Below are 111,055 nucleotides of genomic sequence, written 5' to 3'. Positions count from 1 at the left end.
CGCATTGGGCGGCGCCGGAAGGGCCCGGCAGTGACCTGTCCGGCCGCTCGGACCACCCTGTCGTGCACGTCTCATGGGCAGACGCGAACGGGTTCTGCCGGTGGGCGGGGGCGCGGCTGCCGACCGAGGCGGAGTGGGAGTACGCCGCCCGCGGCGGTCTGGAGGGCAAACGCTTCCCCTGGGGCGACGAACTCACCCCCGGCGGCGAACACCGCTGCAACATCTGGCAGGGCCACTTCCCCTCCCACAACACCGCCGAGGACGGCTACCTCGGCACCGCCCCGGCCACCGCCTACCAGCCCAACCGATACGGCGTGTACCAGGCCGTCGGCAACGTATGGGAATGGTGCGTCGACTGGTGGGCGACCACCCGCTCCCCGGCAGAGGGCTCCCGCGTCAACCCCGTCGGACCCCCCGACGGCACCGCACGCGTCATGCGCGGCGGCTCGTACCTGTGCCACGACTCGTACTGCAACCGCTATCGAGTAGCCGCCCGCACCAGCAACAGCCCCGACAGCTCCAGCGGGAACACCGGCTTCCGGATCGCGTGGAACACGCCTGCACAGGGCTGAGCCTGCCCCGCGAGATCATGCACTACTGCCAGGGAAATGGCACTTCGGAATGCTCCATAGCGGGGAAATCCGCGGAATCATCGGCACATCTGCGCGGATGAGCGTCCTTTCGCCTGCGTTTTGGGTAAGGAATGGACAGTTCTATTGCTTTCCAACCGAGGAGGCTCGATGGCTCAGAGCACTGTTCATCGACGCGGATATCGAGAAGGCATCGGCGGCGAGATGACTGCCGAGTTCCTTGGCACGTTCGTCCTGCTTCTGCTGGGTATCGGGTCGGTGGCTGTCGCAGTGGTCGGTCTGCCGGGATCAGGTCGGCAAGCCGTGGACTTCGGGCCCGCCAACTGGCTCATCATCTCGTGGGGCTGGGGCCTCGCCGTGGTATTCGGCGTATATGTGGCAGGTGGCGTCAGTGGCGCCCACCTCAATCCCGCGGTGACACTCGCCTTCGCGGTTCGACGGGATTTCCCCTGGAAGAAGGTCCTGCCCTACTGGGTGGCGCAGGTCTTCGGCGCGTTCGTCGCCGCCGCTCTCGTCTACGCGACCTACCGGTGGGCCATCGACGCCGCCATCACGAAGTCGGGTGTCCCGCGAGACAAATCGCTGCCGACGTACTCGATCTTCGCCACGTTCCCCGCCGAATATTTCGGAGATTCCTGGTGGGGTCCCTTGCTCGACCAGATCGTCGGGACCGGCATCCTGCTGCTGTTGATCTGCGCACTCATCGACACGCGCAACACGGCTCCGATGGCCAACCTGCATCCGTTCATCATCGGCCTGGTGGTCGTCGCGATCGGCCTGACATTCGGCACCAACGCCGGGTACGCGATCAATCCCGCACGTGACTTCGGTCCGCGGTTGTTCACGTACTTCGAAGGCTGGGGCTCCATTGCTCTCCCCGGCTCGTTCGATTGGTTCAGCAGCTACTGGTGGATTCCCATCGTCGGCCCGCTCATCGGCGGAATCGCCGGTGTCGGCGTGTACGACCTGCTGATCAAGCCGCTGATCAAGGCCAGGCACGGAGAGGCCGAAGAAGGTCCCGCCACCGAAGAGTTCTAGACACCGGGCAGGAACCGGCCGGGGTGACACCGGCCGGCGAACGACGCTCCGCACCTCGGTTCACCCGAATGGCGGTACTCCGCAGGCGCGCGCACCGGGCCTCGTTCGATGGTGCGGGAGAGGGCGACAGCACTGCCTGACCCGAAACGCGTCACCCCAGAGCGTAATGACGCCAGGACCATGAGAAGAGGCGGCATCGATGCCCGAATTCGTCGGCGCGGTGGACCAGGGGACCACCAGCACGCGCTTCATGATCTTCGATCACGCAGGCAACGAAGTGGCCAAGCACCAACTCGAGCACCACCAGATCCTGCCGCAGTCCGGTTGGGTCGAGCACGACCCGGTGGAGATCTGGGAGCGCACCAACACGGTGATCCAGAACGCTCTCAGAAGCGGAGGGCTGTCCGCCGCGGACCTGAAAGCGATCGGCATCACCAACCAGCGCGAGACGACCGTGGTCTGGGACCCGCGCACCGGGCGCCCCTACTACAACGCCATCGTCTGGCAGGACACCCGCACCGACAGCATCGCCGCAGCCCTCGAACGTGAGGGCCATGGCGAGACCATCCGCCACAAGGCAGGCCTGCCGCCTGCCACCTACTTCTCCGGCGGCAAGATCAAGTGGTTGCTGGAGAACGTGGACGGACTGCGCGAGGCCGCCGAAGCGGGGCACGCTCTCTTCGGCAACACGGACGCGTGGGTGCTGTGGAATCTCACGGGCGGCCCCAACGGGGGTGTGCACGCCACTGACGTCACCAACGCCAGCCGCACCATGCTGATGAACCTGGAGACCCTGGACTGGGACGACGAGCTGCTGGAGATCTTCAACATCCCGCGCGCGATGCTGCCCGTCATCCGGCCGTCGTCCGACCCCGAGGCGTTCGGCCAGGCCCGCACGTCACGACCGTTGAACGCCGCCGTCCCGATCGCCGGTGTCCTCGGCGACCAGCAGGCGGCGACCGTCGGCCAGGTGTGCTTCGCCCCTGGTGAAGCCAAGAACACCTACGGCACCGGCAACTTCCTGGTCCTCAACACCGGTACGGAGTTGGTGCGTTCGCAGCACGGTCTGCTGACGACGGTGGCGTACCAGTTCGCGGGCAGCCCCGCCGTCTACGCGCTGGAGGGATCCATCGCCGTCACCGGCGCGGCCGTCCAGTGGCTGCGTGACCAGCTGAAGGTGATCGGGAGCGCCGCGGAGAGCGAGCAACTGGCCCGCACGGTGGAGGACAACGGCGGGATGTACTTCGTCCCGGCCTTCTCCGGTCTCTTCGCCCCGTACTGGCGCTCCGACGCTCGTGGCGCGATGGTCGGTCTCGCCCGCTACAACACCGGTGGGCACGTGGCCCGGGCCGCGCTGGAAGCCATCTGCTACCAGAGCCGCGACGTGGTCATCGCCATGGAGCAGGACTCGGGTGTGCACCTGGACGTACTCAAGGTGGACGGTGGCGTGACCGCGAACGACCTGTGCATGCAGATCCAGGCGGACGTGCTGGGCGTGCCGGTCAGCCGGCCGGTGGTCGCCGAGACGACCGCGCTCGGCGCCGCCTACGCCGCCGGGATCGCCACCGGCTTCTGGCGCGACGAGGACGAACTGCGCTCACACTGGCAGGAGTCGAAGCGCTGGAGTCCGGAGTGGAGCGAGGAGAAGCGCCAGGAGGGCTACGACGGCTGGAAGCGTGCCGTGGAGCGCACCCTGGACTGGGTCAAGGTCACCTGACGACCGGCGCCCGGGCCCCACGTGGTCGCGAGGATGGTTTCCGACTCTCCTCGCACCGGGCGCAGACTCACAGACCGTCAGTCTCCGTAGCGGGCGGCAATCGTGGCGGCGCGGTCGCGCAGGGAGGCGCGCAACGACTGCGGGGCCAGGGCTTCCGCGTCCGTGCTGAGCTGCCACAGTGCCCATTCGGCATGCCGGGAGTCCTGGAAGGTCACCTCCAGCCGAAGCCAGCCGTCCGCGTCGGGTTCTTCCGCGCGGATGGCCAGCGCGGTGTCCAGCAACTCCTCCCGCCGCGCCGGGTCCACGCGTACCAGAACGGTGATGTGGTCGCTGTCGGAAAGAAACCGGGCGGAACGTTCCCGCCAGATCCGGTCCAGATCGACCCGGTTGGGCCGCTGTGCCGTTTCGGGGAGTTCCTCGGCGGCCGACACCCGCGACAGCCGGTAGGTGCGGTCCGCGCCGGATCTCGTGGCCAGCAAGTAGGCCCGGTCGCGGACGGTGACCAGGCCGATCGGGTCCACCGTGCGCCACTGGGGTGACTGACCCGTGGCCGCGTAGTGGATGCGCAGTTTGTGTCCGGCGAGCACCGCGCGCCGGACCACGATCATCGTGGTGTCGGGTACCTCATCTGTGACCACCCGGCGTGCGAGCAGGTCGCTCTCCGGGTCGACGAGAAAACGCCGGGCCGCGTCGCTCGCGGTGGTCCGATGACCTTCGGGCAGGGCGTCGAGCACCTTCCGCATGGCCGAAGCGAGCGCCGAGCCGAGGCCGAAGACCTGCTCGCCGCGTCCCGATCCGGCGGTCAGCAGAGCGAGGGCCTCGTCGTGGTTCAGCCCGGTCAGCTCGGTCTGGAAGCCTGGCAACAGCGCGAAACCGCCGTGTCGGCCGCGTTCGGCGTAGACCGGGACGCCGGCCGCGGACAGCGCCTCGATGTCGCGCAGCACGGTGCGGGTGGACACCTCCAGCTCGCGGGCCAGCGTGTCCGCTGTCAGTCGGCCGTGCCGGCGCAGCAGGAGCACGAGTGAGACCAACCGGTCGGCACGCATGCGAGAACTCTACGGAATACATGACTGAGGGTGTCGTGATTTGTTGGAAGGCTCGTTGATGCGACGTCACAGACGGCTGCTTCCGGGCCGTTGGACGGACGCACTCCCGATGAATCGAATGGAGCTGATGTGGCAGTGGAACGCACGGCGGTCAACCCGGTGACCTGGTCGGTGGACATGGGATTCAACCAGGGTGAGGTCGTCTCCGGGCACACCCGGACCCTGTACATCTCGGGGCAGACCGCGATGAGCGGCGACGGAAAGCCCCAGCACGACCGTGACATGGCGGCGCAGTTGACGCTGAGCATGGACAACCTGGAGTCCGTCCTCGGCGAGGCCGGCATGTCTCTCCCGAACCTCATCCGGCTCAACGTCTACACCACCCACGTCGATCTGCTTTTCCAGCACTACGGAGTGCTGGCGGCGCGGCTCGGTGCCGCAGGGGTGGCGCCGACCACCACGATGCTCGGGGTGACGCGACTGGCGATCCCCGGCCAGCTGGTCGAGCTCGAGGGGACCGCCGTCGCCTGACGCGGCCTCTCCACATGGGCGGCCCCCCCGCGCGGACCCCCCAGTGACACGGCGACAGACGGGTGGGGGAGTATCTGCTCCACCACCGCCTGCCCGTGAGGTCGTCATGCGCTCTCGTACCCGCCGTGTTGCTTCGTCCGCCCTGCTCGCCACCCTGTTCGTGGCGGGCTGCTCGCCCGACTCGCTCGATGGTCTGTCCGCGCCTGCGAGCGGGACCCCGTCAGCGGGCCCATCGGGCAGGGCCGCCTCCGCTGGGCCAGTCGGGCGGGCGATCCCGGTGGGCGCCGGTCCGCAGAAGACGTACACGACGCAGCAGCAGCCGCCGGCCGGCTCCTGCCACTACCGCCACGAGCACGGGGAGCCGCTGGAGGACCCGAAGTGCACGCCCGGCGCCATCTCGCCGGCGGTCACGCAGGCGAATCTGGCGTCGACCATATGCCGCAAGGGCGGCTACACCTCCGGTATCCGGCCGTCGACCTCCGTCACCGGAAAGGAGAAGGAACTGAACGCCGCTTCCTACGGCTTCACCGGCCGCATGGGAGATGCCGAGTACGACCACTTGATCAGCCTGCAGTTGGGCGGGGACCCCAACGACTACCGCAACTTGTGGGTGGAACCTGCCGACCCCGGCCACCGTACGGGCTCCGGGGTCAACAACAGGAAGGACCCAGTGGAGACGAAGCTGCACACCGCGGTCTGCAAGGGCCAGGTCACCCTTGCAGCCGCACAGCACGCCATCGTCACCGACTGGACCACGGCCCTGGCCACCCTCCATCTCGCCTGAGATCTTGTTCGCAGGTGCGACCACCCCGGGGTGACAGGTAGTCAGTCGATCACCCTAGACTGTGCTCAGCATCAAAATTGATCGGAGCACGACATGTATCGCCGCCTTTCCGCCGTCCTCCTGGCAGTCAGCGCGCTCGCGCTCGCCGGATGTGCGCAGAACTTCGACCAGGGTCCCGATGGGAAGGTCACCGAAAAGGTCAGGGACGGGAAGAAGTTCTACCTGGTTGTCGATCCGACCACGGCAGGCAAGGAGCAGAAGTTCCGCGTCAGCAAGTACGACTATCACGACTGCAACCGGGGCTCGAAGTACCCCAAGTGCGTCGACGACTAGAGATATTCGATCGCTGAGCCCTTCTACGGGACGGCGGGCCCGGCTTCCCTGGCCGGGCCCGCCGTCCGTTGCCTGGGTCCTACGTTGCCGGAACCGTCCGCTCCGCCGTGTTCCAGCCCGAGATCCGCAGGCTGGGCGCCGACCCGTGGAGATCGGACGTGCGGTAGGTGGCCGTCAGGGTTGTCGACTCGCCCGGCCAGACGCTGACCTGGTTGTCGGTCCAGCGCACCGGCAGTACGGGCTTGCCGTTCGCGTCCACGAGGTGGACGTCGGTGAGCAGTGAGGGAATCTTGCCGGTGCCGGTGTTGCGGACCGTGACCGTCGTCGTGGAGGTCCCGTCCTGGCCCCGTACCGTGGCCGCCGAGGCGGAAATCGGCGCCTTGGCCATGGAGTTGAGTCCCTTCAGGTCTGCGTAGCTCGTCGTCGGGGTGTAGTACCAGTCGGTGTTGTCCCAGTCGAGGGTGTCCGGCTTGGTGGAGAGCCAGTAGACGTTCCGGCTCACCTCCTTGCCGTCCGCGTCGGTCAGCACCAGCCGCGCCAGGTAGGTCGTCGACAGTCCGCTCACGGACGACGGCAGGGTCACGGCGGTGGTGCGGGCTCCGTCGCCGCCGACGTTCAGACCCGTCGTGGTGCGGTCGTACTTCTGGGTGCCGTCGGTGTTGAAGAGGGTGACCCGGGAGGTCAGCCCCGAGGCCGAGGCATGGCGCCGGTTCACCACGACGACCGAGCGGTTGTCGTAGGAGTACTGGATGTGCAACGGCTCGTTGGCCTTCTTGGCGCCGAAGTACGCGCCACCCTGGTCTAGGTAACGGTCCATCAGCTGCCATTGCAGTGAGGTCCAGCCGCTGTTGAACATCCAGTAGATGACACCGGTGGCCGGTTTGGAGGTGTCGGCGGCGTTCCGGCCGTAGGCCTCGAACTGGGCGCGGACGTTCTCGTACTGGGCGAGCTGCGCCTTGCGCACATAGTCGGTCAGGCCGGTGGGCGGGCCGTAGCGTCCGGCGAGGGCGTCACCGTAGAGCTTGAGGTTGCCGAAGGTCGAGGACGGCGAGCGGTGGTACTGGCGGGCGCTCGGGTCCTTCCAGAGGGTCTCCAACTCGGTGGGGCTCATCATCCGCTTGAGGGTGTCGATGGTGGGGATGTCGGGTCCCGCACTGGTCTCGGAGTTGAAGCCGGTGGCTCCGCCCTCGCGTTTGGCGTACCAGTAGTTCGGCGGGATCCAGTCGTAGGGGCCGGTCATCTTCATGCCCGAACTCCCCAGCTTCGGGGAGGACTTGGCGGAGGCCGCCGGGACGACGGGCGTTCGCCAGTCGGCCGCGGTGAGTGCGTCCAGATAGTTCTTCTCGATCGTCGCGTCCGGGGCGAAGTCGCTGCCGATGAGGAACGAGATGACACTGGGGTGGTCACGCAGCCGGGCGGCCTCCGCCGCCATCGACGCCTTCGCCACGGTGTAGTCGGCGTCTGTCCACTTGCCGCCGGACTCGCCGCCGTTGACGTTCCCCTCCCACTTGTCACAGCACTCCCAGCCGGGCAGGGTCAGGATGCCGTACCGGTCGGCGAGGTCGAAGAACTCGTCGGGCTCGATGTGCCCTTCCAGGCGGATGGTGTTGAGGCCCAGGTCGAGGGCGTACCGCAGTCGGTCCTCGACATAGGTGCGGTCCCAGCGCAGGAACTCGTCGGGCGACCAGCCGCCGCCCCTGATCAGCAGCGGGCGGCCGTTGATGCGGTACTGCCGGGCTCCGTCGGAGTTCAGCGGCGCCTGTACATCCCGGATCCCGAAGGTCTCGTGCGTGGTGTCCGAGGCGGTGCCGGAGACGGTGGCGGTCAGGTCGAGCCCGTACAGCGGCTGCTCGCCCATGCCCGCGGGCCACCACACCTTCGGCGAGGCCAGCCGCAGCGCCGGGACGTCGGCCGGGGCGAAGGTCACCGTCTTCGTCTCATGGGCGGCGAGGCTGACGGAGCGGCTGAAGGGGATCGGTGCGCCGCCGCCGGAGTCCGGGGCGACGCTTCCCGAGACCGTGGTGGTGACGGCGGCGTCGGTGTCGTTCCTGACCTTGGCCTTGACCGTCAGGTCCGCGGAGGCGAGCGACGAGGTGTCGAGCTTGGTCACGACGTGCGCGTCCCGCAGTGCGACGGGGCCGCCGCGGCGTACCAGCACATCGCGGACGATGCCCATGTTCTCGTCGGGAGGTGGCTGCAGCCAGTCGATCCAGCCCATGGTGAGGTTCTGGTCCGGGTCGTTGGGCTCGATACGGAAGGCGACCGTGTTCGTACCCTTGCGCACCACGGAGGTCACGTCCAGCTCATGCCGGGTGTAGGCGCCCGCGACATCGGCGGCCTTCGCGACCCGGGTGCCGTTCACATAGACGTCGGCCGCCGAGATCACCCCGCTGAAGTCCAGATACGTACGCTCGGAGGTGTCGGCGAGCGTGAAGTCCGAGCGGTACCACCAAGGCACCTGGAAGTCGGCCCGGGGGATCTTCTGCTGGTTGGTGGAGTAGAACGGGTCGGCGTACACCCCGTCCGCGAGCAGCGCGGCGAGCACAGTGGACCGAGGGCCGGCGGAATACCAGCCGTTCGCCGGGTAGCCCGGGCTGGAGATGTCGGCTGCGGCGTCGGTCACCTTGGCCGAGGACTGGATCCGGTAGCCGGACAGCGCGGTCGTGCCGCCGGGCGCCGCCGCGACCACGGTCGGTCGCGGGGGCCCCGCCGACCGGTGCCCCGGCGAGTGCGCGCCGGCCCAGGCGCTGGTGGAGAGGGTGCACAGCAGCCCCAGGACGACGGCCGCGGTGGCCAGCGGACTTCGGCGGGTGAGGGCAGGGCGGTGGAACACGGTGATCTCCTCTTGGGGGGAGGCGGTCCGCGCTTCGGCACTGCGGAACTAGGAGTCGGGCGACAAAGTTAGGAAACTTTACTAACTTGGCTCAAGCTAGGAGTTCCCGCGGTGGCTGTCAATCACCGTGCCGAGTGGGGCCGTTCAGGCGACGCCGAGCGGCCTACGCCGTGGAGTGGCGCTCGAACACCACCTCCCGTGCCGTGCTCAGGGCCGTCGCCACGGCCCCCATCAGCACCGCGTCCTCGCCGAGCCGGCTGGGCACGATCTTCGGGCGCAGCGGGGTCAGAGCGCGCATCGTCTCCTGTACGGGTCGCAGCAGCAGATCCACGCTGTGCCCCACCCCGCCGCCGAGCACCACGAGATCGGGATCGAGTACGGCCGCCGCGGCCGCCACGGTGTGCGCGATCCGTTCGCCCTCCAGCCGGACCGCCTTGACCGCGGCCGGTTGCTCGGACCGCGCCGCGTCGAACACCGCCTTCGCGGTGAGCTGCCCGGTCATGCCGAACGAGCGGGCCGACTCGACGACCGCCTCGCCGGACACCGCGTCCTCCAGCGTCCGGGGCTCGGACGATCCGGCCCAGGGCAGGAAACCGATCTCGCCCGCGCCCCCGTGCGCACCGGTGAACAGCCGTCCCTCGCTGACCACTCCCATGCCGAGCCCGGTGCCGATCATGATGTACGCGAACAGCCGGCTGCCGGCGCCCACGCCGTAGGTGTACTCACCGAGCGCGGCGAGATTGGCGTCGTTGTGGACCTCCAGCGGAACCCCGAGCTCGTCCTGCATGCGGTCGAACAGCCCGGCCCGGCCCCAGCCCGGCAGATGCATGGCGTGCCTGACCCGCCGCCGCTCCTCGTCGTAGACGCCCGGGGTGCCCACCACGGCGTGCGCGACCGCGGCCGGGTCGCCGCCCCAGCCCGCTACCACCCGGTGCGCGGTGGCCACCACCAGGTCGGCCATGGCCGCGGAGGTGCGGGCCCGGTTGCGTACGTCCGCACGTGAGACCACCTGGCCGTCCAGGTCCGCGACGGCGATCCGCAGCCAGCTGCGGCCGATGTCGATGCCCAGCGCGTAACCGGCCGCCGGGTCGGCGGCGTACAGGACGGCGACCCGGCCCCGTTCAGGTGCCTGGGTGCCCGCCTCGTGCACCAGCCCGGCGTCCTCCAGGGCGGCCAGCGCGCTGGAGACCGTGGGCTTGGACAGGCCGGTCTCCCGGGCGAGCTGGGCACGCGAGGCGGGACCGTGGTTGCGCAGCCGGTCGAGCAGCAGCCGCTCGTTGGCGCTGCGCAGCCGTTGCCGGTTCCAGGGCTGATCTGCGACGACGCTGTCGGACATGCCGCCATTCTCACCTATCGGGTGCGGCCTCTTGACGGGCTAAGTAAAGGTACTTAACTATATCGCCAGCCTGCCCGGGCGAATCGCCCCGTTCCGCTCTTTCTCCCCGCTTCGTGTTCCAGGAGGTCCCCATGTCCGGTAGCCCGCCTCCCGAGGGCGGTTTTGTCCGCCGCGTCGGGCTGTTCCAGGCCACGGCCATCAACATGAGCCAGATGTGCGGCATCGGGCCGTTTGTCACCATCCCGCTGATGGTGGCGGCGTTCGGCGGGCCGCAGGCAGTCGTCGGCTTCGTCGCCGGAGCCGTGCTGGCGCTCGCCGACGGGCTGGTCTGGGCCGAACTGGGCGCCGCGATGCCCGGCTCCGGCGGCAGCTATGTGTATCTGCGCCAGGCCTTCCAGTACCGCACCGGACGGTTGATGCCGTTCCTGTTCGTGTGGACGGCGATGCTGTTCATCCCGCTGATCATGTCCACCGGTGTGGTCGGCTTCGTCCAGTACCTCGGTTATCTGGCGCCGGACCTGGGGCAGACGAGCGGCGACCTGATCGGGCTCGGCGTGATCGTGCTGGTGATCGCACTGCTGTGGCGGGGCATCGAGCACATCGCACGGATCACCGCCGTGATGTGGGCCGTGATGATCGCCTCCGTGCTGCTGGTGATCGTCGCCGCGGCGAGCGACTTCTCCCCGCACCTGGCGTTCACCTACCCCGCGCACGCCTTCGAACTGACCAGCAACCACTTCTGGATCGGCTTCGCCGCGGGCCTCACCATCGGCATCTACGACTACCTGGGCTACAACACCACCGCCTACATGGGCGCCGAGATCAAGGACCCCGGCCGCACCCTGCCGCGCTCCATCATCTTCTCGATCCTCGGCATCATGGCGATCTATCTGCTGCTGCAGATCGGCACGCTCGGAGTGATCGACTGGCACCGGATGACCAACCCGGACGACATCGCCTCCACCTCGGTCGCGTCGGCGGTCCTGGAGGAGACCTGGGGCAAGGGAGCGGCCGACACCGTCACCGTGCTCATCCTCATCACCGCGTTCGCCTCGGTGTTCGCCGGACTGCTCGGCGGGTCCCGGGTGCCGTACGACGCCGCGAAAGACCGCGTGTTCTTCAAGCCCTACGCCAGGCTGCACCCTCGCCACCGCTTCCCGACCCTCGGCCTGGCGACCATGGGCGTGGTCACCGCGATCGGGTTCCTGATCGGCCGGCACACCGATCTGGCGACCCTCATCCAGCTCCTCACCACGGTGATGGTGCTCGTCCAGGCCCTCGCGCAGATCCTCGCGGTGAGCGTCCTGCGGTCCCGCCAGCCCGGCCTCAAGCGGCCGTACCGGATGTGGCTCTATCCGATCCCGAGCGTCGTCGCCCTGGTGGGATGGCTGGTCATCTACGGCTACGCAGACAAGAACTCGCCGGGCCGCCACCCCATCGAGTGGTCCCTGGCATGGCTCGCCCTGGGGTGTGTCGCGTTCGTGCTGTGGGCCCGGTGGGAGAAGGTGTGGCCGTTCGGGGAGAAAGAGATAAGTGAGGAGTTCCTCCCGGGGGCGCCCACGGAGGGAGACCGGGCGGTGCTTTGACGTGGCCGTCGGTGTGGTTCTGAGGGCTGCCGCCCCCGGACTCCCGGATCCCGTACGTGCGTAGCAATGTCAGGGGCAGCCCGCCTTGGCTGCCCCCGACCAATTCCACTGGGCTACCAAGGCACTTCCCCGTTTTCGTCCTGGAAGGTTCCGGTCGGCCCGTCGGCGTCAAGAGCCGTGAGACGCACGACGACCCTGGCGCTCTCTTCCGGCGCCCTTCCGATTCCGAACGCCGCCGTCAGGTCCGTCGCGGTGGTGCCGGGCTCGACCGCGTTGAACTTGAGCCCGGCTGGGACTTGGCGTACTGGACCGTGAGCATGGTGGCCGCGGACTTGGACGCGGAGTAGAGCGCCAACGGCAAGTTGAACTCCGGCCGCTCCGGACTGGTCACAGCCCAGAAGGACCCGGCACTGCTCGATACGGTGACCACGGTCGGGTTCGAGGACTTATGGAGCAGGGGGAGCGCCGCCTCCGTGACACGCACGACTCCCACCGCGTTGGTGTCGAAGGCCCTCAGCGCGGTGGGACCGTCGGTGACTCCGTGTCCCGACACGCAGCCGATGCCCTTGTTGGCCCCGGTGATCAGGGTGATGGTCATGCGAATCCTCGCGAAGTATGTGGCTCGAGTGGGCCAATGGTGAGGTGCGGACTGTTACTTGAGGTGCTGGCGCTGATCGGGGAGAGTCAGCCGGTCAGCTGCCGGAGAAGTTCGCCGGCGTCGTGCAGGGCGGTCATGTGCACGAATCGTCCGTTGCGGGACCTGCTGGATGGCGTACTCGACGATCTCGAACGAGGCGCCGGTGGGAGCTACACCGAGCCATTCCTTGACCGGGGTACCCGTGTTGACCAGACGTGCGGCCAGACCGTCACGTCATGCCTTTGAACCGCGTTGGCGTTGCGGGGGATGGCGAACTCGTCGACCGGTACCAGTGCGTTGCCGTCGGGGCCGTAGGCGAGGGGCGTCTCGATGATGCCGGGGTGGACGGAGTTGACGCGGATGTTGTCGCGGGCCAGCCCCTTGGCGGCTGCGCGCATGAGGCTGCGAAGTGCCCACTTGCTGCTGCTGTAGGCGACGGGGTCGGGGGCGGCCGCGAGGCCGGCGACGGAGTTGATGTTGATGATCGCGCCGCCGCCTGCCTTACGCATCGAGGGGGCCGCGGCGCGGGTGCCGAGCAGGGCGCCGGTGAGGTTGGTGTCCAACACGCGCTGGAACTCCTCGAGCGGGATGCTCTCCACGGTGCCGACGCGCAGGTAGGCGGCGTTGTTGATCAGGATGTCCAGGGGGCCGAAACGGGCCTCGGTCTGGTTGATCACGTCGGCCCAGTCGGGCTCCCTCGTGACGTCGAGCCGCACGGTGAGTGAGGGGCCGTCAAGCTTGTCCACGACCTCGCGCAGCACGGTCGTGTCCGGTGACGCCCAGGCGCGCACGCCACAACTGGTCCCCGTAGCGCGCCGCCAGGTCGTCCAGGCTCTCCAAGGCGTCGTGCGGTGGCGGCGACCCGGTCCCCTCGTGCGAGCAGCTGTTCGGTGTGATGCCACCGCGACCAAGTGGCGCCTGATGAAGGCGATGGTCGACGAGTTCGCCACCTACGGCCTGGCCGGCGCCCGGATCGACCGCATCGCCGAGACCGCCGCGGCCAACAAGCGGTCGATCTACATGCACTTCGGCACCAAGGAGGAACTGTTCGACAAGATTGTCGCCGACAGCATGCTCACGTTGGCGCAGTCGGTCTCGTTCGAGTCCGGTGACCTGCCCGGCTACGCCGGTGACCTGTTCGACCGGCTGGAGCAGTGGCCGCACATCCGGCGGCTGTACCTGTGGGCGGGGTTGGAGCGAGATCAGCCCGTCGATGCCGAGGCCGAGCAGTACCGGACGAGAGTCGCCGCGTTCGAAGCCGCTCAGGCAGCGGGCCAGATCCGCGCCGACATCCCGGCGGCACAACTGATGGCCATGGTGATCGCACTGGTCATCAGCTGGGACACCGCCGCCTGGTCACTGAAGGCGTTGCAACCGGAGAACGGTCGCGAATCCGCAGGCGGCCGCAGGGCCGCAGTGGTGGCCGCCGTTGCCGCACTCGCCCAGCCGCCCCGAACACGCCCCTGAGCACACATCAGTTCCAAGCGCTCTTCTTGATCCTTTGTGGCCTGCTGGAACGGTCAACAAGCCCGGCCTCGCCTGTTCCTGATGTGGACAGGCCGTGACGTCGTTGGTGATCCTTAGTTCGTTGCGCGGGTCCGCGAGTCGTGCTTGGCTCGCCCGATGAACTTTCTGTTGACGGCCAGCGGCCTGCGTAACGAGTCGCTGCGGGATGCGCTGCGGGACATGCTGGGCAGGCCATTCGGATCGGCGAACGTCGTGTACGTTCCCACGGCATCACTCGCCGAGCCCGGGGATCATGGATGGTTGGTCGCGGACATGAACCGGCTGCACAGCCTTGGCTGGCGGGAGTTCGACGTCCTGGAGCTCAATGGCCTGCCCCGGCAGATGGTGCTCGACCGGCTGCTCCACGCCGACGTCATCTATGTGGGGGGCGGCAACCACTACCACCTCGCGCGCAGCATCACCGGCAACGGCCTGGCCGACGGCTTCCTGGAGGCGCTGGAGAGCCGGGTCTATGTGGGGTTCAGCGCCGGATCGATGATGTTCAGCCGTAATCTCACCGGACATTCCGCCGACGTCATCGGGGACGCCAAGGACCTCCACGTGCTCGGCGCGACGACCGTGGAGCCGCCGTTCGGCCTCTTCGACTGGTATCTCAAGCCTCACCTGTACTCGCCGGATTTCCCCGAGCGGGACGACGCCTGGGCTGATCGCATCGTTGCCCGGGCGGACTTCCCGATCTACTTCATCGACGACGAGACGGCCGTTCGCGTCAGGGACGGCAAGGTGGATGTCGTTTCCGAGGGCCGATGGCGGTTCCATCCCTGACTCCACGCGTGCTGGTGAGTTCCGGGCCCACAGCCTCCGGCTGGTCAGGTCCGTGCAAGGAGCGCCTGACCATCCGAAGGCCGCCTGCACGGATCACCGCATGTCCGCAGACGAGAACACGACGGCTCTGCCCTCCCTCCGCCGGCGACGCCGGGCGGTGGCCACCCAGGAGACCGTGGCCACCGCCGAGAGTCACCTCGCCGAGCACGGGCTGCACGCCCTGCCCCTGAGGGCGGTTGCCCGCAGCCTCGGCATGACCGTGCAGGGTCTCTACCACTACTTTCCGAACCGGGACGCCCTCGTCACGGTTCTCGTCGCCAAGGCGTACGAGGATCTGGCAGACGCCGTGAAGGCGGCCGTCGACACAGCGGTGGACGAACCGGCCGCGCTGCGGTTCCTGGCCGCCGCCTAGGGCTATCGCCGACGGGCCGTCACCCACGTCGAGCGATTCCAGTTGCTCTACGGAGCGCCGCCGCGGCACTACGCTCCGCCCTGTGGAAGCATCGCGGGCTTCACGCTGGTGATTCGGTGGCGGTCAGGAACCCCCGCATGTACCCGGCCACGGTGTCCAGGTGGCTTTCGAGCAGGAAGTGACCACCTCCGGGAACCAGGTGGATCTCCGCGTCCGGCAGGTCCCTGGTGAAGGCGCGGGCTCCGTCCGGGCCGAAGATCTCGTCGCCCGCGCCCCAGACCGCGAGGAGAGGAACCCGGCGTTCCCGAAAGTAGTCGTGCACCTGAGGGTAGAGGGGTGGATTGCCGGCATAGTCGCGAAACAGACTGAGCTGCACGAGGTCGTTGCCTGGCCGGTTGACCTCGCGGTGGTCAGCGGCCCAGGTGTCGGGATCGACCAACTCGGGCCGGTCCACTCCGTGCAGGTACTGCCAGCGAATGGCGTCGAGCGAGAGAGCGGTGCGGACTGCGGGTTCGGTCTCGGGGCCCGGATTCTCGCAGTACGCCCAAACGGGCTTCCAGAAATCCGGTACGAAGCCGTCCTCGTAGGCGTTGCCGCTCTGTGTGATCACCGCGGTGATCGCCTCCGGGGCGCGCAGGGCCAGCCGCCAGCCGATGGGTGCGCCGTAGTCCTGGACGTACACGGCGTAGCGGGTGACCTCGAGTTGGGTCAGAAGGGCTTCGGTGATGTCGGTCAGGGAGTCGAAGGTGTAGGTGAACGCGTCCACGGGCGGGACGTCGGAGTTGCCGAAGCCGAGATGGTCGGGGGCGATGACGTGGAATCGATCCGCCAGTGCCGGAATGAGGTGGCGGAACATGCGTGAACTGGAGGGGAATCCATGCAGGAGCACGAGTGTGGGCGCCTCGCGGGACCCTGCCTCGCGGTAGAAGACACGATGCCCCCGCACAGTGGCGTACCGGTGACGGACCTCAACCATAACTAACCCCTTCGATTACTTTTGATGGTTACCTCTCGGTGTTCAGTAGACCGCCCTTGAGGTAACCTGTCAAACAGCTTGATGGAGTTAGCTGAAAAGGTGAGGTCCGTGGTGGATGCCCAAGCCCTGATGCAGGCGCTGAACAGCACGCCTGTCTCGGATGGCCGCCCCCTGGATCTGTGGCGTGACGATCACGAGTTGGACAGGTGGGCGCGGGGGCACGGGGGTCTGGGCGGCGACGAGGAGCGCCGGTGGCTGCGCACCGCCCGGGACGCGCTGCAGACGGTGGACTCGAACACGTCGGCGGAGGCCAGTCTGCGCCGAGTCCTCGCAGGCGTCCGCAAAGTCCCGCAGCCCAGCGCGTCGGGCGTCGAATGGCACTTGGAGGTGCCGCCGGAGCGCAGGCTCGCCGTGGAACTCGTGCTCACGTGGGCGGACGTCAAAGAGCGCATGCCTGGCCGCCTCCGGCCGTGCGAGAACCCCGAATGCCGCCTCTTCCTCTTGGACCGCAGTCGTGCCAACACCGCGCGGTGGTGCTCGATGAAGACCTGCGGGAACCGGCTCAAGGCCCGTCGGCACCAGGCTCGGGCACGCGAGACCCCACGACCCGAGTAGAGCGCCCGCGCTCGCACGGCCGGACTCGCGCACGGAGACCTTTGACGCACGGCAGTGCCGGGCCGGCGGGGGCCATCGACTTGCCGCTCACTCGTGTGTCGAGGACGCCGGACGGAGGACCTTCCACGGTCAGGGACCCTCGCCCTCCCTGATGTGGCACTCGGCGTGCTGTCGCCCAGAGGTCATGAGGCCCACCTACGCGGACAGCGCGCCCTTGTGTGCCGCATCGCGCTGCCGCGCGGACAGGCGGGAACCGGACTCGCGGCGGGCGGCGCGGCGCAGGAGGGGTACCGCCAGGAGGAACCCGAGGACCGCCCAGGCGGTCAGGACCAGGGCGACCATGGGCAGTTCCCAGGAGCCGGCCGCCTCGGCGGTCCGCGCCGTGTCGGGGAGCAGCGCCGAACGCAGGCCCTGTGCCATCCACTTGAGCGGGAAGACCGCGGCCACCTGTTGGACCGGCAAGGGCAGCGAGGTGATCGGGAACACCGTTCCTGAGGTGAGGAGCAGCCCCATCGTCGGCAGCATGATCAACGCCAACGCCTCGCGGGGGTTGGGCAGTACGGCGCCGATGGCCGCGCCGAGCGGTACGACCGCGAGCAGCCCGAGCGTGGTGACCCACAGCAGCGTCAGCCAATCGCCCGCACCGTGCGGCAGTGGCCCGTCCACGAGTAGCGCCGCGGCCACCAGGAGCAGGGTCAGGGTGCCGACCGCCACGACGACCACCAGCAGGCACTTGGCGACGAGGTAGGCCGGTATCCCGCCGGGTGTGGCGCGCAGCCTCAGCAGGGTGCCCTCCTCCCGCTCGGTCACGAGTATCTGGGGGAGGCTGATCAGCCCGATCTGGAAGAGCAGGTAGGCGGCGAAGCCCGCCAGCATCAGATGGGCCATGGGCGTCCGGGTGCCGGGCACGTCGTCGCTGACGTAGGCGGCGACCAGCAGTGCGACGACCACGTTGGTCAGGTGGCCGGACATCTCCTTGCCGTTGCGCAGGAGGTGCCGCAGTTCGATGCCGCCGCGTTGGAGCCCGGCACGCCAACTGTTCGTCATGGGTGTCTTGCTCATGCGGCCTGTGCCTCCTCGTCGGCGGCCCCACCCGTGCCGTCGGCCTCCCGGTGCACCATGTGCAGGTAGGTGTCCTCCAGCGTGGGGCGGCGGATCTCCAGGTCGGCGATCGGGCCGTCCGCGTGCCGGTGGAGTTCCCAGACCAGCCGTGAGGGGTCCGCGGTGCGTTCACGGTGGGATGTCCCGTCGTCGGCCGTCCAGCGGACCTCGGCCTGTGCGGCGGCCCGCCGGGCCAGTTCCGCGGGCGTGCCGCAGGCCCGGATCCGGCCGCCGACCAGCATGGCGAGCCGGTCGGCTAGCCGCTCGGCCTCCGCAAGGTCGTGGGTGGTGAGCAGGACGGTGACGCCCTCGTCGCGGGCCAGCCGTTCGACCAGGACGTGGAGCTCGTGCCGCGCCCGAGGGTCGAAGCCGGCGGTCGGCTCGTCGAGGAAGAGGAGTTCGGGGCGGCCCACGATGCCGAGCGCGACGTCCAGCCGCCGGCGCTGGCCGCCGGACAGCCTGTCCACCTGTCGGCCGCCCTGCTCGGTGAGGCCGACCAGGGCCAGCAGTTCGGCCGGGTCGCGCGGGTCGGGGTAGTACGTGGCGAGGTGCGTCAGTAACTCGGCCACCCGCCAGCGGCGGTGGTCGCGCCAGGACTGCAGGACCAGTCCGATCCTGCCGCGCCACGCGTCGTCGACCCGCTCCGGATCCGTACCGAGGACGGTCACCTCCCCGGCGGAACGTCGCCAAAAGCCCTCCAGGATCTCGACCGTTGTCGTCTTCCCCGCCCCGTTGGGTCCGAGCAGTGCGAAGACCTCGCCGCGGTGAATGTCCAGGTCGACGCCGTGGAGGACGTCGATGCCGCCGTACGTCATCGTCACGCCACGCGCGCGAACGACGGATTGGGCGGATGTGTGCTTCTGCGTCATCGCTCTGCCCCCGAGTGGTGTCGCTGAGGTGGCGCCGCTTCGGCCGCCGCCGGAGGGCCGGCGCCCTCGACGATCGCCCGGAGTGCCGCGACGTGCCCCTCGAAGGCAGCGCGTCCCTGGTCCGTCAGCCGCACTCTGGTGCGCCGCTTGCGGCCGCCGCCCTCCTTGTGGAGCTCCAGGTATCCGGCCTCCTCCAGGGTGTGCAGCTGTTTGGAGAGCGCGGAGTCACTGAGCGAGAGGCTGTCGCGGACGAACGCGAATTCCGCCCACTCGGTGGCGGCGAGCAGCGCGACCACCGACAGCCGGGTGGCGGGATGGATCAGCTCGTCGAAGCCGGCGGGGGTGCTCATCGGTCCGCTCCCGCGTCTGCCGTTCCCGCGTCTGGTGCTCCCGTACCTGCCGCTTGTGCGCCGCGAGTCCGCGCCGACCCGGCCGCCCAGCGGCTCGTCGGTCCGACGAACAGCACGAACACCGTCGCCGAGACCGTGGCCTGAATCAGACTGGCGGACATCGGCTCCAGCGAATCGGCCAGACGGCCGGACAGCAGAGTCGTCCCGCCGGTCACCACGGCCCCCGCGACGAAGGCGCCCAACATCCGCCGGGTGCACCGGGTCGGTGCAGGCGCACCCGGCTCCTACGGTTGTGGAGCACGGCCAGCATGCCCAGCAGCGCGAGGTACGCGGCGGCGGCCACCCCCACACCCCAACCGGGCAGGTCGACGCCCAGCCCGGCCAGGAAGAGCCACATGAGCGCGGCCGTGGTCCAGAGGGACCCCCCGCCGCCCGCAGCGGACCGCTCGACCTCGTCGTACACCCGCTCCTGCCGCACTCGGACGCGCTGCAGGTCCCTCCATGCCTGTTCGGCATCCACCGGCGTACTCATGTCCCTTGCCTCCCGTGTTCCCCGCTTTACTTTCCCACTAGGAAAGTTATATTTGACTTTCCTGATAGGCAAGTCACTACTGAACATGAACTCGTGCTGTCTGTCTGTCAGGGGCGGGTGTGGTGCTGGTGTCCAGCTCGAAGGGGTCGACCAGAGGGCGTCCGCTCACCAGACTGGGCGGGTGACGACATCACCAGTCTCTCCCGACAATCTCCGTGCTGTTCTCTTCGACTCAGGCGGCGTGCTGATGCAGCCGATCGGTGGCCGTTGGAACCCGCGAGCGGACTTCGAGCAGACCGTCCTTGGCCATGCCCCGTCGATCACATCGGAACGGTTCGCGGCGGCCATCAGCGCGGGCGACCACTTCTTCGCCACCTCGTCATCGACGCCTGACTACGACGATTACCACCGGGTGATGCTCCACCACCTCGGCGTGGAGCCGACCTCGCAACTTCTAGCCGACTTGCGCCGCGAAGTCCCTCCGGCCGTGTTCCTGGAGACGTACCCGGACGTCGTGCAGACCCTGGAGGAGCTGAGCCGGCGGGAGGTACGGATGGCCGTGGTGTCGGATGCCTGGCCCGAATTGCCCGACCTCCACGCCGGACTCGGGATCGGCCACTTCTTCGAGGCGTATGCAATCTCCGCGGTCCTCGGCTGCAACAAGCCGGACCCGCGCATGTACCACCACGCCAGCACCGCGCTGGACCTCGCTCCTACCCAATGTCTGTTCGTTGATGACGATCCGGACCTGGTCGCCGCGGCTATCCAACTCGGCTATGCAGGACGTGCGCTGTGCCGGGACTCGGCCGTCTCGGACGTGCCCTCCATCACCTCCCTGACCGAACTCCTGCATTTCTTCTGACACATCCGGCACGGCCTTGCTGGGTTTGGTCGCAGCGCGGCGACGGAATTGCGGGCAGCCCGGCCCGGGCCAGCCGTAGAGGTCCAGACCGGTGCTGCTGAGGCTGCCGTCAATGACGTGGGGCCGGTACTGCAGCATCTTGAGCTTGCGCTTGACGCCTGGGTGATCTGGCCCAGGTCGCCGGCGGCGAGGTTACCGAGGTCGCGCTTGACCAGGGACCACACGCCTTCCTGCGGGTTCAGGTCCGGCGCGTAGGTGGGCAGCTGGAACACGGTGAGCCAGTCGGCGTTCGCGGCGATGAACTCGCGTAGCCGGTAGCGTCAGGTGGATGCGGACGTTGTCCCAGACCAGCACGATCGGCCCGCCAAGCTGGATATGGGCACGCACCAACAGGTCGCGGAAGTCGCGCCAGCCGAAGCCCTTCGGTTGACCTTTGCGTCCGCTGTACTCACGGACCGCGTAGATCAGGCGGGACCGCTCGCCCGCTTTGTAGCAGGTCATGCCCACCATCGAGACCCTGCCCGAGCCCCGGCCTCGGACCCGCACCACGGGGGTCTGGCCCACCCTGCCCCAGGTTCTCGCGCGCGGCGGCGTCATCGACTGGCCGGCCTCGTCCTCAAAGACGATCCAGCCGCCGCACGCCGCCGCGGTGCTCTTACCCGCGGCCAGACCTCCTTCTTCCACAGCTCCACCGCACAGTCGTCGCACTCGATCGCACGGCGAACGGGCTGCTGCCATGACCACCCGCAACGCTTCAGCAGCCGCCATGTGCCCTCCACCGTGTAGGACACGTGGAAGAGTCGACCGATCAGCCATGCGAGAGCGGACCACACTGCAACTCCCGCTCCAGCCGGGCGATCTGTGCCTCGCTGAGCCTCGGGCGGCCGGGCGAGCCCTTCGAGGCGACGCCAGCCGCCCCGCTCTCGCGCCACTGCCGCCGTCAGCGTTCCACCGATCGCTCGGACACCCGCAGCATGACAGCGATGTCCCTGTTTTCTACCCGGCCTCAAACCGGGCCACCGCCTCCAGCCGCACCCGCTCCCGGGCTGCCCTCTCAGCATCAGTCAGACCACCGCCCTGCGCGTGCCTCACCACGCAAGTCGTACAGCTCGCGGGACTCAACGCTCAGCTGAACGCCCCGACATCACCCAATCAGGTTCAGCAGTTGGCCGGTGTCGGCAGGGCGGTGTGACGAAGCGTCGGCAACCCCGGGTCCGCCGGGGGCAGATGGGAGGACGAGCTTCGACCGCGGCACCGCACGGGCAGCGTGATCTGGCAGTCTGATGTCGTGCCGACACCAACTGAACGTCGTACCCAGGCCGAACGCCGAGAGCTGTGGGTCAGGCGGTCTTGTGTCTGCTGCGCTCAGCCACTCAGCCGACCATGAGCCTGGTCGGTGAGGACCTCGCGAACGCCTGGGCGGCGCCAGGCCTCGCCCTGATCGCCGCCGAGGACGCCGACAACAGCAACGGCACGCCTGAGCAGTACCGTTGCGCCGCCGAGCGCGCCGACGCGGGGGCAGCCGTCCTCGACGGAGCCGCGCACTGGTGGCCGTCGGAGAGCCCGAAGCCGGCCGTCGAGGCGCTGACAAGGTTCTGGCAGACCTTCGAGAACTCGCGCCGGGCGCATACGTGATGGCGTCGGCCGTGTCTTCCGCGGTGATGGTCGTGATGGCTCACCGCGTTTCCTCCAGCCCGACCCGCGTGGCCTCGTGCGCCATGTCGGCGCCGAGCTCGGTGACGGCGAGGCCGGGTCGATGGACCTACCCGTACGGCGAGGCCCGAGCGAGGCGGGCAGGTCGCGAGTGCCCCCAAGGTGCCACGGACGGGTGGGTGCGACGGACCCTCCCTGAACCTCGCTCGCAGCCCTAGCGTCGAGTCATGACCGACGAACAACTGATCGCGGACCTGCACAGCCGGTGGGTGTTCGGATGGGAGCGCAACGAGGGGGACGCACCGTTCAACTTCCTTGGCGCCTTCGGAGACTTCTACGATTTCAGCTCTCCGGAGGTCCGACTCTACGACGACTTCGACCCCGAGCAGCGTGTGGCGACGACTGCCGCGGGCTACGGCTCGATCTGGGAGCCCAGCTTTCAGAAAATGGTGTCCGCGCACCATGCCATCGACGACGGACCATTTGTCATCGCCGGCCACGATGTGGCGGCGTCCACGCTGACCTTCGTAGCCCGGATCACCATGCCCGGCGTCACCACCGACATCCGTACCACGACCTCGCTGGTCTGGCGCCGAACTCAAGACGGCTGGCGGATCGTCCGCGAACACAACTCGACCAAGGTTCTGCCCGCGGGGGACCTCGACGGCAGGCTGCCGGCGCCCGAGGCTTCGGTCCGTTGACGAGTCGGTGGGGGTCCTCGCCACCAACGGCGGCGGCGCGATCCTCAACGTCCTGTCCGCGCTGTCCTGGTGCTCACACGACCCAGCGAACGCCTACGCCGCGCGAAGCAGCCGAGTGAAGCCTCACGAACGAGGCGCGGCTGGAACTGGCCGGCCAGAAGAGACGGACACAGACCTCGTCGCCTACGTGCGCGGGGCCGGGCTCCTCTCCGTCCGCTCGGCGATCAGTGGCCCCAACAGCCGTGTTCCCGGCCCCACCCGACCGCCGGGGCCGGGCAGTTGGGTCGTGTCGGCCACCGTGAGCGGTTCCCGACAGGCGCCGCAGGCCATGACGGGTGTGGTGACGTGCCCGCAGGTGTCGTGGCGGACCAGGGCCGGCGGCCCCACGGGCGCCGCGTACCACTTGTCACCCCAGGCCATCAGCGCCAACAGGACGGGGTAGAGCTCCCGGCCCTTCTCGGTGGCCACGTACTCCTCGCGTGGCGGGCTGGTCTGATATTGCTCGCGTGTCAGCACGCCCTCCTCGACCAGCCGAGCCAGCCGCGCGGCGAGGACCTTACGGGACAGGCCGAGGTCCTGCGCCAACTCGTCGAAGCGTTGGATGCCGACCAGGACGTCGCGCATGATCAGGGCCGTCCAGGCGTCGCCGAACAGGTCGGTCGCGCGGGCGATCGAGCACGCGACGCCGGAGAGGGGGGTACGTGTCACGCCCTCATCGTATCGCCCCTTGGGTTTCTTCAAGGAACTAACGGATACTAGGTTTACTCAAGGAACCCGACTCGGACGTCGATGGAGCCTGCCATGACCACCGCCCCGCGTATCGCACTCGACTCAGCCGGGCCGGCGGCCGTCGACGGCCGCTACATCCGGGCCCTGACCTTCCAGTCCGTACGGCTCGAGTACTTGCGGTACGTGCTCCGGGAGTTGAGCCTCGCGGCGGCCGGCAGCCGGGCGCTCGTCGTCGGCAGCGGGCGCGGCCTGCCCGCCCGTGGGCTCGCCCGGCTCGGTTTCGAGGTCGTCGCCGCCGACCCGTCACCCGCCGCGACGGCCCTCGCCATGGAAGCGGACGACGGGCTCGGCATCACGTATTTGACGACGCCCGCGGAGGAACTCGACCTGCCGGTCGCCTCCTGCGACCTCGTGTACTGCGCGGACACCCTCGAGATCACCGAGAAGCCGGCCGCGGTCCTGGCGGAGGCCGCGCGCGTGCTGCGCCCCGGCGGAGCCTTCGTCTACGACACGGTGAACCGCACCGCCGTGTCCCGCCTCATCTATCTCGGCGCCTTCCAGGCCTTCCCGGGCACACGGATCATGCCCCGCGGCCGCTACGCCGCACGCCGGCTGCGCCGCCCGGCCGAGCTCGCCGAGGCCCTCGACCGGGCGGGGCTGTCCACGAAGGACGTCTCGGCCTTCAAGCCGCGCGACGTACGCAGTCTCGTGCGCGCGACGCGCGGGCGCCGGCGTGGCACGCTGACCGACGAGCAACTGCCTGAACTGGTCGACATGGTGCTCGAGCCGGAGGGCAGCCCGATGGTGACGTATCTGGGGTACGCGCTCCACCGGGCATGAGTCACGACGAAGGCATCATGGAGTTCGGTGCACCGCGCCCAGCGGACCTGTCGTCTCTCCGGAGTCACCCGGCGCCGCTAACCGTCCTGCTGCTGTGGGGGCATGCTGGGTGCTGGAGCGGGCGCGGAGGCAGTTGGTGGGGCGGTGTCAGCGGTGCGCGGCGCGGTGACGCGCGGTCGTGGTCCGTTGAGGCTGTTTCGGGTGCGGATGTGGAAGGCGAGCAGACCGGTGAGGGCGGTGGCCGTGAACCATCCGGCCTGGATGGCCAGGTACTTCGGCAGGGGAGTGGCGGAGAATCCGGCGCCCGTGGCGGCCCGCATGGCGCCGTAGGAGGGCAGGAAACGCACGATGCTGCCGTTCGAGCTGGAGCTGCAGAGGGGGTCTTGGAGGGCGAGGTCGATGACGCTGGTCATCACGATGGCGAACATGCCTTCCACCTCGCGGCGTAGCAGTGAGCCGAAGGCGATGCCCAGGGCGCCCGTAGCCGAGTCGGCGTCCCGCAGTACGAGGAGGCCCCGATCGGCTTCGGCAGCCTTTTCCGCCACAACATCCGCCTGGCCGGCGGACCCGCACCGGTCCGTGCCTACGTCGAGGAACTGATGCCCGACATCCTCGACGGCGTCATCGAGCCGGGGAAGGTCTTCGACGTCACCACCACTCTGGACGGTGTCCCGGCGGGCTACCAGGACATGGCCGACCGCAAGAGCCTCAAGGTCCTCGTCAACAACTGCCCCCGGGCAGAACAGAAGAGGGGTGCGGCGCCGTCCACACCCCTCACCCTGGGGAAGATCTGCCCAGTAGCGCTCGCGCATCCTCACGAACCCCCGCATCCACGCCCCCACCCGCGCCCACGACCCTGGCGGCGGGCTCAGCCCGTTTTGCCTCGGGCGGCTGAGTCCCTGGCGGGGTTCGCCGCCGACTCCTGGGCCGACGACAACTCCCGGCGCCGGAAAGACCCCGCGGCCACAGTCAGCGGACCGATCAACAACACGAGCACCGCGACAACGCCGAGTGCGACCGGCAGGCTGGTCAACTCGGCGACCTCGCCCACCATCGGAGGGCCGAGCAAGAACCCGCTGTAGGCAATGGTTGTCGCGAACGCGACCTCGCGCTCACCACCGCCCCCGTCGGCCCGCCGACCGGCCGCGCCACTCAACTCCATGACGACCGGAGACGCGTACGCCAAACCGACACCAGCGACAGCCAAGCCGACGAAGGTGAGCGCCGGCGACGGCGCCATGACCGCGGTCGCCAGCCCCAGCCCACCGATCACCGCACCCCCGATGAGCATCCGTGGCGCGCCCCAACGACGCTGGATCGCCTCGCCGAACAAGCGGGTGCACGCCATGGTGATCGAGAAGCACGAGTAGATCAGGGCGCCGGTGGCCTCGCTGAGACCGCGCTCCTGCGCACCGAACAGCGCCGACCAGTCCGCGGTCGCTCCTTCGGCTGTCGAGGCACACAGGGCCACACCGCCGAGCAGCCACAGCACGGGCCGCCTGAACGGTGCCCGCCCAGCGCGCCCGCTCTGTGCGGGCACCCTCAGCAGTTCCTCGACGGGAATCCAGCGGGCGATGCCGACGGTGACGCCGCCGCAGATCACCGCGACGATGACAAAATGACGGCTCGGCGCCAATCCTTGGCCGGCCGCGACCGAGGCGCCGACCGAACCGGCCAGCGTGCCGAGACTGAAGGCCGCGTGGAACAGCGGCATGATCGCCCGGCCGGTCCGCCGGGTCGCTGTCACGCCGGCCACGTTCATCGCCACGTCCATCACGCCGACCATTGCGCCGAGAACGATCAGCAGCAGGCCGAGCGTCGCGGACGACCTCGCCAGTCCCAGAACGGGAAGCATCGCGGACCCGGCGACGCCGGACACCGTCATCACGACGCGAGCGCCGAAGGCCGCGCACAGTCGACCGGCGAAAAGCGAAGCGGCGATCATACCTACGCTGGCACCGAGCAGGGACAGCCCCAGCGCACCCTCGTCCGCACCGATCTGCGCGGCCAGCGCCGGCACCCGAGGGGCCCACGAGCCAAGCAGCGCGCCGTTGAGGACGAACGCACCGAGTACCGCGATGATCCCCGGGTCCCGCTCGCCGGCGCGGTCCGGATGGGTACCAGTCATTGTCAGCTCCGTCCCGGCCCGGTCCTGGTCGAGCCACGATCGGCCCAGCACCGTGGCACACCTGCGGAGACCCGTGCGGATCACACCGATGGAACCGAGCGTAGGTGCGCCGGAACGTGCGCCGACCGAGCTGTCAGGTTCGCGCCAAGAACGTGGCTGGATCATTGGACCGCCGCGGCACGTCTTCCGGCCCCAGACGCACGACGTCTACCTCAGCAATCCGACCTGCTATCAGGAGATCGTCGGGATCGTGCCGACCAGTCAGGCGGGTGTGGGCTGTTTCGGGGCGAGGGTGGGTTCGAGGCGCACGACAATGCCCTTCGACGTGGGCTGGTTGCTGATGTCGGCGACGCTGTCCAGCGGCACCAGGACGTTCGTCTCCGGGTAGTAGGCGGCGGCCGAGCCCTTTGCGGCCGGGTAGGGCACGACTTGAAAGTTCTCCGCCCGGCGCTCCGAGCCATCCGACCAGACGCTCACCAGGTCGACGTGATCGCCCTGAGCGAGGCCGAGTTCGGTCAGGTCGTCCGGGTTGACGAGCACGACATGGCGGCTGCCGTGGATGCCCCGGTAGCGGTCGTTGTTGGTGTAGGGGACGGTGTTCCACTGGTCGTGGGAGCGCAGCGTCTGTAGCAGCAGGTGACCCTCGGGTGCCTGGGGGACCACGCGCTCGTTGCAGGTGAACAGGGCCTTGCCGACCTTGTTGTTGAAGACGCCCTCGTTGACCGGGTTGGGCAGTTGGAAGCCCCCGGGGCGGGTCACCCGTGCGTTGAAGTCGTGGAAGCCCGGCACGATGCGGGAGATGCGGTCGCGGATGGTGCCGTAGTCGCCCTCGAACGTGTCCCAGGGGATGTCCGCCTTGCCGTCCAGGGTGCGGCGGGCGAGCCGGCACAGGATGGCGACTTCGCTGAGCAGCAGCGTGGAGGCCGGTTCGAGGCGGCCCTGGGAGGTGTGCACCTCGCTCATGGAGTTCTCGACGGTGACGAACTGCTCGCCGTCGGCCTGGACGTCACGCTCGGTGCGTCCCAGGGTCGGCAGGATCAGCGCGGTGTCGCCGCAGACGGTGTGCGAGCGGTTGAGCTTGGTGGAGATGTGGGCGGTCAGCCGGCACGAGCGCATCGCCTCCTCGGTGGCCTCGCTGTCGGGAGCGGCGCGGACGAAATTGCCGGCCAGGGCGAGGAAGACCTTGACGCGGCCCTCACGCATCGCCTTGATCGAGTCCACCGAGTCCAGGCCGTGCGGGCGCGGCGGGTCGAAGCCGAACTCCTTCTGCAGGGCGTCCAGGAAGGTGTCCGGCATCTGCTCCCAGATGCCCATGGTGCGGTCGCCCTGGACGTTGCTGTGGCCGCGCACCGGGCAGGCGCCGGTGCCGGCGCGTCCCAGGTTGCCGCGCAGCATCAGGAAGTTGACGATCTCCCGGATGGTGGGCACGCCGTGCTTGTGCTGAGTGACGCCCATCGCCCAGCAGACGATGACGCGTTCGCTCTTCAGGACCTCGTCGCGGACCTTCTCGATCTCCTCGCGGGTCAGTCCGGTCGCCGTGCGCACGTCGTCCCAGTCGACGGTGCGTGCGTGCTCGGCGAACTCCTCGAAGCCGGTGGTGTGGGCGTCGATGAAGTCGTGGTCCAGGACGCTGCCGGGCCGGGCGTCCTCGGCCTCCAGCAGCAGGCGGTTGAGGGCCTGGAACAAGGCGAGGTCGCCGCCGGGCTTGATGTGCAGGAAGCGGTCGGCGATCTGAGTGCCGCGTCCGGCGACCCCGCGCGCCGTCTGCGGGTTCTTGAAGCGCCGCAGCCCGGCCTCCGGCAGCGGGTTGACCGCCACGATCCGGCCGCCGCCCCGCTTGGCCGCCTCCAGGGCGGTGAGCTGTCGCGGGTGATTGGTGCCCGGGTTCTGCCCCACCAGGAAGATCAGATCGGCGTGGTGGAGGTCGTCGAGGCTGGCGGTGCCCTTGCCGGTGCCCAGGGTCTCGCTCAGGGCGAAGCCGCTGGACTCGTGGCACATGTTGCTGCAGTCCGGCAGGTTGTTGGTGCCGAAGGCGCGGGCGAAGAGCTGCAGGACGAAGGCGGCCTCGTTGCTGGCGCGTCCGGAGGTGTAGAAGACGGCCTCGTCGGGCGAGGCCAGCGCCTTCAGTTCCCGCGCGAGGACGCCCAGCGCGTCGTTCCAGCTGATGGGTTCGTAGTGTTCGGAGCCGGGCCGCTTGATCATCGGCTCGGTGAGCCGGCCCTGCTGGTTGAGCCACATGTCGGAGCGGCCGGCGAGTTCCGAGATGCTGTGCTCACGGAAGAAGTCGGCGGTGATCCGGCGCGTGGTGGCCTCGTCGTTGATGTGCTTGGCGCCGTTCTCGCAGTACTCGTTGCGATGGCGTCGTCCCGGGGCCGGGTCCGCCCACGCGCAGCCGGGACAGTCGATCCCACCCACCTGGTTCATGGTCAGCAGGTCCACCCCGGTCTTGCGCGGGGAGGTCTGCTCCAGGGAGTACTCCAGCGCGTGCACGACCGCGGGGACTCCCGCCGCCCACTTCTTCGGCGGTGTCACGGAGAGAGTGGTCTCGGGCTTCTCGCCGGGCGGGGGGTTCTGCATGGGTTCGCCTTTCTCTTGCCGTGTCCGGTACGCCGTCAGCCGTCAGCCGTCAGCCGTCAGCCGTCAGCCGTCAGCCGTCAGCCGACAGGCCACTGGGCCACGCGGCTCCTGGGCGGTTCCGGGTGATCGTGCTGCACGCGGCCGTTGCGGATGGTGCCGCGCCAGGCCCCGCCCTCCTGCCCCATTCCCTCCAGGAACCGCTTGAAGTTCATGAGTTCGCCGTGCATCAGACGGGCGGTCAGCCGACCGACCCTGGACGATCGGGTGAGGATCCCCGCGGCTCCCCGCGGTTCCAGGAGCATCCGCACAGTGATCGCGGTGCCGCCGGGCTCCGTCGGCCTGAACTCGACCTCGCCCTGGTGGGAGGGTTTCTGCTCCAGACCGCGCCAGGCCAGATAGGCGTCGGGGTCCTGCTCCACGATCTCGACCGCGAAGCGGCGGCGCAGGGGTCCGTAGCCGATGGTCCAGGCGGTCACGGTGGGCCTGATCTGCTCGACGCCGTGCACCACGGTCGAGAAGCGCGGGAAGCTCTTGAACTGCGTCCACTGGTTGTACGCCGTCCGCACCGGCACCGCGACCTCGACCGTCTCCTCGACGTGCCGCTTCCGCAGCGGACGGCGGCGCGTGACGCCGTCGCCGTCAGTGCGCATCCCCGGCATGTTCGGCACGGCCTGCTGGGCGTCGTCTTCGTCCGCCATCGTGGTCTCTCTTCCGGGGTGCGGGAGCCGAGTGTCCGCTCACCCGGCCTTCCCCTTGTGCGTCAGGGTTTCTCCTCCGGTTCCCACATCGTGCACTTCGAGTCATCCCTGTGCCTGCAGGCCTGCTGAGTCAACCGAGTTGGCTGAGGCTGCCGGATGCCATGACCGTTGCTCCGGCGTACCGTTCATTCATCCGCGTGCAAGTGGTGACGGGCCGCATCGTTGCCCGTCACCCGGCGGGCTCAGCAGCGTCTCCTCTTCGAGGCGGCCGTCGTCATCAGCCCGGCACCATCGCCTCCTCCACCGCCTGGACCGGCTTCGGCCTCGACTCCGTCATCGAGGTCCCCTTCGCCGCCGCGGTCGCCTGGCAGTTCTCCGCCCGCGACCACGCCCTACGTGCAGCCCGCGAGAAGACCACCCCGGCATAGTCATCGCCGCCCCCTTTCTCTCGCGGTCATGGCGTTCCGGTCGGCCGCCCAGCGCAAGGCCGACCGCCCTCGCTGCGGCTGCCATCGCGGTCAAGGAGATCCGCGACGTCTGGCCCAGGGCAAGGGCTGCTGCGCACCCTCCACCTCCGCTAGGAACGAGGCGTCGTCGTCCGGGCACGCGAGGCATCAGTACCAGCCGAGAGAGTGAGGGCTGGGCCTTGCAGGAGCGAAACGGGGCAGCAGCACTGCGTGCAGACTCAACCGCGTTTCACTCTGGCCGCGACCACTCTCGATGCACCGGACTGCCACGCGTTGGCGCGGTTCTACCGCGGCCTGCTCGGGTGGCCGGTGCGGAAGGAGGAACCCGGCTGGGTTGAGATCGCCCCGCCGGACGGCAGTGCCGGGCTGTCGTTTCAGACAGAGCCGCTCTTCACCCGCCCGCAGTGGCCTTCCACACGGTCCGAGCAGCAGATGATGATGCATCTGGACATCGAGGTGGACGATCTACCATCAGCCGTCGAGCGTGCTCTTGCCCTGGGGGCGAGGATGCTGGACTTCCAGCCTCAGGACGACGTACGTGTCCTGTTCGACCCAGCGGGCCACCCGTTCTGTCTCTTCGTGCGCATCGGCCCGAGCGTTTGACAGCAGCGGCTGGGCCCCCCGTCTGGTACATCGACGCCTGCTGAGGGCCTGCGTCTGAGGCCTGTATGGCCGAGCGTCGCCCAGTGGCCCGCCGGTACTCCCGGCGGGCCACTGCTGTTCCTTACGGTGGCCCTATCACAGGGACAGTTCCGGCCGAGTCGAAACGCCCCAGCAGCAAGGCCCGAGGTGCCGTCAGGCATGGGGTCGACCGGTTGTTGCGCGACGCATGCAGCAGCGGGACGCTGCTGTGCGGAATCAGTGCCGGCGCCAATTACTGGGCGGAGGGCTCGCATACGGATTCCTTCGGTCCGCTGACGTTCTTGCAGGAAGGGCTGGGCCTCCTGCCGGGTTCGGTGTGTCCGCACTACGACGGTGAACCAGGGCGTCGCACCTCCTACCGGGAAGCTGTAGCTACCGGCATGCTGTCCGCCGGCTGGGCGGTGGAGGACGGGGTGGGGGCCCTCTTCACGGACGGACGTCTTGAGGAAGCCGTCACCCGGACCCCGGAGACCCGCCTGTACTGGGTGCAGGCAGATGAAGATCACGAGGTCATCGAGCGACCGCTGTCATGCCGGTTGCTCGATGAACCAGAGTGATGCGTGGGACATGTTCCGCGACCAAGACACCGGAGCCGGCACCGAAATCGGCCAGAACCATTGCTCCGGCCCCGCCGACCAGGATCACTGATCCCACGGATCCATCTCCGTCAGCCGCCTGGATCGCGCCGTGCGGCCGATGAACTCTCCCGAGCTCCGCACCGGATAGGTGGATCAGCGCAGTCCGGCGAAGAGATCGTTTTCGGGCACGGCGGCGCCGGTGGTGTCCTGGACACGTACGAAGGTCTCCGTGCCCATCAACTCACCGAACCTCTCCTTGCCCATCTGGAGGAAGAAGATGTTCTCGCCCTGACTGGCGTGCGCCGCCAACGCGTCGAACTTCTGACCGCTGAACGCGGTGGTGTCCACCCACGTGGTGATCTCATCATCGGGAAGGCCGAGCTCGGCCAGCGCGGCGGCCTCGGCAGGATCCGGCTCCGGCATGTCCTCCTGAAACTCGCGCATGATCTCCCCGAACCGCTGCATCCCCGAGCGGGGAACCGTGGTCCAGTACACCTTCGGTGTCAGCGCGGTCATCTCCAGCGCCGCCATCGTGATGCGGTGGGCCTGGATGTGATCGGGATGGCCGTAGAAGCCGTTCTCGTCGTAGGTGACGACCACATCAGGTCGGTAGTGCTGCATGAGTTCCGCGAGCCGGGCCGCGCCTTCCTCCACGGGGGTCTGCCAGAAGGATCCGGGGGCGTCGTTGGTCGACCAGCCCATCATCCCGGAGTCGGCATAGTCCAGCATCTCCAGATCGCTGACCTTCAGGACGTCACGGCTCGCCTCGAGTTCTTGACGGCGCATCCGGGCGACCGCCGCCGGATCGTGCCCGGAATCGCCCGGCTTGACACCCTCCGGCCCGTCACCGCAACCGCCGTCGGTACACGTCACGAGAACCGTGCGGATGCCTTCCGCCGCGTACCGCGCGAGGATCCCTCCGGTCCCGGTGGCCTCGTCGTCGGGATGGGCGTGCACTGCCATGAGCGTCAAGGGCCGGTCAGTCATGAAAAACAGTCCTCCTGCAGGAATTCGTCTTGATCCGACTGGGCGGCGCGCGCACCGCTCCTGGGGTCCGGATCCTGGTGGGGCGGACGACCCGCTGGTCTCCGCGTTCCCCGCCCGTGCGGCGCCAGCCCCTCGGTCGATGCAACCGTGCCGGCCGGGACGTCTGTTCCCGGCGCGGCATTTTGGCCTTCCGGACGTCGGCGTTTCGCCGCGAACGAGACATCCTGTGCACTTGATCTGCCAAGGCCGGCAGTCTGGGAAGCCTGTCGGTGGTGTGGGGCAGCATCCACGCAATGACGAGTACAGGGATAGGCCGTGGATTGGACTTGTTCCGAGAGGGCGATTTCCCCATCTACACACTGACCTTCGTGCGGAATCTGCACCCTCGAGAGCTGCTCACCCGCATGGGGGTGGATCCGGAGACCTTGGGGCTTCGCAAGGCCAGGGACCTGTCGGACGACTTGGGTGACGACCTATGCCGTTGCGGCCCCCGAGTGGGAGGGCCTGCCGGTGTGGGTGCATGGCGACCTCCATCCTGCGAACGTTGTCGTCTCGGGCGGGACGCTCTCGGGCATCGTCGACTTCGGTGCTCTGTTCGCCGGCGATCCGGCGTGGGACCTCGCTGCCGCGTGGGTGCTGCTGCCCGCGGGTATGGCCTCACGGTTCTTCGACGTGTACGCGCATGCAGATGAGGCGGCGATCCGGCGCGCCCGAGGGCTGGCCGCCGTGAAAAGCCTTTTCCTGATGCTCATGGGGCACAGCGGTGTTCGGGGTAATCCTGGCGGCAAGCCGCACTGGGGGCCTGCAGGCCGGGCGGCGCTTGATCGTGTTCTGAAGGGCGTTTGATGCGGGCTTCCGTTGCATTCGTTCTCGGTGTTGGTCGAGGGCGGTGGTGCGGTCTTGACACAGAGACTCACGTGCCTGGAGCTGCCTTCGTGCTCACCGCGGCCGACGAGCCCCTCACCGACCTGCGGGAGACATCCTGACGACTGGTGCCGGAGCGACCGAGGGGGGCGCGGCTCCGGCACCGGTCGGGCAGTCATGCTGGGAGCGTCACGACGCTGCATCACAAGCCTGCGCGCCCGCGAGAGTGCCCGCGCGGATGCCCGCCCGGCGGGCCGCCTCATCCGCCTCGACCGCACGGGCCGCCGCGAGCACGGCGTGCGCCTTCGAGGCCGGGACCACGGCCACACCGTCTCCGTCCGCCACCACCAGGTCGCCAGGGTGGCAGACGATTCCACCCACCGCGACCGGCACGTTCACGTGACCGGGGCCGTACTTGTACGGTCCGGCGGGCGTTACGGCCCTGGCCCACACGGGGAAGCCGATGTCGGCCAGGACGCCGATGTCGCGGGCCGCGCCGTCAAGCACCATCCCCACCACCCCGCGGGCCTTGGCGCGTTCGGCGAGGAGCTCGCCGATCAGCGCACGGGTGGTGTCGCTCGCCCCGTTGACGACGATGAGGTCACCGGGCTGCGCGATCTTGATGGCCTCGTGGATGGCCTTGTTGTCGCCGGCACGGGTCCATACGGTCAGGGCACGACCGATCGCCCGCGCGCCCGGCCACAGGGGGCGGATCGCCGAGTCGAGCAGGCCGAGTCGGTCAGACGCGTCACCGATGTTGGCGGAGGCGACATCCGCGTGGGCGCGCAGCAGTTCGGCCGAGACGAGCGGCTCGGGGCGGGGCTGTTCGGCGACCGCGAAGGCGGTGTGCGTCTGGCTGATGGCCCGGGCGAGTGCCGGGTCGAGACCGAGGCGGTCCAAGAGGTCTGCCGCGAAGGCGACTTCGGTGGCCCTCCGTTCGCCGTGCTTGACGGTGCCGGCGTAGAGGCGGTGCAGCGCGCGGTCGCCGCCCGCGAGTTCCGCGGCGATCTGCTGCCGGACCCACGTCTCGTCACCAGCGGCGCGTCCCGCCTCCACGGCCGTCGCGATGAGGGCGCCGAGACCCTTCATGAAGACGCTGCGTAGCAGCTTCCGTGAGGAGGCGGCGCCCGTGTCTTCGCCGAGCACCTCCACCGGCGTGCCGAGGGCAGCGAAGGCCTCCGCCAGCGCGGTCGCGCCGGGTCCACTGGCCAGCAGCTGAGCGCGGTGACCGTGCTCCAGGACAGAGCCGATGAGCGCCACGTCGGCGAACGCGGCCCGGGACGCGGCCGCGAGATCGTCGGCGATCTGTCGCTTCAGATCCGGGGCGGCGGCGTTCATGTCGGCGAAGACGGCCGTGTCGCTCAGGTGGGCCGCGGCTTCGCGGGCCGCTTCGCGCGCCGCATGAGCGCAGGTCAGGCAGAGCACGAGGGCGCAGTCGCGCACCGCGTCCTTGACGCTGCCCGCACGCTCGACACCTTCGGGGGTGGGCACGCTCGACGGGTCGTATCCGTGCACCGACCAGCCGCCCTGCACGAATGCGGCGGCGTACGCGCTCCCTGCCTCGCCCAGCCCGAGCAAACCGACACGCATGGGCACTCTCCCTGCCATTGGTGATTACCACTGTATGAAAATGCCTACCATCTGATGGAGCGCATCGTGCATGGCTGGACGGAAGCGCGTCAAGAGCTGGAGGAGAGTGGCTCGGGGCCGGGGGAGTGCGTCACGTGCATCCGCGCACGCCGATACGGTGCTTCAGCTGATACGCCGGGAGATGGCGAAGGCTGCGCGTTGAACCTCGATACCCAGCGCCTCGATGCGGTGGGCGGGGAGTTCCTCGCGCGGCCCGAGGACCTGCACGGCGGCGAGGGACGTACTTCCCGCGGTCGTGATCGACGCGGCGACCGAGGCCACGCCGGGATCGCGTTCGGCCACACTGTGCGCGTACCCGCGCCGGCGGATTTCCTCCAGGTCCTTGAAGAAATCCTCGCGGGTGAGGATGGTGCCGTTGGCGCGGGCGGGGTTGTCCAGTTCGTCGAAGAGTCGGCTGACCTCTTCCTGGTCCATGGCGGCGGCCAGCACTTTCCCGGCGCCCAGATGCAGAGGGAGGCGCTCACCGATAGGCATCTCGTAGCGCACCGGATGCGTGCCGACGACGCGCGCGAGTACGACTCGACGCCAGTCGGCACGTTTGAACAGTGACACCGTCAAGCCGGTCTCCGCGGCCAGGTCCTGCATCACCGGCCTGCCGGTGAGGACCAGCGGGCTGGTGGACAGGTACGCGTGGGCGCCGAAGAGGAGGCCGAGGCCGGGCCGGTAGCCGGTCGCGTCGCGCTCAACCCGGCCGCGGGCCTCCAGGACGTTCAGGATGCGCTGGGTCGTGGCCACGGGAAGTCCGGCCTGGCGCGCGATGTCGATGAGTCGAAGGGGTTGTCGGCCGTCGTCGAGCACTTCCAGTACATCGATGGCCCGCTCCAGGGAGCGCATGTTGCTCGTCGTGGGCTTGGGCGGTTCTGCACTCAAGATGTGGTGCCCCCTCGAATATGACGTGATCGCCGGAGTTCCATACGGTGGAAGATCTTATCGAAAGCATCCATTGCACCTCTAGGAGCAAATGCCCCATTTTGTGCGGGAAGTGGTTGAGTCGACTCCTGCGGTGTTCACGCAACCTCATCTCTCCAAAGCCATTTTTTACCACTGTGTGGAATGCCGTGCCACCTAGAGGTAACTTTTCAGCCCCAATGGCTTGCTAAGGCCGACGGGCTGTGTGAGCCTCTCGAAGTCTCACCCAGCGAAATCTGTTTTCACACAGTGGAACTTGCTGGGGGGAGGTTGTGACCCACTGGCGTGTCAGTTTGGAGGGGTAATGGGTTTGGCGGTCTGGGCCCTCGTCGCGTACATCGCGACCATCGTCCTGTGGAACGCGGTGCTGAGACGCAGCATCGGCGAAGCCATGATCATCGGCTTCGTCGTCCTGTGTGCTTTCGGCACCGCGTCATTCCCGGATCTCGCCTGGACGGGCATACAGGAGGCGTCGGGCGAGAGCATCATCTTCGCGGCGCTGTCCTTCACGTTCGTCGGCACGGTCCTGCAACGGACAGGTGTCATCCACCGGCAGGTCGACATCCTGAACTCCCTGCTGGGCCGGGTCAGGGGCGGCGCCGGCTATGTGGCGACCGTCGGCTCGGCGGCCTTCGGCAGTGTCGCGCACTCGGGATCGGCCAACGCGGCCACCATCGGCGCCGTGGCCATCCCCTGGATGAAGCGGTCGAACTGGCAGCCTCGCATCGCCGCGACGGTCGTGGCGGGCAACGCCGGTAACGGAACTGTCATCCCGCCGAGTGCCTCGTTCTTCGTGCTCGTCGGTTCGGCCGCGGTCGCACCGCTCGTCTCGGTCGACAAACTGATGGTGGCCATGTTCGCCACGGCCGGCTGGTGCGTGGCCTGGCGTCTGCTCTGCGTCGCCTTCTTCGTCCGCCGCTATCGCGTCGAGGCGATCCCGGCCTCCGACGTGCCCGAGTTCCTCCCGAGCTTGCGCCGCGGTTGGACGTCGCTGCTCGTCTTCGGGGCGATCGCCGTCCCGATCGTCCTCACGCTCGGAGCCGGCGGGTCGGCACTGGCCTCGGCGCTCGGACAGGACGTTGTCGACTCCATCGACATCCTGGTGTGGATCCCGGTGCTGCTCGGCCTGGTGTCCGCGGCCGTGGGCCACAGGCAGCTGCCCAAGACCCGCCAGGATTGGACGGAGTTGATGGAGGAGTCGGCGCCCCGCTTCAAGGACATCGGCGCGACGCTGGTCTTCGCCTTCGCCGGAGGTGCGGTCCTGTCGGCCCTCGGCCTCTCCGACCAGCTGGGCAGCCTGCTCAACAGCCTGGGCGCGCCACCGCTCGTCGCCGCGCTCATCGTAGGCGTGGTCGTCATCCTCGTAGCGGGTCCGCTCAGCTCCACGGCCACCATCGCCACGGTCGGCGGGGTCGCGTTCTCCGTCCTCGTGACCGCCGGTGTCCATCCCGTCCTCGCCGCCTGCGCCGTCCTGACGTTCTCCTCGACCGAGGGCGCCTCACCACCCGGCGCCGCCGCCATCTACGTCTCGACCAGCCTCGCGCAGGTGAACCCCGTCAAGACATTCGTCCCGCTGATCACTCTCTACGTCGTCCCGTTCCTGTTCATCGGTACCGCCGTCGCGCTCGGCGTGCTGCCCGTACCGCACTGACGGCGATTCCCTTGGAGGCTCCCCTCATGTCTGTGACGTCCGAAACCACCAGGACACCGGAGCGGCGCAGTGTGCGCCAGGCGGCCGACACGGTCCTGACCGCGCTCTTCCGGCTGTCCCTGATGCTCATGCTCGCCCTGGGCACCACCGTCGTCCTTCTGCAGGCCGCCGGACTGGTCACTGCCAGCGCCGGCCTGATCGAAGGCACTGCCGAGACGCTTCAGCCGATCCTGTTCGCCCTGTCGGCGGGGTTCGGCGTACTCACCCTGCTGCTCTCCTACACCCGAGGTTGGAAGACCGGAGAATGACCCGCTACAGCGAACAGGCCGTCGCGGCCCAGATCACCGCCGTGCTCACCGCCTGGGGCATGCCGGAGGACCACATCGCCACGACGACCGAGGTCATGGTGCACACCGACCTGTCGGGCATCGACTCCCACGGCATTTCGATGCTGATGACCTACGAGCGGCTGCGCGACGGCGGGTTCCTCAAGCTCGACGCCCGGCCGACCGTCGAGCGCGAGAACGCGTCCATGGCCCTGATCGATGCCGGCGGTGGGCTCGGCCACCCGGCCGCCGTGGCCGCAATGGAGCTGGCCGTCGAGAAGGCCCGCTCCACCGGCGTCGGTGTGGTGTCCGTCCACAACTCCCATCACTTCGGGGCAGCCGGCTACTACGCCGCAATCGCCGCGAAGGCGGGCCTCGTCGGGTTGGTGACGACATCCGCCAGGCTCCCCAGCGTCGTCCCCACCGGCGGAGCCGTACCCCGGCTGACGACCAACCCGATCGCCTTCGCCGCACCGGGCCGAAACAACGAGCCGTTCCTCCTCGACATGTCGACCAGCACCGTCGCCTCGAACAAGGTGAAGGTGTACGACCTGCACGGCGAGACGATGCCGGAAGGCTGGGTCACCGACGAGGCCGGCCGCGCGGTGACCGACCCGGCCGAGGCCATGACCTACATCCACCGGCGCGAGGACGGCGGCCTCACCCCCCTCGGCGGCATGACCTCCACCGGCGGCCACAAAGGGTACGGCCTGGCGGTGATGGTGCAGATCCTCAGCGCCGCCCTGTCCGGCGCCGACCTCGCGGCCACCCGTCCGCCCGGTGCACCCGACGACATCGGCCACTTCTTCCTCGCCCTGGACGCCGGATTCCTCCGTCCCGACGGCGGTTTCCTGGACGACGTCGACGAACTCCTCGACACCCTCAGAGCCACGCCGCCCGCGCACCCGGACAAGCCCGTGCTGGTCGCCGGTGATCCGGAACGCGCCCACCGCGAGCAGCGCCGTCGCGACGGGATCCCTCTGCCCGGGACGCTGATCGGCAAGATCGCGTCGATCTGTGAGCGAGCCCAGGCCCCCTTCCTCCTGGGCGACCCCCTGCCGGAGAACTGATGCACGACTACCTCGTCATCGGCGGCGGCATCGTCGGTATCGCCACTGCGCTCAAGATCCTTGAACGACAGCCCGACGCCGACCTGGTGGTCCTTGAGAAGGCGCCGAGCCTCGCCACCCACCAGACCGGCCACAACAGCGGCGTCATCCACGCCGGTATCTACTACGAGCCCGGCAGCCTCAAGGCCGAGCTGTGCCGCAAGGGCGCCGAGGCCACCAAGGAGTTCGCCGCCACCCACGGCATCCCGGCCGACGTGTGCGGGAAACTGCTCGTCGCCACCAACGAGGTGGAGCGGCAGCGGCTCGACGCCCTCACCGAGCGCGCCAAGATCAACCGCATCGACACCGACTACCTCGACACGGCCGAGCTGCGTCGCCGCGAACCCCAGATCAACGGCGTCGCCGCCCTGCTCGTCCACAGCACGGGCATCATCGACTACCGCCTGGTCACCGAGAAGATGGCCGGGCAGATCGAGAAGGCCGGGGGCCGCATCCACACCTCGGTCGAGGTCGACCGCATCCGCGAGACCACCGACGCCGTCCACGTCCGTGCCGGAGACCGGCAGTGGTCGGCCCGGCGCCTGGTCGTCTGCGGCGGCCTGCAGGCCGACCGGCTCGCCCGCCTCGCCGGAGTGCGCACCAACGCCGCCATCGTCCCCTTCCGGGGCGAGTACTACCGCCTGCCCGAGCACCGCAAGGGCCTCGTCCGGCACCTCGTGTACCCAGTGCCGGACCCGGACCTGCCGTTCCTCGGAGTCCACCTCAGCCCCACCATCGACGGCGGCATCACGGTCGGCCCCAACGCCGTCCTCGGACTCGCCCGCGAGGGCTACCGCAAGTTCAGCATCAGCTCTCGCGACCTCGCGGACCTCGCCCGCTTCCCTGGCATCTGGCGGCTGGCGAAGTCGTACGTCGGGATCGGCGCACGGGAGATGCGCAACTCCCTGTGGAAACGTGGATACCTGCAGGAATGCCGCAAGTACTGCCCGTCCCTGACCCTTGAAGACCTGCTGCCCCAGGAGGCGGGGATCCGCGCTCAGGCCATCCGTAAGGACGGGACCCTGATCCACGACTTCCTGGTAGAGCAGACCACCCGCTCCGTGCACGTACTCAACGCACCGTCACCCGCCGCTACTTCGGCGCTGCCGATCGGCGACATGATCGCGGACACGGTGCTTGGAGCGTGACCTCGGGCCGGCCGCTCCGGCCGTGGCCAGCCGGGTGGCTACCACCGCCCGCGCGAGTACGGCCAGGCGACGCGGGCACCTGCCGTAGCGGCCGGCCTGATCCGTTGTTCCCCAGAGGGGGCCGTCCCGGCTACCCGCCGGGGTGCACGCACCCGGCAATCGCGACCGGCAGCGAAGACCACTGTCCGACGTCTGCGCATCCGATGGGAACGGCGAACCGTCCTCCACGAAGGATTCCTAGAACTCGCCTGCTGTCTCATCACCCACGCCAACTCGGCTCACTGTATGAGCCGTTGTAAGCCTTTCCTACTGCGGTGGCCCAATGGGTCATGGGTCGGCCGAGATTTGAAGTGGACCAGAAATCTTGGTCGGGATTGGCCCAGCTGTCAGGGCCATTACGTCCGTAGGTTGGAGGCATGCCGAAGACCCGAGTCGACTTCTACTTCGACCCCGCCTGCCCCTTCGCCTGGATCACCTCACGGTGGATCCTCGAGGTGGAGCCGCTGCGTGATCTCGATGTCCGTTTCCACGTCATGAGCCTCTACTTGCACAACGAGGGCAACGGGCTCCCCGACTGGTACCGCGACCTCGTCGACCGCTCCCTCGGCCTGGTCCGGATCGCCGTCGCCGCCGCGGAGCACCACCCTCCCAGCGTGCTGCGCGACCTCTACACCGCGCTCGGCACCCGCATTCACACCAAGGGCAACAAGAATTTCGATGCCGTCGCCGCCGAGGCGCTGGCCGAGCTGGGGCTCCCCGCAGCACTTGCGGACGCGGCCGGCACCACGACCTACGACGCTGCCCTCCAACGCAGCCACGACGCGGGCAAGGACCCGGCGGCGGGCCGCTACGTGGGAACACCCACCGTGCACATCGACGGTACGGCCTTCTTCGGGCCGGTGCTCAACAGCATCCCCCGGAGCGATGAGGCGGCGCGCCTCTTCGACGCCGTCCGCACCCTCGCGGCCCACCCGGACTTCCACGAGCTCAAGCGGGAGCGGAGCGGGGGCCTGCGCTTCGACTGAGAAGCTCCGGTACATCGCGCCAGGCCCCGCGCAGGGGTGCCGGTGACGGTTGGCGCGCCTTGCCCCCTGCTTTCGCCGAACGAGACTGAACAGGAGCCACCCATGGTCGGCACGTCGCATACCACCCCCGACGCCAGAGGCGGGGGCCGGAGCCAGGAGGACCCTCCGGACCAACCCGCCGCCCTGGACGAGGCGGCGGTGCGCCAGGCCCGCAACTCCGCCGCCTTCTGGGCCGCAACCGGAAGGTCACGCGGCCACGAGGTGATCCACCGCCGCAGCTTCCTCGCCGTGCTCGGCGGCAAGCGCGCCGGGACACGGATCTTGCTGCAGGAACCCGAGCTCGACACGGACGAGCTCGCCGAGTTGACCGAGCTGGCTGACCGGGCGACCGGCCCGGTGGATGCAGAGGATCCGTTCAGCTCGACCGACCTCGGTCACCTGGGCATGCGCAACTGGCAGATGCCGATCATGTTGCGCCCGCCCGGCCCCGTCTCCGCCCCCGCGACAGAGGTGATCCGGGTCCAGAGCACGCCGGAGCTGCAGGCCGCTGAGCGGATCGTGATCGCAGGCTTCGAGCTGGCCAGATTCACCCCCTACCGTCCAGGCGAGATGTTCCCCGCGACGCTGACCGAACAGCCAGGTGTGGACGTGTTCCTCGCCGTCCTCGACGGCGAGGCGGTCGGCGCCTGCGTCACCGTCGTCGACGACGGGTTCGGCAGCCACTACTGGGTCGGCACGCCGGCCGAGCACCGCTCCCGCGGCGCCGGGCGGGCCGTCATGCTCGGCTCGCTCGCGCGCATGGCGAACCTGCCGGTGACGCTCACCGCCTCACGGCTCGGACGGCCGCTGTACGAGTCGCTGGGCTTCGCCGCCGTCACCGCGTCGACCTGGTGGTCCTCAGAATGACCACCACCACGTTGGGCCGCACAGGGCGCGGCGGGTGAGGCAGGTGGTCAGGCGTACGCGGACCGGTTCGACGAACACGACGTCATCGGCGCCGACAGCGCCCTGCACGAGACCGTCGACCGCATCATGCTCGACACCTGCCTGACCCAGCTGCCCGCGCTCGACCGCTGACCGAACCCTGGTTGCGGCAAAGCTGCGCGCGGCCGGCCCGAAGGTTGCGCAGGGGCCAGCCTGCCGTCCTGACGGCCGGTCGAGGTGGTGCGCGCCCCGAGTGCGCACACCCCCCGACCGTCACCTCGTCAGCCTCGCGCACCGACCGGGCGGCCGGCCCTGACGCTCCAGCGTCCGTCGACGCGGGTGAGGCGCACGGGATGGTCGAAGCACGTGCTGACCTGGTCGCTGGTCAGCACCTCGTCGGCCGGACCGGACGCCAGACAGCGCCCGTCACGCAGCAGCATCACGTGGGTGGTCCCTGGAGGAAGTTCCTCCAGATGGTGGGTGACCAGCACCGACGCCAGATCCGCGTAGGTGTGCTGCAACGTGTCGATGCGCTCGATCAGTTGCTCTCGGCCGGCGACGTCCAGACCAGTCGCGGGCTCGTCGAGCAGCAGGAGCCGGGGACTGGGCATGAGCGCACGGGCGATGAGTGCACGGCCCCGTTCCCCCTGGGACAGGGTCGGCCACCGTGCCCCGTGGCGATCGCCGAGGCCGAGCACCTCGATGAGACGGTCGGCCGTGGCGACCTGCTCGGGGGTCGGCTCCCAGCGGGGAACGCGCTCGATGGTGTTGGTCAGCCCCGTCAGCACGACATCGTGCACCTTGAGGGGTGAGCGCAGGTCGTGCCGCGGATCGACATGGCCGACGCAGGAGCGCAGCAGGCGCATGTCGACCCGCCCCAGTCGGTGGCCCAGCACCTCGACGAAGCCGCGCGTGGGGTGCGCGAACGCCCCGAGGAGACTGAGCAGCGTGCTCTTGCCCGCCCCGTTGGCGCCGAGCAGGGCCCAGTGCTCGCCGGCCCGTACGGTCAGTGACACGTCGTGCAGGATCGGATTGCCGTCGCGTACGACGTCCACGTCCCGCACACGGAGTACCGGGGGTGCGTTCACGAGGCGACCCGCTCGGAGCGGTTGACGGCGGCCATGACCGCGTGAACGGAAGCGGTGAGTACCGAGGTGTCCCAGCCCGCGCCCCAGTGGGTGATGTCGTCGACGCGGCACTCGGCGTAGGCGATGGCGGGGCTGCCCGGCCCCGTGGTGGTGGAGTGCTCGGTGTAGCCGAGGATGTCGACGGTGACGCCGATGCCGCGCAGGGCGTCGGCGAAGGCGGACAGTGGACCGTTCCCGGTGCCCTGACAGACGCGTTCCTGACCGTCGGCGCGCAGCGTGCAGGTGAACCGGCTCTCGCCCGGGGCGGTTTCGACGGTGTTCCAGGACTCCAGAGTGACCGGACCGTCCAGGGCCGGGGTGATGTAGGTGGTGCGGAACAGATCCCACAGTTCCTTGTGGGACAGCTCCTCACCGGAGGTGTCGGTGACGTGCTGCACCGTGCGGGAGAAGTCCGGTCGCAAGGCCTGGGGCAGGTCGAGGCCGTGGTGGGTCTGGAGGAGGTGGGCGATGCCGCCCTTGCCGGACTGGGAGTTGATACGGATGACTTCCTCGTACGTGCGGCCGAGGTCGCCGGGATCGATGGGCAGGTACGGCACCGTCCACGGCGCGTCTTCGAGGGTGACGCCCTTCTCGGCGGCCTGCTCGGCGTGGTGGGCCATTCCCTTGGCGATGGCGTCCTGGTGGGTGCCGGAGAAGGCCGTGTGCACGAGGTCGCCCCCGTAGGGGTGGCGGGGGTGGACCGGCAGTCGGTTGCAGTTCTCCACGACCTCCCGCACCGCGTCGATATCGGAGAAGTCGATCATCGGGTTGACGCCCTGCGCGTACAGGTTCAGTGCCAGGGTCACCAGGTCGACGTTCCCGGTGCGCTCGCCGTTGCCGAACAGACACCCCTCGACGCGCTGCGCGCCCGCCAGGACGGCGAGTTCGGCGCAGGCGACGCCGGTACCGCGGTCATTGTGCGGATGGACCGAAAGGATCACGGATGAACGGCGCGCCAGGTGGCGGTCCATGTACTCGATCTGGTCCGCGTACACGTTGGGAGTGGCGATCTCCACCGTCGCCGGCAGGTTGTGGACCACCGGCCGGTCCGGGCTCGCCTCCCACAGCTCGGTCAGGCTGTCGCACACCTCCAGGATGAAGTCCGGCTCCGTGAGATTGAAGACCTCCGGGGAGAACTCGAACCGGATGTCGGTGTCCGGTCGTTCCTCGGCGCGGCGCATCAGATGGGTGGCGGCCTCGTGGATCAGCGCGTGGAGCTCCGTGCGGGAGCGGCCCAGCACCACGTCCCGCCAGGTGGGCGCGGTCGCGGTGTAGAGGTGGACGAGGACGCGGGGGAGTCCTTCGACGGAGGCGATGGTCCGGTCGATCAGGTCCCGGCGGGCCGCGGTGAACACGGAGATGGTCACGTCGTCGGGGACGGCGCCGCTGTCGGCCAGGTGCCGTACGAAGTCGAAGTCGGTCTGGCTCGCGGAGGGGTAGCCCACCTCGATCTCCTTGAAACCCATGGTGACCAGGAGGTCGAACATCCGCCGCTTGCGCTCGGTGTCCATCGGCTCGGCCAGCGCCTGGTTGCCGTCCCGCAGGTCGACCGGCACCCACAGCGGGGCCCGCTCGAGCCGGTGCGACGGCCAGGTCCTGTCCGTCAGAGGCAGAGCGACCCGCTGGTGCGCGGGCTGGTAGCGGTGATGCGGCATCGCGCTCGGGCGCTGTGGATTCCACCTCGGCGCGTCCGCCGGGATGTCACCGGAAGGAGTGCGCAGGGTGGGAAACACCGTGCTTTGAGAGGGGGGAACCATCGTGCGGAACTTCTTTCAGTCAGCCATCCGGAGACCGGCGCAGCCCGATACCCCGCTGCGGGGTGCCGGTCGTGTCAGGCCCCGCAGCGGCGATCGAGGAGAAGAAGCTCGCGCAGCAGCATGCGAGGTACAGTAACGACAACTCAGCTCCTCAGACAACCTGAGGGGTGGAAAGGTGAACCTCACATGTCACAAGGTGTGTTGCGGCCGTCCCCCTTGGTCGAACAGGCCACCACGTACCTGCACGAGCAGATCTCCAGTGGTGAGTGGCCCGTGGGGACGAAGCTCCCCGGAGAGACCACGCTGGCCAAATCCCTCGGCGTGGGGCGCTCCACCGTCCGCGAAGCCCTGCGAGCCCTCGCCGGCGCCGGGCTGGTGCAGGCCCGCCAGGGATCCGGTGTCTTCGTCATCGCGACCAGGCCCAAGGAGGACTGGTCCACCCAGCTTCGGCAGGCGGCCATCACCGATGTGTACGAAGTACGCATGCTCGTCGAAGTCGAAGCCGCGCGGTTGGCGGCCCGGCGTCGCACCGAGGCAGACGTCACCGCCCTCCGGGGAGCCCTGGCCCGGCGCCGCGCAGCAGGGAGCGCCGACAACGCCGAGTTCATCGAGGCCGACATCGCGCTGCACGAGGCCGTGGTCGCCGCGGCGCACAACCCGGTGCTGACCGGGCTGTTCACCGAGTTCGTACCGGTGCTGAAGCAACAACTGCTCGATCTGGTCGAGTTGCTCAACCTGCGCACCGGCGATCCCCACCATGGCGACGAGGGCCACGCCGTCCTCGTGAATGCCGTGGCGAGGGGAGACGCCGAGGCCGCCGGACGCGCGTTGCGGGACGAACTCGAGCAGACCCTCACCCTCCTCCACTCCCTGTGATCCCGTCGCTCTGCGGGCCCGTCGTACGGGAACTGCCTGGCGATCGGTGCCATGGCGGCCACGGAGAGGGCGGAGAGCGCCCGGAACGGTCCGCGCCAGCCCATGAGCTGTCCGGTGACGGCGCTGAGCGGCACGCCGACGACGCAACAAGTCGCCCACCTGAGAACGCGACGCCTGCGGCGGACCGCCCGCTTCACCGGCCCTCGTCGCTCCCAGGCGGCACCTCGCCATAAGGCGGCGGGGCCTCACCCGCGGTCGTCACCTCGAAGGTGTTGAGGAAGTCGCAGACCAGTTGGTAGAAGCCGACGGTGACGACGAGATCGGCGAGCTGGTTCACCGTCAGGAAGGCGAGAAGATCCTTCCGTGCGGCGTCGTCGAGGGAGTGCCGGGCGAGCAGTCGGTCGGTGGCGGTGAGGACGGCTGCCTCGGGCGCGGACAGGTTGTTGGGCAAACCGGTCGCGGCGGCGGCGATCGCCTCCTCACCGAGTCCGACGAGACGGGCGATGTTCTCGTGATGGTGGACCTCGTACGCCGCCCGGTAGGCGTGGCCCACCCGGACGATGGCGAGTTCGCGCAAGGGGTCCGGCAGCGAGTTGCGCCGCAGCACCGCGTCCCCCAACGCCAGCACACCGGGTGCCAGCGCGGGGGAGTGCATCATCATCCGGAAGACGTTGAGCGAACCGCGAGCGGTCACCTCATCCTGCAGCTCTGGGGGCAGTGCGGAAAGGTCCGGGTACTCCATGTCCACTCCGTTCGCTGGGCGCGTTTGACTGCACAGGACGGGAATCCCCACCCAGCCCGCGTCGAACACCACGTGACGTGAAGTGATGGCTGTCGCTGCGGCGTCGTCGGTCAGGAGCTCCACTTCACCTTGAAGACCCACACGTGCTGTCCCGCCTTGCGGGCTGCCGCGGGGACGTCGATCACCAACGCTCCCTTGCTGACGGTCCAGGTCAGTGGACGGTCGTGGCCCAGCATGGTCACCGTGTCCCCGCTGCGGATCGGTACCGGCGCCTCGACGGTGAGCCGTGATCCCGGCTGTGCCAGCGAGTGGATGTAGAAGGCTCGGTCCGGGCGGACGGTGAAGCGGATGCCCTCACCCAGTTGCGCCATCTTCGACCAGTACGTCGTGTCGTAGACGGCCTCGCCGTTCGTCCGCAGCCACTGACCCGTCTCACGCAGCCGCGTCTGCATGATCTCGGGGATGGTGCCGTCGGCGCGTGGGCCGATGTCGAGCAGGAAGTTGCCGTTCTTGGAGACGATGTCCACCAGGCTCCGCACGACCTGTTCCGTCGTCATGTAGGAACCGTCGGGTGTCGCCTGGTTGTAGCCGTAGCTGAAGGGGTCCAGGCCGCGGCTGGACTCCCATTTCGCGATCACGGTGTTGTCGTAGGTCGTGTACTCGGGCGTCGTGAAGTCGTGGAAGGAGATCCCCGAGCGGTTGTTGACAGTGACGTCGATGGGACGGGCCCGGTTCTTGGCGTGGTTGAAGTACTCGGCGAGCACGTGCACGCTGTCGTTGGCGCCGCCGATGTCACACCAGATCAGCTCCGGGTCGTAACCGTGGATCAGCTCGAGCATCTGCGGGGCCTGATAGTCCTTCACGAAGTCCTTGCCCGCGCTGTATCCGGTGTAGGGCACCGGGGCGAGGGTGTACGGGTTGCGCGGGGCGTGGCCCATCCACGGGTTGTCCGGGTTGAACCACTCGGGCATCGAGAAGTAGAGGCCGCGGTGGAGCTCGGGCGTGTAGCGCCGGGACGCCTCGAACAGCTCCTTGACCAGGTCCCGCTTCGGGCCCATCTTCACGGCGTTGCGGTCGGAGACCTTGGTGTCCCAGAGGGCGAATCCCTCATGGTGCTTGGAGGTGAGCACGTGGTACTGGGCTCCCGCGTCCCGGAACAGCTCGACCCAGGCTCGGGGGTCGAACTTCTTCGCCGTGAAGCGCGGGATGAAGTCGTCGTAGGCGAAGTCCTCGCCGTAGGTGTCCCGGTGGTGGGCGTAGGTGGGGTTGTTCGGGTCCTGCATCTGGTCCCAGTACCACTCGGCGTACTGCGTGCCGACCGGCGCCCAGGCGGGCACCGAGTACACGCCCCAGTGGATGAAGATGCCGAACTTGGCGCTGTGGAACCAGTACGGAGCCTGGTGACCGGAGAGGGAGGCCTCGGTCGGCTGGTAGTCGGCGACGCCGAGGGACAGTCGGCTGCGCTGCGTGGCGGCCGGGGCGCCACGGCCGGTGACCGTCACCACGCCGTCCTGGGACGTGCCCGGTGCCGTCCCCGCGCGGTTGCGGATACCGATGCGGACGCGAGCCTGCTCACCGGGGTCGAGGCGGCGGACCGCGGCGGGCTCCACGGTCCGGGCACCCGGCACGTCCACGTGCACCGACACGTCGTCGCCGGCCAGCACGGCGGCGGTACCAGCGTTGACGACGGTGGCCTCGACGCTCTGGGCGCCGGTGGACGTCAGGAGCGAGTTCGTGGAATGGGCGTCGCGCAGGACCAGTGCGCGTCCCTGCGCGACCGGCTGGAGGGAGAGCGCGAACACGTGCAGCGAGGCCTGGTTCGGCTCGGGTGCGTGGGTGACCGGCAGGGTGACGGCGATCGCCTCGCGCTGGGGATCGACCCACACCTCCGATGTGCCGATGCCGACGCTGTGTTCGTCCTTCGCGCCGTCCGGACCGTAGCGGTACGGCGTCGACAGTGAGCCGCCCGCCGCGTACCAGTCGGCTCCGGTGAGGCCGGCCGTCGTGGTCGAACCGTCCGCGTAGTGCACCGTCGCCTTGCCCGAGGCGTTGCCGTAACTACCCGAGGTGAGGAAGTAGGCCGCCATGTAGCGGCCCTTGGGCAGCTCGATGCGCTGACCGAGCGCGACGACGTTGTTCTTGGCGCCTGCGGCCGAGGAAGGGAAGACGAAGGGAACGCCGTCCACCACCACCTGGCCCGCCGGGAGCTCCTCGCCCGGGAACGTGTAACCGGAACCGTCGTAGTCACCGCCTCGCGCGGAGGCGGTGTCGATGCCGTCGTTGTCGTAGAGACTGTCGAGCGGGACGGGGACCGGAGCGGGAACGGCCGCCCACACCCCGCTCTGCTGTTCGGCTTCCTGGGCAGCTTGGGCGTCGGTCGCGGAGGCGAAGGAAAGGGCGGCCGAGGCAGCAACACCCGCCGTGACGCCGAGGACCTGACGTCTTGGATACGTACTCATGGCGGCTCCCAGTCATCGGATGTCTTGATGATTGTGGAGGTGTGGAGACGTGTCAATGGGGAGTCTGTGCGAAGGAGGTGAATTAGAGGTCGGATGGCTGGGGGTGTCTGGAGTCCGGTCGACGGGATGCCCAGTGCCGACGCCTTCAGGGGGGCGGTTCGAGACGGTGCCTCGAGGCCCCGCGCCGGAAGCTCCAGCAAGAACCACTGCGGGCCAGGGGCGCGATCACCGTTTTCCCCGGCCCGGGATGCGTTAGCCGGAGGGGCGAACGCCCTCCACATACTCGACGAGACTGCCGGTGTGGCCCCCGTCGGCCCAGAAGGACCAGCAATTGGTGCGCGTCGGCGACATCTCGCAGCAGAACCTTCGCGGCTGCGCGGTCGCCAACCTCCGCGGCGGTGACCATCACGTCGTGGACCTCGGCGACCGAGCCGGGGTCACGCCAGCGCCGGAAGGACACGTACACCCGCTCCCGCGGCGGGAAGTCGGCAGGCATGGCGCGCCACTTGATGCCGTTGTCCACATGATCCGCAGCGTTTCCGAACCAGTGAGCCAAGCAGTCACACGCGGGGCTGTCCGAGGTGGACTCTGCCCCGGCGTTGGCGTACAACTGCGACAACAGGGCCTCCCGGGCTGCTCGTTGGCGCAGACGCAGACACCTCCAAGCTGCTCTCTACGCCGTGAGGAAGTCGATGAGCGCGCGGCCGACCCGGCCGGGCGCGTTCTCCGTGGGGATGTGGTCCGCACCCGGGATACGTACGAGCGTGGTGTGCGGGATCTCCGAGGCGAATCGCTCGGCGTACTCCACCCTCTCGTGCCCGTCGTCCTCGCCCCAGATCAGCAACTTGGGCGTCGTGGACCGCTGCAGCGCGGGAACGAGCTCAAGGGTGTATCGGTTGTCGGCCGCACCCGCCAAGGCCATCCATGAGCGGCGGACCCGCGCTTCCGTCCACGGATCCACGTACTCCGCGACCCGCTGCTCGGTGGCGGCACCGGCCAGCGACCGCGTCACCGCCTGTCGACGGGCGGCGAGCACGTCGTCGGCGGTGGTCCCCGGGTCTCGGAACCGGGCCACGTGCGGCGCCGGCCAGGAATCGTAGAGAACCGAGTTGACCAGAGCCAAGCGGGACACCTCCAGCCGATCGTGGGCGAGGAGATGCTGGGCGATCGCGCCGCCGATGTCATGACCCGCCACGACGATCGGCCCGGAGAGCCCCACCGCTGACGCGAATCGCGTCACCCAGTCCGCAAGGGCCGGGACCGTGGCCGTTTCCGGGGTGAGTTCGCCGCCCGAGCGCCCAAGCCCGGGGAGATCGACCGCAAGGGGCCGCCACCCGGCCCCGGCGAGGTGGTCGAGCACCGGGAGCCAGACCCGGCTCCAGTACGTTCCGTGCAGCAGCAACACGGCCGGGCCGTCCTGCTCCACGGTCAGGTAGCTGGCCGTTTCGCCGTCGACCTGGACCGTGGCCCTCGACACTCTCGTTTCGGCGATTGCACTCATGGGACCACTGTGACCGGGTCCGGCCTTCCAGCCGAGAGTCCAGAAAGACACCCACAGGTATATTCCTGCCATGAGCCTGCACCGAGTGGTGGCCCTGCTCAACCCGCCGCAGTCCACCTTCGAACTCGCCTGTGCCGCCGAGGTATTCGGTACCGTCCCGCAGGACATGCCAACCCGCTACACCTTCCGGATCTGCGCCGAGCGCCCCGGCCCCCTGCAGACCACCGTTGGCTTCACGATGCTCGTGGACGCCGGGCTGACGGCCCTCCAAGAGGCGGACACCGTGGTCATCCCCGGCTGGCAGCCGCCCGGCGCACCGGCCCCGCCGGCCGTCACCGACGCACTGCGGGCCGCCCACCAGCGCGGGGCGAGGATCGTCGCCATCTGCACAGGGGCCTTCGTCCTCGCACAGGCCGGACTGCTCGACGGCCGCCACGCCACCACCCACTGGCGCCGCACCGCGCAACTCGCCGCCGCCTTCCCCGAGGTGCAAGTGGACCAGGACGTGCTCTTCGTGGACCACGGCGACGTGGCGACCAGCGCCGGAACCGGCGCGGGCATCGACCTGTGCCTGCACCTGGTACGTTCCGACCACGGCGCGGCATACGCCGCCCAGATCGCCCGGAACATGGTCCTGCCGCCACACCGGGAGGGCAGCCAACGCCAGTACGCGACACAGCCCGCACCGGCCAGGGCGGACGAGTCATTGGCGCCGCTGCTGGAGTGGGCCACCTCCCGGCTCCACACCCGGCTGACCCTCGATCGCCTCGCCCAACACGCCGGACTCTCCAGCCGGACCCTCGCCCGGCGGTTCACCGAACAACTCGGCACCAGCCCGGGACAGTGGCTGCTCGGCCGGCGCCTCGAGGCGGCACGGGTCCTGCTGGAGCGGACCGACCTGCCGGTCGAAACCATCGCCACCCGGGTCGGACTCGCCTCGGCGGTCAACCTGCGCCGCCGTTTCCGGGCCCATCTCGGCACCACGCCCAGCGCCTACCGACGGACCTTCAGCGAAACCTGACGGCGGATACGGGCGTCGAATCCGTTGTCGTGTGCGGAGAAGCCCCGACCACCACCGCGATGACCGGGCCGGGCGCATCCACGGCCACGCATCGCGTGCGGCCAGCCAACGCATGCGGCCCGAAACCTTGTTGGACCCCCTCAGGGCCAGCCTCGAAGACCGCGACAGTCAATCCTCCCGTTGCTCGGACGGATTCGACACCCACGGCTTCTGACGTGAGACAACGCTGCCTCGCAGCGCTTCTTCGAGCATCTGGGCCGGCCCGGGCACGGACTTCTCCGGTTCGGTTGGCAGGTGGCGCGCATGCGGGCCCCTGCAATCCGGACCAGAGGGTCTCGCAGGCCAGGGCTGATCGACCGTACCGGCCGTTGGTCGAGCCGTTCAGCGCAGAGCGTTGATCGCGTAGACGGTGCCGAGTGCGGCGGCCATGGTGCCGAGGAGAAGGCGAAGGAAGGTCTCAGGCAGGCGCGGTTGAAGGTGGGCACCGAGGTAGCCGCCGATGAGGCCACCGAGGCCGCAGGCGAGGCCGAGGAACCAGTCGGGGGCGATGTTGCCGCCGTGGGCCAGGGAGAGCAGGGCGTAGGTGGAGGCGCCGACCACCGACGTGGCGTAGGTGGAGGCGAGCGCGGCCGGGGCGACTTTGGAGACGGGGACGCCGCGGCCGACGAGGATGGGGCCGAGGATCGAGCCGCCGCCGATGCCGTAGATGCCGCCCACGACTCCGACCGCGAGCGCCAGGGCGGTGATCGTGTGGGGCTCAGGTTCGGGGCGTCGAGTCTCTGGGGGCTCAGGGCGCAAGGTGCGGGCGATGAGCCAGATGCCGAGGGGCAGCATGAGCGCGGCGACCAGGACGCGGAAGAGACGCGGGCCGGGCAGGGCGAACACGCGGATGACGGCTCCGAGGACCACGCCGGGCAAGGTGCCCAGCACCAGTCGGCGCACGAGTGGTCCGGTCAGGGCGCCGTCGCGTCGGTAACGCAGCAGGGCACCGGGCCCTGCCACCACGTTGTAGAGCAGGTTGGTGGGCGTGACGGCCGGGTTGGGAACGGCGAAGACGCTGAGCTGCACCGGGAGCAGGAACACTGCCCCTGACACTCCGACCGGTGCGGTCACGATGGCTATCAGCATCCCGACCGCGAGGCCTGCCACCTCCACCTGCCACTCCACCCCATGCCCCGCGTTTCCGATTGCTGTTGTCAGAGGGCAGTTCGTGATGTCAAGTCCGGCCGTTCCCGCCTTCCTTCAGCCACGTCACACCGCACGGGCGGAGTCGAACCGGCGCCGAGCCTCCTCGATGTGGTCCAGGTAGGTGCGGGTCCAGGCGCACATACCGTTGACCGTGTGGCGCAGTGCCTCGCCTGCTTCGGTGAGGCGGTATTCGACACGGGGCGGCACCACCGGATGAACGGTCCTGTCGACCAGCCCTTCCCGTTCGAGGTGCCGCAGTGTCTGGGACAGCATCTTGTGACTGATGCCTCCGACCTGCGTCTGCAACTCGGTGAACCGCAGGGTGCGGTCGGCCAGGACGTTGATGAGCAACAACGCCCACTTGTTGGCCACACCCGCGAAGACCTCACGGGCCAGCGAGTCTGCGCGGGCGAGGTCCGTGTCGGCCGGATCGCGGGCGGGGTGCTTGGTCACCACGAGGTGCCTCTCTCGCGAAAAGGTGCGTTCTTCCAGTTCGGAGCTTACTCTCCTACGGTTAGTCCGTATCTGTTGGAGACTCAGGCAGCTTGAACGGACCCCTGGAGCAACGACGATCCTCAAGACGTACGCCCGCCTTTGGGCCGACGACCTGAACACGACCCTCCCTCTGCTGGAGCGCCTGACGGGAACACGTCCGGACCTGCACTTCGCCTTCGATGAGACAGAGCTCGCCGCCATCGGTGACTTCCTGGTCATCGCCGGACCTGCCGAGGAACGCGCTCGGCATGCCCACGCCACGGCCACAGCGATTGGCTCCGACCTGGACCAGGCGCGCGTGGCACTGGACGAGACAGGCGCCGAGATCACCACGGAGGAGGCGACCAGCGCAACCGGCCGCTTCCTCTACGCCCGTCATCGGGGCGGTGCGGAGGCCGAATACGTCGAACGGAAACCGGAGGTACGGCGTCAGGTACTCGGCGCGTAGATGTCGACTTGGCCCACAGCTTGGCCGGAGCCGCTTCCCGTTCATGCGATGGTGGCTGTACGGCCGAGGCGGTGAAGTTCGAGCCCAACCTGTACTGGGGCACCACCGGGTACTGCGCCCCGTTCAGGCTCCCTACCCCAGCGCGATGATCAACGATCCCGTACCGCAGGCAGCCCCGACCGGGGACGGACGCCTGCTCGACCTCGCGTGCGGCACCGGCCGGCTCGCGTCCCGGTCCAGTTGACACACCCTTGCCTATCGGGACGAGCCCCAGTCGGCGGTGGGAAGGCAATGCCGAGGCCCAGAGCCCTCACCGATCCCCGTCCCTCGCGCTACCGTGTCGGACCATGAAGGTCCTGGTCATCGGCGGCAGTGGGTTCCTGGGGACCGAATTGGTCCGCCAAGCCCTCGCGGCGGGGTATGACACGGCCGCGACATTCGCCTCCCGGGCCGGGAGGATCCCGGGCGTCGCCTGGCATCCCCTCGACATCCGGGATCCTGCGCGGGTCGCCAGGGTCATCATCGACGTGGCCCCCTCGGTCGTTGTCAACGCGTCGAGCGGCAACGCCGAATGGGCGGTCACCGCCGATGGCGCGGTCCGCGTGGCGCTGGTCGCCGTCGAGCAGGGCTGCCGCCTGGTGCATGTCTCCAGCGATGCGGTGTTCTCCGGTGCGCACGTCCGCTACGACGAGAGCTTCCTGCCCGATCCGCTCACCCCGTACGGCGCCGCGAAGGCCGCCGCCGAGACGGCGGTGCGGCTCCTGGTGCCGGGTGCCGCCGTGGCCCGCACCTCCCTGATCATCGGACATGGCCGATCCGAGCACGAGCGCATGGTGCACGCCCTGGCGGCAGGCACCCGCGACGGGGTCTTGTTCACCGACGACATCCGCTGCCCGGTTCATGTCGACGACCTGGCAGCTGCCTTGTGGGAGATCGCGCTGTCCGACACGGCCGGGGTGTTCCACCTCGCCGGGCCGGACGCCCTGAGCCGTCACGACCTCGGCGCGCTCATCGCCCGGCGTGACGGGCTTGACGGCGCACGGTTGCCTGCCGGGCGACGCGTCGACACTTCCCTGTCTGGAGCCCTCGAGGTACGCCTCGACAGCCGCGCAACGCAGGCGCGGTTGCGGACCAGACTGCGCGGCGCCCGCGAGTTCCTCCGCGGAGACGGTTCTGGCGTCAGCCATTGCGATCAGGCGTCACCATGAGAATTGAGGCAGGGGTGTGCCCTCTCAACTAGGAAGGAACAGGGTCGTACCGGGCACGGTCTGGTGCCGTGTGGCCTGGTCTCGGAGCGGACCGACCACAGTGCGGAAACCACTTGAGCCTTCCGGAGTCTGCTGGCACGGTAGCCGCTTGTGCCTGCAACAGATGCGTCAGGGAACCGGGATCGTGAACCATCTCGAAGCGACGCGCCAGTGGTGTCTCGTCCCGGTCCCGCGTCCGGGCAGCCGCTCCGCTCAGCCGCCTTCCGGTGGTTTCTGGGCGGCCAGTCGATCTCTATGGTTGGCAGTGCCATGTCGCCTGTGGCTCTGGCCTTTGGCGTCCTGGAGGTCACTGACAGCGCGGCCTGGTTGTCCGCGGTCACCACGGCGGCCCTGGTTCCGATGCTCGCGATGCTCCTGCTCGGCGGCGGTATTGCCGACCGCTACCGGCGTGACACCGTCCTCCGCCTCACCAGCCTGGGCGCCGGCCTCACCCAGGCCGGAGTCGCACTGCTCCTCCTGACTCAGCAGCACCCGGCGTTCCTGCTCCCGCTGTCGGGCCTCAACGGCGTCTTCCAGGGACTGACCAGGCCCGCGCTGCGCGGCATCGTCGCGAATCTGACGGCGGGACGCGGCATCCAGCGGGCCAGCTCTCTGCTGGCGTCCGTCCGGAATGCCACGCAGATCCTCGGTCCGACGGCAGCCGGCCTGTTGACCGCTTCCGTGGGCGGAGGCTGGGCGATTGCCGCGGACGCTCTCTCTTTCCTCCTGGCGGCCGCGTGCTTCGCCCGGATGTCGTTGCCCGACCTGTTGCCGCGTAGCGAAGGTGGTCCGACGATGCTCGGCGAACTGCTGGAGGGCTGGAGCTACTTCCGCTCCCAGCCGTGGATCTGGGCGGTGACGTTGGCGTTCGCTGTTTTCAATGGCCTCAACAGGGGTGTGTGGCAGATCCTGGGTCCGGTGATTGCCAACGACACGATCGGTGCCGAGGGCTGGGGACTGGTGCTGAGCGCCCGTGGTGTCGGGGCGCTGATGGCCAGCGTGGTGATGGTCGAGTTGACGGTGCGCCGGCCGATGGGACCGGCGCTGGCCTCGATGTCGCTGGGTGCGCTGCCGCTGATCCTGCTTGGCGTTGGCGCGAGTACCCCTTGGCTGGCGGCGTCGGCCTTCCTGGCGGGGGTGGTCGCCGAGTTCTTCACCGTCGTGTGGGAGACCGTCAACAACACGCACATCCCCGAACGGCTGCTTTCCCGAGTCGGTGCCCACGACGAGTTGTGGTCCTCTGTGCCCGCCCCTATCGGCCAGCTGTCCACTCCCTTTCTCGTAGCGGCTTTCGGCACCGTGGCAGTCGCGGTCACCGGCGGAGGGATAGCCGCGGTGGCGATGTTCTTGCCGTTGCTGGTGCCCTCGCTTCGGCGGATCGAGATCGACCGGAACCCTGATTGACCCTCCGGGGAATGCCGCGCACGGGAAACGATGTCTGGAGCAGGCGTGTCTGAGAGACGCTCGGCGAGGGCCACGAGGGCTTCGCGGTCGCCTTCGAGGGCTTCACGGTCGTCGTCCGTGAGGCCGAGTTGTTCGAGCATCTGATCGATACCGCCTCTGACGGCCAGGAACTGCCTGCGGTCCACTGCTTGGGAACGTGGAACGGGCCAGAGCCGGTGGGTCAGGAGCCGGCAGCTGTGCAGCAACGCTCGGGCCAGCGGAATGCTCCGGGCGCGGAAACCGGCGTCGAGCGCCGTGGCCGGGCACGTGTGGGTCAGGGGGCCAGGGCCTGTTCGACGGTTGAATGGCTGGGGATGACCTGGTCCAGGCCGACGAGTTCAAGGACCCGCAGCACCGAGTCCTGTACGCCGGCCATGCGCAGCCATCCCTGAGCGTCATTCATGCTCTGGTGGGCGGTGATGAGGGCGTTGATGCCGCTGGAGTCCATGAAGGTCACGCCGCTGAGGTCCACCACGGTCCGCGGCCGCGTCATGCTGCCGTGAGACAGCAGGGCCTCGGTGAGCTCCTTCGTGACGGCGTGGTCGATCTCGCCGCGCAGAGTGAGCACCTGGATGTCGTCGACGGCGGTGTGGTCGATCGACAGGCCGGACCGGGCTGCTCCGTGGGTGTCTGTCACCGTTTCCTCGACTGCTTCTCGCTGATGGGCTCGCGGCCCCCGACGCGTTGTGCGTTGGCAGCCTGCCCTAGATCTTACGGTGAACACCTGTTCGGCCTGCACCCGTGCCGCGCTCGCGGGAATGCGAGGCGGGGTGCGGGGCCAGCGCTGTTAGACGGCGAAGTGGTGGTGACGCAGTTGGGCGCCGGTCAAGACAGGCAGTGGAACCTTCATCGTAGAAGGGACTTGCGGGTGCTCCTCCGGAGACGGGACTGCCCGCCGCCTCCCGGCGCGCCGAGGTGCGAGGGAGGCGGCGGGCAGGCCGACTGGTCAGTGGCGGCTGGCGAGGGCTTCCGCGTACTGCTGGTCGGTGACGGGTTCCGGCCAGGTGGTGCCGTCGCCGTTGCCGTCACCGACCACGAGGGCGATGTGCGCCATGAGGTTGGTGTCGGTGGCGCCGTGCCAGTGTTCCTCGCCGGCCGGGCACCTGACAGTCTCGCCGGCGCTGACGCGTACGACACTGCCGTCGCACGTGCCGACCAGACCCACGCCGTCGGTGATGTACAGGACCTGGCCCTGGGCGTGGTAGTGCCAGTTGGTGCGGGCGCCGGGGGTGAAGCGGACCAGGGCGGTGACCAGGCGGGACGGTTCAGACGACGGCTCGATCATGTTGAGGTGGACGTCGCCGGTGAACCGTTCGGCCGGGGCCTGCACGGTGGGAGTCTCGGCGACGTGTTCCATGGCACCTGTCCTTGATCATTGCTCGGGGAAGAGGTCCAACTCTGGTGGGACTGCCGCTCAGGCAGCGTCGTCGTGGCCGAGGTTGCCGCCCAGCTCACGCGAGGCTTCGACCTGTGCGAGAAGCTCCTGGGCCTTGGCCGTGACGCCCTCGATGGCGTCGGCGCCGGCGACGAAGCGCAGCGGCGGCTGGTCCTGGCCGGCGAGGGTCAGCAGGGTGTGGGCGAGCTTGGCGGGGTCGCCGGGCTGCTGTCCGTTGATGCTCTTCCAGGCTTCGACTGTGGCGGTGGTGCGCTCGGCGTAGTCGTCGATGGTCGGCTCGGGCCAGGTGGTGGAGGCGTCCACGAGCAGCTCGGTGCGGAAGTAGCCGGGCTCCACGATCGTGGTGCGGATTCCGTACGGCTTGATGTCGTGGTGGAGGGCTTCCATCCAGCCCTCGACGGCGAACTTGGAGGTCGCGTAGGCGGAGGTGAACTCCGTGCCGACCTGGCCGGCGAGCGAGGAGAGGGTGATGACGTGACCGTCGCGCTGAGCGCGCAAGACGGGCAGGACGGCGCGGGTGACGTTCATGGGCCCGTAGAGGTTGGTCTCGATCTGCCGGCGCATGTGCTCCGGGGAGATCTCCTCGAAGAAGCCGGCGAAGAAATTCCCGGCGTTGTTGATCAGGACATCGATGCGGCCGAACCGGTCGACGGCGGCCCGCACGGCCGCGTGCGTGTCGTTCAGGCTGGTGACGTCCAGCTTGGTGACGAGCAGGTTGTCCTGCGGGCCGCCCAGGGTCTTCTCGACCTCCTCGGGGCGCCGTCCGGTGGCGACGACCTGGTGCCCGGCCGCGAGGGCCTGGCGGGCGATGTCCGTGCCGAGACCGCGTCCGGCACCGGTGACGAAGATGACCTTGCTCATGAGGGGTTCCTTTTCGGGTTCCGTAGGCGGGGACCCGGTGAGTTGGGGGGAGTTGGCGGGTTGTGTTGGCCAGGCTGTGCGGCGGTGGAGGGGCTCACGCCTGTTCGGTGGGCATGATCCACAGTTCGCCGATGGCGGCATGGCGGGGACGGGTGACCATGTAGGCGACGCCGTCGGCGATGTCCTCGGCTGCCAGAACCTCGGTCGTCTCGAAGTAGGGGTCGATCAGTTCGCTGCGGACTTCGGGCTTGTTGTGCGTGCCCAGTTCGCTCTCCACGGCGCCCGGCTCGAGGACACCTACGCGCACATGGCGCTGGGTGACTTCCTGGCGCAGGGACTCGGTGAAGGCGTGCACACCGAACTTGGTGGCGTTGTAGACGCCGAAACCCTTGCTCGCCACGCGGCCGGCGACAGAGCCGATGTTGACGATGTCGGCGACCTGGCGCGGATTCTGTTCGGCGGCCTTCAGCAGGTGCGGCAGGGCGGCGCGGGTGGTGTAGAGCAGGCCCTGGACGTTGATGGCGATCATGCGGTCCCACTCCTCGGCGTCCGCGCCGACGACGGGGCCCAGGAGCATCAGGCCGGCATTGTTGACCAGCGTGTCCAGCCGTCCGAACGACTCGATGACCTGCTGTACGGCGGCCTCGGCCTGGAGGCGGTCGGTGATGTCCGCGGCCACCACCAGCGCGGTGCCGCCCGCCTGCTCGATCTCGGCGGCAAGCACTTCGAGGCGGTCCGTGCGGCGGGCCACGAGCGCCACCGAGGCGCCGTCCTCGGCGAGCCGGCGGGCGGTGGCGGCGCCGATACCACTGCTCGCGCCGGTGACGAGCGCGACGGTGCCGGTCAGTTTCGAAACCATGCGGGGTTGTCCTCTTCTCCAGACGTACGGTGTGAGGGGCAGACGGCGGGCAGCGGCAGCGACGATCTGCTACGGCCATCACGGTGCGTACTGCTCGAATGATCAGTGCCGTGCCCCGGCCCTCCATCCAGGCAACCACTCGCGAACGCCCCCGTGGGTTGTCGTAAAGGGCACCGCTCTTCCGGGGGTCTGCCAGTACCCCCTTCAGCGCGCTGACCTGCCCGGTACCGCCGTACCGTGGACCCATGGACCGCAGCAGCGAGATCCGCCAGTTCCTGCGCACCCGCCGGGCCCGGATCACCCCCGAGCAGGCCGGCCTCGCCCCGCACGGCGGCGCCCGCCGCGTACCGGGGCTACGCCGCGAGGAAGTCGCCCAGCTCGCCGGAGTCAGCGTCGACTACTACATCCGCCTGGAACGCGGCCGCACTCAGGGCGTCTCCGCATCCGTCCTGGAGGCCGTCGCCCGCGCCCTGCACCTGGACGACACCGAACGCGCCCACCTCTTCGACCTCGCCCAGCCCACCACCACCCGGGCCCGCCGCCGACGCCCCCTCGCCCCCCAAAGAGTCCACCCGGTCCTCTACCGGACCCTGGACTCCCTCAGCGTCCCCGCGGTGGTCCAGGGACGACGCACGGACGTGCTCGCCGCCAACCGGCTCGCCCACGCCCTCTACACCGACTTCGAAGCCCGGCCCCGCCGCGAACGCAACTTCGCCCGCTACGTGTTCCTCGACGAAGCCGCCCGCACTTTGTACGCCGACTGGGAACGGGTCGCCGGCGACTGCCTGGCCATGCTGCGCCTGTACGCCGGACGCCACCCCGACGACCCGCAGCTCACCGAGCTGATCGGCGAACTGTCCCTGCACAGCGACACCTTCCGCCGCATGTGGGCCGATCACGACGTCGTCGCCCACACCACCGGCACCAAACACCTCCACCACCCGATCGTCGGCGACGTCACCCTCGACTACCTGGTTCTGGCCGTCGAAGGCGACCCCGAACAGACCCTCACCATCTACACCCCCGAACCCGCTTCCCCTTCCGCCGAAGCCCTCGGCCTTCTCGCCAGCTGGACCGGTAATTCGGCCACCGGGCCGCGCACCCGTGAAGAGAAGACCGACTCAGCCGGCTGACCACGGGCGGCGAGCACGCCTCGTGAGGCACGGACCGCCGACAGCTTCCCCCCAAGTGTGAGGCGCCAGTGCCGGTCACTTACCGAGGAGCGGCACCTGCGCTACGTCGATGGCGACCGACCACGCAAGGCGACAGCTCGTCGTCTCCGTCCATGCCCACCAGGCCAGGCCGGACGACGGGCGGGTGCATGGGTGCGACGGACCCACCCAGGCCGGCCTACGTCTCCTTCAGGAACGGTGGGCCCGGAAGAACTCGGTGATGTCGTGGGCCAGCAGGCCGGGTTCCTCGTGCGCGGCGAAGTGTCCGCCACGGGGCATGTGCGTGTAGCGCGTGATGTCGTAGGTGCGCTCGGCCCAGCTCCGTGGCGGCCGGCTCAGGTCGGCGGGGAACAGGGCGACGGCCGTGGGGACGGTCACCCGCTCCACGCGCCGGGTCAGGCCGTGGGCGTAGTCGTAGTAGGGCCGGAAGGAGGTGGAGATCGTGCCGGTGAACCAGTAGAGGGAGGCCTGGGTGAGGAGGAAGTCGTCGCTGAAGCGGGCGGACAGGTCACCGCGGCAGTCACTCCAGGCACGGTACTTCTCGACGAGCCAGGAGAGCAGACCCGTGGGCGAGTCCGCCAGGCCGTGGCTGAGGGTGAGGGGGCGGGTGCTCTGCTGGTGCTGGTAGCCGCCTTCGTCTGTCTGCCAGGCCGCCACGGATTCGAGGTGGGCCCGCTCCTGTGGGGTGAGGGTGGCGGGATCGTAGGAGGCCGGGGCGGTCACGGCCAGGAGGTGGATGCCGACGAGCGCCTCGGGGTGGGCCTCGGCGAGCCGGGAGGTGACGCCGGCGCCCAGGTCGCCGCCGTGCGCCGCGTACCGCTCGAAGCCGAGTTCGTCGTGCATCAGCCGGTGCCAGAGGTGGTGGGTCTGCTCCTTGTCGGTGAGTTCGGGCCGCTGTGGTGAGAACGCGAATCCGGGCAGTGAGGGGACGATCACGGTGAAGGAGTCGGCCGGTGAGCCTCCGTAGCGGGAGGGGGTGGCCAACCGCTCGGCGAGTGCGGTGAGTTCGAGGAAGGAGCTGGGCCAGCCGTGTGTGAGGACGATCGGCAGCGCGTCCGGGTGTTCGCCGTCGAAGCGGAGGTAGTGCACGGGTGTTCCGTCGAGGTCGGCGAGGTGTGAGGGGAGCGCGTTGATAGCGGCCTCGTGGCTTCGCCAGTCGTAGCCGTCGGCCCAGTACGCGACCAGGCGGCGGAGTTCCGCCGTGTCGCTACCGGCCTCCCAGCCGTCGACCGGCCAGGGCTCGGCCCATCGCGTGCCCTCCAACCGGGCGCGGAGATCGGCCAGTTCGGCGTCACTGACCGCGATAAGGGGCGGATTGCTCGGCATCGGGTTCTCCTTGGCGTGCTCAGGGTCTCGGTGTGACAGGGGCGGAGTTGTGGGCCCGTGCGCGTGAAGTCAGCGGGTACGGGCGGGTGGTCCCGGCGAGGGGGACAGGCCCCGCCAGGAAGACCGCGACGACGAGCAGGGCGGGTGCGAGTGCGGTGTGGTCGGCGAGGAATCCGATCAGGGCAGGGGCGCCGGCGAGGCCGCAGTATCCGATCGCGGTGATGACGCCGACCCGGTCGGCGGCACGGACGGGTTCATCGGCACCGGCGCCCGGCCACCAGCAGCGGCGCCCAAAGGGCGTACCCGAGCGCCACAGCACCGAGACCGCCGCCGGCCAGCACGGCCACAGCGGTGACGGCCCGGCGGGGCCCGACACGTGTGACGACCGCCCCGGCCGGCGGCACCAGCACCACACCGCCGACGGCCATCATCAGGAGTAGAGGCCCGAGCGATGCCGGACCCAGGTCCATCCGTGCGCGTATCTGCGGCAGCCGGGACGCCCAGGTCGCCCCCGCGAGTCCCAGGCATGCGAAGACCGCGTGCGTCGACCTCACCGCGGCCGCGGTCTCTCGCCGCCACGGGTCAGGGGCGACGACCGCGTTCACGTCCCTCATCCGGTGATCGGGCCGAGGGCTTGCACGATCGCCGCCCGCGTCGCCGCCCGCGGCTCCGGCTCGGTCGCGAGGAGCGCGTGCATGATCAGCCCTTCCAGCAAGGCGTCCAGCCGGCCGGCGGTATCCGGCCCGGCGAAACGAGCCAGAACGGCGCGGCTGTCCCTGGTCCACTTCTGTGTCAGCGCGCGCAGAGCGGGATCGCGTAGAGCCGCGAGGTGCAGCTCGAAGCCCAGGACCGCGCTGCGGCGCCGGGACGGTCCCCCCTGGACAAGGTCCACCAGGACCTTGACCAGGTGCTCGCGCGTCTCCACCTCCGTGAAGAGGCCCTCGAACTCCGCGGTCCGCTGTTCGACATACCTGGCGAACGCCTGTGTCTGAAGCTCGGCCAGGCTCGAAAAGTGGTAAGTGACCGACCCCAACGGCACGTCCGCGCGTGCGGCCACCTTCCGGTGCGTCATGTTGGCCGCGCCGTCCGTCACGAGCACGTCGAGAGCGGCGTCCAGGATGCGCGTCCTGCGCTCCGGGTCATGGCGACGAATCCGCCGCCCCTCGCCTGCCGGAAGGTCCACCTCGTTCATAAGAACAAACGTACACTACTTAAGAACAGGTGTACGCATCCGGCTGAGCGGCGATGGACTGCCACGGATCCGGGTGGTGCAGTGCGCCCACCCGGATCCGTGGCAGGGCTTCTGGTGCCGACGACGTGGCCGTTGACGGCAGCATCGCTGCCACCAGTCCGAGCCTGGACGGCTGACCGAAGCCGGGCAGTCGGTCCCAGTTCACGCAACCCAGTTCGCACAGTCCCCGATCGGCACGTCGTCGCAGAAGGTCCCCCGCAACCCCTTGTGCGCGAGAGCCGTCTCATCGATGACGGAGATGAGACCGCGCAGCTCTTCCGCCACCTCCTCGAATCTGGCCCGTGCTTCATCGGCCTCTACATCGAAGCCTCAGGTGGCAGCCGGGCGCGCCCTGACCCCTCGCTGTCCGTCCTCGCCCACCGGTCCTGGTCACCGCTGAGGGCCACCAACGGCGGGCCGGCGTCCGCTGGTGTTGCTGAATCGGCAACAGACCTCGCGCGTTTCATACTGCCCGCTGAATGATCGACGGTGCTGCCCTTGACGGCAGAGACGTCAGCCCGAGTCCGGACTCCTTGTCCGTGCCGGCTCCACGACCGACGCCCGCAGAGGAATGATCATGCCTCACACATGTGCCACTGACCGCGTCCACCGTCTGGTGTCCTCGCCGGCCGGTCGAACACACCTGGTCGAGCAGGGCAGCGGACCAGTTGTCCTGCTCGTGCACGGCTTCCCCGAGTCCTGGTATTCCTGGCGTCACCAGCTGCCCTCGCTGGCCGCCGCCGGCTACCGGGCGGTGGCCATCGATGTCCGCGGCTACGGTCGCTCCTCCAAGCCCGAGGCGGTGGACGCGTATCGGATGCTCGACCTGGTGGAGGACAACATCGCCGTGGTGGAGGCCCTGGGCGAGCGGTCCGCGGTAGTCGTCGGTCACGACTGGGGCGCGACCATCGCCGCGACCTCCGCCCTCGTCCGGCCCGATGTGTTCCGCGCGGTCGGCCTGCTGAGCGTGCCCTACACACCGCCCGGCGGCCCGAAGCCCAGCGAAATCTTCGCGCAGATGGGCGGAACCGAGGAGTTCTACGTCTCCTACTTCCAGCAGCCCGGCCGGGCCGAGGCAGAGATCGAGCCCGACGTCCGCGGCTGGCTCGCGGGTTTCTACGCCGCCTTGTCCGCCGACACCATGCCCGCCCCCGGGACCCCGGACCCGCACTTCGTCAGCCGCGGCGGCATGCTGCGCGACCGCTTCCCGGCCGGCCGGATTCCGGCCTGGCTCAGCGAACACGACCTCGACGTCTACGCCGGGGAGTTCGAACGCGCCGGCATGACCGGCGCCCTGAACCGCTACCGGAACATGGACCGCGACTGGGAGGACCTGGCCGACTTCGACGGAGCCGCCATCACGCAGCCGTCGCTGTTCATCGGAGGCGGTCTGGATGCCTCCACCACGTGGCTGGCCGACGCCATCGCGGCGTACCCCACGACCCTGCCCGGCCTCACCGCCTCACACATCCTCGACGGCTGTGGACACTTCCTCCAGCAGGAACGCCCCCTGGAGAGCAACAAAATCCTGACCGACTGGCTCGCCTCCCTCGCCATCTGATGGTCATCTGCACCTACGACTCCCTGGACAAGATCGAGTAAACCCGCAACACACGCTTCGCGGTGCCGCCCTTCGACCTGGCGGTCATGGACGAGGCACACGGGATCGCAGGCCGCGCCGACAAGAAGTGGGCCGGCCTGGAGATCACCGTGTGTCACCTGCCGCCCGGCACCTCGAAGTGGAACAAGATGGAGCACCGGCTGTTCTCCCACATCACCATGAACTGGATCGGCAGGCCTCTGATGAGCCATAAAGCCTGCTCCAGGCCATCGTCGCGACGACGAGCCGTACCGGCCTGACGGTGCACGCCGATCTTGGCAGCGGTGAGTACCCCACCGGCATCCGCATCAGCGAAGAGGCCACCGGCCGCCTTACCGATCACACGCCACCGCATCCACGGAGACTGGAACTACACCTTCCACCCCGCAGGTCATCAACCGGGCCCAGGCCTTCCCCGGCAACCCGGGTGGTCAGCCGAGGGCTCTCACCCCTCACGCTCCACGACCTGCAGCATCCCGAGCTGACCGGCATGTCCCGCAAGCAACTCGGCGCCCCGACCCGCTCCTTGATCCCCGGGCTGGCAGAGCACCGCGAACAACTCCGCCACGCAGCCCTCGGCGGACACCACGCTGCGTCGCACCAGGTACCGGCCGCAAACCCGCACGCACCCCCGCCGACCAGATCCTGGTCACCATCCTCCACCCGGCCGGGCACCGGGCCGCCGCCAGCACGTGATGCCCGAGCCGAAAACCGAGTTCCTGCGGCAGGTACTCCCCCTGGATCCCGGTGTGCAGCACATACAAGATCCCGCACAGCACACGGCTTGCGGCCGGGATACCGGAACCTGCGCTCACGCTGCGGCAGCAGCGGCTCCAGGTGATCCCACAGTTCATCCGACATGATCCACGGCGACGTCCCCGCACCGGGCCGAACGCTCAACTCCCGCCCCGGACAAGGCAACCGGAACCAAACCACCTCATTGGGTTAGGGAGTTGTGAGGCACAGCGATCATTACGAAGACGGTACGTGCACCCGCGCCACAGTAAGGGCATGAGGCAGTCACCGGTCGATCGCGTTCAGGGCGTCGAGCAGTCGAGGGCTCGCGGGTGAGCCCTCGTCCGGCAGGCCGGGAGTGCGATGGAGTTCACCGTCGATGATCTCATAGTGGCCGATGGCCTGCAGGGGCGGCGAGTAGACGTGGACGGTGATCGCCCCGGCGTCGTGGTCCATCCGGTGGATGCCCGAGCCGGGGAAGGAGAACGATTCGCCGGGGCCGTACCGCAGTGCGCGGCGCGTACCGACCACCGGCAACCCCTCCTGCCAGGCGGTGCCTTCCAGCACGTGCACACCGACACAGGAACCCTGGTGGTCGTGGTAACCGGTGTCGCGCGATTCCCACCAGGTGTTCAGCCACGCCTCCGAGTGCTCGTTGCGCCACAGCAGCAGATACGAGCCGGGGCCGGAGCGGTCGAGCGCGGCGGTGTCGACGAAGGCCGCCGCCCGGCGGGCCCGGTCCGCACACTCCGCGGGCAGGAACGGGCGGTCGGACACGCCGAGTTCGGCGAGGGAGGTCATGTCGATCGGGGTCGTGTTCATGGTCATCCTCGTGAGGGGGAACGTCGTGGACTGTCATGGGTTCGTCGGCACGGGGGAGGGGTCGGGGTGGGCCGGAGCAACCACACCGGCCTCACCGTGGTCGCCGACGGCAGCGGGCCGGCGGAACGCAAGATCCGCCGGGAGTTCTGGACCGACCCCGCGCTGGGCGTGGCCCGCTACACGGACGCCGGTTGCGAGGAGGCCGCCGAGAAGGCCCGGGGGAGGGGCCCTCGACCTGGGTGTCACTCCTTTCCCGTGAACAGTCGGCGCGGATTGGCGATACGCAGTGCGTACGCCGTGGCCCCGCCCAGACCGAAGCCGGGGTATTGCGGCGGTCGCGCGTAGGGCCGGTCCGAGCCCTGGACGACGGCGTCCACACCGAGGGCATGGACGATCGCGTCCACGGCGGTCGGACCGTACGAGGACGTGTCGACGAACACGCCCGGATCGGTCACCTCCCGCGGTCCGCCCCGGGCGGCGTAGCGCTCCCCGTGCAGCGGGGCGAGTCCGGCCAGTAGCGCGAAGCACACCCGCAGACGCGGATGGCGCGGCCGGCCGAAGGCCCGGAAGGCGAACCAGGCGGAGTGCATCTGCTGGACGTACGGGACCATCGCGGGCCACCATCCGGGCCCCTCGGAACCTCCCGGTGCGGGCCCGGGGTGGACGAACAGGGGGAGGCCGCGCTCTTCGAGCAGATCCAGCAGTGGGGCACAGCGCGCGTAACCGGTCGGGTCGGCAAGGGCGTTGGCCGGGAGCTGGAGGCCGACGAACCCCCGGTCCAGTTCCTTGGCCGCCGCGTTCGCGTCGATGTCCCGGACGCAGGCGGCGGCCCAGCCCCCGAACGGTTCGGGCAGCTCGGCCACGCCCTCGTGATACGCGTCGAGCAGGGGCCGGGCCTCGGCGGCGGGCAGCCACTCCACGCCGATCGGGGTGGACAGGGAGACCAGCGCCCGGTCGAGCCCGTCGGCGACGGCGAGTTCCGTACGCCCCGCGATGTCGTGGTCGGCGGGCGATGTCTCGTAGGGCGGCTCACCGTCCAGGAACAGCGTCCAGCCCTCCAGGTACGGCGGCTCGCGGCGGGACCGCAGGGCCGTCACCAGCGAGGGGGTCCACAGGTGCTGGTGCACGTCGACGTTGGTCATGCCGATCCTCCCGCCAGGGCGCGCAGTGTGCCCCGGACATCGTCCGAACCCAGGATGTCGCGGCCGACCGTCTCCACGTCCACCCCGCAGGCCCGGTCGTCGTCCAGGCGGGATACGACCTTCCGGATCGCGCTGTGCAGGAACTCCGGTCCCCGCCCCAGCACGGGTGGCGCCGCCAGATCCACCGCCTGCGTGGCGACCACGGACTCCACGGCGAGCAACTGCCGCAGCCGCACGAGGATCGTGGTCAGCCGCCGTGCGCCGAGCGCCGCGTTGGTCGAGTCGTCCTCGACGGCGTGCGCGCCATGACGGGGGTCGGTGCTCACCGGCACCGACAGCATGCGGATCTCGGCGACGAGCGCCTGCGCCGTCTTGGCCAGTGGGGCGAACCCCGAACGCTCCGGACCGTACGGCGAGAGGTTCGCGGGCAGTCCGCTCACCGCCGGGTCGAGCAGCCGCCGCATGCGCTCGGCGGAGATCGACGCGGTCTGCGTCAGAGCCAGCGCGAGGGTGTCGAAAGCGAGGGCGAGGGCCGGGGTGTGGAAGTTCCCGGAGGAGAGGATCTCGCCGGTGTCGGCGAGGACCACCGGGTTGTCGCCGCACCCGTTGAGCTCCGGCCGGAGCGCGGCGTCGGCGAAGTCCAGCGCGGTGTGCAGCGCCCCGTGCACCTGGGCCGAGCAGCGCAGGCTGACCGGGTCCTGGACGCGCCGGGCGTTGCGTGGATCGCTCAGCGCACCGCCGTCCAGGAGGGCGAGCAGTTCACCCGCCGCCCGGGACTGCCCGGGGGCGGGCCGCAGTTCCAGTACCCGCGCGTCGAGCGGGCTCGTGTTGGCCCGGAAGCCCTCGTAGGTCAGGGCCGTGACCGCCTGGGCCAGGGTGAGGACGGCGGCCGCCTCGTGCAGGGCGAGCGCGCCCTGCCCGGCCGCCAGCGGGCTCGCGCTGCACAGCACATGCCCGTCCTTCGGGCCCAGTTCGGCCGGGGCGAGACCGGCCCGCCGCAGCGCCGCGGCGCCGTCGAGCACCTCGCCGGCGAACTCGGCGCTCCCCTCACCGATGACGACCAGACCGACATGGGCCATCTGCACCAGATCGGCGGCGCCGATCGATCCCACCTCGGGTATCACGGGGTGCACCCTCGCGTTGAGCAGGGCCACGAGCAGGGTCAGGATCTCCGGTCGTACTCCGCTGCCGCCGCCCGCGAGGCCGTTCACGCGGGCGAGGACGGCCGAGCGTACGACGGGGACCGGCAGCGGATCGCCGACCGCGTTGGCCCGCCCCCGGACCGTGCGGACGCTGAACGCCTCGAGTTCGTCGCGCGGCAGTGCGTACGACGAGCGGGTGCCCAGTCCCGTCGTCAGGCCGTAGGTCGGCACCTGACGGTCGACGACGTCGTCCACGACCGCCCGCTCGCGTGCCAGCCGCGGGGGCACCTCCTCCGCCAGTTCGACCCCGGCGCCGTGGTGGGCGACGGCGACGACATCGTCGTAGGACAGCGTCCTGCCGTCGATGACGACCCGCCTCATGCGAACCGCAGCTTCTGGCCGAGGCCACGCACTTCGGCCTTCTTCAGCATGGCGGCGCCCAGGGCGATGTCGGAGAGGGAGAGGCCGCGGTGCCAGAACAGGTTCGTCTCCTCGGCGCTCTCCCGGCCGGGCTTGGCGCCGGCCACAATCTCCCCCAACTCACCGTGTAGATTGGTCCTGTTGAGCCTGCCGGAGTCGACGTGTGCGCGCAGGGCGCCGAACGGTCCGGCGTGCGCCTGACCCCAGTCGTCGACGACGATCTTGTCCATGATGTCCGTGAGAGTGAGCTCGACGGCGCTGTTCGTCCCGTAGGGCACGACCAGCGCCCCCGGGGCGATCCACTCGGTCTTCAGCAGCGGCTCCGGACGTTCCAACCGTGACGCCTCCACCACGATGTCCGCTCCTTCCACGCAGCTCTTCCAGTCCTCGGTCACGACGACGGGCTTGCCGAGTTCCTCCTCCAGCCGCCGGGCGAAGGCCTCGCGGCTCTCGGGGCGGCGCGAGTGGACACGGATCTCGGACAGATCGAAGATCCGGTCGAGCAGCCGGACGTTCCAGTACGACGTGGCACGGGCGCCGATGTGCCCGAGCACCGTGGCGTCCGGGCGGGCCAGGTGACGCGCCCCCAGAGCGGTCAGGGCACCGGTACGCATCTCCGTGAGGGCGGTCGCGTCGAGCACGGCCACCGGCATGCCGCTGCGCGGGTCGAAGAGGTTGAGCAGAGCCATCTCGGAGGGCAACTGGGCCTTGTAGTTGTCGACGTAGTCGCCCACGATCTTGACCCCGGCCAGCGCCAGCGGAGCGATGTAGCCCCTGAGGACGTTGAAGTGGCCGTTGAACGCGGGATCGGGCGTGAGGTGGACACGTGGTTCGATCACCGTCTCGCCGAGGCCCTGGGCGCGCAGCCCGTCCTCGACGGCGTCGAGTATCTCGATGTCAGTCAGTTCGAGCTGTTCTATGTCCGCGCCGTTGAGGAAGGTGAACCAGACAGGTTCCATGGGCTGGGTCCCTACGTCTGAGCTGCTGGTTTGCTGATTTCGTACGACTGTAATGCGCCGTTAACAGATAGCCATTGACTGCCATTCATCAAGGCATAACTCTGCATGACCATATGCAGTCCGGGTAAGGGGCAGTCTTGATCAGATTCGACGCGGTGAGCAAAAACTATCCGAACGGCACCACGGCCGTGGACGACCTGTCCCTGGAGCTCGGCGAGGGCGGCATCACGGTTCTGGTCGGTCCCTCCGGCTGCGGCAAGACCACGACCTTGCGCATGATCAACCGCATGGTGGACCCGACGTCCGGGACGGTGAGCCTACGCGGCCGGGACATACGCGAGGTCCACGCCCCTGAGCTGCGTCGGGGCATCGGGTACGTGATCCAGCACGCGGGGCTGTTCCCGCACCGCACCATCCTCGACAACATCGCGACCGTTCCGCTGCTGCTCGGCTGGAGCCGGAAGAAGGCGCGGGCGCGGGCGTCGGAGCTGCTGGAACTGGTGGGGTTGCCGACGGAGATGGCCAAGCGCTACCCGAACCAGCTCTCCGGCGGGCAGCAGCAGCGCGTCGGGGTGGCCAGGGCTCTGGGCGCCGACCCGCCGGTCCTGCTGATGGACGAGCCGTTCAGCGCGGTCGACCCGATCGTCCGGGCGGAGCTGCAGGCGGAGTTCATCCGGCTGCAGAAGGAGCTGCACAAGACGATCGTGTTCGTCACTCATGACATCGAGGAGGCGATCAAACTCGGCGACAACATAGCGGTGTTCCGGACCGGCGGAAGGCTGGCCCAGTTCGACACCCCCGAGCGGCTGCTCGCCCACCCGGCCGACGATTTCGTCGCCGGATTCGTGGGCCAGGACCGGGGCATCCGCCGACTGTCCTTCGTCAAGGCCGCGAAGGTGCCACTGCGTCAGGGCCCGGTGCTGACGGCCGCCACGCCCGTCGGGCAGGGCCGGGCTGTCGGCGAGTCCTGGCTGCTCGTCGTCGACGACGGCCGGCGACCGCTCGGCTGGGCCGCGGCCGCCGAGCTGCCCGAGAGCGGCACGCTGGCCGATACGCCCCTGGCCCCCCTCGGACACACCTTCAGCCTCGCCGGCGACTCGGCACGGGCGGCCCTCGACTCCGCGCTGCTGTCGCCCGCCCGGCTCGCGGTGGGTGTCGACGCGGACGGCGCGGTCGTCGGCGTCGCGGACGCCCATGAGCTGTCCGTCGTGATGGCCGCCGAAGGCGCCGAGACGGCGGTGAACGGTGACAAGGCCGACGGTGATGACCGATGAGCGACGGTGAACCGCTTGTCCGGTGGCAGTGGATCGGCGATCACGCCGGCGAGCTGGCCGACTACACCGGCCTCCATCTGAGACTGGGCCTGCTGCCAGTGCTGTTCGGGCTGATCATCTCGGTGCCGCTCGGGATCGCGTGTCATCGCTGGCGCTGGCTGTACCCGCCGGTGCTGACCGTTTCCAACATCCTGTACTCGATCCCGTCACTGGCCCTCTTCATGATCTTCGTCCGTTACACGGGGCTGACCGAACGCACGGTGATGATCCCGCTGACGCTCTACACGCTGTCGGTTCTGGTGCCCAACGTCGTGGACGGCCTCGCCTCGGTCCCCGAGCCGGTCCGGCAGGCGGCCACCGCGCTGGGATTCGGCACGATACGCCGGGTCGTCCAGGTCGAGCTGCCGATAGCCGTCCCCGTCGTCATAGCCGGGGTACGCGTCGCCGCCGTCTCGTCCATCAGTCTCGTCGCCGTGGGCCAGCTGATCGGACAGGGCGGTCTCGGCTACTACATCACCCGGGGCCTTCAACTCGACTTCCCGACCCCGATCGTGACCGCGATCGTACTGATCATGCTGCTCGCGCTCACCACCGACGCGCTGCTGGTCCTGGCGCAGCGGCTGCTCACCCCGTGGTCCCGGAGCAAGGTGACGTCGTCATGAACGATTTCCTGAACCAGGTCCGGCTCGTGTGGGAATGGCTGACGTCCACACAACAGTGGCACGGCGACGAAGGCATCCCCCAACGGCTCCTGGAACACCTCACCTACAGCGGTGTGGCCCTGCTGTTCGCCGCGCTGATCGGGCTGACGTTCGGGCTGCTCGTGGGACACACCGGGCGCGGCGCGTTCGCCGTGGCCAGCGTCGCCAACCTCGCGCGGGCCATCCCCACCTTCGGTCTGGTGGTCCTCGTCGTCACGCTCGCCGGGCTGAGCACCACGCCGGTGCTGGTGGCTCTGGTCGCGTTGGCGGTCCCGCCGATCCTGATCAACACCTTTGAGGGTGTACGAGGTGTCGACCCCGCCAGCAGGGACGCGGCGCGCGGGGTCGGCATGACCGAGTGGGAGGTCCTGGTGCGGGTGGAGGTGCCCATGGCGCTGCCGCTGATCCTCCTCGGCCTCAGGATCGCCGCGATCCAGGTCGTGGCCACCGCGACCGTCGCGGCCTACCCCGGCCTCGGTGGCCTGGGCCGCTTCATCGTCGACGGACTCTCCCGCAACGACTATCAGCTCGTCATCGGCGGCTCCGCCATCGTCGTCGTCCTGGCGCTCGTCGTCCAGATCGTCTTCACCGTGCTGCGGCGCGTCATCGTCTCGCCGGGCCTGCGGGCCCCGGCGTCCCGCCCCTGAGTTCTTCCATGCTTCCGGGCCCTGAGAAAGGAAACACCCATGAGCCCCAAGACAGCTGTGTACCGCGCCGCCGCGTTCGGCCTGATCGCCGCCTTCTCGCTGACCGCCTGCGGTGGTGGCGACAGTGACAGCAATCCACTGACGGGCAGCAGCAGTGGCGGTGACGGCGACGGCAAGTCCCTCGTCGTCGGCTCGGCGAACTTCCCCGAGAACCAGCTGCTCGCAGAGATCTACGCCGAGGCACTCGAAGCCAAGGGCCTGAAGGTGACGCGCAAGTTCGACATCGGAGCCCGTGAGGTCTACTACGACCAGATCGTCAAGGGCGGCATAAGCGTCTTCCCCGAGTACAACGGCGCCCTGCTGGCAGTGGCGGTCGACAAGAAGAGCACCGCGACCGGTACCGAGGAGATCAACGCCGAACTGAAGCAGAAGCTCCCGAAGTCGGTGGAGATCCTCGACTCCGCCCAGGCCCAGGACAAGGACTCGGTCACGGTCACCGCGGAGACCGCCGCCAAGTACCACCTCAAGACCCTCGCCGACCTCAAGCCCGTCGCGAGCAAGCTGACTCTCGGCGCCGGCTCGGAGTTCAAGACCCGCCAGCAGGGCTGGATCGGTCTGCAGAAGATCTACGGCGTCGAGTTCGGGAAGTTCCAACCGCTCGACGCGGGCGCCCAGAGCACTCTGCTGAAGCTGCTGGATTCCGGCAAGGTGCAGGCCGCCAACATCTACACGACCGACCCTGCCATCGTCGAGGACAAGCTGGTGGTGCTGGAGGACCCCAAGGACCTCTTCTCCTCGCAGAACGTCACGCCCCTCGTCTACAAGTCCGCGGTCAACGGCACGGCCAAGGCGGCGCTCAACGGCGTCTCCGCCAAGCTCACCACCTCCGACCTGCAGGACATGATGAAGAAGCTCGTCAACGACAAGGAGGACGCCAGCACGGTCGCCAAGGAGTGGCTGACGAAGGCCGGCATCGTGAGCTGACCGGTTCGGCCATGGTGACCGGTTCGGCAACACACAGGCTGGGGGAGTGGATGAGTGAAGGTGCCGGGACTGACATGCCTGCCGGTGTCGGCGCCTCCGCACGGTTGCACCAGCTCTTCGAAGGTCGTCGGCTCACCCCGACGCAGCGCCGCATCGCGCACTGCCTGGTACGGCGAGCAGCGGATGTGCCCTTTCTGTCGAGCGTGGAACTGGCCCGACTGGCCGGCGTGAGCCAGCCGTCGGTGACCCGTTTCGCGATTGCTCTCGGCTTCGACGGATATCCGGGGCTGCGCAGTCATGTGCGCCGACTCGAGCCCACTGGAACCGGGTTGGACCAGGCGCCGAACCACCCGTACCAGCAAGCGGTGCAGGCCGAGATCGACAACCTCCGGCACCTGGCGTCCCTGCTAGCGGATCCCGGGCCCGTGGAGCGCGCCGGCCGGCTGCTCGCCGCCTCCCGGCCACTGCCGGTGCTCGGACTGCGTGCCTCTGCCGCTCCGGCGCGGGGCTTTTCCTACTTCGCCGCGAAGGTCCACCCCGACGTGCGCCTTCTCGACGAGAGCGGTTCCCTCCTCGCCGACCGTATTGACGCGGCCCGGCACGCCGGCGCGAGCGCGCTCCTGTGCTTCGCGCTGCCCCGCCACCCGCGGGAGATCCTCGCTGCGCTCAGCCACGCCCGTGACACGGGACTGACAGTGATCACGATCGCCGACGGCACGTTCGCCCCGGTGGCCGCACAGAGTGATCTGCTCCTGCCGGCGGCCGTGGGGACGGATCTGGTGTTCGACACCGTGAGCGCCCCCATGCTGCTGGGGCAGGTCCTCCTGGAAGCGATGTGCGACGCCCTGCCGAATGCCCAGGCCCAGCTGGAGGAGTTCGACGCGCGGGCCGCGGCGCGGGGGCTGTTCGTCGACTGAGCCGGAAGGACCCGGAACGGCACCGTCAACTTGGTGGTCGGGCTCCGTGAGATGGTCTTCGGTCGATCGTCTTGAGGGAGGCCTTTTCGTGGTGCCGTGCCGTCGTCGTACAAGGGCTTTCGGTATCCGGGCGAGGTCATTGCTCACTGTGTCTGGACGGCATTTCGTCACTGGGTACCGCTGCATCTCGTCGGTACCCCAGTGTTGGCGTGAGTGGATGAGTTACCGGGGGCCATGGTCGGCCACGGCACGCTGTTCGCTAGCATTCCTGCGCATGACGAGGCGGGGGTGGCGACTGAGTGTCGTGGCGGTGCTGGCGGCGATCTGTGTCTCCGGTCCAGGACGCCCGGAGGGCATCCGTACGGCGTCGGACCTCGGCCCCCTCCCGGCCGACCGCTACGACTTCACGCCGCTGGACTACCAGCGATCGCAGCGGGCGTCGGCGTTGCTGGTCCGGCAGTGCATGGCGGAGCGTGGTCACCCCGACTTCCCGCTCGACCCCCGCTACCCCCGTGACCCCATAGTCGCCACCGGGGTCAGCACCGACTACGGCGTCCTGGATCTCGCCGCCGCCCGCCGCTGGGGCTACGGCTGGGACCCGGCGAAATCCCGGGCTCTCCAGCCGAAGGGCCGCCGGATGACCAACGCCGAGTATGCGGACCTCCCCGCCTGCAACGCCGCGGCGAACCGGCGGCTGATGCGCGGCATCGACCTCAAGCGGGACTGGCTCTACCCAAGTACACGGGCGATCGAAATCGACAAGGCGGTCAAGCGCGACCCGCGCCTGCGTGCGGCATGGGATGTGTGGTCCCGCTGTGTGGCAGAACAAGGATTCACGCGCTATCCCGACCCCGTCGCGGCGTACACGGACACCGCCTGGCAGCGGGGCAGTGACGGCAACACCCGGCATACGCAGCGGGAGCGGGACACCGCCGTCGCGGACGTCACCTGCAAGCGCCGCCACCATACGGCCGAGCTCTGGCACGCTGCACGGGCGCGGAAGCAGGCCGTGGACATCACACGGCACCGCGACCGATACGCCGCGGGACTGCAGGCGCTGCGGGCGTACCGATCCACCATCGCCGAGGTGCTGCGAAAACTCGGTTAGCGGGATGCGACGCATGACTGTGTGAGTCCCGCGAGAGTCGAGGGATAGTCGCGCATCTGACGGCCGCCCTGGCCGAGGTTGGGACCCGTCTGACGGACCTCGCCGACGCACACTGAAGCCGTACGCGTGGCCGAAAGACCGCCGCCCGAACGGAGATCCCTGTGCCCAGAGGCATATGCACCTTCCCAACGCCCGGGCCCCGGCGTGGCCGCACTGGAACAGAGTCTTCAGGTGACGCGCCGCAGGACAGTCTGGCCCCTTCCCCCCCTTGTCCGGTGAGGACGAGATGACGCTGGCCAAGTGGGCAGAGTTGTTGCGTGAGGAGACCGAGCAGCTCAAGGAGACGCTGGAGCGGCGGCCGGTCATCGGTATAGCCCGCGGGGTGCTGATGGTGGTCTGGTCGTGCACGTTGGAGGAAGCCTGGGAGATCTTGGTGACGGTCTCGCAGAACACCGACACCAAGGTGCACGACATCGCCCAGGCCGTGATCGCGACGACGCGGCAGCAGCCGATGCCGGAGAATTTGCAGAAGCCGCTGGCCGCTGCGGTGGCGGCGCGGCGGGCCCGAAGAGGTGACGGGCGAACCCAAGGCGGGCCCGTCAGGCAGGCAGGCCGTCGGCCGCATCCCCGAGATGCGGGGGAATGGCGCCGGGGCCCGGTGCACGGATCGGTGTGCAGGCCACGTTGATTACGGTGATCGGGAGAGTTGCGATGCTCATGAACACCCCGCGGTACGGGCGAACCTGATCGCCTACACCCTGTGCGTACAAACCGACACGCGTGACATCGACGCCGCGCTCATCGCCGCCCGCCACCAGCTGCCCGGGGCCCGCCCGACGGACGACTCCCTCCTTACCGCCTGATGTGAGCACCACCTCCTACCGCCCGGCACGGCCTGTCAGTGGATTTTCCTACTTGCCAGCCAGAACCAGCAGGTCACCACCGTCTGACGGCTTCGTGACGGTGTGGCCCAGCGGGACCAGCAGGCCCGAAACCGCAGCCTGCACGATCGCCTGCATGCTGTCGCCCGAGGCACCGGGCTGCTCCTTCGCCAGCGAGGTGAACCCATCCGAGGCCGTCCACCTCACCAGCACCCCGGCCGGCACCGTCATCACCGCAAGCCCGGGCCTGCCGTCCTCTGCCTCCTCACCGACGAGGTGGAAACCCGCCTCGATCAAGGCATGCCGAACCTGCACAAGCAGGTCGGACCGCGCAGACGACACGAGCCACGCCTGCCCCACAATCCCCAGATCAAGCCTTCACTTCGGGCAGGCCTCACGCATCCGTCCCGCCGGACGGGAAATGGCCTCTGCCCGGCGGTGCCGCCTCAACACCTCACACTGGCGTCCCCACCCGGGAAGAGGGCAGGGGAAGGGCCGCTTCGACCTCCCCAGGTTTCGCAGCCCTTCCCCGGCACGCACCGTTCGGCTACCCGCAGGATCCGCGCTCATGTCAGACCGGCTTGCCATGCCTGCACGGCCGTCGCCCATGTTCCTGCAGCAGCGCCGGCATCGGCTTCCCGGTCGCGGCCGAGATGACAGCCTCGGCGGCTTCTCGCAGTTTGGCCTCACGAGGTGCTTCGGGCCCGGGCGGCGCGGCCGTCTGGAGCTATGTGGAACAAGGCAGGAGCCGCTCGGTGTCCGTTTTCGCCCGTCGCGCGCTCGGCGCCGCGGCCCTCGCGGAGGGCGCCTACGAGACGGCGTACGACCAACTCCGCGCGGTCTTCACGGCAGATGGCGCCCCCGTGCACTATCACGCCGCTTATCCGGCCCTCGCAGATCTGGCCGCCGCAGCGGTGCGCGCCGACCGGCACGCGGAGGACCACGCGATCGTCGAACGTGCCGCACGCACCCTTGCCGCGGGCGCCTCACCCCGCCTGCGCGCACTGATCGACCGCGCCCGTGCCCTGCTGGCCGACCCCGAGGTCGCCGAGCCGCACTTCCGGGCGGCCCTGGCCGACCCCGTGCTGGAGCACTGGCCCTTCGTACGCGCCCAGACCCTGTTGGACCTCGCCGAGTGGCTACGACGGCGTCGGCGCATCGCGGAGGCGCGGGTGCCGCTGACCGAGGCTCTGGAGACCTTCCGGCGCCTGGGCGCGCGCCCGTGGATCGAGCGGGCCCGGGCCGAGTCGCGGGCACCGGCCTCGATGTCGCCGAGGCCGCCCCCGACGCGCTCACCGAACTCTCCCCGCACAGCAGCAGATCATCAGGCTCGCCGCTCGCGGACTGACCAACCGGGAGATCGGCGAGAAGTTCAACCGCCGGTGGGAACCTCCAGGGCCACAGTCCGCTGCGAAGGACTTCGTTAGGTCCCCTGACGGTCACTGCTCACCGGGTCCGGCGGCCTGACGGCCGTCGGGCCCACACTGTCAGGCCATCGAACGCAACCGGTCCAGTTCGCTGCCGATGGCATCCCGCAGCACATCGTGCTGTGGCCCGAGCTTGAACCGCTCGTCACTCCATCGGTCATGCGGATACAGCCACACCGGCTTGCCCACCAGCTCGGCCGGCTCCCACTCGAAGCGCGGCCACACATGGGCATGCAGGAACGGGTCCGTGTTGCCGAGGATCTCCAGATTGACCCGGCGGAAATCGGGGTCCAGCCGCAGACAGACCCGCTCAACCGCTTCTCCGAGTTGATCCATGTCGGACAGAAACGACAGCCGCTTGGCCCTTGGTAGGTCAGACAGCCGTTGAACACCCGGCTCGCCCGCGAGGAGAACTGAGTACCCGGGCAGGAACTGAACGTCTCCGATCACCGCGAAGCCAGACTCAAGCCGCCGCATCACGGTCGGATTCTCGCCCCGCAGAGCAGCCCCGATCCGGTCCATCCGCCACTCACCAGTCATGGCCCGACCCTACCCACAGGCGATCAAGACCTGCTCTTCGCTCCCCACCTCCCCGCCTGCCCACTCACTTCAAAGACCGACCAGGCGAGGCGAGGAGTGACCCCGGCCGCTTCCAAGGATCGCCATCACACCTTCGACGATGTCGACCGGCTCAGGACAGGGGCGGCAGTTCTCCGGTGGAGGTGCCATTGCTCTCCGATGACAGCGACTCCTTGATGGCGCGCAGGAAGGACCGTCGCTCCACCAGCTGTGCCCCCCGAGCCTCGGCCAACGGCTCCGGTCGGTGCCCGAAGCCGGCGGGGAGGGGTGGCAGGCCCAGAGCGGCGAAGGCCTCGTCGAGGTGGTGCTGTGGATCACCGGTGCCGCGCAACGCGGCGGCCAGGGGCCGGTGGTCGGTCTTCCTGTATGCCGCCGTCAGCGCGGTTGCCCGCTCTGCCGCTTCCTGTTGCGTCGGCATCTCCGCGGGGTCCTCCCACCAGACGTGGGCAGCCACCAGACGGCCGTCGCGGTAGAGGTGGAGCGTGTAGTCGGCTCCCTCCTTGGCCGCGACCAGGACCGGCCATTTCGAACCCCGGCTGAACGTGGCAGCCAGGCGGGGCAGTCCACCTTCCCCGAGCAGCGTCGTACGCATGCCCTTGCGCCGGCCCGGCGGGTCGGCCGAGGGTGCCGTCTCGACGAACGTGCCGCCGCCGGGCGCCGGCGCGAGACGCATGGTGGTGCCGGCGATCAGCACAGCCTCGCGGACCTCACGCAGCGGCGCACCGGCGTGCGCGACGGCCGGAGCAGCGGCAGGAGGAGTTGTGGCGGTCGACGGGTCCGTGGGTCCCGCCGGGCCGTCAGTGGCCGGCGCGGGCACGGAGCCGCCGAAGTACGGTGTCCGGCGGGCGACATGAGCGCGTACTCCCTGCCGCATCAGCAGGAACGTGTCCCGAGAATCGCCCATGTAGGCCCACGGGAACGTACGCGCGTCGGTACCGATGAGCCGGAAGACCTCCAGTGCCTCGGCCTCACGGCCGGAGCGGATCAGGGCGAGCGCCAGGTGATTGCGGACGCCCGCCGCCCGCCGGTCACCCGCCTCGAACCTCGCCGACAGTTCCAGCCCCGCCTCGACGAGCCCCTCGATCCGGGACCAGGCCACCGGCCCCTTCCCGATCCCTGCCTCGTGCTCCAGCGCGTACTCGGTGACCGCGTGCAGCGGCAGACCGCGCAGCGGTGACCCCTCGGGGGCCGCGGCGGCGGCTGACTCGGCGAACGCGAACATCTCCGCGTGCGAGCCGTACCACTTCTGCGCCAGGTACTGCACCGCGCGGGCGTGCAGTCCCATGTGATGCGGATCCGCCGCGCGGCCCCGAGCCAGGTACTCGTCGAACACGTCGCGCGGAGCGCCGAGTCCCATAGCGTGAGCGATGAGTACCCGCCAGGGAACGGGATCTCCGGGATTGAGGTCGGCGGCCGTACGCAGGACCGGTATCGCGTCGAGCAGGACCGTGCGGAACGCCTGGAACTGCTCCCGCGACACATGCCGGGCACGCGCGGCAGTACGGATCTCCCAGGCGCGGTCGATCTCCAACTCGGCGGCGACCAGGGCGACATCGGGGTCGCCGGGTCGCACGCGCCGCCACTCGTCGAACCATCCGGTGTGGTGCAGAGCGAGTTCGGCGAGACCCGCGCTGTACTGGCCTCGTCGCTCCCAGTCCCGGTCGACGCGCGTCAGCGCCAGCAACTCCGCCGCCGGCTCCCAAGCTCCCGACCGCGCCACGGACAGCGCGCCCCGCAGACCGGCATCCGGTGCGTCCACTTCCACCGCCCCGTCAGGCGGCAGTCCGTCGCCGGTGGCCGCGAAGTGCCGCAGCATTCTGGGCAGCGTGAAAACCTCGGGCATCCTGCCCACAACCAGCCCCTCCCCAACGGCTCGCGGCCGCACACAGTCGATCATCGACGAGCACACACCCTATCGATCGGGCGTACGGTGTACGCCGCCGAGATCGAACCCACTGGGCAGACGCGAGAGCGCGCGCCGAGGCGGGCCGATCTGGACGTCGGCGTCCGTGCGGATGCGGTGGGGGCGGGCCGCGTGCCGCCACCGTCCAGCCCGTCCGCGGGTACGCGTCGCGCGGCGGGGCCAGACGGTCGGCCACAGCGCGGCCGACGGTCCGGGACAGAGTGGCCGACGGTCCGGGACAGAGTGGCGCTGCGGCCGACGTACTGCAGGCGGCCCGCCTGAGGGGACCGCTGCCCGTGCCGGGCGAGCAGCTGCTGCAGCCGTTCGACCGCTAGCCGGTCCCGCCCCCACACCACCCGTTCCCCGTTTATGCGGACTGCCGCGCCTGTCTCAGCAACAGCCCCTGTCCGTCTGGAGGTCACCGGTGTGAGTGGTTTCGAGGCGGTGTGCAAGGTGGAGCAGATCTGCCAAATGCAGCACCCGTCCATCGAATCCCGGGAGGGGGACATGGAGCGGCTGGGTCCAGTGGGCGGGGATTGCATCCAGCCCGTAGTACGCCCCCGCCAGGCCTCCGGTCACCGCGGCGACGGTGTCCGTATCACCGCCGAGGTCGATCGCCGCGCGTATCGCGTCTTCGAAGCTGGTGGTGGTGCGCAGGGCCCAGACGGCGGAGCCCAGGCAGGGCCAGACGGCACCGTTGAACTCGGTCGCCTGATCGGGGTGCCAGCCGGACGCGAGGACGGTGGCGTAGCGGTCGCGGTGGTCGGGGTGGACGAGAGCCAGGACGTCCGGAAGCGCGGTGAGGGGGTCGGCGTCCTCGAACGTGACCCGGATGAGTTCGTGGAAGATCGCAGTGCCTTCCCAGGCAGCACGGTCACCATGAGTGAGGGCAGCGATGCGGCGGGCCCCGTCCATGGTGGCTTCCTGGCCGACGGCCGCGAAGTGGACGGCGGAGGTCGACGCCCGCATCAAGGAGCCGTTTCCCGCTGCTCGTTGGTTGACCTGGAAATGGATCGCGGCGGCGAGGTCCCAGGGCATGCCGTTGGTCAGGACGTCCTCGGTCTGCAAGCCGATGTCCTTCGGTCCTGATGTCGCCCACCGCTGGAAGCGGGCGAAGATGTCCGGCAGATCCAGTCCGCCCCGCTCCAGCAGTGACTCCGCGACCAGAACGGCCATCTGCGTGTCGTCAGTGGCCTCGCCAGGGTCCCAGCCACCGCCTCCGCACATCTCGCCACCGGCACCAGGCACGGGAAACCGCGCGGAGAACGCTCCCTGAGGACCGAACTCGAAGGGGGCGCCCAGGGCGTCGCCCACCGCTGAGCCGACGACCGCGCCGGCCGCTCGCTGAATCCGCTTCATTCGCGAAGGCTATCCGCGCCGTGCCGACGGCCGCGCGGCCCTGTTTCCTTCTTCGGCTCCCCGAACCATCGGCGGCGAACGCATCTCGTCTACGGAGGTTCACCGCCTTGGGCACCTTGGGGCTGAGACACCCGTACAGGTCACATATCGCCGTCCAACGCGGACGCGTCCGGTAACTGCGAGGGCCCGGCCTCAATCTCCGGAAAGGCCGGAAGTATCTCGGTGCCGCGCCTGGAGCGCAGTACCACGCGTCCCGCGTCGACAGCGACCAGGGCCCGAAATCCGTCCCATTTGGGATCGGCGACGTACAGCGGGGGAGGGCCTGGGCTGGGAGGGCCTGGGCTGTTGTCGGAGATCGTGAGCATCGGCTCCGGCAGGGTCCACGGCATGAGGTGCGGCGCGGATGCCGGGTTCAGGCGGTGTTCGTCTTGCGCCCGGCGTCCGGCGCGGGCGAGTGCGGCGATGAGCTCGTCGGGGCCCATCTTGGAGCGGCCTGTGATGTCCTGCTCGGTGGCCCGCTGGTACAGCTCCGCCTTGCTCAGCTGCCGCAGCTCGCTCTTGCCTGCGGTCTTCCCGGCAGGCGTGCGGGCCGTCTTGCGGGCCGGGGCCGGCTTCTTCTGCCGCGGCTCGGCTGCCCTGTCGCGGCTCGTGCCGCGGGTCTGGTCGATGCTGCCCTGCAGAACCGACATGAGGGCGACGACGTTGGTGGCCGGTGGCGCTTCCTGCGTCGGCTCGATCTCCTGTCCCTCGGCCTTCGCTTTAACCAGCTCCCGCAGCTTTTCCTGATAGGTGTCGCGATACCGGGACGGCTTCCACGGCGAGGCGAGCATGTCGACCAGCTGCATCGCCATGTCCAGCTCCTTGCCCTTCCGGGCGCGGCTGGAGGGCAGTTCGGGCAGTTCGTGGGCCGGGCGCGGACCTCATCGGCCCAGCGGAGGGGTTGCAGCACCAGGACCTTGTCCTCCGCGCGCAGCGCGGTCAGGTACTGCTTGCCGCGCATCATGAAGGTGGCGATCCCGACCTTGCTTGCCTGTGCCAGTGCCGCCCGCAACAGGTCGTACACGTTGGTGTGCTCCTTGCCGCGCGGAGCGACGTGGTACGTGCGGTCGAAGTAGACGGTCACCTCCTCGTCCAGGTCGACGAAGTCGGTGATGGTGATGGTGATGGTCTGGGACCGGCCCGGCGTGATCTGGTCCAGCTCGTCGGGCTCGACGACGACGTACTCGCCGTCGGCCAGCCCGTAGCCCTACCTTGCTGACACCACCGACGGGGATTTCGGTGTTCCGTGAGAGCTGCCCGGCGCCGGCGCTCGGCATCGTCCGACTTCAGTCAGGTACTCGCTCATCGCATCACGGTTGCGGATGAGTACGTCGATCCGCTCGCTGAGCCGGTCCCGCTCGGCGGCCAGCAAGGCCAGCATCTCCGGTGTTGCATCGGGAAAGTGGATCGATCGAGGTTTGTCCAGGCACGGAAGGATCTGCTTGATGATGCGAGTGGGGAGCCCGGCATCAAGCAGGCCACGGATTTGGTTGACCCGGTCCACGTAGCGGTCGTCATACTCCCGATACCCGTTCGCGCCCCGGTCCGGGACAATCAGCCCCTGCTCCTCGTAGTAGCGAAGTAGCCGACGGGAGGCGCCCGTCAGTCGCGACAATTCACCGATCCTCACACCCGCCGAAGCTACTCGGCGCACCTCGACTTGACCATCACATCTATGTGAAGGTTTCAAGATTCAGTCCATGACCACCACGTCTTCTGACACACAGTCTCGTACGCGACAGGTCGGCCTGCCATGGTCGGCACTGTTGGCGCTGGGGACTGCCGTCTTCATCACGAGCTTGACGGAGACTCTGCCTGCCGGCGTGCTGCCCGAGATGTCGGTCTCACTGGGCACCAGTTCAGGTGCTACCGGCCAGGCCGTCACCGTCTATGCGGCCGGTACGGCGTTGACCGCGATCCCGCTCGCCACGGCGACAGCATCTGTTCCGCGGAAACCACTGCTGCTCGGCGCCATGGCCGTCTTCCTGGTGGCCAACACGCTGACTGCGGCTGCACCGGGATACATCGTCCTCCTTGCGGGCCGGTTCCTCGCCGGTGTGGCCGCGGGCCTGGCGTGGGCGATCCTCGCCGGCTACGCCCGCCGTATCGCACCTGCCGGCTTGGAAGGCCGCGCCATCGCAGTGGCGATGACCGGGATCCCCGTGGCGTTGTCCTTGGGGGTTCCGGCCGGCACCCTGATCGGTGAACAGGTGGGATGGCGGGCGGCGTTCGGCGCTGTCTCCCTGGTCACTCTTGCCGTCATCGGCTGGATCAGCGTGTCCGTCCCCGGCGTGGGGCAACCCGCCATTGAACAGGCTGACACCAACCGTTCGGACCCCGCACCAGAATCAGCGACGTCGCCCCTGCGGCAGACCCTGGCAGTGCCCGGTGTCGCGGCGATCATGGTCACCGTCACGACGTTCGTTCTCGGGCACACGATCATCTATGCGTACATCGCTCCCTACCTACAGCACGCCGGGCTGGGGTCAGCGACCGACGCGGTTCTCCTTGCTTTCGGTGTCGCATGCCTGATGAGCATTTGGTACGTCGGACGCCATGTCGACCGCCGGCTACGGGCTCTGATGGTCACCGGCGCGGTGCTGTTCACTCTCGCCACCGCAGCTCTTGCGGTCACCACAACACACGCGATCCTTTGGGTCGCCGTTGTTCTTTGGGGCCTGGGGTGGGGCGGTGCCCCGACCTTGCTGCAAACCGCAGCCGGACAAGCCGGGATGCGGCGCAGCAGCGCTGCCGCTGACACCGCGCAAGCCGTCCTCGTCACCCTCTGGAACGCCGCGATGGCCCTTGGCGGCATCATCGGCGGTCTCCTGCTGCAAAGCTCGGGCGTCACCGTGGTCGCCATGTCAGCCGCCGTCCTCGGGGCAGTCAGCCTGCTCATCGTGGCCGGGGCCCGACACCACGCATTCCGCAACACTCAGGCCACGCCATGACACACGCCGACGCACCCCTGAGTGTTCAAGGACGCCGATGTCTGGCCACGTTGCTTGTCGCCCGGCGACCTGGCCACATGGTGCACGTTGATGTGAAGAAGGTCGGCAGGGTTCCCGACGGCGGTGGCCGGCGCGTCCACGGACGCAGAAGCGCCAAGGCGAAAGACGCCGAGGGCTCGAAGAGGAAGCCCCGCCTGTTACCGAGCCGACGCGTTTGCCTGGGCTCTCTTGGGGACGCGGCATCAACGGATCACTCCATACACACCCCGGCATAACGGGAACGTGGAGCGCTACGACCTGATCATCTCCGAGGAGTTCCTCTACGCCCGCACCTGGACATCCGAAAACCAACGCCGGGAAGCCATCGCGGTCTGGAACATCCACTACAACGACCACCGTCCCACAGCGCAGCGAACGGGCAGCCGCCAGCTTCACGGCTACGCGAAAGCGTCAGCAACGTCATGGCCTCCTACACCTAACGGGGGCCGCTGCTATACGACGCGGGCGGTGCGGGCGGCGCTCAGCCATACCGGGAATTCATGGAGGAGCTGGTCGAAGAGGAAGGCGTCGCTGAGATTCTGGGGAGTGCGTCCGGCGTGGAAGAAGCCGGCGTTGTCGACGACGCGGCGGGCGGGGACGGCGAGAGTGTCAAGCTTGTGAAGGAACGCGAATTCGTTGTCGGCAGGGTCACCGAAGCCGATGAACTGCCAGAAAAGAGGCAGACGGGCGGCCTTGCACAGGTAGCGTTCGCCGGCGGGTCTGCTGGTGGGGCCTCCGTCGGTCTGGAAGATCACCAGGGCGGGGGAGTCGCTCCCGCAGTCCATGTAGTGGTCGATGACCTCGTCCATCGCCCAGTGGTAGTTCGTACGCCCCATGTGACTCCGGCGCCCCGCCTGGCCGGCCGGGCCCCCACGCGAGGGCGCCAGGCCCGCCGCTCCTACCAGCGGCGCCGGTCCCTGGTCAACCACCTGCTGGTCGCGCCGGCCCTGCTCCTGTCCGTCGTGGTCGTCGTCGTACCCGGTGTGCTGACCGCGCTGGCCGCCTTCACCGACTGGACCGGCGTCGGGTTCCACGCCCACTACGTGGGCCTGCGCAACTTCACCGACATCCTCGCCGACCCCGTCTTCACCACCGCTCTGGGCAACAACGTCAAATGGCTCGCCCTCTTCCTGACCCTCCCCGCCGTGATCGGCCTGCTCACCGCCTCGCTGCTGCTCCGCAGACGCCGCACGCGCACCTTCTACCAGGTCGTCTACCTCATGCCGTACGTCCTGGCGCCGGCCGTCAACGCCATGGTGTGGCTGAGCATCATCTACAACCCCACCGGCGGGGTCACCGGAGTCCTGCACATAGACTCACCGCTGTCCAGCCTGCACGGGGCGATCTACGCCGCGGCCGCGGTCGACATGTGGCACTACTGGGGCTTCCTCACCGTCGTCTACTTCGGCGCCATGCGACAGACACCGGTGGAACAGGTGGAGGCGGCCATCGTCGACGGCGCCGGCTCGTGGCAGGTCTTCCGGCACGTCTACCTCCCGAGCATCCGCCCCACGCTGCAGCTCATGGGCGTGATGACGGTGATCTTCTCGTTCCTCGCCTTCGACTACGTCTACCTGCTCACGCAGGGCGGCCCCGCGCACGGCAGCGAGGTGATGGGCACCTACGCCTACGCCTTCGCGTTCTCGGCGTTCGAGTTCGGCAAGGCGTCCGCCGTCGGGCTGATCATGAGCTTCTTCGGACTGATCGCCTCGTGCGTCTACACCTGGATGAGCCGGAGGCAGCTGTCGTCATGAGCAACCACAGCGCGAGAAGCCGATACCAGGGCGTCCTGGCCCACACCGTCCTCCTGGTGTTCGCCGCCACCGCGCTCTTCCCCCTCCTTCTGGTCCTCCTCAACAGCTTCAAGTCCAACTCGGGCGTCACCGGCAGCCCCTTCTCGCTGCCGAAGTCACTCAGCCTGTCGAACTTCACGACCGCCTGGCAGTACGGCGCGTTCGGCACCGGATTCGTCAACAGCGTCCTGCTCACCGGCACCACGGTCGTCGTCGTGCTGCTCTGCTCGTCCCTGGCCGGATACGTCCTGGCCGGACAGAAGATCCGTATGTGGCCCGCCGTCATGGTCTACCTGACCATGGCCATGACGGTGCCGATCCAACTGTTCATCTTTCCCCTGTACGCCGGGGTGGCCGCGCTGGGACTCCTCGACAACGTCTTCGTGGTCGGCGTGATCCTCGCCGCGATCAACATGCCGTTCGCGACCTTCCTGATGCGCACCTTCTTCCTCAGCGTCCCCAAGGAACTCGAGGAGGCGGCCATCGTCGACGGCGCCAACGTCTTCCAGCTGATCCACCGGGTCCTGTTCCCCGTCGTACGGCCCGGTCTGATCACCGTGGGGGTCATCGTCGGTCTCAGCGCCTGGAACGACTTCCTCATCTCCTCGACGTTCCTGCACGACCCGTCCGATCAGACGGTCACCCTGGGCTTCCTGTCGATGAACGGCACCTTCTCCACCCAGCTGGGCGCGATGATGGCGGGCGCCCTCATCCTCATCCTCCCGGTCCTCGGCATCTTCGTCGCCCTGCAGCGGTACGTCGTGGACGGCGTGTCCGGCGGCGCGGTCAAGGGATGACATGACGAGACATCCCGTAGTGACGCATCCGGCGGACCGGTACGCCGAGCAGGTGTACGCCGGAGTCCTCGGCAAGATCATCGGTGTCTACCTCGGGCGTCCCGTGGAGGGCTGGCCCTATCAGGACATCACCGACCGGTTCGGGGAGGTCGGCCGGTACGTCAACGACGACCTCGGCCTCCCGCTGATCGTCGCCGACGACGACATCTCCGGCACCCTCGCCTTCGCCCGCGTCGTCCTCGACAACCCGGGCCGGACGATCACAGCGGCCGACGTCGGCGACACCTGGCTCAACTACGTCATCGAGGACCGCACCATCCTGTGGTGGGGCGGCATGGGACGGTCCACCGAGCACACCGCGTTCCTCAACCTGCGCCGCGGCATACCGGCCCCACGCAGCGGATCCGTCGCCCTCAACGGCCGCACCCTCGCCGAGCAGATCGGCGCCCAGATCTTCAGCGACGCCTTCGGCCTGATGTGCCCCGGCGACCCCGACCGCGCCGTCGCCCTGACCAGGTCCGCCGCGTCGGTCAGCCACGACGGCGACGCGCTGGAGTCGGCCGGACTGCTCGCCGCCCTGCGCGCGTCGGCCTTCGACGAGCCCGACCTGGACCGCCTGCTCGACGCCGGCAGCGGCTTCGTACGCTCCCCGGCCGTGCGCACCCTGCTGGACGAGGTCCGCGCCAACTGCTCCGCCGACCGCGACTGGCGCGACATCCGCGACTGGGTGGACCGGCACTACGGGTACGCCCGCTACCCCGGCCCCTGCCACGCGCTGTCCAACCTGGCGATGTCGCTCGGCGCGCTCCTCGGCGCCGGGGACAGCTTCTCCGCCTCGGTCATGATCGCCTCGTCTGTCGGCTTCGACACCGACAGCAACGCCGGGACTGTGGGCTGCCTCAACGGCGTGCGCCTCGGTCTCGACGCGGTCGGCGAGGACCCCGGCCTGAGAACCCCGGTGGCCGACCGCCTGCTCGTGGTCACCGCCGACGGAGGGGAGTGCGTCAGCGACGCCACGCGCGAGGCCGACCGGATCCTCGCCTCCACCGCCGTCCTCGCCGGAGGCGAACTCCCGCCGCCCCGGCCCCGCTTCACCTTCGCCTACCGCGGCTCGGTCCAGGGCTTCACCGCCTGCCCGTACCACACGGGCGCCGACGTCCAGGGGACCGCGAACGGTCTGCGCGTCCTGCTCGGCGGCTCTCCGGACACGGTCACGGGGCACGTGTCCACACCCACCTTCCTCGACCCCGCCGAGACCAGCGGCAACTTCTCCACTCTCGCCAGCCCCACGCTCTACCCCGGTCAGACGCTGACCGCCCGCCTGTCCGCCGCTCGTGCCGGCCCGCGCGTCCGCCCCTACGTCCTGTACGCCGACGCGGGAGGGATCAGGACCGTCCTCGGCGAAGCACACCTGCTCGCCCCCGCCCCTCGTACGGTCACCTGGCAGGTTCCTCCCTCCGGCGGCCTGGTCCCTTTCCGGGTCGGGTTCGCCTTCACCGCGGAGGGCTCCGGTACGGAAGCGTTCCTGCACGAACTGGACTGGCGCGGCGCTCCGGAGCACTTCGAGCAGAGCGGTGTCCTGCTCTCCTCGATCTGGGACACCAGGCCCCCGGCGCTCGCACCCTGGGTGAGCTCGGCGAAGAACTTCGAGGCCGACTTCGCCGTCACCTACTCCGTCTCCCACCCGGACGCCCTCGGCGTGGTCACCACCGGCACCCGGGAGTGGACCGACTACGCCGTGGCCAGCCGACTCACCCTCTCCCTGCACGAGACCGCGGGCCTGGTGGCCCGCAGCAGGGGCCACCGCCGCTTCTACGCGGGGGTCTTCACCGGCAAAGACCGCCTGCGCCTGCTGCACCAGCACGACGGCAGACGCCACGTCCTGGCCGAGACCGCGTTCCCCTACGAGCTGGACCGCCCGTACGCGGTCGAACTGCGCTGCCGTGGCAGGGATCTCGCGCTGTCCGTCGATGGCAGGACCCGGCTCACCGCCACCGCCGCCGACGACCTCGGCGGCTCCGCCGGCTTCGTCGTCGAGCGCGGCGCCGTCGCGGCCGACGGCGTACGGGTCTCACGGCTCGCCGCGCCCCGTGCAGGCGGGACGGCGCGGGCGACCACCCGCGAAAGACGCATATGAACAAACAAGGAAGGCACCATCGATGAGCACTCCCCCCACGATCGGCAAGTGGCTGAGCCTCAGCCTGAACACCAAGCCCGCCGACGGCTTCGCCGCCCCTGTGGGCTTCACCGATCTCACTCCGCGGCTCAGGGACGCCGTCCCGCCGCAGCTGGGCGACGGGACGCTCACGGTCTACATCCCGCACACCACGTGCACGCTGATCCTCAACTCAGGCGTCGACGGCACCACGCTCCACGACATCCGGCTGTTCATCGAGGGACAGATACCCGTGAACCGCCCCTTCGTCCACCTGCACGACGGACCGCAGGACGCGGCCGCGCACGTGCGGTGCGTGTTCGGCGCCCAGTCACTGACCCTGCCGGTCATCGAAGGGGAACTGGGGATCGGCCACAGCCAGGGCGTCTACCTCCTGGAGCTGGACGGGCCGCGCGACCGCACCGTCCAGTACGCCTTCTCCCGGTTCTCCCAGTGACCCTGGTCGGCGTCCACGCGGGCCTGTCGGTCGATCATCTGGTCACCGAGCCCGTCGGGGCACGGTTCTCGTGCCCCGGCGGGCCGGCGCTGTTCGCGGCACTCGGCGCACGGCTCGTCGCCGGCACCCACGTCCGCGTGAGCTGCCCACTTCCCGAGGACGACCACCGATTCGCGCGGATCTTCGACGGCTTCGGCATCGACCGGATCCACTGCCACCAGGTGCCCACCGTCCCGAGGCTCTGGATCCTGAACTCCGCCCGCGGACGGCGCATCGTCACCCAGGACACCACAGCGGGTACCGAACTCGAAACCCCGGATCAGCGGCCCGAGCCGCAGGACCGTCCTCCCGCGCCGACGGCCGGTTTCGAGGACGGCCTCGACGGGCTGGTGGCCTCGTCCCCCACCGAGCGGCCCGCGGCAAATCCGGACACCCGGGTCGGCCTCGACCCGCACCAGGTCCTGGTCGCCGACCAGGGCCTTGAGTATCTGCGCCGCGTGGTCTCGGCAACGACCGTACTGCTCCCCAGCCGGGTCCAGCTGGCCCTATTGGACGTGGACCCGCGCCGAGCCGCCAGGTCACTGGCGGCCGGCCTGGGTCTGCCGGTGGTCGCCCGCCTCGACGCCGAGGGCAGCTACGTCGTCGCCGACGACGGCATCTGGTCCGTACGCGACCGGGCGGTCACCGTCGTCGAGACCACCGGCGCCGGGGACGCCTGCGCGGCCGCCGTGGTGGCCGCCCTCAGCGCCGGCGCCGACCCGGTCGAGGCCGCCATGTTCGGCACCAGCGTCGCGCGTTTCGCCCTCGCCGGCTGGGGCCACGAGGCACTCGCCGCGGCGACCCCCCTCGCGCGCCCCCTCCCGGACATCACCACCCGCAAGGAGAACTAGGACCATGCCCGCCGCACCCGAACCCGCTCCCACGTCCGCCTCAGCTTCGGCGAGTGCCGCGCTGCGTGCCGCACTGCTCGACGTTCCCCCGGTGACCGTCGACAGCGTCCCCGACCTGGGGCGCGCGGTCTTCGTCGGCTCGGGGGACTCCCTGGCCTCGGGACTGATCGCCACCGGATTCGGCCACCGTGCCCTGTCCGCGGGCGATGTCACCTGGAGCGGGGCCCTGCCCGCCGCCTGCGACACCCTCGTGGGCATCTCGCACTCCGGAACCTCCGGCGCCACCGTCAGGGCCCTGCGCATGGCTCGGGACGCCGGACTGAAGACCGTCGCCATCACCTCACAGGCGTCCTCACCGCTGGCGGACACCGCCGACGAGGTCCAGCTGGTGCCCACGCTGCGGGTGGCGGAGGAGGTCCCCTGCGCCGGACACGTCATGCTCGCCCAAGGGGTGGCCGCCGTGTGCGGAGTTGACACCGCACCGTTCAACCAGGCCCTCGCGCAGAGCCTGGACGGCGTACGCGCGACGGTGGACGCCCACGTGCGAGGTCTGCCCGAGGCCGCGCCGGCCGCCGTGTCCGTCCTGTCTCTCCCGGAACTGCGTAGCGGCGCCGACTTCTGGGTCCTGAAGCTGATCGAGGCCTGCGGCCTGGCGGTGCGCAACGTGCCCCTGGAGGAGAGCGGGCACGTCGACTACTTCATCGGGCCCCAGGTGCACCTGACCCTCCAACTCATGGGCCAGCACGGCCGGTCACGATTCGACCGTCTGGCCGATGCCCTGCGTACCACCGGCCAGACCGTCCGTCAGGTCGACACCCGCGACCTGACGGACCCCGGCGCACCGGACGCCGCCGTCCTGCGTGACCTCGCGACAGCGGTGGCAGGGACCTGGTTCGCCCACGGTGCGGCGCTGCGGTGGGGCCGTCCGCCCTTCCGCGGGGGAGCGGTGAACATGGACGCCCGGCACATCAAACTCGATTCCTGACGCGAGCGACGCCCCCTTCGCGCGAACTGACGTTGCCCCGACGCCAGCGATAGGTGATAACTTTGAGACCAATTGTGTGGCGCGGCGTGGTGGGCGGCGCGCGAAGCGTGAGGGGAGTCTGACCGTGTCCGTCGTCGATGGCGCGACGACCGGCCGGGGGCGCATGTCCGTGCACCCGGTGGATCGAAAGTCACCTTTGCCGGCCTGGGCCCAGGTACAGCGCGATCTGCGTCGGCAGATCGGCCAGGAACTCCAGACGGGCTACCGGCTGCCGACCGAGCGTGAGCTCTCCGAGCTCTACGGCGTCAGCCGCATCACCATCCGCCAGGCACTCAGCGCCCTGGCCGCCGATGGTTACGTCGAGCGCCGGCAGGGCGCCGGCACCTTCGTCGCGGACATCCCGGAACCGGTCCAGCACGACTTCGCGCTCACCACCCCATGGCGCGACCGCTTTCACGCCGCCGGCCAGACCGCGAAGTCCATCCACCTGCGCGACGCCCCCACCGAGCCCGAGCCCCATGAGCTGACCAAGCTCATCACCCCGGAGGAAGCCTCCGCCGAGCGGCTCCACCTCAAACGGCTCCACGTGGTCAACGACCGCGCGATCGGACTCACGGACTCCTGGGTCCCCGAGCCCATGGCGCCCGGGCTGTCCGATCAGGTCCTCATCGACGGCTCCCTCTCCAGGACCCTTCGCGAGGTCTTCGAGCGCACCCCCTCCGACACCAACCACTACCTCGAAGTCGGCGCGGCCAACTCGCGCGAGGCCCACCTGCTCAACACGACCCTCGAAGCGCCGCTGTTCGTGGTGTGGTCGGTGGCCCGCCTCAAGGACGGCAGCCTGCTGGAGACGACACGGACCGTGTGGCTCGGCAGCAGGGTGCGCTTCCACTACACGTCGGCTTTCCCCGGCTCGTGACGCCGGGAGCCCCGATCGACCCGGTGGCCGGGTCCGGCCACCGGGGCCGCCACTGCGGCCTGGTCACACGGGCACCCTCACCGAACCCGAGCCCGGCCTGTTCGCTCGGCCCTGCCCTTGACCGTCCAGTCGCCCCGCCGACCAGGGCTCCTGACCCAGGCCCAACCCGAAACGGACATCCGCTCACATCCCGCGCTCTCAGTTCCTCATGCCCGGCGGTGGTCAACGCGTCGTCCCGCTCGCCGCGGTCGACCTCGGCCAGGCGGACCCAGCCGCGCGGAACTCGTGTCCGTGCGTGCGGCTTCGGACGGCTCAGATCTCCTGGGGCTTGTAGGAGCTGGGGTCGCGCAGGATGACGCGGCGCAGGAGGTCGACGGTCTTCGTGACGCCCTCGACGGGGGCCACAAGAACGTCCTCGTGCTCGATGCTCAGGACGTCGTCGTATCCGGCTCGGCGCAGGGCGAGGCAGAAAGCGCGCCAGAACGCGTCGTCGTGGCCGTAGCCGAGGGTGACGTAGTTCCAGGAGCGTTCCTTGGCGGCCATGACCGGCAGCGTCTCCAGCCTGCTGGTCAGCGCCTGCCGGGAGGGTTCCAGCCGGGTGTCCTTGGCGTGCACGTGGTAGATCGCCTCGCCCAGGGCCTCGATGGCGGCCAGCGGGTCGGCTCCCATCCACATCAGGTGACTGGGGTCGAAGTTGGCCCCGACCACGGGCCCTACCTCCTCGCGCAGGCGCAGGAGGGTGGGGACGTTGTAGACCGCCTGGTGGGCGTGCATCTCCAGAGCGAGCTTGGGTACGCCACGGTCGCGGGAGTGGGCGACGAGGTCTCGCCAGTACGGGAGTACGACCTCGGTCCATTGCCAGTCGAGGATCTGTGTGGTCTCCGGCGGCCAGGAGACCGTGATCCAGTTGGGGTTGGCGTCGCCCGGCCCGCCCGGCAGCCCGGACATCATCACCACGCGGTCGACGCCGAGGAGCGGGGCGAGGGCGATCGTCCTGCGCGCGACCTGGTCGTGCTCGCGGCCGCTGGGCCCGGGGTGGAGGGGGTTGCCCGAGCAGGTGAGGGCGCTGATCGTGAGCCCTCGGTCGGCGACCTTGGCCAGCAGTTCGCGGCGCGCGCCGTCGCTGTCGAGAAGCCGGCCGATGTCGATGTGCGGGGCCGTGGACCAGGCGCCGGTGGCGAACTCCACGTGATCCAGGCCGAGTTCGGCGGCCAGGTCAAGGGTCTCGTCGAGCGTGAGCTGCCCGACGCTGTCGGTGTTCAGACCGATCTTCATGATGCGTCCCGTCTGCGGTGTGATCGGGCGGGGAGCGGTCGATCCCCGCTGGTTCGGTGTGCCGGCGGTGGGGGTCAGATGTAGAGGGCGGGGCGGTCGGCCAGTTCCACCTCGACGCGGCGGCCCTCGGTCTGGGCGCGGATGCCCGCCTCGCAGACCGCGGCCACGGCGTAGCCGTCCCAGGCGCTGGGGCCGGTGACCTCGCCGCGCCGGGTGGCGTCGACCCATGCCTGGACCTCGCGGTCGTACGCTTCCTCGAACCGCTCGACGAAGCCGGGGGCGACCGTGCCGCCCCAGCGTCCGCCGGTGGTGACGAGCATGTCGTGCCGGTCGCCGATGCGGGCGGTGCCGTGCTCGCACACCGCCTCGGCCTGGACCTGGTAGCCGTAGCGGGCGTTGACGTAGATCTCGACGTCGACCAGGGCGCCGCCGTCGGTCTCGAAGACGACGAACTGGGGATCGGCGAGTCCTTCGGGCGCGTTGCCCGAGGGCCGCGGCCGCATGACGGTGACGGAGATGATCTCCTGGCCGAGCAGCCAGCGGGTGATGTCCATCTCGTGGGTGACGGAGTCGTTGATGAGCATGGCGCTGGTGAAGTCCGGCGGGCAGGACGGGTTGCGGTGCGTGTTGTGCAGCATCAGCGGCCGTCCGAGTTCCCCGCTGTCCAGCAGAGCTTTGAGTTTGAGGTACTCGTGGTCGTAGCGGCGCATGAAGCCCACCTGCACGCGGCGATGCCCGAGGCGTTGCTCGGCCTCCAGCACACGTAGGGCGGAGGCGGCGTCGGGGGTGAGGGGCTTCTCGCACAGGACGGGCAGATCGTACTCGAACGCGGTGAGCAGGGCCGCCTCGTGGGCGACGCCCGGGGATGCGAGCACTACGGCGTCGACGTCGGGTGAGGTCATCGCTTCGGCGACGTCGCCGTAGGCCGCGCATCCGTCGATGTCGGCGGCGACCGTCTTGGCGCGATCGATGTCGACGTCGACGACCGCGGCCACATGGGCGCCGCTGGTCACCTCGCTGATCCGGCGCACGTGGTCGGCTCCCATGCGACCGGCGCCGATCACGGCGACTCCAAGGGAGGTGTGGTGGGTCATGTGGTTCCTTGCCTTGGGGGGTGGGGGCGGCGGTGACGGCCAGCCGCAGGCCGGCCGAACCCGGATGGGTCCGGCCATGACCCGAGTCGTACGCGTCACCGTGTTCCCTTGGCCGCGAACGTGGCGACGGTTGCGACGTTGGACTTGTCGACGAAGGCCGGGCCGGTCAGCACGGGCGCCACGCCGCCGCCGCTGTAGTTGCCGTTGTTCTTGTAGAGCCAGAGGGAGTCGACCGCCAGGTAGCCCTGCAGGTAGGGCTGCTGGTCGACGGCGAACTGGATGTTGCCGTCCTGGATCGCCTTCACGAGTTCCTTGTTGAGGTCGAAGGTGGCGACCTTGGCCTTGCTGCCGCCGTCGGACACCGCCTGCGTGGCGGTCAGCGCGACCGGGGCGGCGAGGGTGACGACGTAGTCGATGGAAGGGTCCTGCTTGAGCTTGGCGGTGATGGTCGACTTCACGGACGGCATGTCGGCGCCGTTGACGAACAGGTTTTCCGTCGTGCCCGAGAAGCCCTTCTTGACGCCCGCGCAGCGTGCCTCGAGGGCGACCTGGCCCTGCTCCTGAATGACACAGGCGACCTTCTTGGCACCGAGGGAACTCAGCTTCTTCCCGACCGCCTCGCCTGCGACGGTCTCGTCCTGGCCGAAGTACTCGAGCAGTCCCTGCTTGTTCCAGTCGTCCACACCGGAGTTGAAGCCGACCACGGGTATGCCGGCCTGCACCGCCTTGGCCACGGTGCCCTTCATGGCGTCGGGCTTGGCGAGTGTGACGGCGATTCCGTCGACCTTCTGGTCGATCGCGTTCTGCACCAGGTTGGCCTGGTTGCCCCCGTTCGGGTCGGAGGAGTAGACCAGCTTGATGTTGTCCTTCGCAGCCGCCGCCTGGGCGCCCTTGCGGATGGTGTCCCAGAACGTGTCGCCGGGGACGGCGTGGGTGATCATCGCGATGGTCATGCGGGGCGTGGTGGCCTTGCCTGCGGAGACGCCACCGGCGCTTTCCTCCGACTTCTTGCCGCCCGAGCTGCTGGAGCAGCCGGCGAGTGCCAGGGCTGTAGTGGCGGTCATGGCCACCAGGACGCTGAATCTGCGGGAGCGGGAGGAGAGCGAGCGGTTCATTTCGGCACCTCACTGTGCTGACTTGCGGGAAGGGGTGATCCAGCGGCGGGACGCGACGCATCCAGTTGCGGGTCGGGCGGGGAGCTGTTGGGTGGCCGGCTGTGCGGCTCGGGATGGGGATCAGACGGTGAACGCGGCGCGGAACCGCTCCATGGCGGTGTGACTGTCGCCGGAGGGCCATGCCTCCAGGGCGACCGTGCCGTCGTAGCCGAGGTCGGTAAGGGCGCGGGCGATGGCCGGATAGTTGATCTCTCCGGTGCCGGGTTCGCAGCGGCCGGGCACGTCGGCGACCTGTATCTCTCCGATCAGGCTTGCGCCGTGCGCGCGGCGGATCAGCTCGATGAGGTTTCCCTCGCCGATCTGGGCGTGGTAGAGGTCCAGATTCATTCGCAGACCGGGCCGATCAACTGCCGCGACCAGGGAGAAGGTGTCGGCGGCCGTGGCGAACGGGACGCCGGGGTGGTCGACGGCGGTGTTGAGGTTCTCCAGGGTGAAGGTGACGCCCGCGCTTTCGCCCAGTTCGGCCAGGCGGGTGAGCGTGCGGTGCGCGGTGATCCACATTTCGCCGGTGACCTCGCCGGTCACCGGCACCACGGGCAGGCCCTCGCCGTCCAGGCCGGTGCCGTGCAGGTTGAGCCGGGGGCGGCCGAGATGCTCGGCGGCCTTGATGGACTCCTCGGCTGTGCGCAGGAGTTCGGCTGCGCCGTCAGGGTCGGTCAGGGTGCCGCGGATGTAGCCGGTCATCGAGGAGAACTCGGCGGGGGTCTGGGCCAGCGCGTTCAGGTCGTGCCGGGTCCAGTCCCAGATCTCCACCTGGAAGCCGGCCTCGTGGATGCGCCGGGCCCGTTCCTCGATCGGCAGGTCCCGGAAGACCATCTCGGCACAGACCGCCAACGTGTACATTCCAGCTCCAGACTTATAACGTTCTAAGAAGACAGGAGCAGTACGCCAGGCGCCGGGCGGCCTGTCAAGGGTTTGTGCGGACATTTGATTCATAACGTTGTAACAACGTCGACCAGTGCGTTCCCTGTTCGGCTCGGTCTACGATCACCTCGGAGAAGACCCTCGATCAGGAAGGCCGACGGTGCCATCGCGCTCTGCCGTCCCGGACGGAAAGCGGCCGACGCTCAGCGACCTCGCGGCGCGGGCAGGTGTCTCCGTGCCGCTTGCTTCCATGGTCATGCGCGGCGCCAAGGGGCCCAGCGCGGCAAGTCGCGAGCGTGTACAACGGGCCGCGCAGGAGATCGGCTACCGGCCGGACAGCAGGGCACGCCTCCTGCGCAGCAGCCGCTCGCACCTGGTGGGAGTGCAGTTCGACCTGCGACAGCCCTTCCACGCCGACATGGTTGAGGCGCTCTACGCCGCGGCGGGGACGGCCGGCTACCAGATCGCGCTCAGCGCCGTCGCCGCGAACCGCAGCGAACAGGAGGCGGTGGAGACGCTGCTCGCCGACCGCTGCGAGGCACTGATCCTGCTCAGCCCCCATGCCCCGGCGGCCCGGCTGGCAGAATTCGCGGCGCAACTGCCGGTCGTGTCCGTGGCCCGCCGACTGCGTCCGCTCGCCGACGGCGTCGACGTCGTCCGCGCGGCCGACGACGAGGGCGCCCGCCAAGCGGTCGACCACCTCGTGGCACTCGGCCATCGCGACATCGTCCACATCGACGGGGGCAGGGCGCCGGGCGCGACCGACCGGCGCCGCGGCTACAAGTCGGCCATGAAGCACCACGGCCTCACCGACCGCATCCGCCTCGTGCCGGGCGGGCTGACCGAGGACCACGGCGCAGTAGCCGCACGACGACTCCTCGCCGAGGCCACCCGCCCCACCGCCGTCCTCGCCTTCAACGACCATTGCGCAATCGGCGTCCTAGACACCTTCCTGCGCGCCCGTATCCCTGTGCCCGACGAGATCTCGGTCGTCGGCTTCGACGACAGCCACCTCGCCCGCCTCGCCCACGTCCAACTCACCACGGTCGGGCAAGAAGCCCGCCAGCTGGCGCGCCGGGCCGTGAGCCGGGTCGTCGCCCGGCTGGAGGGTGGGGCGACGGACGACGAACGAGAAGTCGTCGTCACACCACACCTCGTCATACGAAGCACCACCAGGGCACCTTGCCGACCCTGAACCGCGCTGCTCCAGGTCGCGGCTCGATCTGGTCGAAGTTCCACCGCGCCCCATGGGACCACCCGCGGCTGCCCGCCGGAGTCGGCGCGGTGGCTGGGTTCGATGGGACGACGCCGACGCGGGTGATCCTCCTGTAGTCGCTCGGGGTGGCGACCTCGGGGCCGTGGACATCGGCCAGTCGCCTCGCCACCCGGAGCGCCTCCAGGCCGTCAGTGGTGTGGGAGGACCACTTGCCCGGCACCAGAGCCCGGCGAGCCGGGTCCGCCGCTGCCCGTCACGCCCGGGAACCACCATGACGCAGGAGATTCGGCCGCGAGGTAGTGGGCGGCCTCGTGTTCGGCTGGGGTGATGTGGCCGAGTTCGCCGTGGAGGCGGCGCTGGTTGAACCAGCCGATGTACTCGGCGACCGCGACGTCATCTGCGCGGCGTCCGCCTCTCCCGCTCCACGTTCACCGGCATTCCCAACCTCGACAGCATCGCCTACACCGACGCACTGGCCTTCCGACGGGTCTTTATCAACGGCCAAGAGGTGTACCCCTGATCGACGCGCGGACGAGGAGTGTCAGCCGACGTGGACCGCGGCGACGCCTTCGGGGGGCAGGGTGAGGGTGAACCGGGCGACACCGGCCCCGCGGTCGGACTTGAGCTCCAGGGGCCGGTCCTCGACCTCGCTCGCCTTCTCGATGTCGTGCAGCTGCCGGCGGGTCGGATACTCCGGCGAGCCGAGCTCCACCCACTCCCGGTAGGGGTTGGTGTGGTCCTCGTCGATCCGCCGGACTCGTGCCCGGGCCCCGGCCCGCACGCCGCGCAGGGTGACGGTGAGGGTCGCGGGCCGCGCCGGGACGGGGGCGCTGCCGTCGCCGGTGGCGAGGGCGTGGTTGTACAGCAGGACGTCGACACCGCCGCGCACGCTGCCGGTGACCGCGAGCCCGCCCACCGTGTCCGGGGCGCCGGCCAGGGTCAGTGGCACGCGGTGCTCGCCCACCGTGTGCAGGATCTGCAGCAGGCGGTAGGCGGGCTTCTTGACGCCGTGGATGTTCCGCAGCCCGAACCCACCGTGGAACGGCTTGTCGGCCTGACCCATCTCCTCGTAGATGTCGGTGAACGACCAGTAGGCCAGCGCGTCGACGACCCCGACGGTCTCGGTGATCGTGCGCAGGAAGCTCGCCGCCGCGTCGGACCGGTCCAGGATGGGGTTTCCGATGTCGGAGGTGACGTTGGTCTCGGAGATGTAGAGCGGAAGGCCGGACGGTGTGTCGGCGCGGTTCTGCTTGAAGAACGACGCCGGGCCCTGGGACCCCGTTCCCGTGTCGCTCTCGTAGCCGTGGGCGCTGCCGAAGTCGACCGGGACATCCTTGGCGGTGGCCCACTGCATGAACTCCCGGTAGTACCGCACACCCGGCGAACGGGGCGGCCCGAAGCTCAGCTGTCCGGCCGAGGTGGCCGGGCCACCGACCCGCAGGCTCGCGTCGACGTTCTTGATGGCCTCCGCGGCGTACTGGTAGAGCCTGAAATAGGCTTGCTGGTCCCCGTTGAAGAAAACGGACAGGTTCGGCTCGTTCCACACCTCGAACGGCCACTTGCGGACCTCACGGAGGCCGTACCGGTCCACCATGTGCCGCGCGAAGTCGCCGACGACCTTGCCCCAGAGTGCGTAGTCTTTCGGCTCCATCTGGTTGAAGTCGTACAGCATGAGGCTGAACGGCGGGGCGGACGCCTGAAGACTGGCAGGCATGCTGCTCAGTTCGACGAACGGGTGCATGCCGCGATCCACGAGAGCGTCGTAGATCTGGTCGATGTTGAAGAACGAGTAGTCGTCGTTCGAGAACGCCGGATTCCTCGGCCGTCCGTTCACGGTCGGGGAGTAGGTGCTCATCGAAGTGTTGAGGGCACCGTGGAAGCGGAGTGACTCGAAGCCCAGTTCGTCGTGGCAGTCGAACAGCTGGTCCTGATAGTCGCGTCTCAGCGCCTGCTTGGCCCAGTCACCGCTGACGACGCGCTCCCACACGTGAGGGAACGGCGACGTCGGCCGTGTGAGGTCCACGGCGGCCGAAGCGGCGGTGGACGAGGTGTCGGCAGCCGCCGCGGGGCCGGCGTCGAGCAGTTCCGAGCCCAGGGCCGTACCGGCCGCGGCCGCACCGGTGAGGAGGATCTGGCGCCGCGTGGGCCCAGTTGAGCGGGCGTGGGGTTCGGGCATGGCTCTCCTCGACGTGCACGGGGGAACGGACAGGCGGGCTCGCGCTGTTCACCGGGTCTTCGGCGGCGCGTGATCACCCGGAGGAAAAGTAGACGTCTCCCCGGGGCTCCGATACAACGAGTCGACCATTGCGGTTCGGATTAATATTCGCGGAATCGGCTGTAAAGCCATACGGTGCGACCGTGACGGTGAATCACGGCCCGGCGGGCCCACGCGGTGCCGAGCGGAGTGTCGTAGAGCTGCTCGGCCGGCACGAGGCTCTCACCCGCTCCCAGCTCGCCCGGCTCGCACAACTGCCGCTCTCCACGGTCGCCGGGGCAACGGCCCGGCTTCTGGCGCGCGGACTGCTTCAGGAGGCACCCGGCCCCGCGGCAAAGGAGGCGCGCGGGCCAGGCCGCCCCGCCGCCAGGCTACGGCTGGCCAGGCACGCCTCCCTCGTCGGCGCGGTCGTCATCACGCACCGCGTCGCCCGCGCCGGGCTCGTGTCCGCCGAAGGCCAGGTGCTCGGGCGGGTCGAGACGCCGTACGACTGGATGCAGTGCTCCGACATCGTCGCCGAATCCGTCCGGTTGCTGGCCAGAGCCCGCGACGACGCACGCAGTACGGCGCCCATGAGTGGCGTGGTGCTCGGTCTGCCGGTGCCCTACCGGCAGGGAGCCGGACTGTCGATGCTCGCGTCGGCATCCGATCCGGTGCCTGCGGACCGCCCGCCCATGTCCGCGTGGCTGTTCAGGGATGTGGCACCGGATCTGACCAGGGCCTTCGGCGTACCCGCGAGCGTCGACAACGTGTGCAACCTCGCTGCCCTCGGCGAGCTGGCGTTCGGCGCGGCACGAGGGCGTCGGCACGTGATCCACCTGCATCTGGTCACCGGAATGGGCGCGGGGCTCATCGTCAACGGGCAGCTCGTGCGCGGAGCGAACGGCCTGGCCGGCGAACTGTCCCATCTCCACGTCGACTCCGCCGGCCCCATGTGCCGCTGCGGTGCCCGCGGATGCCTCGGTGTGGTCGCCACCACCGATCACCTCCTCGAAGCCGCCCGCCCGCTGTTCGGCCCCGACGTGAGCGTCTACGACGTCCTCGGGCTCGCCGCACAGGGCGAGGCGACCGTCCGCCGTGTCCTTGACGACTTCGGCCGCCTCGTCGGAAGTCACCTCGCCCCCGCCTGCGTGATGCTCAACCCCGAGATGATCGTCGTGGACGGCACGCTCGGACCCGCCGCCGCTCCCGTCATCGAGGGTCTCCACGACGGGCTGCGCAGACACATGCCCGCCGGCGCCTACCGCGCGCTGACCCTCACCCTCGGCCGGCTCGCCGACGACGCCGAGCTCCTCGGAGCCGCGCACCTGGCACGAACCACGAATGCGGCCGCCCGGGGGCTCATGCTCCCGTAGCGCCGGCCCCCAGCGGGAAGTGGCACAGGCTCAGGCCGGCGGGCGACCCGGGTCGCGAAGGCCGTGTTCGATGACCTTGCCCAGTTACATCACCGTCACCCGGTCGGAGATGTATGTGACCACGGACAGGTCATGGGAGATGAAGGCGTAGGAGACGCCGAGCCGCACCGCAGCTCGGAGAGCACATTGAGCACTTGGGCCTGCACCGACAGGTTCAGCGCGGACACGGGCTCGTCGCACACGATGAGGTCGGGATCGAGCGCCGGCGCGCGGGCGATGCCGATGCGCTGCCGCCGCCCGCCGGACAACTCGTTCGGGTAGCGATGGGCGTCGCGCTCCCGCAGTCCGACGAGGGACAGCAACTCACGGACCCGTCGGTCCCGTTCCTTTGCCGTGGGCACGATGTCGCGGGTGTGCGCCACGGCTCGCCGATGAGGTCGGCCGCTGACATCCGGGCGTTGAGCGAGGCGAATGGGTCCTGGAACACCATCTGCACCTGACTCCGGCGGCAGTTCCATCAACGAGTGGCTGTGACCCGCGGCTGTCACGTGGTGGGATCCACGTTCCACGCCACGGGCAGATCGCCGCCGCAGAAGACGCAGACGAAGTCGTCCTCACGCACGATGTTGTGCTCCTGGCAGTCGGGGCACCGCCGGAACACCACCTCGTGGGTGAAGCTGGAAGGCCGCCGGAGTCCTACGGCGTCCAGAGCGCGGGCGACCTCCACCCAGGAGCTGACGTCCGGGCAGTATCCGGTGGGCTGGTTGCTGACCTCACTCACGGTCCACCGGTCTGCCTCACGCATGAAGCTGATCTCGCCGGCACTCAGAACCCTGTCTCCGCCGGCACAAGCCACATGCTCGCTTCGCCGCGGCGCCAGCCGAAGCACACCGTCCATACCGACCACGAAGGTGAACGGTTCGGCCAGCTCCGTCGCCGATTGCTCCACGATCCAGCCACCGAAGTCACCTGCCGAGCCGATCCGACGCCCACCGTCACCAGGCCGGACCGCAGCCTTCAGCTCGACCGGTCCGACATATCGATAGCTCCGCCCCCGCCCGGCCACGCCAGCCAACCTAGAGCACGACACATGCCCTAGTTGAGGTGGTCGGCGACCATGGTGGCGAATTCGTCCGGGGTGGCCAGGCGGACACCGAGCTCCTCGGCCTTGGCTCGCTTTGATCCCGCGCCGTCTCCGGCGACGACGAGCGTGGTCTTCTTGGAGACGCTGGACGAGGAGCGGCCGCCGGCTCGTTCGATGAGCTCGTTCACCTGGTTGCGGCTGAGCTTCTCCAGCGGGCCGGTCATCGCGCCGGTGACGACCACTGTCATCCCGGCCAGCGGTCCGCCCGCACGCTCGGTGTTCTCGTCGTGGTCGCCGGCGTCGCCGTCGGACGAGGCGGGCGGGGTGGCTCCGGGCTCGGTCAGGTTCACCCCGGCGGCGGCGAGTTTGTCGATGAGCGGGGCGAGTTCGGCGAGTTCGGCGACGATCGAGGGGGCCTTCTCGGTGCCGATGCCCTCGACCCGCTGCATCGCTTCCGCGTCCGCGGCGCGGATGTTGTCCATGGTGGCGAAGTGCCGGGCGATCCGACGGGACATGGAGCGTCCGGTGCCGCGCACCCCGAGCGCGCACAGCACCCGCGAGAGCGGCTGGCCCTTGGCCGCGGCGAGGGCGGCGAGGAGGTTGTCGGTGCTGGTTGCGCCCATCCGTTCCAGGCCCAGGAGTTGTTCGCGGCTGAGGGTGAACAGGTCGGCGAGGTCGGTGACGAGGCCGGCGTCGACGAGCTGGACGACGCGGGTGTGGCCCAGTCCTTCGATGTCGAGCTGGTCGCGGCCGGCGGCGTAGGACAGGGCGGCGACCAGGTGGCAGTTGCGTCCGTTTTCGCAGCGCCAGCGCTGCTCGCTTGTGTCGATGCCGGACCCGCAGCGCGGGCACACACCGGGGAAGGCGATGGGCTGTTCGTCGCCGGTGCGCAGGTGGGCGACGGGGGCTTCGATGCGAGGGATGACGTCGCCGGCCCGGTGAACCATGACGTGGTCGCCCAGGCGCAGGTCGCGGCGGGTGATGTCGGCCGGGTTGTGGAGGGTGGCGTAAGTGATGGTGGCGCCGTCGATCTCGACCGGTTCCAGGACGGCGCGCGGGGCGATGATGCCGGTGCGGCCGACGTTCCACTCCACCTCGAGCAGCCGGGTGATCTTCTCGGCGGCGGGCAGTTTGTAGGCGATCGCCCAGCGCGGGGCCCGCGTCCCTGAGCCGGCGGCCTGCTGGTCGGCGGCCAGGTCGGCCTTGATGACGATGCCGTCGATCCCGAACGGCAGCTCTGCCCGTAGCGCGGCGATCTCCTGCACCCGGGCCAGCACCTGCGCCACAGTGCTGGCGGTGGTGCCGGGCACCGCGGTGGTGGCGGTGGTGTTCACCCCGAACGCGGCGGCCTGCGCCATCAGGTCGCTGTGCGCGAGTTGGCCCAGCCGCGCGGCGAGCTCCGTCTCGGTGCCGGCCAGTGGCAGCAGGCCGTAGCCGAAGAACGTCATCGGTACGGTGTAGGCGCGCTCCCTGGCTCGCAGCGTGCCCGCCGAGGCGCCGCGCGGGTTGGCGAACGGCTGCCCGCCATGCGCGGTGCGCATCTCGTTGGCGTGCTCGAACTGGACGGTCGTCATCAGGACTTCGCCTCGGACTTCCACCGTGACCGGCTCGGCGAGTTCGCCCGGTAGTCCCTCGATGGTGCCGATCGCGTGCGAGACGTCTTCCCCGGCCGTGCCGTCCCCGCGTGTGATCAGCTGTCTCAGGCGGCCGCGGGTGTAGCGGGCGGCGACCGCGAGCCCGTCCAGCTTCGGCTCGACGCTGAACCGCTCGACCTCGTGGCCGATACGCCGGGCCAGGGAGGCGGCCCAGGAGGTGAATTCCTCCGGCGAGAACACGTTGTCCAGGCTCAGCATCGCCACCGTGTGCGGGACATCGCCCTCAACGGCGCCCCCGGCGACCTTCCCGGTCGGCGAGTCGGGCAGCACCTGCTCGGGATGATCGGCCTCCCATGCGGCGATGCCGCGCACCAGCCGGTCGTAGGCGTCGTCGTCCAGTGCCGATGTCCCGCCCTCGTAGTAGGCGGTAGACGCCTTCAGCGCGTCCTCGACCGCCTGCGCGTAGGCGGCGGCATCCGTGATCACTGCGGCAGGTGTTGTCATGCCCGCCATCCTGCCTGCCACCACTGACATTGCCCGATGCATCGAGACTGGGCAGCTGGCTCACACCCGTGCCTGGTGGCGCCGGAGCACACGGCCGAGTTCCGCGAAATTCTGGGCGAAGGCCCGCTGCTGGCACCGGAGCTGAAGGTGGCACTGGAGACCGAACAGGACCGCGCCCGCACTCTCGCCCGCGCCCACCCCGCCTCCCACACCGCGGGCGCGGACCAGTGGCACTCCAGGTGCTCGACGACCTGCAAGGCGATTCACCACCCTGAGCGGGCCGGCGCCAGTTGTCCGACCTGCTGGGCTGATCCTTCGGACGGTCGAAGCCGAGCAAGCCTGCCGAGCCGCGCCGGGATGCGCTCGGGGGCCTCAGGTCCGGGTCCATTCCTGTGGTGGGCGGCTGGGTTCACGGAGTTCCGAGTGAGCAACGGCAGACTCACCTATGACGGCCAAGGCGTCGCGGATGTGGTTCAGTTTCGCGGCCAACGTGGGAGAGACGCGGGAAAGTTCATCCAAATCTGTTTGAGTTTCGAGATATTGGGACCACAGGACACTTCGTCCGTGTTCGAGCAGTTCGACCGCGCGGTCGAGTCGCCCGGTGGTTATGGCACAGGATGCAGCCTTGGTCGCGAGTCCCAACTGCTGGGCTACCGCTTTTTCCTGAGTGGAACGGCTCGTTCCTCTCCATGCGAGAAGGGGCAAAAGGCGTACCGCTGTGCCATAGCCGTGGAGCGCGTCGTCCCACCGACCGTGGGTCGCAGCTTGGCCTCCGAGGTAATGTGCAGCGTCGATACGTGTCAGCGGTCTTGCCGTCGGTGACTCCGCGGCTTTCCGCCATGCGGCGAGGGCCCCCGTCAGGTCGTCGGGATTCTTCTGCGCCGTGAAGCGGCGCAGAAGAGCGATGCCGATATTGGTCTGGAACTGAGCCCAGTCTGCAGACCACTCGGACTCCCCTCGGATTCCTGCCGTGAGGAGTTCCAGTGCCTTCCTCACATCATCCGGATCTCCTCGCCGCTCATATCGCAGGGCGAGCAGGGATCCGAGGCTGCCGAGAACCATCGACCGGCTGTGATGCTGTTGACCCAAGTTCGCCTCGACCGCCCTGGCCCGGTCGATGGCCGTCTCAAGGTCCTTCGGGTCCTGGAGTACGTCAAACCGGGTCATCAGTACGGAGAGGACCCTGAGCTGTCGGGTCGCCCATTTGAAGTGGCCGTCGGGAGTACGGTCCGCGGCCCGAACCGCCCACCGCAGGGCTCGGTCCAGGTCTCCTGGGCTCTTTGTCCTCTCGGACAGCATCAGCAAAGACCGAGCGATGATGTGCACCTGTGCCGTGCTCCATCCCGGGCGCTCTGAAGGCGTGAACGGCTGCGGAGCCTACTGGAACGTCTGTCTGGGACCCGACCAGCCGTGAATCTACGAGTTACTCCCGGGCCCCCGGCGTCCGCCACCGATCGGCTGGCCGCCCAGCGGATTCACCAGGCGGTCAGGGAGGAACTGCCGAAGGTTCGTGCGGCGGCCACGGCCTGGCGCAACGGTGTCGGGGCGCTGCTGGCCGGCCTCGTCGGGTTCGGCCTCCTCAAGGGACGAACCGACGTCGGTCAGTTGGCCTCGCCGTACGACCTGATTGTCGGCGTGGTCCTGCTGTGCTCCCTGCTCACCGGCATTTCAGCCGCCATGCTGATACTCCGCGCTGCGCACGGCCGTCCGGCTTCCGTTCCGTTCCGGTACGAGGGGCAGGACCACGACCCGGGCTCGCCCATGGCCAGTGATCACGCCGAGGCCGCGCGTGCGTCGAAAGTGCTCTCCTGGGGTCTCGTTCTCTGTCTGGTCTGCGTGGCCTTCTTGGTCACGGCGGTGGGTATGACGTGGTACGGCCCGAGCAAGGCCCAACCCCGCATCGAGATCCAGACCCCGGGCGGCAGCCGATGCGGCAAGGCGCTACGGCTGGCGAACGGCCGCCTGACACTCAGGACCGACAGTGGTGAAATCACCGTCAATCTCCAAAAGGCCGAGGCCGTCAAGGCCGTCGACTCCTGCTCACCTCAACACCCCTAAAGCCTGTCCCGCAACCCTCCTGCGCGGCGTCAGACTTCCTTGCGGTCCCGTGCGGTGGCCGGTTCGCGCAACTGTTCGTCGGTAGCCTCACGCCACTCCTCCGCGGCGTCGCGGCTCTCGTCCAGGGCTGGATCGCGACTCCCGTCGGGTGCATAGGCCGGGATCGATCTGCACACAGCGGGACGTGGGCGCAGTACCATGCCCGCTTGGCGCCTACTCGCTCCGCTTCCGTGCCAGTCCGGTGATAGTTGAGCAGTGCCGTCATGACCCGAACTCGAGCGCCTGCGCCGCGAGACCGAACGTCAGCTCAGCCAGGAGCAGTACGCCTGAGCTCTGGCCGAGACGGAGGCGCGGCACGTCAAGGAGAGCGCCTGGCGGAACGTGCGGGGCACACCGCGGATCTGCAGCGCGCTCTTGCCGCGCTCACCCCCGCGCCGGAACAGGCGGCCATCCCCCAGCCCACGGCTCGGCCGCCCCCGTGCCCGGCCCCGCCGCGGCCCCGGCCGCAAGGGGGACGGCATCGCCGGGCGGGCCACGATCAGGAGCAGGGCGAGCGGCGGCGCTGGTGGTCCCGCCGCGGCTGACCCACCGCGCACAGCGCCGGGCAGGCCCTTCCCGTCAACGTCCCTTGCGACATCTCCTGCACGATCTCTTGCGCCTTCCCTTGCGACATCTCTTGCGCGAGCCTTCCGGGCGGCCGCGCGTTGCCGCTGGTCACCACGCCCTTTTTGGGCGTGGACGGGGGGCTGACATCCCCCTGAAGGGTCCCTCAGCCGCCACGATCAGGATGAGGTGGGCGGGGCTGGCAGAGGCCGGCCTGGCGGGAGGATCGGGTGCCCTGGAGGCTGCTGAGTGTCGGCGCCGCCTCCGCGCTGCCCGGCCGTTGGAGCGTCCGGGTGATGGAACAGGGGCAGCGGCAGACGGCGCTGTTGCGCCAGGGAGTTGCGGTGGAGTTGCGGTAGACGTTCCGCAGCCTCATGGCGGGCGCCCCCGTCACCCCTGATCAGGGGTCTATCGGAGCGTGGTCGTGGCGCTGACGTCCCCTCAGAGCGACCCAATGCCCGGCCTGGAAGGAGAAGGGCGGGAGGGAAGCGGGCGCGGTGCGGGGAGCGCTTCGGGGGATCGGGCGCCCCCCTTTGTAGGGGCCACTGTTCTGGACGCGAGATTTCCGTGGGGTGTCGCTGTTCCAGGTGCCTTATTGCATGAGGGGTGACGCTGTCTCAGTTTCGTGAGTTCTGAAGCCGGATTCCCTGCCGGCGGGCGAGACAGACCTGAGCCCAGATCGCCGAGCGTCTACGCTAGGGGGCCGCTCTGCGGGCTCGTAGGCAAAGGTGAGGGGCAAGGGCGGACGGCGCCGTTGGAATGTTCGGGCAGGCTGCCGCCGGTGCGGAGGACCTTAGCGTGCTGGGGGGAAAAGCCGTTCGACAGCGGTTACCACCGCGGCGCGGCGGGCGGCGGTGGTGGGGTCCACGGCGTGTGCGGCGGCTGCCTCGCTGTGTTCGGGCTGTGCCGCCCAGGTCGTGGCGATCTGGTTGACCAGGGCGAGGACGTCGGCCGGGTCCCAGGCGGGGTCGAGCTGTCCAGCCTGCTGCACCCGGCGGAGCTGGTCGATTTTGCGGGCGATCACTGCCTGGTCGGGATCGTCGGCAGCGGCTGTGGTGCCCGGCAGTTCGAGGCGGCCCCAGGTGATCAGGCGGTGGTGGTCCGGACGGGCGACGAAGTAGTCGAACAGGCGGCCCGCGTAGCCAGGCAGGTCGGACGGGTCCATCTGGGTGGCCTCGGCGATGACGACGTACTCCCGTGCGGCGACAGCGGCGTAGAGCGCGTCTTTGCCGCGGAAGTAGGCATAGACGCGTTCTTTGCTGGTTCTGGCGAGCTTGGCGATGCGGTCCACACGGGCCCCGGCGATGCCGTGGCGGGCGAACTCCTCCATGGCAGCGGTGAGGATGCGCTCGCGCGTGGTGTCACCGCCCGCGGCGGTTCCTGCGGGTGCGGTCTGGCCGGAATCGCGGGACTGGGACATAGCCCCAGGATAGAGCACCGAACCGTTTGGTTTGGCATCCGGGCGGTCGGCGCGTAGAGTCAAACAGAACAGTTCGGTTTGGCCTCTGGGGTGAAGCCGGCGAAACACTGAGGGAGTGAACTCATGCAGCACCGCAATCTGGGCTCTCAGGGTCTGCGCGTCTCGGCGCTCGGCCTGGGGATCATGGGCATGTCCATGGGCTACGGCGCCTCGAACGACGACGAGGGCATCGCGACCATCCGTCGCGCCCACGAACTCGGGATCGACTTCTTCGACACCGCCGAGCTGTACGGCGCCGGTACCGGCAGCAACGAGATCCTCCTGGGCAAGGCGGTCAAGGACTTCCGCGACGAGGTGGTCCTCGCCACCAAGTTCGGCTTCGACATGACCGCCCCGCTGCACAGCCCCGGCTACAACAGCCGCCCGGAAAACATCCGCAAGGTCGCTGAGAACAGCCTGCGCTACCTGCAGAGTGACCACATCGACCTCTTCTACCAGCACATCTCCGACCCCGCCGTTCCGGTCGAGGAGGTCGCCGGCGTGGTCGGCGAACTGATCACCGAGGGCAAGGTGAAGTACTTCGGCCTGAGCAACGTCGGCCCCCAGTACATTCGCCGCGCCCACGCCGTCACCCCGGTCTCCGTGCTCCAGTACGAGTACTCGCTCTTCGAGCGGGAGGTGGAGGAGAAGATCCTTCCCGTTCTGCGGGAACTCAGGATCGGCCTGGTGCCCTACTCCCCGCTCGGCCGCGGCTTCCTCGCCGGCCAGATCAAGCCCGCCAGCGAATACCCCGCGGACGACATGCGCAGCTGGGACGAGCGTTGGCAGGGCGAGAACTACACGTACAACGTGCACGCCATCGAACAGCTCAAGAATCTGGCCGACGTCAAGGGCATCACCACCGCCCAGCTCGCGCTGGCCTGGCTGCTCGCCCAGGGCGAGGACGTCGCGCCCATTCCCGGCACCCGCAGCACCAAGCGCCTCGAGGAGAACGCCGGCGCCACCGACGTCCAGCTCTCCGCCGCCGATCTGGCCCGCATCGCTGAGATTCTTCCCCACGGCTCGGCAGGCAGCCGCTACCCCGCTGCGATGCTGTCCAGCTTCACCACAGACTGACCGCGTCGGCACACACGCATGCAACGCCGGTCCCGTCGGCCAAAGGCGGCACGCGGGCCAGTGCCGATGGCAGGGGGTACCGGGCGCGGGAGGGCCCAAGCCTTTACGAGGCGGGAGCTCGAGTGGTACTCGCCGACATCGACCTGCCGACGTTTACTGCCGTCGCCGAGGAACTCGGTGCACTGGGCTTCGTTGCTGAAGAGTTCGGATGCGATGGCAGCCAACGATCGGAGTCGAGTGTCCAGCGGGTGGCGGGCGGACAGAAAGGCTGTCGGGGGGCCACGCGTTCTAGGGTCCGTCTTCAAACGGATCTTGCCCACAGCAGGACTGACGCGAGACTGACCGCTGCTTCGTATGAGGTGGCGGTCTTGTCGTATCTGGTGGCGATACCGCGGAAGCCTTTGAGCCGGTTGAAACAGTGTTCAACGACGTTGCGGCGGCGGTAGATCTGCCGGTCGAATGCCGGTGGTCGGCCTCCGCGACGACCGCGATGGTGACGGTGTCGCCGCCGGTCGGTCTTCTCCGGGATGGTCTGCGCGATGCCTCGTTTGCGCAGGTAGGCGCGGAATCCGCGCGAGCTGTAGGCCTTGTCCGCGATCGCGTGGTCGGGACGGCAACGCGGTCGGCCAACGCCGTTGTGTGGCACGCGAATGCGTTCAAG

Annotated in this window: 103 protein-coding genes and 14 pseudogenes (2 of these 117 running past the window's edge); 58 read left to right on the top strand and 59 right to left on the bottom strand. The window is 69.2% G+C overall.

Annotated elements, in window-relative coordinates:
* The 3 genes from ABZ027_RS04725 to glpK all read left to right on the top strand — a co-directional run.
* Positions 1–572, top strand: the 3' portion of a protein-coding gene (locus tag ABZ027_RS04725; RefSeq protein WP_356764444.1) for a formylglycine-generating enzyme family protein. Its footprint begins 283 nt before the window's first position; 572 of the gene's 855 nt are visible here — the last part of the coding sequence; the start codon falls outside the window, past its left edge; it ends in the stop codon at positions 570–572.
* 222 nt (positions 573–794) lie between these two features.
* Positions 795–1,628, top strand: a complete 834-nt coding sequence (locus tag ABZ027_RS04720) for an MIP/aquaporin family protein (protein WP_356764442.1) — start codon at positions 795–797, stop codon at positions 1,626–1,628.
* Between the two features lie 199 nt (positions 1,629–1,827).
* On the top strand, positions 1,828–3,345 hold the full coding sequence (gene glpK / locus ABZ027_RS04715) for a glycerol kinase GlpK (protein ID WP_356764323.1): 1,518 nt from the start codon (positions 1,828–1,830) through the stop codon (positions 3,343–3,345).
* Between the two features lie 77 nt (positions 3,346–3,422).
* Here the strand turns inward: glpK and ABZ027_RS04710 are convergent, their stop codons facing one another.
* On the bottom strand, positions 3,423–4,391 hold the full coding sequence (locus ABZ027_RS04710) for a WYL domain-containing protein (protein WP_356764321.1): 969 nt from the start codon (positions 4,389–4,391) through the stop codon (positions 3,423–3,425).
* 135 nt (positions 4,392–4,526) lie between these two features.
* Here ABZ027_RS04710 and ABZ027_RS04705 point away from each other — a divergent pair, with 135 nt between their 5' ends.
* The 3 genes from ABZ027_RS04705 (at position 4,527) to ABZ027_RS04695 (ending at position 6,039) form a co-directional block, all read left to right on the top strand.
* Entirely contained in the window at positions 4,527–4,922 is a 396-nt protein-coding gene (locus tag ABZ027_RS04705; RefSeq protein WP_356764440.1) for a RidA family protein, read from the top strand.
* A 106-nt stretch (positions 4,923–5,028) separates the two neighbouring features.
* Complete coding sequence (locus ABZ027_RS04700) at positions 5,029–5,706, top strand: hypothetical protein (protein ID WP_356764319.1); 678 nt, start codon at positions 5,029–5,031, stop codon at positions 5,704–5,706.
* A 93-nt stretch (positions 5,707–5,799) separates the two neighbouring features.
* A complete protein-coding gene (locus tag ABZ027_RS04695; RefSeq protein ID WP_356764317.1) occupies positions 5,800–6,039 on the top strand; it encodes a hypothetical protein in 240 nt (79 codons plus the stop codon).
* 79 nt (positions 6,040–6,118) lie between these two features.
* Here ABZ027_RS04695 and ABZ027_RS04690 read toward each other — a convergent pair whose 3' ends face one another.
* On the bottom strand, positions 6,119–8,872 hold the full coding sequence (locus ABZ027_RS04690) for an exo-beta-D-glucosaminidase (protein ID WP_356764315.1): 2,754 nt from the start codon (positions 8,870–8,872) through the stop codon (positions 6,119–6,121).
* A gap of 163 nt (positions 8,873–9,035) precedes the next feature.
* Positions 9,036–10,208 carry an ROK family transcriptional regulator gene (locus tag ABZ027_RS04685; RefSeq protein WP_356764313.1) on the bottom strand — a complete coding sequence of 391 codons (1,173 nt, stop codon included), beginning with the start codon at positions 10,206–10,208 and terminating at the stop codon, positions 9,036–9,038.
* A 131-nt stretch (positions 10,209–10,339) separates the two neighbouring features.
* On the opposite strand from ABZ027_RS04685, the gene ABZ027_RS04680 reads away from it, so the two are divergent.
* Positions 10,340–11,794, top strand: a complete 1,455-nt coding sequence (locus tag ABZ027_RS04680; RefSeq protein WP_356764311.1) for an APC family permease — start codon at positions 10,340–10,342, stop codon at positions 11,792–11,794.
* A gap of 113 nt (positions 11,795–11,907) precedes the next feature.
* Here ABZ027_RS04680 and ABZ027_RS04675 read toward each other — a convergent pair.
* Positions 11,908–12,392: pseudogene (locus tag ABZ027_RS04675) on the bottom strand (SDR family NAD(P)-dependent oxidoreductase).
* 209 nt (positions 12,393–12,601) lie between these two features.
* Positions 12,602–13,222 carry an SDR family NAD(P)-dependent oxidoreductase gene (locus ABZ027_RS04670; RefSeq protein ID WP_356764309.1) on the bottom strand — a complete coding sequence of 207 codons (621 nt, stop codon included), beginning with the start codon at positions 13,220–13,222 and terminating at the stop codon, positions 12,602–12,604.
* 130 nt (positions 13,223–13,352) lie between these two features.
* Here ABZ027_RS04670 and ABZ027_RS04665 point away from each other — a divergent pair, with 130 nt between their 5' ends.
* The 3 genes and pseudogenes from ABZ027_RS04665 to ABZ027_RS04655 all read left to right on the top strand — a co-directional run.
* The gene (locus ABZ027_RS04665; protein WP_356764307.1) at positions 13,353–13,898 is read left to right on the top strand and encodes a TetR family transcriptional regulator; all 546 of its coding nucleotides are present in this window, start codon (positions 13,353–13,355) and stop codon (positions 13,896–13,898) included.
* A gap of 156 nt (positions 13,899–14,054) precedes the next feature.
* Positions 14,055–14,723 carry a Type 1 glutamine amidotransferase-like domain-containing protein gene (locus tag ABZ027_RS04660; protein ID WP_356764438.1) on the top strand — a complete coding sequence of 223 codons (669 nt, stop codon included), beginning with the start codon at positions 14,055–14,057 and terminating at the stop codon, positions 14,721–14,723.
* 100 nt (positions 14,724–14,823) lie between these two features.
* Positions 14,824–15,216: pseudogene (locus tag ABZ027_RS04655) on the top strand (TetR/AcrR family transcriptional regulator); the annotation flags it as partial.
* Positions 15,217–15,235: 19 nt separating this feature from the next.
* On the opposite strand, the gene ABZ027_RS04650 reads toward ABZ027_RS04655, so the two are convergent.
* Positions 15,236–16,111, bottom strand: a complete 876-nt coding sequence (locus tag ABZ027_RS04650) for an alpha/beta hydrolase (protein ID WP_356764305.1) — start codon at positions 16,109–16,111, stop codon at positions 15,236–15,238.
* A 108-nt stretch (positions 16,112–16,219) separates the two neighbouring features.
* Here ABZ027_RS04650 and ABZ027_RS04645 point away from each other — a divergent pair, with 108 nt between their 5' ends.
* Positions 16,220–16,726, top strand: coding sequence for a CGNR zinc finger domain-containing protein (locus ABZ027_RS04645; protein WP_356764304.1), 507 nt, complete (start codon positions 16,220–16,222; stop codon positions 16,724–16,726).
* A 195-nt stretch (positions 16,727–16,921) separates the two neighbouring features.
* Here the strand turns inward: ABZ027_RS04645 and ABZ027_RS04640 are convergent, their stop codons facing one another.
* The 4 genes from ABZ027_RS04640 to ABZ027_RS04625 all read right to left on the bottom strand — a co-directional run bounded on the left by ABZ027_RS04640 (position 16,922) and on the right by ABZ027_RS04625 (position 19,578).
* Positions 16,922–17,773, bottom strand: a complete 852-nt coding sequence (locus ABZ027_RS04640; protein WP_356764436.1) for an ABC transporter permease — start codon at positions 17,771–17,773, stop codon at positions 16,922–16,924.
* 11 nt (positions 17,774–17,784) lie between these two features.
* Positions 17,785–18,696: an ABC transporter ATP-binding protein gene (locus ABZ027_RS04635; protein WP_356764302.1), complete on the bottom strand. Its 912-nt coding sequence runs from the start codon at positions 18,694–18,696 to the stop codon at positions 17,785–17,787.
* Positions 18,693–19,046 carry a transcriptional regulator gene (locus ABZ027_RS04630; protein WP_356764300.1) on the bottom strand — a complete coding sequence of 118 codons (354 nt, stop codon included), beginning with the start codon at positions 19,044–19,046 and terminating at the stop codon, positions 18,693–18,695. Before ABZ027_RS04630 ends, ABZ027_RS04635 begins: the two co-directional genes overlap by 4 nt.
* A gap of 211 nt (positions 19,047–19,257) precedes the next feature.
* Positions 19,258–19,578 (bottom strand): hypothetical protein, encoded by a 321-nt coding sequence (locus tag ABZ027_RS04625; RefSeq protein WP_356764299.1) that lies wholly within the window; start codon positions 19,576–19,578, stop codon positions 19,258–19,260.
* Positions 19,579–19,759: 181 nt separating this feature from the next.
* Between ABZ027_RS04625 and ABZ027_RS04620 the strand changes: the two genes are divergently transcribed.
* Positions 19,760–20,440 carry an HAD-IA family hydrolase gene (locus ABZ027_RS04620; protein ID WP_356764297.1) on the top strand — a complete coding sequence of 227 codons (681 nt, stop codon included), beginning with the start codon at positions 19,760–19,762 and terminating at the stop codon, positions 20,438–20,440.
* Here the strand turns inward: ABZ027_RS04620 and ABZ027_RS04615 are convergent.
* Together ABZ027_RS04615 and ABZ027_RS04610 are read right to left on the bottom strand one after the other, a co-directional pair.
* Positions 20,353–20,712, bottom strand: a complete 360-nt coding sequence (locus tag ABZ027_RS04615) for a hypothetical protein (protein ID WP_356764295.1) — start codon at positions 20,710–20,712, stop codon at positions 20,353–20,355. The two genes, ABZ027_RS04620 and ABZ027_RS04615, sit on opposite strands and share 88 nt — an antisense overlap.
* 321 nt (positions 20,713–21,033) lie before the next feature.
* Positions 21,034–21,532, bottom strand: a pseudogene (locus ABZ027_RS04610) (winged helix-turn-helix domain-containing protein).
* Positions 21,533–21,823: 291 nt separating this feature from the next.
* On the opposite strand from ABZ027_RS04610, the gene ABZ027_RS04605 reads away from it, so the two are divergent.
* Entirely contained in the window at positions 21,824–22,075 is a 252-nt protein-coding gene (locus ABZ027_RS04605) for a hypothetical protein (RefSeq protein ID WP_356764293.1), read from the top strand.
* A gap of 245 nt (positions 22,076–22,320) precedes the next feature.
* Positions 22,321–22,794: a nuclear transport factor 2 family protein gene (locus ABZ027_RS04600; RefSeq protein WP_356764291.1), complete on the top strand. Its 474-nt coding sequence runs from the start codon at positions 22,321–22,323 to the stop codon at positions 22,792–22,794.
* 183 nt (positions 22,795–22,977) lie between these two features.
* Here the strand turns inward: ABZ027_RS04600 and ABZ027_RS04595 are convergent, their stop codons facing one another.
* Positions 22,978–23,502, bottom strand: coding sequence for a helix-turn-helix domain-containing protein (locus tag ABZ027_RS04595; protein ID WP_356764289.1), 525 nt, complete (start codon positions 23,500–23,502; stop codon positions 22,978–22,980).
* A 93-nt stretch (positions 23,503–23,595) separates the two neighbouring features.
* Here ABZ027_RS04595 and ABZ027_RS04590 point away from each other — a divergent pair, with 93 nt between their 5' ends.
* Entirely contained in the window at positions 23,596–24,363 is a 768-nt protein-coding gene (locus tag ABZ027_RS04590; RefSeq protein WP_356764288.1) for a methyltransferase domain-containing protein, read from the top strand.
* A 77-nt stretch (positions 24,364–24,440) separates the two neighbouring features.
* Here the strand turns inward: ABZ027_RS04590 and ABZ027_RS04585 are convergent, their stop codons facing one another.
* The 4 genes from ABZ027_RS04585 to ABZ027_RS04570 form a co-directional block, all read right to left on the bottom strand.
* Positions 24,441–24,908, bottom strand: coding sequence for a hypothetical protein (locus tag ABZ027_RS04585; RefSeq protein ID WP_356764286.1), 468 nt, complete (start codon positions 24,906–24,908; stop codon positions 24,441–24,443).
* A gap of 323 nt (positions 24,909–25,231) precedes the next feature.
* Entirely contained in the window at positions 25,232–26,542 is a 1,311-nt protein-coding gene (locus ABZ027_RS04580; protein ID WP_356764284.1) for an MFS transporter, read from the bottom strand.
* A gap of 210 nt (positions 26,543–26,752) precedes the next feature.
* The gene (locus tag ABZ027_RS04575; RefSeq protein ID WP_356764282.1) at positions 26,753–29,068 is read right to left on the bottom strand and encodes an FdhF/YdeP family oxidoreductase; all 2,316 of its coding nucleotides are present in this window, start codon (positions 29,066–29,068) and stop codon (positions 26,753–26,755) included.
* 77 nt (positions 29,069–29,145) lie between these two features.
* Positions 29,146–29,766 (bottom strand): SRPBCC family protein, encoded by a 621-nt coding sequence (locus tag ABZ027_RS04570; protein ID WP_356764280.1) that lies wholly within the window; start codon positions 29,764–29,766, stop codon positions 29,146–29,148.
* A gap of 197 nt (positions 29,767–29,963) precedes the next feature.
* On the opposite strand from ABZ027_RS04570, the gene ABZ027_RS04565 reads away from it, so the two are divergent.
* From ABZ027_RS04565 to ABZ027_RS04555, 3 genes and pseudogenes are all read left to right on the top strand, one after another.
* Positions 29,964–30,194 carry a hypothetical protein gene (locus tag ABZ027_RS04565; RefSeq protein WP_356764278.1) on the top strand — a complete coding sequence of 77 codons (231 nt, stop codon included), beginning with the start codon at positions 29,964–29,966 and terminating at the stop codon, positions 30,192–30,194.
* A 249-nt stretch (positions 30,195–30,443) separates the two neighbouring features.
* Positions 30,444–30,836: a VOC family protein gene (locus ABZ027_RS04560; RefSeq protein WP_356764276.1), complete on the top strand. Its 393-nt coding sequence runs from the start codon at positions 30,444–30,446 to the stop codon at positions 30,834–30,836.
* A 197-nt stretch (positions 30,837–31,033) separates the two neighbouring features.
* Positions 31,034–31,432: pseudogene (locus tag ABZ027_RS04555) on the top strand (Type 1 glutamine amidotransferase-like domain-containing protein); the annotation flags it as partial.
* Positions 31,433–31,606: 174 nt separating this feature from the next.
* Here ABZ027_RS04555 and ABZ027_RS04550 read toward each other — a convergent pair.
* On the bottom strand, positions 31,607–32,440 hold the full coding sequence (locus tag ABZ027_RS04550; RefSeq protein ID WP_356764274.1) for a PIG-L family deacetylase: 834 nt from the start codon (positions 32,438–32,440) through the stop codon (positions 31,607–31,609).
* A 477-nt stretch (positions 32,441–32,917) separates the two neighbouring features.
* Here ABZ027_RS04550 and ABZ027_RS04545 point away from each other — a divergent pair.
* Positions 32,918–33,286, top strand: a pseudogene (locus tag ABZ027_RS04545) (phosphotransferase); the annotation flags it as partial.
* Positions 33,287–33,493: 207 nt separating this feature from the next.
* Here the strand turns inward: ABZ027_RS04545 and ABZ027_RS04540 are convergent.
* A complete protein-coding gene (locus ABZ027_RS04540) occupies positions 33,494–34,894 on the bottom strand; it encodes a DUF1932 domain-containing protein (protein ID WP_356764272.1) in 1,401 nt (466 codons plus the stop codon).
* Positions 34,895–35,056: 162 nt separating this feature from the next.
* Complete coding sequence (locus ABZ027_RS04535) at positions 35,057–35,824, bottom strand: IclR family transcriptional regulator (RefSeq protein WP_356764270.1); 768 nt, start codon at positions 35,822–35,824, stop codon at positions 35,057–35,059.
* Positions 35,825–36,167: 343 nt separating this feature from the next.
* Here ABZ027_RS04535 and ABZ027_RS04530 point away from each other — a divergent pair, with 343 nt between their 5' ends.
* The 6 genes from ABZ027_RS04530 (at position 36,168) to ABZ027_RS04505 (ending at position 42,028) form a co-directional block, all read left to right on the top strand.
* Positions 36,168–37,514, top strand: coding sequence for a TRAP transporter large permease subunit (locus ABZ027_RS04530; RefSeq protein ID WP_356764268.1), 1,347 nt, complete (start codon positions 36,168–36,170; stop codon positions 37,512–37,514).
* 26 nt (positions 37,515–37,540) lie between these two features.
* The gene (locus ABZ027_RS04525) at positions 37,541–37,822 is read left to right on the top strand and encodes a hypothetical protein (RefSeq protein WP_356764266.1); all 282 of its coding nucleotides are present in this window, start codon (positions 37,541–37,543) and stop codon (positions 37,820–37,822) included.
* Complete coding sequence (locus ABZ027_RS04520) at positions 37,819–38,910, top strand: Ldh family oxidoreductase (protein WP_356764264.1); 1,092 nt, start codon at positions 37,819–37,821, stop codon at positions 38,908–38,910. The genes ABZ027_RS04525 and ABZ027_RS04520 overlap by 4 nt, the downstream gene beginning before the upstream one ends.
* Entirely contained in the window at positions 38,910–40,097 is a 1,188-nt protein-coding gene (gene lhgO / locus ABZ027_RS04515) for an L-2-hydroxyglutarate oxidase (protein ID WP_356764262.1), read from the top strand. The genes ABZ027_RS04520 and lhgO overlap by 1 nt, the downstream gene beginning before the upstream one ends.
* Positions 40,098–40,513: 416 nt before the next feature.
* A complete protein-coding gene (locus ABZ027_RS04510) occupies positions 40,514–41,122 on the top strand; it encodes a DsbA family protein (RefSeq protein ID WP_356764260.1) in 609 nt (202 codons plus the stop codon).
* A gap of 102 nt (positions 41,123–41,224) precedes the next feature.
* Positions 41,225–42,028: a GNAT family N-acetyltransferase gene (locus tag ABZ027_RS04505; protein WP_356764258.1), complete on the top strand. Its 804-nt coding sequence runs from the start codon at positions 41,225–41,227 to the stop codon at positions 42,026–42,028.
* A 299-nt stretch (positions 42,029–42,327) separates the two neighbouring features.
* Here the strand turns inward: ABZ027_RS04505 and ABZ027_RS04500 are convergent, their stop codons facing one another.
* Positions 42,328–43,134 carry an ATP-binding cassette domain-containing protein gene (locus tag ABZ027_RS04500; RefSeq protein WP_356764256.1) on the bottom strand — a complete coding sequence of 269 codons (807 nt, stop codon included), beginning with the start codon at positions 43,132–43,134 and terminating at the stop codon, positions 42,328–42,330.
* The gene (gene leuA, locus ABZ027_RS04495) at positions 43,131–44,930 is read right to left on the bottom strand and encodes a 2-isopropylmalate synthase (protein WP_356764254.1); all 1,800 of its coding nucleotides are present in this window, start codon (positions 44,928–44,930) and stop codon (positions 43,131–43,133) included. Before leuA ends, ABZ027_RS04500 begins: the two co-directional genes overlap by 4 nt.
* Before the next feature lie 186 nt (positions 44,931–45,116).
* Here leuA and ABZ027_RS04490 point away from each other — a divergent pair, with 186 nt between their 5' ends.
* On the top strand, positions 45,117–45,806 hold the full coding sequence (locus ABZ027_RS04490) for an FCD domain-containing protein (RefSeq protein WP_356764252.1): 690 nt from the start codon (positions 45,117–45,119) through the stop codon (positions 45,804–45,806).
* Between the two features lie 193 nt (positions 45,807–45,999).
* Here the strand turns inward: ABZ027_RS04490 and ABZ027_RS04485 are convergent, their stop codons facing one another.
* From ABZ027_RS04485 to ABZ027_RS04475, 3 genes are all read right to left on the bottom strand, one after another.
* A complete protein-coding gene (locus ABZ027_RS04485) occupies positions 46,000–46,548 on the bottom strand; it encodes a carboxymuconolactone decarboxylase family protein (RefSeq protein ID WP_356764250.1) in 549 nt (182 codons plus the stop codon).
* 110 nt (positions 46,549–46,658) lie between these two features.
* Positions 46,659–49,007 carry an alpha-L-fucosidase gene (locus tag ABZ027_RS04480; protein ID WP_356764248.1) on the bottom strand — a complete coding sequence of 783 codons (2,349 nt, stop codon included), beginning with the start codon at positions 49,005–49,007 and terminating at the stop codon, positions 46,659–46,661.
* Positions 49,008–49,680: 673 nt separating this feature from the next.
* Entirely contained in the window at positions 49,681–50,508 is an 828-nt protein-coding gene (locus tag ABZ027_RS04475; protein WP_356764246.1) for an alpha/beta hydrolase, read from the bottom strand.
* 70 nt (positions 50,509–50,578) lie between these two features.
* On the opposite strand from ABZ027_RS04475, the gene ABZ027_RS04470 reads away from it, so the two are divergent.
* The gene (locus tag ABZ027_RS04470; RefSeq protein ID WP_356764244.1) at positions 50,579–51,529 is read left to right on the top strand and encodes a helix-turn-helix domain-containing protein; all 951 of its coding nucleotides are present in this window, start codon (positions 50,579–50,581) and stop codon (positions 51,527–51,529) included.
* A 381-nt stretch (positions 51,530–51,910) separates the two neighbouring features.
* Here ABZ027_RS04470 and ABZ027_RS04465 read toward each other — a convergent pair whose 3' ends face one another.
* Positions 51,911–52,657 (bottom strand): sulfite exporter TauE/SafE family protein, encoded by a 747-nt coding sequence (locus ABZ027_RS04465; protein ID WP_356764435.1) that lies wholly within the window; start codon positions 52,655–52,657, stop codon positions 51,911–51,913.
* 123 nt (positions 52,658–52,780) lie between these two features.
* Complete coding sequence (locus ABZ027_RS04460) at positions 52,781–53,173, bottom strand: helix-turn-helix domain-containing protein (RefSeq protein WP_356764242.1); 393 nt, start codon at positions 53,171–53,173, stop codon at positions 52,781–52,783.
* Between the two features lie 115 nt (positions 53,174–53,288).
* Here ABZ027_RS04460 and ABZ027_RS04455 point away from each other — a divergent pair, with 115 nt between their 5' ends.
* The 3 genes from ABZ027_RS04455 (at position 53,289) to ABZ027_RS04445 (ending at position 56,311) form a co-directional block, all read left to right on the top strand.
* Complete coding sequence (locus ABZ027_RS04455; protein WP_356764433.1) at positions 53,289–53,660, top strand: VOC family protein; 372 nt, start codon at positions 53,289–53,291, stop codon at positions 53,658–53,660.
* Between the two features lie 347 nt (positions 53,661–54,007).
* Positions 54,008–54,868 (top strand): sugar nucleotide-binding protein, encoded by an 861-nt coding sequence (locus ABZ027_RS04450; protein ID WP_356764240.1) that lies wholly within the window; start codon positions 54,008–54,010, stop codon positions 54,866–54,868.
* A gap of 150 nt (positions 54,869–55,018) precedes the next feature.
* The gene (locus tag ABZ027_RS04445; RefSeq protein ID WP_356764238.1) at positions 55,019–56,311 is read left to right on the top strand and encodes an MFS transporter; all 1,293 of its coding nucleotides are present in this window, start codon (positions 55,019–55,021) and stop codon (positions 56,309–56,311) included.
* 313 nt (positions 56,312–56,624) lie between these two features.
* Here ABZ027_RS04445 and ABZ027_RS04440 read toward each other — a convergent pair whose 3' ends face one another.
* The 4 genes from ABZ027_RS04440 to ABZ027_RS04425 form a co-directional block, all read right to left on the bottom strand.
* A complete protein-coding gene (locus ABZ027_RS04440; RefSeq protein WP_356764236.1) occupies positions 56,625–56,987 on the bottom strand; it encodes an STAS domain-containing protein in 363 nt (120 codons plus the stop codon).
* A 309-nt stretch (positions 56,988–57,296) separates the two neighbouring features.
* The gene (locus ABZ027_RS04435; protein ID WP_356764234.1) at positions 57,297–57,707 is read right to left on the bottom strand and encodes a cupin domain-containing protein; all 411 of its coding nucleotides are present in this window, start codon (positions 57,705–57,707) and stop codon (positions 57,297–57,299) included.
* 57 nt (positions 57,708–57,764) lie between these two features.
* The gene (locus ABZ027_RS04430) at positions 57,765–58,607 is read right to left on the bottom strand and encodes an SDR family oxidoreductase (protein WP_356764232.1); all 843 of its coding nucleotides are present in this window, start codon (positions 58,605–58,607) and stop codon (positions 57,765–57,767) included.
* A gap of 94 nt (positions 58,608–58,701) precedes the next feature.
* The gene (locus ABZ027_RS04425) at positions 58,702–59,466 is read right to left on the bottom strand and encodes an SDR family NAD(P)-dependent oxidoreductase (RefSeq protein WP_356764231.1); all 765 of its coding nucleotides are present in this window, start codon (positions 59,464–59,466) and stop codon (positions 58,702–58,704) included.
* Between the two features lie 245 nt (positions 59,467–59,711).
* On the opposite strand from ABZ027_RS04425, the gene ABZ027_RS04420 reads away from it, so the two are divergent.
* Positions 59,712–60,599, top strand: coding sequence for a helix-turn-helix transcriptional regulator (locus ABZ027_RS04420; protein WP_356764230.1), 888 nt, complete (start codon positions 59,712–59,714; stop codon positions 60,597–60,599).
* Positions 60,600–60,827: 228 nt separating this feature from the next.
* Here ABZ027_RS04420 and ABZ027_RS04415 read toward each other — a convergent pair whose 3' ends face one another.
* The 3 genes from ABZ027_RS04415 to ABZ027_RS04405 all read right to left on the bottom strand — a co-directional run bounded on the left by ABZ027_RS04415 (position 60,828) and on the right by ABZ027_RS04405 (position 63,156).
* Complete coding sequence (locus ABZ027_RS04415) at positions 60,828–61,964, bottom strand: epoxide hydrolase family protein (RefSeq protein ID WP_356764228.1); 1,137 nt, start codon at positions 61,962–61,964, stop codon at positions 60,828–60,830.
* A gap of 254 nt (positions 61,965–62,218) precedes the next feature.
* Positions 62,219–62,578, bottom strand: coding sequence for a hypothetical protein (locus ABZ027_RS04410; RefSeq protein WP_356764226.1), 360 nt, complete (start codon positions 62,576–62,578; stop codon positions 62,219–62,221).
* Positions 62,575–63,156 (bottom strand): TetR family transcriptional regulator, encoded by a 582-nt coding sequence (locus ABZ027_RS04405; protein ID WP_356764225.1) that lies wholly within the window; start codon positions 63,154–63,156, stop codon positions 62,575–62,577. The genes ABZ027_RS04410 and ABZ027_RS04405 overlap by 4 nt, the downstream gene beginning before the upstream one ends.
* Before the next feature lie 616 nt (positions 63,157–63,772).
* Between ABZ027_RS04405 and ABZ027_RS04400 the strand changes: the two genes are divergently transcribed.
* Both ABZ027_RS04400 and ABZ027_RS04395 read left to right on the top strand, forming a co-directional pair.
* Entirely contained in the window at positions 63,773–64,756 is a 984-nt protein-coding gene (locus tag ABZ027_RS04400) for an alpha/beta hydrolase (RefSeq protein ID WP_356764223.1), read from the top strand.
* A 134-nt stretch (positions 64,757–64,890) separates the two neighbouring features.
* Positions 64,891–65,172, top strand: a pseudogene (locus ABZ027_RS04395) (ISAzo13 family transposase); the annotation flags it as partial.
* 330 nt (positions 65,173–65,502) lie between these two features.
* Here ABZ027_RS04395 and ABZ027_RS04390 read toward each other — a convergent pair.
* A pseudogene (locus tag ABZ027_RS04390) lies at positions 65,503–65,656 on the bottom strand (transposase); the annotation flags it as partial.
* A 159-nt stretch (positions 65,657–65,815) separates the two neighbouring features.
* Entirely contained in the window at positions 65,816–66,352 is a 537-nt protein-coding gene (locus ABZ027_RS04385; RefSeq protein ID WP_356764221.1) for a hypothetical protein, read from the bottom strand.
* 30 nt (positions 66,353–66,382) lie between these two features.
* On the opposite strand from ABZ027_RS04385, the gene ABZ027_RS04380 reads away from it, so the two are divergent.
* Positions 66,383–66,697 carry a hypothetical protein gene (locus ABZ027_RS04380; RefSeq protein WP_356764431.1) on the top strand — a complete coding sequence of 105 codons (315 nt, stop codon included), beginning with the start codon at positions 66,383–66,385 and terminating at the stop codon, positions 66,695–66,697.
* On the opposite strand, the gene ABZ027_RS04375 is transcribed toward ABZ027_RS04380, so the two are convergent.
* Genes ABZ027_RS04375 through ABZ027_RS04365 form a run of 3 tightly spaced genes read right to left on the bottom strand, consistent with a single transcriptional unit; the run spans position 66,595 to position 70,015 of the window.
* Positions 66,595–67,494: an amidohydrolase family protein gene (locus ABZ027_RS04375; protein ID WP_356764219.1), complete on the bottom strand. Its 900-nt coding sequence runs from the start codon at positions 67,492–67,494 to the stop codon at positions 66,595–66,597. The two genes, ABZ027_RS04380 and ABZ027_RS04375, sit on opposite strands and share 103 nt — an antisense overlap.
* Positions 67,491–69,017 (bottom strand): aromatic amino acid lyase, encoded by a 1,527-nt coding sequence (locus ABZ027_RS04370; RefSeq protein WP_356764217.1) that lies wholly within the window; start codon positions 69,015–69,017, stop codon positions 67,491–67,493. The genes ABZ027_RS04375 and ABZ027_RS04370 overlap by 4 nt, the downstream gene beginning before the upstream one ends.
* Complete coding sequence (locus ABZ027_RS04365; RefSeq protein WP_356764215.1) at positions 69,014–70,015, bottom strand: ornithine cyclodeaminase family protein; 1,002 nt, start codon at positions 70,013–70,015, stop codon at positions 69,014–69,016. Before ABZ027_RS04365 ends, ABZ027_RS04370 begins: the two co-directional genes overlap by 4 nt.
* 137 nt (positions 70,016–70,152) lie before the next feature.
* On the opposite strand from ABZ027_RS04365, the gene ABZ027_RS04360 reads away from it, so the two are divergent.
* The 8 genes and pseudogenes from ABZ027_RS04360 to ABZ027_RS04325 form a co-directional block, all read left to right on the top strand.
* Positions 70,153–71,289, top strand: coding sequence for an ATP-binding cassette domain-containing protein (locus ABZ027_RS04360; RefSeq protein WP_356764213.1), 1,137 nt, complete (start codon positions 70,153–70,155; stop codon positions 71,287–71,289).
* The gene (locus ABZ027_RS04355; protein WP_356764211.1) at positions 71,286–71,951 is read left to right on the top strand and encodes an ABC transporter permease; all 666 of its coding nucleotides are present in this window, start codon (positions 71,286–71,288) and stop codon (positions 71,949–71,951) included. The genes ABZ027_RS04360 and ABZ027_RS04355 overlap by 4 nt, the downstream gene beginning before the upstream one ends.
* Positions 71,948–72,637 carry an ABC transporter permease gene (locus ABZ027_RS04350; protein ID WP_356764209.1) on the top strand — a complete coding sequence of 230 codons (690 nt, stop codon included), beginning with the start codon at positions 71,948–71,950 and terminating at the stop codon, positions 72,635–72,637. The genes ABZ027_RS04355 and ABZ027_RS04350 overlap by 4 nt, the downstream gene beginning before the upstream one ends.
* Before the next feature lie 39 nt (positions 72,638–72,676).
* Positions 72,677–73,621: an ABC transporter substrate-binding protein gene (locus ABZ027_RS04345; RefSeq protein WP_356764208.1), complete on the top strand. Its 945-nt coding sequence runs from the start codon at positions 72,677–72,679 to the stop codon at positions 73,619–73,621.
* A gap of 50 nt (positions 73,622–73,671) precedes the next feature.
* A complete protein-coding gene (locus ABZ027_RS04340; RefSeq protein WP_356764206.1) occupies positions 73,672–74,538 on the top strand; it encodes a MurR/RpiR family transcriptional regulator in 867 nt (288 codons plus the stop codon).
* 274 nt (positions 74,539–74,812) lie between these two features.
* A complete protein-coding gene (locus tag ABZ027_RS04335; protein ID WP_356764204.1) occupies positions 74,813–75,646 on the top strand; it encodes a hypothetical protein in 834 nt (277 codons plus the stop codon).
* A 286-nt stretch (positions 75,647–75,932) separates the two neighbouring features.
* Positions 75,933–76,334 carry an ANTAR domain-containing protein gene (locus tag ABZ027_RS04330; RefSeq protein WP_356764202.1) on the top strand — a complete coding sequence of 134 codons (402 nt, stop codon included), beginning with the start codon at positions 75,933–75,935 and terminating at the stop codon, positions 76,332–76,334.
* A gap of 46 nt (positions 76,335–76,380) precedes the next feature.
* A pseudogene (locus tag ABZ027_RS04325) lies at positions 76,381–76,509 on the top strand (DUF5133 domain-containing protein); the annotation flags it as partial.
* A 48-nt stretch (positions 76,510–76,557) separates the two neighbouring features.
* Here ABZ027_RS04325 and ABZ027_RS04320 read toward each other — a convergent pair.
* Positions 76,558–76,824: a hypothetical protein gene (locus tag ABZ027_RS04320; RefSeq protein WP_356764201.1), complete on the bottom strand. Its 267-nt coding sequence runs from the start codon at positions 76,822–76,824 to the stop codon at positions 76,558–76,560.
* 449 nt (positions 76,825–77,273) lie between these two features.
* Here ABZ027_RS04320 and ABZ027_RS04315 point away from each other — a divergent pair.
* A pseudogene (locus ABZ027_RS04315) lies at positions 77,274–77,898 on the top strand (LuxR family transcriptional regulator); the annotation flags it as partial.
* Between the two features lie 116 nt (positions 77,899–78,014).
* Here the strand turns inward: ABZ027_RS04315 and ABZ027_RS04310 are convergent.
* From ABZ027_RS04310 to ABZ027_RS04285, 6 genes and pseudogenes are all read right to left on the bottom strand, one after another.
* The gene (locus ABZ027_RS04310) at positions 78,015–78,494 is read right to left on the bottom strand and encodes a diadenosine tetraphosphate hydrolase (protein ID WP_356764199.1); all 480 of its coding nucleotides are present in this window, start codon (positions 78,492–78,494) and stop codon (positions 78,015–78,017) included.
* 151 nt (positions 78,495–78,645) lie between these two features.
* Positions 78,646–80,349, bottom strand: a complete 1,704-nt coding sequence (locus ABZ027_RS04305) for a hypothetical protein (protein ID WP_356764198.1) — start codon at positions 80,347–80,349, stop codon at positions 78,646–78,648.
* A gap of 477 nt (positions 80,350–80,826) precedes the next feature.
* Positions 80,827–81,795: an ADP-ribosylglycohydrolase family protein gene (locus tag ABZ027_RS04300; RefSeq protein ID WP_356764196.1), complete on the bottom strand. Its 969-nt coding sequence runs from the start codon at positions 81,793–81,795 to the stop codon at positions 80,827–80,829.
* A 140-nt stretch (positions 81,796–81,935) separates the two neighbouring features.
* Positions 81,936–82,646 (bottom strand): hypothetical protein, encoded by a 711-nt coding sequence (locus tag ABZ027_RS04295; RefSeq protein ID WP_356764194.1) that lies wholly within the window; start codon positions 82,644–82,646, stop codon positions 81,936–81,938.
* A gap of 116 nt (positions 82,647–82,762) precedes the next feature.
* Positions 82,763–82,984 (bottom strand): annotated as a pseudogene (locus ABZ027_RS04290) (Ku protein); the annotation flags it as partial.
* Positions 82,985–83,041: 57 nt separating this feature from the next.
* The gene (locus ABZ027_RS04285) at positions 83,042–83,464 is read right to left on the bottom strand and encodes a MerR family transcriptional regulator (RefSeq protein WP_356764193.1); all 423 of its coding nucleotides are present in this window, start codon (positions 83,462–83,464) and stop codon (positions 83,042–83,044) included.
* A gap of 70 nt (positions 83,465–83,534) precedes the next feature.
* Here ABZ027_RS04285 and ABZ027_RS04280 point away from each other — a divergent pair, with 70 nt between their 5' ends.
* Both ABZ027_RS04280 and ABZ027_RS04275 read left to right on the top strand, forming a co-directional pair.
* On the top strand, positions 83,535–84,785 hold the full coding sequence (locus tag ABZ027_RS04280) for an MFS transporter (protein WP_356764191.1): 1,251 nt from the start codon (positions 83,535–83,537) through the stop codon (positions 84,783–84,785).
* Between the two features lie 53 nt (positions 84,786–84,838).
* Positions 84,839–85,264 (top strand): annotated as a pseudogene (locus ABZ027_RS04275) (integrase core domain-containing protein); the annotation flags it as partial.
* Positions 85,265–85,276: 12 nt separating this feature from the next.
* Here the strand turns inward: ABZ027_RS04275 and ABZ027_RS04270 are convergent.
* Positions 85,277–85,663 (bottom strand): annotated as a pseudogene (locus tag ABZ027_RS04270) (VWA domain-containing protein); the annotation flags it as partial.
* Between ABZ027_RS04270 and ABZ027_RS04265 the strand changes: the two are divergent.
* The 7 genes from ABZ027_RS04265 (at position 85,661) to ABZ027_RS04235 (ending at position 92,820) form a co-directional block, all read left to right on the top strand.
* Complete coding sequence (locus ABZ027_RS04265) at positions 85,661–86,578, top strand: sugar ABC transporter permease (protein ID WP_356764189.1); 918 nt, start codon at positions 85,661–85,663, stop codon at positions 86,576–86,578. The pseudogene ABZ027_RS04270 and the gene ABZ027_RS04265 sit on opposite strands and share 3 nt — an antisense overlap.
* Positions 86,575–87,414, top strand: a complete 840-nt coding sequence (locus ABZ027_RS04260; RefSeq protein WP_356764187.1) for a carbohydrate ABC transporter permease — start codon at positions 86,575–86,577, stop codon at positions 87,412–87,414. Before ABZ027_RS04265 ends, ABZ027_RS04260 begins: the two co-directional genes overlap by 4 nt.
* A 1-nt stretch (position 87,415) precedes the next feature.
* A complete protein-coding gene (locus ABZ027_RS04255; RefSeq protein WP_356764186.1) occupies positions 87,416–89,551 on the top strand; it encodes an ADP-ribosylglycohydrolase family protein in 2,136 nt (711 codons plus the stop codon).
* A 22-nt stretch (positions 89,552–89,573) separates the two neighbouring features.
* Positions 89,574–90,026, top strand: a complete 453-nt coding sequence (locus ABZ027_RS04250) for a secondary thiamine-phosphate synthase enzyme YjbQ (protein ID WP_356764184.1) — start codon at positions 89,574–89,576, stop codon at positions 90,024–90,026.
* Positions 90,023–90,916: a PfkB family carbohydrate kinase gene (locus ABZ027_RS04245; protein ID WP_356764182.1), complete on the top strand. Its 894-nt coding sequence runs from the start codon at positions 90,023–90,025 to the stop codon at positions 90,914–90,916. Before ABZ027_RS04250 ends, ABZ027_RS04245 begins: the two co-directional genes overlap by 4 nt.
* 4 nt (positions 90,917–90,920) lie before the next feature.
* Positions 90,921–91,901: an SIS domain-containing protein gene (locus tag ABZ027_RS04240; RefSeq protein WP_356764180.1), complete on the top strand. Its 981-nt coding sequence runs from the start codon at positions 90,921–90,923 to the stop codon at positions 91,899–91,901.
* Positions 91,902–92,025: 124 nt separating this feature from the next.
* A complete protein-coding gene (locus tag ABZ027_RS04235; protein ID WP_356764178.1) occupies positions 92,026–92,820 on the top strand; it encodes a GntR family transcriptional regulator in 795 nt (264 codons plus the stop codon).
* A gap of 312 nt (positions 92,821–93,132) precedes the next feature.
* Here the strand turns inward: ABZ027_RS04235 and ABZ027_RS04230 are convergent, their stop codons facing one another.
* The 4 genes from ABZ027_RS04230 to ABZ027_RS04215 all read right to left on the bottom strand — a co-directional run bounded on the left by ABZ027_RS04230 (position 93,133) and on the right by ABZ027_RS04215 (position 97,207).
* Positions 93,133–94,095 (bottom strand): sugar phosphate isomerase/epimerase, encoded by a 963-nt coding sequence (locus ABZ027_RS04230; protein ID WP_356764176.1) that lies wholly within the window; start codon positions 94,093–94,095, stop codon positions 93,133–93,135.
* Positions 94,096–94,169: 74 nt separating this feature from the next.
* Positions 94,170–95,189 carry a Gfo/Idh/MocA family oxidoreductase gene (locus tag ABZ027_RS04225; RefSeq protein WP_356764175.1) on the bottom strand — a complete coding sequence of 340 codons (1,020 nt, stop codon included), beginning with the start codon at positions 95,187–95,189 and terminating at the stop codon, positions 94,170–94,172.
* A 95-nt stretch (positions 95,190–95,284) separates the two neighbouring features.
* Entirely contained in the window at positions 95,285–96,304 is a 1,020-nt protein-coding gene (locus ABZ027_RS04220) for a sugar ABC transporter substrate-binding protein (protein WP_356764174.1), read from the bottom strand.
* A 120-nt stretch (positions 96,305–96,424) separates the two neighbouring features.
* A complete protein-coding gene (locus tag ABZ027_RS04215) occupies positions 96,425–97,207 on the bottom strand; it encodes a TIM barrel protein (RefSeq protein WP_356764173.1) in 783 nt (260 codons plus the stop codon).
* Positions 97,208–97,388: 181 nt separating this feature from the next.
* Between ABZ027_RS04215 and ABZ027_RS04210 the strand changes: the two genes are divergently transcribed.
* The gene (locus ABZ027_RS04210) at positions 97,389–98,423 is read left to right on the top strand and encodes a LacI family DNA-binding transcriptional regulator (protein ID WP_356764171.1); all 1,035 of its coding nucleotides are present in this window, start codon (positions 97,389–97,391) and stop codon (positions 98,421–98,423) included.
* Positions 98,424–98,632: 209 nt separating this feature from the next.
* Here the strand turns inward: ABZ027_RS04210 and ABZ027_RS04205 are convergent.
* Together ABZ027_RS04205 and ABZ027_RS04200 are read right to left on the bottom strand one after the other, a co-directional pair.
* A pseudogene (locus ABZ027_RS04205) lies at positions 98,633–98,824 on the bottom strand (IS3 family transposase); the annotation flags it as partial.
* Between the two features lie 161 nt (positions 98,825–98,985).
* The gene (locus ABZ027_RS04200) at positions 98,986–100,620 is read right to left on the bottom strand and encodes a hypothetical protein (protein WP_356764169.1); all 1,635 of its coding nucleotides are present in this window, start codon (positions 100,618–100,620) and stop codon (positions 98,986–98,988) included.
* Between the two features lie 182 nt (positions 100,621–100,802).
* On the opposite strand from ABZ027_RS04200, the gene ABZ027_RS04195 reads away from it, so the two are divergent.
* Complete coding sequence (locus tag ABZ027_RS04195; protein ID WP_356764167.1) at positions 100,803–102,014, top strand: ROK family transcriptional regulator; 1,212 nt, start codon at positions 100,803–100,805, stop codon at positions 102,012–102,014.
* Positions 102,015–102,109: 95 nt separating this feature from the next.
* Here the strand turns inward: ABZ027_RS04195 and ABZ027_RS04190 are convergent, their stop codons facing one another.
* The 3 genes from ABZ027_RS04190 to ligA all read right to left on the bottom strand — a co-directional run bounded on the left by ABZ027_RS04190 (position 102,110) and on the right by ligA (position 105,197).
* The gene (locus ABZ027_RS04190) at positions 102,110–102,436 is read right to left on the bottom strand and encodes an ABC transporter ATP-binding protein (RefSeq protein WP_356764165.1); all 327 of its coding nucleotides are present in this window, start codon (positions 102,434–102,436) and stop codon (positions 102,110–102,112) included.
* A gap of 122 nt (positions 102,437–102,558) precedes the next feature.
* Positions 102,559–103,080 carry a hypothetical protein gene (locus ABZ027_RS04185; RefSeq protein WP_356764163.1) on the bottom strand — a complete coding sequence of 174 codons (522 nt, stop codon included), beginning with the start codon at positions 103,078–103,080 and terminating at the stop codon, positions 102,559–102,561.
* 29 nt (positions 103,081–103,109) lie between these two features.
* Positions 103,110–105,197 carry an NAD-dependent DNA ligase LigA gene (gene ligA, locus ABZ027_RS04180; RefSeq protein ID WP_356764161.1) on the bottom strand — a complete coding sequence of 696 codons (2,088 nt, stop codon included), beginning with the start codon at positions 105,195–105,197 and terminating at the stop codon, positions 103,110–103,112.
* Positions 105,198–105,233: 36 nt separating this feature from the next.
* On the opposite strand from ligA, the pseudogene ABZ027_RS04175 reads away from it, so the two are divergent.
* A pseudogene (locus tag ABZ027_RS04175) lies at positions 105,234–105,472 on the top strand (LLM class F420-dependent oxidoreductase); the annotation flags it as partial.
* A 97-nt stretch (positions 105,473–105,569) separates the two neighbouring features.
* Here the strand turns inward: ABZ027_RS04175 and ABZ027_RS04170 are convergent.
* Positions 105,570–106,523 carry a hypothetical protein gene (locus ABZ027_RS04170; RefSeq protein WP_356764159.1) on the bottom strand — a complete coding sequence of 318 codons (954 nt, stop codon included), beginning with the start codon at positions 106,521–106,523 and terminating at the stop codon, positions 105,570–105,572.
* A gap of 84 nt (positions 106,524–106,607) precedes the next feature.
* Between ABZ027_RS04170 and ABZ027_RS04165 the strand changes: the two genes are divergently transcribed.
* Positions 106,608–107,255: a hypothetical protein gene (locus ABZ027_RS04165; RefSeq protein ID WP_356764157.1), complete on the top strand. Its 648-nt coding sequence runs from the start codon at positions 106,608–106,610 to the stop codon at positions 107,253–107,255.
* An 833-nt stretch (positions 107,256–108,088) separates the two neighbouring features.
* Entirely contained in the window at positions 108,089–108,217 is a 129-nt protein-coding gene (locus ABZ027_RS04160; protein ID WP_356764155.1) for a hypothetical protein, read from the top strand.
* 434 nt (positions 108,218–108,651) lie between these two features.
* Here ABZ027_RS04160 and ABZ027_RS04155 read toward each other — a convergent pair whose 3' ends face one another.
* Positions 108,652–109,278 carry a TetR family transcriptional regulator gene (locus ABZ027_RS04155; protein WP_356764153.1) on the bottom strand — a complete coding sequence of 209 codons (627 nt, stop codon included), beginning with the start codon at positions 109,276–109,278 and terminating at the stop codon, positions 108,652–108,654.
* A gap of 123 nt (positions 109,279–109,401) precedes the next feature.
* Here ABZ027_RS04155 and ABZ027_RS04150 point away from each other — a divergent pair, with 123 nt between their 5' ends.
* Complete coding sequence (locus ABZ027_RS04150) at positions 109,402–110,394, top strand: aldo/keto reductase (protein WP_356764151.1); 993 nt, start codon at positions 109,402–109,404, stop codon at positions 110,392–110,394.
* A gap of 301 nt (positions 110,395–110,695) precedes the next feature.
* Here ABZ027_RS04150 and ABZ027_RS04145 read toward each other — a convergent pair whose 3' ends face one another.
* On the bottom strand, positions 110,696–111,055 hold the 3' portion of the coding sequence (locus ABZ027_RS04145; RefSeq protein WP_356764149.1) for an IS5 family transposase. The gene runs 375 nt beyond the window's last position; 360 of the gene's 735 nt are visible here — the last part of the coding sequence; its start codon lies off the right edge, out of view; it ends in the stop codon at positions 110,696–110,698.

Source organism: Streptomyces sp. NPDC006332, assembly GCF_040612855.1.
Lineage (GTDB): Bacteria > Actinomycetota > Actinomycetes > Streptomycetales > Streptomycetaceae > Streptomyces.
Note: the sequence above shows the minus strand (reverse complement) of the source record. Positions and strands in the feature narration are given on the sequence as shown.

Excerpts from the sequence above, each read along its gene's own strand:
- ABZ027_RS04720 (WP_356764442.1), top strand. The coding sequence starts at position 795 with ATGACTGCCGAGTTCCTTGGCACGTTCGTCCTGCTTCTGCTGGGTATC.
- glpK (WP_356764323.1), top strand. The coding sequence starts at position 1,828 with ATGCCCGAATTCGTCGGCGCGGTGGACCAGGGGACCACCAGCACGCGC.
- ABZ027_RS04710 (WP_356764321.1), bottom strand. The coding sequence starts at position 4,391 with ATGCGTGCCGACCGGTTGGTCTCACTCGTGCTCCTGCTGCGCCGGCAC.
- ABZ027_RS04700 (WP_356764319.1), top strand. The coding sequence starts at position 5,029 with ATGCGCTCTCGTACCCGCCGTGTTGCTTCGTCCGCCCTGCTCGCCACC.
- ABZ027_RS04695 (WP_356764317.1), top strand. The coding sequence starts at position 5,800 with ATGTATCGCCGCCTTTCCGCCGTCCTCCTGGCAGTCAGCGCGCTCGCG.
- ABZ027_RS04685 (WP_356764313.1), bottom strand. The coding sequence starts at position 10,208 with ATGTCCGACAGCGTCGTCGCAGATCAGCCCTGGAACCGGCAACGGCTG.
- ABZ027_RS04680 (WP_356764311.1), top strand. The coding sequence starts at position 10,340 with ATGTCCGGTAGCCCGCCTCCCGAGGGCGGTTTTGTCCGCCGCGTCGGG.
- ABZ027_RS04665 (WP_356764307.1), top strand. The coding sequence starts at position 13,353 with ATGAAGGCGATGGTCGACGAGTTCGCCACCTACGGCCTGGCCGGCGCC.
- ABZ027_RS04660 (WP_356764438.1), top strand. The coding sequence starts at position 14,055 with ATGAACTTTCTGTTGACGGCCAGCGGCCTGCGTAACGAGTCGCTGCGG.
- ABZ027_RS04650 (WP_356764305.1), bottom strand. The coding sequence starts at position 16,111 with ATGGTTGAGGTCCGTCACCGGTACGCCACTGTGCGGGGGCATCGTGTC.
- ABZ027_RS04640 (WP_356764436.1), bottom strand. The coding sequence starts at position 17,773 with ATGACGAACAGTTGGCGTGCCGGGCTCCAACGCGGCGGCATCGAACTG.
- ABZ027_RS04635 (WP_356764302.1), bottom strand. The coding sequence starts at position 18,696 with ATGACGCAGAAGCACACATCCGCCCAATCCGTCGTTCGCGCGCGTGGC.
- ABZ027_RS04630 (WP_356764300.1), bottom strand. The coding sequence starts at position 19,046 with ATGAGCACCCCCGCCGGCTTCGACGAGCTGATCCATCCCGCCACCCGG.
- ABZ027_RS04625 (WP_356764299.1), bottom strand. The coding sequence starts at position 19,578 with ATGAGTACGCCGGTGGATGCCGAACAGGCATGGAGGGACCTGCAGCGC.
- ABZ027_RS04605 (WP_356764293.1), top strand. The coding sequence starts at position 21,824 with ATGAGCCTGGTCGGTGAGGACCTCGCGAACGCCTGGGCGGCGCCAGGC.
- ABZ027_RS04600 (WP_356764291.1), top strand. The coding sequence starts at position 22,321 with ATGACCGACGAACAACTGATCGCGGACCTGCACAGCCGGTGGGTGTTC.
- ABZ027_RS04590 (WP_356764288.1), top strand. The coding sequence starts at position 23,596 with ATGACCACCGCCCCGCGTATCGCACTCGACTCAGCCGGGCCGGCGGCC.
- ABZ027_RS04575 (WP_356764282.1), bottom strand. The coding sequence starts at position 29,068 with ATGCAGAACCCCCCGCCCGGCGAGAAGCCCGAGACCACTCTCTCCGTG.
- ABZ027_RS04570 (WP_356764280.1), bottom strand. The coding sequence starts at position 29,766 with ATGGCGGACGAAGACGACGCCCAGCAGGCCGTGCCGAACATGCCGGGG.
- ABZ027_RS04550 (WP_356764274.1), bottom strand. The coding sequence starts at position 32,440 with ATGACTGACCGGCCCTTGACGCTCATGGCAGTGCACGCCCATCCCGAC.
- ABZ027_RS04540 (WP_356764272.1), bottom strand. The coding sequence starts at position 34,894 with ATGCGTGTCGGTTTGCTCGGGCTGGGCGAGGCAGGGAGCGCGTACGCC.
- ABZ027_RS04530 (WP_356764268.1), top strand. The coding sequence starts at position 36,168 with ATGGGTTTGGCGGTCTGGGCCCTCGTCGCGTACATCGCGACCATCGTC.
- ABZ027_RS04525 (WP_356764266.1), top strand. The coding sequence starts at position 37,541 with ATGTCTGTGACGTCCGAAACCACCAGGACACCGGAGCGGCGCAGTGTG.
- ABZ027_RS04520 (WP_356764264.1), top strand. The coding sequence starts at position 37,819 with ATGACCCGCTACAGCGAACAGGCCGTCGCGGCCCAGATCACCGCCGTG.
- lhgO (WP_356764262.1), top strand. The coding sequence starts at position 38,910 with ATGCACGACTACCTCGTCATCGGCGGCGGCATCGTCGGTATCGCCACT.
- ABZ027_RS04510 (WP_356764260.1), top strand. The coding sequence starts at position 40,514 with ATGCCGAAGACCCGAGTCGACTTCTACTTCGACCCCGCCTGCCCCTTC.
- ABZ027_RS04505 (WP_356764258.1), top strand. The coding sequence starts at position 41,225 with ATGGTCGGCACGTCGCATACCACCCCCGACGCCAGAGGCGGGGGCCGG.
- leuA (WP_356764254.1), bottom strand. The coding sequence starts at position 44,930 with ATGGTTCCCCCCTCTCAAAGCACGGTGTTTCCCACCCTGCGCACTCCT.
- ABZ027_RS04490 (WP_356764252.1), top strand. The coding sequence starts at position 45,117 with ATGTCACAAGGTGTGTTGCGGCCGTCCCCCTTGGTCGAACAGGCCACC.
- ABZ027_RS04485 (WP_356764250.1), bottom strand. The coding sequence starts at position 46,548 with ATGGAGTACCCGGACCTTTCCGCACTGCCCCCAGAGCTGCAGGATGAG.
- ABZ027_RS04480 (WP_356764248.1), bottom strand. The coding sequence starts at position 49,007 with ATGAGTACGTATCCAAGACGTCAGGTCCTCGGCGTCACGGCGGGTGTT.
- ABZ027_RS04475 (WP_356764246.1), bottom strand. The coding sequence starts at position 50,508 with ATGAGTGCAATCGCCGAAACGAGAGTGTCGAGGGCCACGGTCCAGGTC.
- ABZ027_RS04470 (WP_356764244.1), top strand. The coding sequence starts at position 50,579 with ATGAGCCTGCACCGAGTGGTGGCCCTGCTCAACCCGCCGCAGTCCACC.
- ABZ027_RS04465 (WP_356764435.1), bottom strand. The coding sequence starts at position 52,657 with ATGCTGATAGCCATCGTGACCGCACCGGTCGGAGTGTCAGGGGCAGTG.
- ABZ027_RS04450 (WP_356764240.1), top strand. The coding sequence starts at position 54,008 with ATGAAGGTCCTGGTCATCGGCGGCAGTGGGTTCCTGGGGACCGAATTG.
- ABZ027_RS04435 (WP_356764234.1), bottom strand. The coding sequence starts at position 57,707 with ATGGAACACGTCGCCGAGACTCCCACCGTGCAGGCCCCGGCCGAACGG.
- ABZ027_RS04430 (WP_356764232.1), bottom strand. The coding sequence starts at position 58,607 with ATGAGCAAGGTCATCTTCGTCACCGGTGCCGGACGCGGTCTCGGCACG.
- ABZ027_RS04425 (WP_356764231.1), bottom strand. The coding sequence starts at position 59,466 with ATGGTTTCGAAACTGACCGGCACCGTCGCGCTCGTCACCGGCGCGAGC.
- ABZ027_RS04420 (WP_356764230.1), top strand. The coding sequence starts at position 59,712 with ATGGACCGCAGCAGCGAGATCCGCCAGTTCCTGCGCACCCGCCGGGCC.
- ABZ027_RS04415 (WP_356764228.1), bottom strand. The coding sequence starts at position 61,964 with ATGCCGAGCAATCCGCCCCTTATCGCGGTCAGTGACGCCGAACTGGCC.
- ABZ027_RS04410 (WP_356764226.1), bottom strand. The coding sequence starts at position 62,578 with ATGAGGGACGTGAACGCGGTCGTCGCCCCTGACCCGTGGCGGCGAGAG.
- ABZ027_RS04405 (WP_356764225.1), bottom strand. The coding sequence starts at position 63,156 with ATGAACGAGGTGGACCTTCCGGCAGGCGAGGGGCGGCGGATTCGTCGC.
- ABZ027_RS04400 (WP_356764223.1), top strand. The coding sequence starts at position 63,773 with ATGCCTCACACATGTGCCACTGACCGCGTCCACCGTCTGGTGTCCTCG.
- ABZ027_RS04385 (WP_356764221.1), bottom strand. The coding sequence starts at position 66,352 with ATGAACACGACCCCGATCGACATGACCTCCCTCGCCGAACTCGGCGTG.
- ABZ027_RS04375 (WP_356764219.1), bottom strand. The coding sequence starts at position 67,494 with ATGACCAACGTCGACGTGCACCAGCACCTGTGGACCCCCTCGCTGGTG.
- ABZ027_RS04370 (WP_356764217.1), bottom strand. The coding sequence starts at position 69,017 with ATGAGGCGGGTCGTCATCGACGGCAGGACGCTGTCCTACGACGATGTC.
- ABZ027_RS04365 (WP_356764215.1), bottom strand. The coding sequence starts at position 70,015 with ATGGAACCTGTCTGGTTCACCTTCCTCAACGGCGCGGACATAGAACAG.
- ABZ027_RS04355 (WP_356764211.1), top strand. The coding sequence starts at position 71,286 with ATGAGCGACGGTGAACCGCTTGTCCGGTGGCAGTGGATCGGCGATCAC.
- ABZ027_RS04350 (WP_356764209.1), top strand. The coding sequence starts at position 71,948 with ATGAACGATTTCCTGAACCAGGTCCGGCTCGTGTGGGAATGGCTGACG.
- ABZ027_RS04345 (WP_356764208.1), top strand. The coding sequence starts at position 72,677 with ATGAGCCCCAAGACAGCTGTGTACCGCGCCGCCGCGTTCGGCCTGATC.
- ABZ027_RS04340 (WP_356764206.1), top strand. The coding sequence starts at position 73,672 with ATGAGTGAAGGTGCCGGGACTGACATGCCTGCCGGTGTCGGCGCCTCC.
- ABZ027_RS04335 (WP_356764204.1), top strand. The coding sequence starts at position 74,813 with ATGACGAGGCGGGGGTGGCGACTGAGTGTCGTGGCGGTGCTGGCGGCG.
- ABZ027_RS04330 (WP_356764202.1), top strand. The coding sequence starts at position 75,933 with ATGACGCTGGCCAAGTGGGCAGAGTTGTTGCGTGAGGAGACCGAGCAG.
- ABZ027_RS04310 (WP_356764199.1), bottom strand. The coding sequence starts at position 78,494 with ATGACTGGTGAGTGGCGGATGGACCGGATCGGGGCTGCTCTGCGGGGC.
- ABZ027_RS04305 (WP_356764198.1), bottom strand. The coding sequence starts at position 80,349 with ATGCTGCGGCACTTCGCGGCCACCGGCGACGGACTGCCGCCTGACGGG.
- ABZ027_RS04300 (WP_356764196.1), bottom strand. The coding sequence starts at position 81,795 with ATGAAGCGGATTCAGCGAGCGGCCGGCGCGGTCGTCGGCTCAGCGGTG.
- ABZ027_RS04295 (WP_356764194.1), bottom strand. The coding sequence starts at position 82,646 with ATGGCGATGCAGCTGGTCGACATGCTCGCCTCGCCGTGGAAGCCGTCC.
- ABZ027_RS04280 (WP_356764191.1), top strand. The coding sequence starts at position 83,535 with ATGACCACCACGTCTTCTGACACACAGTCTCGTACGCGACAGGTCGGC.
- ABZ027_RS04260 (WP_356764187.1), top strand. The coding sequence starts at position 86,575 with ATGAGCAACCACAGCGCGAGAAGCCGATACCAGGGCGTCCTGGCCCAC.
- ABZ027_RS04255 (WP_356764186.1), top strand. The coding sequence starts at position 87,416 with ATGACGAGACATCCCGTAGTGACGCATCCGGCGGACCGGTACGCCGAG.
- ABZ027_RS04250 (WP_356764184.1), top strand. The coding sequence starts at position 89,574 with ATGAGCACTCCCCCCACGATCGGCAAGTGGCTGAGCCTCAGCCTGAAC.
- ABZ027_RS04240 (WP_356764180.1), top strand. The coding sequence starts at position 90,921 with ATGCCCGCCGCACCCGAACCCGCTCCCACGTCCGCCTCAGCTTCGGCG.
- ABZ027_RS04230 (WP_356764176.1), bottom strand. The coding sequence starts at position 94,095 with ATGAAGATCGGTCTGAACACCGACAGCGTCGGGCAGCTCACGCTCGAC.
- ABZ027_RS04225 (WP_356764175.1), bottom strand. The coding sequence starts at position 95,189 with ATGACCCACCACACCTCCCTTGGAGTCGCCGTGATCGGCGCCGGTCGC.
- ABZ027_RS04220 (WP_356764174.1), bottom strand. The coding sequence starts at position 96,304 with ATGAACCGCTCGCTCTCCTCCCGCTCCCGCAGATTCAGCGTCCTGGTG.
- ABZ027_RS04215 (WP_356764173.1), bottom strand. The coding sequence starts at position 97,207 with ATGTACACGTTGGCGGTCTGTGCCGAGATGGTCTTCCGGGACCTGCCG.
- ABZ027_RS04200 (WP_356764169.1), bottom strand. The coding sequence starts at position 100,620 with ATGCCCGAACCCCACGCCCGCTCAACTGGGCCCACGCGGCGCCAGATC.
- ligA (WP_356764161.1), bottom strand. The coding sequence starts at position 105,197 with ATGACAACACCTGCCGCAGTGATCACGGATGCCGCCGCCTACGCGCAG.
- ABZ027_RS04155 (WP_356764153.1), bottom strand. The coding sequence starts at position 109,278 with ATGTCCCAGTCCCGCGATTCCGGCCAGACCGCACCCGCAGGAACCGCC.
- ABZ027_RS04150 (WP_356764151.1), top strand. The coding sequence starts at position 109,402 with ATGCAGCACCGCAATCTGGGCTCTCAGGGTCTGCGCGTCTCGGCGCTC.